General features: G+C 38.0%; 66 protein-coding genes, 1 rRNA gene and 1 pseudogene (1 of these 68 running past the window's edge). 18 read left to right on the top strand and 50 right to left on the bottom strand.

Going from position 1 to position 115343, the window contains the following annotated elements:
* From fucP to ACNQGH_RS12260, 10 genes and pseudogenes are all read left to right on the top strand, one after another.
* Window positions 1-694, top strand: partial view of an L-fucose:H+ symporter permease gene (fucP, locus tag ACNQGH_RS12305; RefSeq protein WP_417956309.1) — the 3' portion only. Its footprint begins 638 nt before the window's first position; the window shows 694 of its 1332 coding nt (coding positions 639-1332); the start codon falls outside the window, past its left edge; it ends in the stop codon at window positions 692-694.
* Between the two features lie 69 nt (window positions 695-763).
* On the top strand, window positions 764-2545 hold the full coding sequence (locus ACNQGH_RS12300; RefSeq protein ID WP_417956308.1) for an L-fucose isomerase: 1782 nt from the start codon (window positions 764-766) through the stop codon (window positions 2543-2545).
* 532 nt (window positions 2546-3077) lie between these two features.
* On the top strand, window positions 3078-3788 hold the full coding sequence (locus ACNQGH_RS12295; protein ID WP_417956307.1) for a DUF3826 domain-containing protein: 711 nt from the start codon (window positions 3078-3080) through the stop codon (window positions 3786-3788).
* 119 nt (window positions 3789-3907) lie between these two features.
* The gene (locus tag ACNQGH_RS12290) at window positions 3908-5167 is read left to right on the top strand and encodes an MFS transporter (RefSeq protein WP_417956306.1); all 1260 of its coding nucleotides are present in this window, start codon (window positions 3908-3910) and stop codon (window positions 5165-5167) included.
* 100 nt (window positions 5168-5267) lie between these two features.
* Window positions 5268-6393, top strand: a pseudogene (locus ACNQGH_RS12285) (IS630 family transposase).
* Between the two features lie 292 nt (window positions 6394-6685).
* On the top strand, window positions 6686-7252 hold the full coding sequence (locus ACNQGH_RS12280) for a hypothetical protein (protein WP_417956305.1): 567 nt from the start codon (window positions 6686-6688) through the stop codon (window positions 7250-7252).
* A gap of 7 nt (window positions 7253-7259) precedes the next feature.
* Window positions 7260-7715 carry a helix-turn-helix domain-containing protein gene (locus tag ACNQGH_RS12275; protein ID WP_417956304.1) on the top strand — a complete coding sequence of 152 codons (456 nt, stop codon included), beginning with the start codon at window positions 7260-7262 and terminating at the stop codon, window positions 7713-7715.
* Window positions 7715-8173, top strand: coding sequence for a hypothetical protein (locus tag ACNQGH_RS12270; protein ID WP_417956303.1), 459 nt, complete (start codon window positions 7715-7717; stop codon window positions 8171-8173). The genes ACNQGH_RS12275 and ACNQGH_RS12270 overlap by 1 nt, the downstream gene beginning before the upstream one ends.
* A gap of 72 nt (window positions 8174-8245) precedes the next feature.
* On the top strand, window positions 8246-8494 hold the full coding sequence (locus tag ACNQGH_RS12265) for an ATP-binding protein (protein ID WP_417956302.1): 249 nt from the start codon (window positions 8246-8248) through the stop codon (window positions 8492-8494).
* Window positions 8495-8820: 326 nt separating this feature from the next.
* On the top strand, window positions 8821-9039 hold the full coding sequence (locus ACNQGH_RS12260) for a Fic family protein (protein WP_417956301.1): 219 nt from the start codon (window positions 8821-8823) through the stop codon (window positions 9037-9039).
* Between the two features lie 285 nt (window positions 9040-9324).
* On the opposite strand, the gene ACNQGH_RS12255 is transcribed toward ACNQGH_RS12260, so the two are convergent.
* The 43 genes from ACNQGH_RS12255 to ACNQGH_RS12045 all read right to left on the bottom strand — a co-directional run bounded on the left by ACNQGH_RS12255 (window position 9325) and on the right by ACNQGH_RS12045 (window position 87545).
* Window positions 9325-10257 carry a dihydrodipicolinate synthase family protein gene (locus tag ACNQGH_RS12255; protein ID WP_417956300.1) on the bottom strand — a complete coding sequence of 311 codons (933 nt, stop codon included), beginning with the start codon at window positions 10255-10257 and terminating at the stop codon, window positions 9325-9327.
* A 109-nt stretch (window positions 10258-10366) separates the two neighbouring features.
* Window positions 10367-11722, bottom strand: a complete 1356-nt coding sequence (locus ACNQGH_RS12250; RefSeq protein WP_417956299.1) for a bile acid:sodium symporter family protein — start codon at window positions 11720-11722, stop codon at window positions 10367-10369.
* 66 nt (window positions 11723-11788) lie between these two features.
* Window positions 11789-12451: an aspartate/glutamate racemase family protein gene (locus ACNQGH_RS12245; protein ID WP_417956298.1), complete on the bottom strand. Its 663-nt coding sequence runs from the start codon at window positions 12449-12451 to the stop codon at window positions 11789-11791.
* An 86-nt stretch (window positions 12452-12537) separates the two neighbouring features.
* On the bottom strand, window positions 12538-13923 hold the full coding sequence (locus ACNQGH_RS12240; RefSeq protein ID WP_417956297.1) for a four-carbon acid sugar kinase family protein: 1386 nt from the start codon (window positions 13921-13923) through the stop codon (window positions 12538-12540).
* Window positions 13923-15164, bottom strand: a complete 1242-nt coding sequence (locus tag ACNQGH_RS12235) for a ribulose-bisphosphate carboxylase large subunit family protein (protein ID WP_417956296.1) — start codon at window positions 15162-15164, stop codon at window positions 13923-13925. The genes ACNQGH_RS12240 and ACNQGH_RS12235 overlap by 1 nt, the downstream gene beginning before the upstream one ends.
* A gap of 85 nt (window positions 15165-15249) precedes the next feature.
* Entirely contained in the window at window positions 15250-17685 is a 2436-nt protein-coding gene (locus ACNQGH_RS12230) for a glycoside hydrolase family 2 TIM barrel-domain containing protein (protein WP_417956295.1), read from the bottom strand.
* 12 nt (window positions 17686-17697) lie between these two features.
* The gene (locus ACNQGH_RS12225; RefSeq protein ID WP_417956294.1) at window positions 17698-21258 is read right to left on the bottom strand and encodes a malectin domain-containing carbohydrate-binding protein; all 3561 of its coding nucleotides are present in this window, start codon (window positions 21256-21258) and stop codon (window positions 17698-17700) included.
* Between the two features lies 1 nt (window position 21259).
* Complete coding sequence (locus ACNQGH_RS12220; RefSeq protein WP_417956293.1) at window positions 21260-23983, bottom strand: alpha-d-galacturonidase; 2724 nt, start codon at window positions 23981-23983, stop codon at window positions 21260-21262.
* Window positions 23984-24000: 17 nt separating this feature from the next.
* On the bottom strand, window positions 24001-24876 hold the full coding sequence (locus ACNQGH_RS12215; RefSeq protein ID WP_417956292.1) for a sugar phosphate isomerase/epimerase family protein: 876 nt from the start codon (window positions 24874-24876) through the stop codon (window positions 24001-24003).
* A 65-nt stretch (window positions 24877-24941) separates the two neighbouring features.
* Entirely contained in the window at window positions 24942-26087 is a 1146-nt protein-coding gene (locus tag ACNQGH_RS12210; RefSeq protein WP_417956291.1) for a sialidase family protein, read from the bottom strand.
* Window positions 26088-26089: 2 nt separating this feature from the next.
* Complete coding sequence (locus ACNQGH_RS12205) at window positions 26090-28849, bottom strand: alpha-L-rhamnosidase (protein ID WP_417956290.1); 2760 nt, start codon at window positions 28847-28849, stop codon at window positions 26090-26092.
* A 10-nt stretch (window positions 28850-28859) separates the two neighbouring features.
* Window positions 28860-30428, bottom strand: coding sequence for an MGH1-like glycoside hydrolase domain-containing protein (locus ACNQGH_RS12200; RefSeq protein ID WP_417956289.1), 1569 nt, complete (start codon window positions 30426-30428; stop codon window positions 28860-28862).
* A 21-nt stretch (window positions 30429-30449) separates the two neighbouring features.
* Window positions 30450-32924: a glycoside hydrolase family 95 protein gene (locus tag ACNQGH_RS12195; protein WP_417956288.1), complete on the bottom strand. Its 2475-nt coding sequence runs from the start codon at window positions 32922-32924 to the stop codon at window positions 30450-30452.
* Window positions 32908-34338 (bottom strand): alpha/beta hydrolase, encoded by a 1431-nt coding sequence (locus ACNQGH_RS12190; RefSeq protein WP_417956287.1) that lies wholly within the window; start codon window positions 34336-34338, stop codon window positions 32908-32910. The genes ACNQGH_RS12195 and ACNQGH_RS12190 overlap by 17 nt, the downstream gene beginning before the upstream one ends.
* A gap of 20 nt (window positions 34339-34358) precedes the next feature.
* Window positions 34359-37154: a glycoside hydrolase family 78 protein gene (locus ACNQGH_RS12185; RefSeq protein WP_417956286.1), complete on the bottom strand. Its 2796-nt coding sequence runs from the start codon at window positions 37152-37154 to the stop codon at window positions 34359-34361.
* A 1-nt stretch (window position 37155) separates the two neighbouring features.
* Complete coding sequence (locus ACNQGH_RS12180; protein WP_417956285.1) at window positions 37156-39030, bottom strand: six-hairpin glycosidase; 1875 nt, start codon at window positions 39028-39030, stop codon at window positions 37156-37158.
* A gap of 9 nt (window positions 39031-39039) precedes the next feature.
* A complete protein-coding gene (locus ACNQGH_RS12175; protein WP_417956284.1) occupies window positions 39040-39963 on the bottom strand; it encodes a glycoside hydrolase family 43 protein in 924 nt (307 codons plus the stop codon).
* Window positions 39964-40090: 127 nt separating this feature from the next.
* Window positions 40091-41668, bottom strand: a complete 1578-nt coding sequence (locus ACNQGH_RS12170; RefSeq protein WP_417956283.1) for a glycoside hydrolase family 28 protein — start codon at window positions 41666-41668, stop codon at window positions 40091-40093.
* Between the two features lie 50 nt (window positions 41669-41718).
* Window positions 41719-43146 (bottom strand): glycoside hydrolase family 140 protein, encoded by a 1428-nt coding sequence (locus ACNQGH_RS12165; RefSeq protein ID WP_417956282.1) that lies wholly within the window; start codon window positions 43144-43146, stop codon window positions 41719-41721.
* Between the two features lie 18 nt (window positions 43147-43164).
* Window positions 43165-46248 (bottom strand): DUF6298 domain-containing protein, encoded by a 3084-nt coding sequence (locus ACNQGH_RS12160; RefSeq protein ID WP_417956281.1) that lies wholly within the window; start codon window positions 46246-46248, stop codon window positions 43165-43167.
* 112 nt (window positions 46249-46360) lie between these two features.
* On the bottom strand, window positions 46361-48028 hold the full coding sequence (locus ACNQGH_RS12155) for a polysaccharide lyase (RefSeq protein ID WP_417956280.1): 1668 nt from the start codon (window positions 48026-48028) through the stop codon (window positions 46361-46363).
* A gap of 96 nt (window positions 48029-48124) precedes the next feature.
* Window positions 48125-48796, bottom strand: a complete 672-nt coding sequence (locus tag ACNQGH_RS12150; RefSeq protein WP_417956279.1) for a DUF3826 domain-containing protein — start codon at window positions 48794-48796, stop codon at window positions 48125-48127.
* Window positions 48797-48903: 107 nt separating this feature from the next.
* Window positions 48904-50604: a polysaccharide lyase gene (locus ACNQGH_RS12145; RefSeq protein WP_417956278.1), complete on the bottom strand. Its 1701-nt coding sequence runs from the start codon at window positions 50602-50604 to the stop codon at window positions 48904-48906.
* 76 nt (window positions 50605-50680) lie between these two features.
* Window positions 50681-52717, bottom strand: coding sequence for a RagB/SusD family nutrient uptake outer membrane protein (locus ACNQGH_RS12140; RefSeq protein ID WP_417956277.1), 2037 nt, complete (start codon window positions 52715-52717; stop codon window positions 50681-50683).
* A 27-nt stretch (window positions 52718-52744) separates the two neighbouring features.
* Window positions 52745-55960, bottom strand: a complete 3216-nt coding sequence (locus ACNQGH_RS12135; protein WP_417956276.1) for a SusC/RagA family TonB-linked outer membrane protein — start codon at window positions 55958-55960, stop codon at window positions 52745-52747.
* A gap of 901 nt (window positions 55961-56861) precedes the next feature.
* A complete protein-coding gene (locus ACNQGH_RS12130; protein WP_417956275.1) occupies window positions 56862-58886 on the bottom strand; it encodes an aceric acid hydrolase in 2025 nt (674 codons plus the stop codon).
* A 12-nt stretch (window positions 58887-58898) separates the two neighbouring features.
* Entirely contained in the window at window positions 58899-61358 is a 2460-nt protein-coding gene (locus tag ACNQGH_RS12125; RefSeq protein WP_417956274.1) for a pectate lyase family protein, read from the bottom strand.
* 14 nt (window positions 61359-61372) lie between these two features.
* Complete coding sequence (locus tag ACNQGH_RS12120; protein WP_417956273.1) at window positions 61373-63706, bottom strand: DUF5703 domain-containing protein; 2334 nt, start codon at window positions 63704-63706, stop codon at window positions 61373-61375.
* A 37-nt stretch (window positions 63707-63743) separates the two neighbouring features.
* Complete coding sequence (locus ACNQGH_RS12115) at window positions 63744-65177, bottom strand: sialate O-acetylesterase (RefSeq protein WP_417956272.1); 1434 nt, start codon at window positions 65175-65177, stop codon at window positions 63744-63746.
* Window positions 65174-68590: a glycosyl hydrolase gene (locus tag ACNQGH_RS12110; protein ID WP_417956271.1), complete on the bottom strand. Its 3417-nt coding sequence runs from the start codon at window positions 68588-68590 to the stop codon at window positions 65174-65176. The genes ACNQGH_RS12115 and ACNQGH_RS12110 overlap by 4 nt, the downstream gene beginning before the upstream one ends.
* A 5-nt stretch (window positions 68591-68595) precedes the next feature.
* Entirely contained in the window at window positions 68596-71886 is a 3291-nt protein-coding gene (locus ACNQGH_RS12105) for a glycoside hydrolase family 2 TIM barrel-domain containing protein (protein ID WP_417956270.1), read from the bottom strand.
* Entirely contained in the window at window positions 71886-72995 is a 1110-nt protein-coding gene (locus ACNQGH_RS12100) for a glycoside hydrolase family protein (protein ID WP_417956269.1), read from the bottom strand. The genes ACNQGH_RS12105 and ACNQGH_RS12100 overlap by 1 nt, the downstream gene beginning before the upstream one ends.
* A gap of 46 nt (window positions 72996-73041) precedes the next feature.
* Window positions 73042-74724: a hypothetical protein gene (locus ACNQGH_RS12095; protein WP_417956268.1), complete on the bottom strand. Its 1683-nt coding sequence runs from the start codon at window positions 74722-74724 to the stop codon at window positions 73042-73044.
* Window positions 74725-74728: 4 nt separating this feature from the next.
* Complete coding sequence (locus ACNQGH_RS12090) at window positions 74729-76912, bottom strand: alpha-L-rhamnosidase-related protein (protein WP_417956267.1); 2184 nt, start codon at window positions 76910-76912, stop codon at window positions 74729-74731.
* 1 nt (window position 76913) lies between these two features.
* Window positions 76914-78494: a sodium:solute symporter gene (locus ACNQGH_RS12085; protein ID WP_417956266.1), complete on the bottom strand. Its 1581-nt coding sequence runs from the start codon at window positions 78492-78494 to the stop codon at window positions 76914-76916.
* The gene (locus ACNQGH_RS12080) at window positions 78491-79555 is read right to left on the bottom strand and encodes a Gfo/Idh/MocA family protein (protein ID WP_417956265.1); all 1065 of its coding nucleotides are present in this window, start codon (window positions 79553-79555) and stop codon (window positions 78491-78493) included. Before ACNQGH_RS12080 ends, ACNQGH_RS12085 begins: the two co-directional genes overlap by 4 nt.
* A 16-nt stretch (window positions 79556-79571) precedes the next feature.
* On the bottom strand, window positions 79572-82019 hold the full coding sequence (locus tag ACNQGH_RS12075) for a right-handed parallel beta-helix repeat-containing protein (protein WP_417956264.1): 2448 nt from the start codon (window positions 82017-82019) through the stop codon (window positions 79572-79574).
* A gap of 428 nt (window positions 82020-82447) precedes the next feature.
* Window positions 82448-83020 carry an RloB family protein gene (locus tag ACNQGH_RS12070; RefSeq protein WP_417956347.1) on the bottom strand — a complete coding sequence of 191 codons (573 nt, stop codon included), beginning with the start codon at window positions 83018-83020 and terminating at the stop codon, window positions 82448-82450.
* Between the two features lie 113 nt (window positions 83021-83133).
* The gene (locus ACNQGH_RS12065; protein WP_417956263.1) at window positions 83134-83493 is read right to left on the bottom strand and encodes an AAA family ATPase; all 360 of its coding nucleotides are present in this window, start codon (window positions 83491-83493) and stop codon (window positions 83134-83136) included.
* A gap of 54 nt (window positions 83494-83547) precedes the next feature.
* Window positions 83548-83964, bottom strand: a complete 417-nt coding sequence (locus ACNQGH_RS12060; RefSeq protein WP_417956262.1) for a hypothetical protein — start codon at window positions 83962-83964, stop codon at window positions 83548-83550.
* Window positions 83934-84374 (bottom strand): AAA family ATPase, encoded by a 441-nt coding sequence (locus ACNQGH_RS12055; protein WP_417956261.1) that lies wholly within the window; start codon window positions 84372-84374, stop codon window positions 83934-83936. The genes ACNQGH_RS12060 and ACNQGH_RS12055 overlap by 31 nt, the downstream gene beginning before the upstream one ends.
* 220 nt (window positions 84375-84594) lie before the next feature.
* Window positions 84595-86511, bottom strand: a complete 1917-nt coding sequence (locus ACNQGH_RS12050) for an amylosucrase (protein ID WP_417956260.1) — start codon at window positions 86509-86511, stop codon at window positions 84595-84597.
* A gap of 278 nt (window positions 86512-86789) precedes the next feature.
* Window positions 86790-87545 (bottom strand): NUDIX hydrolase, encoded by a 756-nt coding sequence (locus ACNQGH_RS12045; RefSeq protein WP_417956259.1) that lies wholly within the window; start codon window positions 87543-87545, stop codon window positions 86790-86792.
* Window positions 87546-87879: 334 nt separating this feature from the next.
* On the opposite strand from ACNQGH_RS12045, the gene ACNQGH_RS12040 reads away from it, so the two are divergent.
* Window positions 87880-90210: a glycoside hydrolase family 3 C-terminal domain-containing protein gene (locus ACNQGH_RS12040; protein ID WP_417956258.1), complete on the top strand. Its 2331-nt coding sequence runs from the start codon at window positions 87880-87882 to the stop codon at window positions 90208-90210.
* A gap of 650 nt (window positions 90211-90860) precedes the next feature.
* Here ACNQGH_RS12040 and ACNQGH_RS12035 read toward each other — a convergent pair.
* Both ACNQGH_RS12035 and gldJ read right to left on the bottom strand, forming a co-directional pair.
* Window positions 90861-92147, bottom strand: coding sequence for a UDP-N-acetylmuramoyl-tripeptide--D-alanyl-D-alanine ligase (locus tag ACNQGH_RS12035; protein WP_417956257.1), 1287 nt, complete (start codon window positions 92145-92147; stop codon window positions 90861-90863).
* A 65-nt stretch (window positions 92148-92212) separates the two neighbouring features.
* A complete protein-coding gene (gene gldJ, locus ACNQGH_RS12030; protein ID WP_417956256.1) occupies window positions 92213-93898 on the bottom strand; it encodes a gliding motility lipoprotein GldJ in 1686 nt (561 codons plus the stop codon).
* A gap of 212 nt (window positions 93899-94110) precedes the next feature.
* On the opposite strand from gldJ, the gene porU reads away from it, so the two are divergent.
* From porU to ACNQGH_RS12000, 6 genes are all read left to right on the top strand, one after another.
* A complete protein-coding gene (porU, locus tag ACNQGH_RS12025) occupies window positions 94111-97941 on the top strand; it encodes a type IX secretion system sortase PorU (protein WP_417956255.1) in 3831 nt (1276 codons plus the stop codon).
* A gap of 38 nt (window positions 97942-97979) precedes the next feature.
* Window positions 97980-99149: a type IX secretion system outer membrane channel protein PorV gene (gene porV / locus ACNQGH_RS12020; protein ID WP_417956254.1), complete on the top strand. Its 1170-nt coding sequence runs from the start codon at window positions 97980-97982 to the stop codon at window positions 99147-99149.
* A 75-nt stretch (window positions 99150-99224) separates the two neighbouring features.
* A complete protein-coding gene (gene cdd, locus ACNQGH_RS12015) occupies window positions 99225-99707 on the top strand; it encodes a cytidine deaminase (RefSeq protein WP_417956253.1) in 483 nt (160 codons plus the stop codon).
* A gap of 146 nt (window positions 99708-99853) precedes the next feature.
* Complete coding sequence (gene pdhA / locus ACNQGH_RS12010; protein WP_417956252.1) at window positions 99854-100852, top strand: pyruvate dehydrogenase (acetyl-transferring) E1 component subunit alpha; 999 nt, start codon at window positions 99854-99856, stop codon at window positions 100850-100852.
* A gap of 7 nt (window positions 100853-100859) precedes the next feature.
* Window positions 100860-102515 carry a 2-oxo acid dehydrogenase subunit E2 gene (locus ACNQGH_RS12005; protein ID WP_417956251.1) on the top strand — a complete coding sequence of 552 codons (1656 nt, stop codon included), beginning with the start codon at window positions 100860-100862 and terminating at the stop codon, window positions 102513-102515.
* An 88-nt stretch (window positions 102516-102603) separates the two neighbouring features.
* Window positions 102604-104451: a hydrolase/aminopeptidase gene (locus tag ACNQGH_RS12000; RefSeq protein ID WP_417956250.1), complete on the top strand. Its 1848-nt coding sequence runs from the start codon at window positions 102604-102606 to the stop codon at window positions 104449-104451.
* Window positions 104452-104533: 82 nt separating this feature from the next.
* Here the strand turns inward: ACNQGH_RS12000 and ACNQGH_RS11995 are convergent, their stop codons facing one another.
* The gene (locus tag ACNQGH_RS11995) at window positions 104534-105775 is read right to left on the bottom strand and encodes a glycosyltransferase (protein ID WP_417956249.1); all 1242 of its coding nucleotides are present in this window, start codon (window positions 105773-105775) and stop codon (window positions 104534-104536) included.
* Window positions 105776-105886: 111 nt separating this feature from the next.
* Here ACNQGH_RS11995 and ACNQGH_RS11990 point away from each other — a divergent pair, with 111 nt between their 5' ends.
* Window positions 105887-106468 (top strand): MiaE family protein, encoded by a 582-nt coding sequence (locus ACNQGH_RS11990; RefSeq protein WP_417956248.1) that lies wholly within the window; start codon window positions 105887-105889, stop codon window positions 106466-106468.
* Between the two features lie 85 nt (window positions 106469-106553).
* On the opposite strand, the gene ACNQGH_RS11985 is transcribed toward ACNQGH_RS11990, so the two are convergent.
* From ACNQGH_RS11985 to rrf, 4 genes are all read right to left on the bottom strand, one after another.
* Complete coding sequence (locus ACNQGH_RS11985) at window positions 106554-108422, bottom strand: OmpA family protein (RefSeq protein ID WP_417956247.1); 1869 nt, start codon at window positions 108420-108422, stop codon at window positions 106554-106556.
* An 18-nt stretch (window positions 108423-108440) separates the two neighbouring features.
* Window positions 108441-109358: a PorP/SprF family type IX secretion system membrane protein gene (locus ACNQGH_RS11980; protein ID WP_417956246.1), complete on the bottom strand. Its 918-nt coding sequence runs from the start codon at window positions 109356-109358 to the stop codon at window positions 108441-108443.
* A gap of 65 nt (window positions 109359-109423) precedes the next feature.
* Window positions 109424-114943, bottom strand: coding sequence for a T9SS type B sorting domain-containing protein (locus ACNQGH_RS11975; protein WP_417956245.1), 5520 nt, complete (start codon window positions 114941-114943; stop codon window positions 109424-109426).
* A 328-nt stretch (window positions 114944-115271) separates the two neighbouring features.
* A 5S ribosomal RNA gene (gene rrf / locus ACNQGH_RS21890) occupies window positions 115272-115343 on the bottom strand; the annotation flags it as partial.

Raw genomic sequence — 115343 nt, 5'->3', positions numbered from 1 at the left:
AGGAAGTATATTGGTTTTGGTTGCCATCTTGTTTTACTTTATGCATTTGCCTTCGATGAAACCGCAACATACAGAGGTGGAGATCAAGCCCGGTTTTTTCTCTGTTTTAAAATTTTCTCATTTAAGCTGGGCAGTTGTTGCGCAATTCTTTTATGTGGGAGCCCAGGTTTGTATAACGAGTTTTTTTATACGCATAGCAGAACAAGGTGCAGGCTTAGACGAAAGAACCGCTGGATATTACCTTGGGATTTATGGCTTTCTGTTTATGGCAGGTCGATTTATCGGAACTTTCTTTTTACGATTCGTCAAAGACTCGGTGCTACTTTCTATCTATTGTGTAATAAGCGTTTTCCTTTGTTTGGTTGCCATTTACGGAACAGGAATTTATGTTATTTACGCCCTGGGCGGTATTGGATTTTTCATGTCAATCATGTTTCCAACTATTTTCTCCTTGGGTCTGGTAGGATTAAAATCTAATACAGAGACCGGTTCGTCCTGGTTGGTTATGTCTATTGTAGGCGGTGCGATACTTCCTTACGGAATGGGAACGCTAATCGACATGAAACACGATGATATTCAAGCCGGATATATCATTCCTTTAGTTTGTTTTGTAATAATCCTTTATTTTGGAGTATTTGGACATAAAGTAAAACAACCCGCTTCAAGTCCACTAACGGAACAACAAACTATTTAAATAACACACCATATTTACCATAGAGTTAAACAGAAAACAAACGAGAAACTAGAAATTAAAAATAATACAATGAATTATAAAAATTTAATTGGACAGTTACCAAAAATAGGAATACGACCTGTAATTGACGGAAGACTGGATGGCGTTAGAGAATCTCTTGAAGAATCTACGATGAATATGGCAAAAATCGCCGCTGATTTCTTGGAAAAAAACCTAAGACATGCCGATGGCAGCAAAGTGGAATGTGTTATTTCGGATTCTTGTATTGGTGGTGTTGCAGAAGCTGCTGCTTCCGCCGATAAGTTTTCGAGAGAAGGGGTTGGCTTGAGTTTAACGGTAACACCTTGCTGGTGTTATGGTAGCGAAACCATTGATATGGATCCAACGATTCCAAAGGCAATTTGGGGTTTTAACGGAACCGAACGCCCGGGAGCCGTTTATTTGGCCGCAGCTTTAGCGGGCCATAATCAAAAAGGGATTCCGGCATTTGGTATTTATGGCAGAGATGTACAGGATAGCGATGACACCAGTATTCCTGAGGATGTTCAAGAAAAATTATTGCTTTTCGGTAAAGCTGGTTTGGCAGTGGCAACAATGAAAGGGAAATCATATTTATCCATGGGAGCCGTTTCTATGGGAATAGCCGGTTCCATCATTGACCCTAATTTCTTTGAAAGCTATTTAGGAATGCGTTGTGAAAACATTGACATGACTGAATTTTCACGAAGAATTGAGCACGAAATCTACGACAAGGAAGAATATAAAAAAGCCTTTGCCTGGACGAAAGAAAAATGCAAAGAAGGAAAAGATTACAATCCGGAGAACCGACAAAAATCAAGAGCAGCTTTAGACAAGGATTGGGAATTTGTGGTCAAAATGGCATTAATTGGTCGTGACTTAATGATTGGAAATCCTAAATTAAAAGCATTGGGGTATGGCGAAGAAGCGTTGGGAAGAAATGCAATCTCGGGTGGTTTCCAAGGCCAGAGACAGTGGACAGACCACCTTCCAAATGGAGATTTCATGGAAGCCATTTTAACCTCATCCTTTGACTGGAATGGCATCAGACAGCCTTTTATGCTCGCTACGGAAAACGACAGCTTGAACGGTATTTCAATGTTGTTTGGTCATTTACTGACTGGTGCAGCCCAAATTTTTAGTGATGTCAGAACCTATTGGAGTCCCGAAGCAGTGAAAAGAGTTACCGGTCACGAACTGAAAGGAGACGCTGCAAACGGTTTTATACATCTTATTAATTCTGGAGCCTCGGCACTGGATGGGACAGGTGAACAAACCATAGATGGAAAACCAGCTATGAAACCCTGGTGGGATATTACAGAAAGTGAAGCGGAGAAATGTTTAGAAAACACCACTTGGGGTCCCGGAATGCTGGAGTATTTCAGAGGTGGTGGCTATTCTTCCACTTTTAAAACTAAAGGAGAAATGCCGGTAACCATGTGCCGAATCAATATCGTGAAAGGCATTGGACCCGTATTGCAAATTGCCGAGGGAAAAACCATTGCACTTCCTGAAGACGTGCACAACACCATCAACGAAAGAACCAATCCAACCTGGCCGACGACTTGGTTTGTCCCAAACCTGACAGGCAAAGGACCTTTCAAAGATGTTTACAGTGTCATGTCTAATTGGGGAGCCAATCACGGTGCCTTCACTTACGGACATATTGGAGCTGATTTAATTACTTTGGCTTCCATGCTCCGAATACCGGTAAACATGCACAATGTTCCAGAAGATAAAATTTTCAGACCAAGTGCCTGGGCTTCTTTTGGTATGGATCCAGAATCTTCAGACTATAGAGCCTGCAGTACTTACAAACCATTATATGGATAGAAACTGATGATTAATTGGGGCGTTACCACAAGGGCCGGGTTATACGCTATATCTTTTATTTCGCTCCGCTACATAAAAGTATGCCGCTCCGATCCTAACGCGAAACCCTGACAAAATTCACCAATAGGAGAACAAAAAGGCTAGTTTTAAATATCGAACAAGCCTTTTTATTTTGTAAGAAAAAAAACCAACATCTTTGATTCTATGGAAAAAATAAAAAATAATTTTGTCTGGATTTTTGCTGCCATATCTTTATTAGTCCTTTTTATTCCGAAAGGAAATGTAAAAGATTCCATAAATCTGGCTTTACTCATTATATAACTCCTTTTTTAATACTGAGAATAATAAAAGCTTTCAAAGAAAACTCTATACAAGCAAGTACCCGAATTATAACTGATATCGTCTTTATTTTGTTAGTTATAATTCTTGGATATTTATACAGACAATCGGAATTTTAAAAATGATATCCCGTATTTTCAAGCCATTTCCACCTTTAGATTTATAAAAAAATACTAAATTTCAATTAACACCTATGAAAAATAAAATCATTTTAACAGCACTGTTTGTATTATTCCTTGCAAACAACACTTCCGCACAGGAACAAACTGATGCTCAAACCCTGAAAAAAGAATTGACTTCAGAAGAAAAACAAGCCAAATCCGATGAGGAGATAGAAAAGAAAGCTATCGAATGGGTTGGTTCGTTAAATCTGAAAGAGACTTCAAAAGAACACCGACTTCAGACCATAATCACGACACATTTGAAAGCTGTTCGCGACTGGAATAACGAACATCACGGAACTATGGTCCCTGCAGGGATTAATCCAGCCACAGGACAGAAACTCAGCGATCTGGAACGACAGATTATTGCCATGTCATCCATGCCACTAACCGTTCATGACAATCTGATGACTGGCCTTCGAAAAGACCTTACAGAAGAACAGGCAGCACTTATCCTAGATAAGTATACTATTGGAAAAGTTCAATTTACTATGGCAGGTTATAAATCCATAATCCCTGATTTGACAGCCCCGGAAGAGGAAGCTATCTTGAACTATTTGAAACAGGCCCGTGAACAAGCTATCGATTTTAAGAGTATAAAACAAATCTCTGCGATCTTCGAAATTTATAAAACAAAATCGGAGCAGTATTTAAATAATAATGGTCGCAACTGGAGGCAATCGTATAAAGTTTTCACTGATGCCATAAAAGCAAAAAAAGCTGCTGAAAAACAAAGTAAATAAATCTGTAAAAAGGAGTTCTAAAGCATTTGCAGCTCGGGATAAAGCGAACCGCTTTATAGTTACCACATCATTGATGGACAACAAAACAACTAATCTAGGTTAATAATAGTAAAGCGATTATGATTGCAAAATTGAGTGAAAAGAAATCTTATCCTTGGATAGTTGTTGGGTTACTGTGGTTTGTGGCTTTGTTAAATTATCTGGATCGCCAGATGCTTTCTACGATGAAACCGGCAATGATGCTTGATATTCCCGAGTTGGCTAAGGCCGAAAACTTTGGCCGTCTAATGGCTATTTTTCTTTGGATTTATGCATTGATGAGCCCAATTTCCGGAATCATTGCTGACAGAATGAACCGAAAAAAAATGATTGTTTGCAGCCTCTTTGTCTGGTCGGGCGTTACGATGGCTATGGGGTATGCCACTACTTTCAATCAAATATATGTATTGCGTGCCATTATGGGCGTCAGCGAGGCATTCTATATCCCTGCCGCTTTATCACTGATAGCTGACTACCACCAAGGCAACACCCGTTCTTTCGCAATAGCCATTCATACTACCGGAATATACCTGGGTCAGGCACTGGGTGGATTTGGCGCTACTGTTTCTGAACATTTTTCCTGGCATTTTACTTTTCACTCTGTCGGACTGATTGGTGTTGTTTACAGTATTGTGCTGATTTTTTTTATAAAGGAAAAGAAAGCGTATGTTTTTGATAGATCTCAAAAAATATCGATGGGAGCAGAAGTGGGCCAAATGTTCAAGGGACTGGGCATCTTGTTCGGAAATATATCTTTCTGGGTTTTGCTCTTTTATTTCTCGGCTCCGAGTCTGCCTGGATGGGCGGCCAAAAACTGGTTGCCAACACTGTTTTCAGAAACACTGCATCTGGATATGTCACTTGCCGGTCCTATGGCTACCGTTACCATCGCAATGTCATCCTTTGTAGGGGTTTTGATTGGTGGTTTTGTTTCTGACAAATGGGTAATGAGACACCTCAAAGGGCGCATCTATACCAGCGTAATCGGTTTGACCCTTACGCTTCCGGCACTCTTTTTACTGGGTAGCGGCACCAGTCTCGAAGCCATTTTAGCTGGGGGAATGCTCTTTGGCCTTGGTTTTGGTATCTTTGATACCAATAACATGCCTATTCTTTGCCAGTTCGTATCACCACGTTATCGCGCTACCGGATATGGCATTATGAACCTAGTCGGTATTTCTGCGGGCGCAGTTATTACTGAATTTTTAGGAAAAGCTGCTGACCATGGAGGAATGGGTCATATATTCGTATTGCTAACAATCGTGGTCGTTGTCGCTATTATTTTACAACTTGTTACCTTGCATCCAAAAACGGTAAACATGACAGAAGATCGTAATTGAATCTGAATAGAAAAATTGAATTGCGATCCAAACTAATGTTAAGTTAAACTTAATATGACGCATTAATGATATTTTATCATTACCTTTGAAAAAAAAAGAAATGATAAAATATACAATTAAACTAACAAAGACGGAAGTTGAGGAATTGCATGCGATAATAAGCAAAGGTTCACATTCCTCACAAACATTTAGAATTGCTTATATTCTTTTAAATTGTGACGATGGAGAGTTTTCTGACAAGGTTACCAATGAGGAAATAAGCAAAATATTGAAAATTGGAATGAGAACTATCGATAGGGTTAAAAAGAAATTCATTGAAGAAGGTTTCGAAAATGTTTTAGAAAGAAGACCCACAAGTAGAGTTTATGAATCCAAAGTTGATGGTGATATAGAGGCAAAATTAGTTTCTTTATGTTGTAGCGAGCCTCCAAAAGGATTTGCTAAATGGTCTTTGAGACTTTTAGCAGACAAAATGGTAGAATTGAATTATATAGAAAGTATTTCTTATGTCACCGTTGGTAATGTTTTAAAAAAAATGAACTTAAGCCTTGGAAAGTAAAAGGATGGGTTATTCCACCACATCAAAATAGCGATTTTGTAGCCAACATGGAAAATGTATTGGATGTTTACAAAAGAGCGTTTGATGAGCGACTTCCTGTTGTTTGTATGGATGAATCGCCAAAACAACTAATAGGAGAAGGTAAACCGAGTATTCCTGCTAAACCGGGGCAAGATTTAAGAGTTGATTATGAGTACATCCGTCATGGAATGGTAAATATTTTCATGGCAAACGAGCCGTTAAATGGCAAACGATTAGTCGAAGTGACCGAAACTAAAACAAAGAAAGATTGGGCTTCATTTGTAAAACGAATAGCTGATGAAATGTATCCAAAGGCGGAAAAAATCACTTTGGTAATGGATAATTTTAAAACTCATTCGCCTTCTGCTTTTTACGAAGCCTTTGAGCCTTCGGAAGCAAAACGATTGTGGGATAGGTTCGAATTTGTTTTTACACCCAAACACGGCTAAACATGGCGGAAGTTGAATTACATGTATTAAATGGACAATGTTTAAATCGACATATGGATAATATGGATAAAATAAAAGAAGAAGTTGATGCTTGGCAAGATCATCGAAATAACAAAACAAGCAAAATAAATTGGCAGTTTGCAACTAAAGACGCAAGAGTGAAACTTAAAAGGCTTTATCCGTCATTTCATAATTAACATAACACTAGTTGTAAACATAAACTAAAAACCATCGTCTAGACTTAACACAAAATTACTTTTCATAATATTAACTAGGCTCCGAAAGGCAGCCTTTTTTATTCAATACTGTAAAGTTCAATGAAATTACCGTAATATTCCAAATAGGCGAATTACAGCATGTTACAACAAAAAGTTGTTTAGTAGAGAGTTGAAAGAAAAAGCGTATTATTGCATGCTCAATAGTTAAATAAAAACAAAAAAAAATAAACCTACAGGTTGATTTTATGAAAATAGTTAGTACATTGCGGTCGTGGAAGAAAGTTTGTATTCTGTATTGTTTGATACCGAAACAAGCGCTGTAGATGACGATGCTAATCTAATTTTGCAAGACAACCTCCACGAGTTTAGACGATTGTTTGACTTTTGGAATGACCAGATTCGACTGAGAGAATTTTTCGAAGAAAATGAAGCAGATTTAAATGAAGTGTATTGGGATGGAATAACTATTGATGAGGCTATTGATAAAACCACAGTAGAAGCAAAACAATTGGAACGGATTCTTATTGAATATGCAGAAGAAGGAAAAATTATACGCCTAAAAAACCTATCAATGCTTTTTAAGCCTTTGTCTGATCGTAAAATTGAAACAGATTTCGAAAAAGACAAAGTAAAAATTAACGGGAAGAAAACATGGATAAGACTATACGCCATAAGAATTGAAGCGAACCTATTTGTAGTTTGCGGAGGAGCAATTAAACTACGAAAAACACTAAACGACAGAAACTATTTACTCAAAGAATTAGAAAAACTTGAAATAACCCGAAACTATCTCATGGATGAAGATAGTGACGCGTTAGAATTGTTTGAACTATATTAACTTTATTATGAGCATAGATAAAATAAAACAAAAGTTAATTCAGAACTCCATTAAAGACTCTGGTTGGTTACAAAAAGCCAAATGGCGTCAGGAAAATGAAGACTGGTTGGATATTTCCTTTAGTATTGCGATTAGAGTAGCATCTACTTTGAGTGCCAATAAAAAAGAGAATATATATCCTAAAAATCAAGTGGAATTAGCGGAAGCTATGGACTGTTCGCCTCAATACATTAATAAATTGTTGAGAGGACAAGAGAAATTACAAATTGATACGATTTGCAAAGTGTCAAGGATATTAAAAATCAAGTTGATTGAAGTGCCAAAGACAGTAATTACTAAAACAATTCAATATCAACCAACCGATACCTGGTTGGGAACTTTAAATATTAAATCACCTGCTACAACTACGAGTAGTAGTTATTCAAAATTAAAAATTGTAGAAAATTACGAATTAGCAGCCTAATGGAAAATAAAGACCAAATTAGTTTTGGATTACGTCAGATAACTACTGAGCAATTTGCTATTATAGAAAGTGTTTTTGATAAAAGTAAGGATAATTTCGAACTGGGAACCGAGCTTCGTTTTGGTTTCAATACCGATAAAAGAATTATAACTCCCTTGCTAGCTATAAACTTTAAACAGGATAAAAATCCTTTTCTTTTATTGGAAATAGGATGTCATTTTGAAATCATTGAAGAACATTGGCATAATTTATTCAATAGCGAAACTCATGAACTAAAATTACCAAAAGAATTAGCTAGACATCTTGTGATGCTTACAGTTGGTACTCTGAGAGGAGTTTTACATGCTAAAACAGAGAACACGCCTTTTAATAAATTCTTTATACCAACCATTAATGTAAATGATTTAGTCAAAGAAGATCTTTTAATAAAGACTGATGATTCAATTGAGAAAAAGTAACCTTTTAGCCGACCGTCTGGACACATCCCTAAAGGGTAACCTGGCCCTGTACCCCCTGTAGATACACAAATATTGCAAAAAAAGGAGCGTATCATAGCTCATGATTACCGCAATCGTAGAATTGGAGACTTCTTAAAAGAGCTAAACCTAACCGAAGGTCGTGGCAGTGGATTTCCTACCGTAAAAAATGCGATGAAAAATAATGAATCACCTGAAGCAATTTTTGAAACTAACGAACAAAACACCTATTTCCTTACAGTTTTACCTATAAGAGAAGGTGTTGAAAAATTGTTAAAAAAGGATGTTTATTTACAAATTTAGAAGAGCTTAGTTCCTTTTTAAACACACTGAGCGACCAAGCTAACGACCAAGCTAACGACCAAGCTAAAACCAGTAACAGCAAGAAAAATGAGGTTTTAAAAAACGCCTTATCAAGGCTCAGCGACCAAGCTAGCGACCAAGCTAGCGACCAAGCTAGCGACCAAGCTAGTGACCAAGCTAGTGACCAAGCTAGTGACCAAGCTAGTGACCAAGCTAAAACCAGTAACAGCAAGAAAAATGAGGTTTTAAAAAACGCCTTATCAAGGCTCAGCGACCAAGCTAGTGACCAAGCTGTTCAAATTATAGTAAATGATCTTAATGATAAGGTGCTAGCTATTCTAAATATTTTAGCAGAACCAAAAAAGAGAGCAGAAATTTTAGAAAATTTAGGCCTTTCTAACCACTCTCGTAACCGAGAAAGGTATTTGGACCCATTAATAGAATTAAGATGGATAGAAATGACAATTCCAGAAAAGCCAACACATCAAGACCAAAAATACAAACGTACTATTCAGGGAGAAATACTTCATAAATTGATAAATTAAGATTTACAGATCCGACAGCACCATGCATTAACCTCTTATACAAAATCACATAAAGGACAATAAAATTACTTGGTTCCCAAATTATAGTCAAAATTTAATCCGTAAATAACTTAAAAACAGAACTAGAAATAAGGATTACGAAAATAAAGAGGCTGCCTGAAAATTGTTTTTCGGACAGCCAGCCTGTTTTTATTTAATTCACTTCGATCGTAGGACCGTTAATTTTTCTGTAGAAGAAAACGAAATGTTTAACGGCAATACAATTCGAAATCAATTCGATTGACGCTATACTACTTTTGCAATATTGGCTTCAATTTCCTTGATATTTGAAATTACCCGCACCATTTCTTTTTCCTCAAAAGTGGTAAAAGGCGGAGCTATATTTCCTTTAATAATTCCTAATGCCGATAAAGCGCCTTTTAGCCCTTTAAGATAACTGGAACCGTAAGATCCTACGGTGTAAATTTTAGTGCTAATTTCCATCACCAAATTTTGCAACTCCTCAATTCGAGCAAAATCTTTGGCTACTGCGGCATTGTATAATGCTACATATAGTTTTGGAAAAAGATTGGCACCGCCGTTAACTCCTCCATTACCTCCCATTAATACCGTTTCTGCAGTGATTTCTTCCGGACCTACCAGGAGGCTGAAATTTGTTTTTAATAGGTAACAAAGGGATTGAAAATAAACAGCATTGGCTGAACTGTCTTTTAAACCAACAATATTAGGATGCTCTGCTAAACGAACTACCGTTTTTACATCAATATTAATCTTCGTATGAGAAGGCATGTTGTATAAGAAAAGTGGCAGGGTAACCTGGTCAGCAAGACTCCAATAATACTTGTACAATTCTTCCTGTCCTAAGCCATAATAATAAGGCGGTGCTGCCACTACAGCCGCAGCTCCGGCTTTTTCAGCCACTAAAGCCAGGTTTACACTTTCCTCAATGGAAGTATCTGTAATCCCTACGAATACCGGAACTCTTCCATTTACCGCTTTACAGCTTTCAACAATGAGTTTTTCTCTGGTTTTATAACTTAAACTCGTTGATTCACCCGTTGTTCCCAGAATAAATATTCCGTGAACGCCTCCCGAAACCAAATGTTCTACCAGATGCTTAACCCCTTCGCTATCCAACGAAAGATTGTCTGCTAATAAAGGAGTTACCATTGGCGGAATAATTCCACTAAAAGCTTGCTTATTTGTTTGTGCTGCCATTATATTTAAATTTTATTTATACTCATTTTTTAATTCACTTGCCTTTCTAAAGTTCTATTCTGTTTCAAACGATACTGTAAAAAGGCTATTTTTTTCCCGATCCTTTTTCTCAATTTGACCAATCAGCATCCGGACTGCTTGGGGCTTCATTTTTTTTATCTGCCGACAAATGAAAAGAGTCTGGACATCCAAAAAGAGAAACCGCTTCCTCTTTATCCCCTTTTTTGCGCCAATAATTTGCCAGTAAAGAACCAGAGACATTCATCCACGGACTAAATACCGCAGAAGCCAGTCCTAGCGTCGCTAATTTCCCCATTGAACCAGCTAGTCCTGATGCCATTCCCCCGTTCTGCAAGCCAACTTCAAAAGCAATGGTCTGACTGCTTTTCTTGTCCAAACCGCTGGCTCTGCTCAACCAGTAACCAAAAAAGTAACCTGCCCCGTTGTGTAATATAGAAGCCAGAAAAAGTAAAAATCCAATTTGAATTAAATTATCTCTCCCGGCAGCCGTTGTGACTAATGTAAAATAGATAATTCCAAACATAGAAAAGTAAGGCATGAACCGATCAATAGTAGGACACAGTCTATAAAGCAAATGGTACAGTGATCCTACAATAAAGGCGCCGCATAAGAAGTTTACAATTTCTACTATGTGCCCGACAACACTGTCTGCAGCCAAGCCAAAAGAATCTCCAAAGAATAAAACAATGCTAAGCCAAAGCGCTGACAGTATGCTTACATACATGATTTTTCTTTGCACGGCAATTCCAGACGTTTTTAAAACATCATGAACCATTGCCGCAACTAAAGGCACCAGAACAATTTTTATGATTTCCATCATCATATTGAAAAACTTTACCTCTACCAAGGTACCTGCAAATATTTTCATTAAAAACGGAGTCATAATGGGCGCTGCCAAAGTTGACATCGCTGTTACGGTAACTGACAAGACCAAATTTCCTTTTGCGATATACGTCATCACATTGGAAGCCAATCCGCTACTGCAAGAGCCGATTAAGATAATTCCAGCCGCAATTTCAGGTTCAAAATGAAACGTTTTGGCGATAATAAAACCCATCAGCGGCATTATGGTAAAATGCCCTAGTAAGCCTATGAGCACACCTTTTCCCGATTTTCTAATACCCGTAAAATCCTTTATACTCATTTGGGTCCCCATTCCAAACATCACCATTTGTATAATGGTTAGAATGAGCCACTTATTACGCAGATCAAAACTGCCAATATGTAAGAAGACTTCAGGATACAGTAGCCCTGCCGACACTGCGGTAATAATCCAAAAGGTATATTGGTAACCGCTTAATACTTTCAGATGTCCAACCCCAATGGCAATACTAGAAAAACCTAAAATTAATCCCATTTTCCAGATAAGATCCATTTGCTGTAGCCATCCAAAACCAGCAGCCATGAAGAATATCAGGGCAGACCAAAGAAAATATTTACGCATACTATTTATTTTAATGTGTGATTTGATGTGTCTATTACACAAGCACTAATTAACAAGCCAGATCGTTTAAAAATATAATTCAGCCAGTTTTTTCATCGCAATTGCCGGACTTGCCAATATAGGTATCCTTTTCTCTTCATCAGTCAGACCCTCAACAACGCGAGCCATTGAAGCTTGGGCTAAAACAATTACATCAACTTCTTTCATTAATTCTTTTAAAGCTGCAGCTACCATTTCATCATGCTTTGCTGTATCCCCACTCATTAAAGCTTCAAAAGCTCCCTCACATAATTTTGAACAGATCATTACATTTTTACCCGCTACTGCTGCTCTTCTTTTTACTAAATCACTGGTTGGTTCCAAAGTCGTAGGCAAGGTCGCTATTACTCCAATTTTATTACTTATCTGTACCGCTTCATCTGCCATAGCCTGATCCACTCTAATTACAGGAACGCCGCTTAATGTAGCTGCTGTTTCTATAGCTACACCTATTGAGGAACAGGTTACCAATATCACATCAGCACCCGCAGCTTCTGCAGCTTGAATGTGACCGACCACTCTGGCGGCAGTATTGGGCATTAATTTCCCTTTTCTGATAACATCTTTAATTAAGCTGTCATCCACGATATTAAAAGTTTCTACACCATTTAAAAATTCGTTGCTTAGTTGTTGGAACAAAGGAACCAATGTGGCCGATGTATGTACAAAACCCAATGTTTTTGCTTTCATATGTATATACTATTTGTTATTTACTGGTTCTATGTAATTCGCATATTCTGATTGGTTTTTACAACCAATTCAAGATTGTGCTCATTTCATAATTTTTCTCCTTTTAAAACTTTTATAAAATAATCGGTGGTGCCAACCTGGCCACCCTTAAAATTCAACTCTAATCCATTCACCAGATCATTATCCGAAACAGCCTTGCAAAGCGGAGCGCCCGGAGCCAATGGAGCAATCATTTCCACTGCCAGAATATCTAATTCTGACGCTGCATAGCTTGACGTATCGCCACCTGCAAAAAGGATTCTTTTTATTTTCACAGCCGATAACACTGCTTTGGTTATTTGCCCGAGAACACTTCCATAAATTTTACTGCATTGTTTTTGAATGTCATTTGCCGCCACTCCTTTTGCTTCAAAATACGATTCTGTTTCGCTAATACGCGGGTCATTTGGACCGGTACTTGTATGCAGAATGGTACTTTTTCCATTATTGAAGTTCGTGACAATTTGAGAAACGATTCTTTTAATAATTACGGGCTGATTTTGAATGTCGATAGCATTGCTTTCCAGTGCAATTCCCAAAAATCCGTTTTCAAGAGCATATTCAATTTGTTTTGAAGTCACCGGAGAACAGCTCCCCGACAAAACCAGTAAAGGAGAGACTTCCCCCAGTGTTTCAAATGCTATTTCGTTTCCTATGATTTTTTCTTCTTTCCAAGCCAATCCCAAAGCCATTTCAATGCCGGATGAACCTACAGAGAACAATGTTTTTCCTTTTCCTAATTGGTTAAAAACACTACCAATCGTTTTCAGATGTTCCAAATTAAAAGCATCAAAAAACAGAATATCAGCTTTCTCACTTGCTGCTACGGCAGACAAAATTGCCTGTTTTCCCTTTTCGATTGTCGTTAGGTTAACCAAATCTATCGATTTGTCTGTTTGCTGTGCCAAATGCAACGTTAAGTCGGCTTCGTGGGCTGGCGTAACGGGATGTTTACGCATCGAAGGATGTCGGTCTAGGCGGTAAATTTCACCATCTCCAGTAGTTCCCATTCGGGCAAACAGATTTCCAAATACACAAAACCGCCCCAAATGCGGTGCTGCAGGAGAAACCAATACCGTTTTCTGATTAAAGACCGTACTTCCAATTTCAATCGCTTTACCAATATTACCTACGTGAGGTGCTGAATCGAAAGTAGAACAGACTTTATAATGAAAATGAGCTGGCTCAAAACCTTTCAGATTTTCAAAAGCAGGAAAAAGTTCCGCTTCCATTTCTAAAGGAGACATTGACCTGCTTTTTCCAGCCAGGCCGATGGCTTGTACTCCACTAAATCGGTCTACATCTTTTTGTTCCGGTTTTCTGAGAAAAAGAACTGTTTTTACTCCAGCTAAAGTCAGAAATTCAAGCGCATCTGTAGAACCGGTAAAATCATCGCCATAAAAAGCTAATAATAAGTGCTTGTTCTGTCCCATTACTTAGAAAATTTCTTAACTGATGCCGCAAATTCCGGATATTGTTGTGCAATCTCTTCAACAGACAAACCCTTAACGGCTCCTGTCCATGCTTGTTGGAGTGCATTGACTCCTGCTTTTGGACCCATTGGATGCGCCAAAATACCGCCTCCTGCCATGTATAACAGATCGGTGGTTTGTGTTCTTCTGTACGTTTCTACTGCCTGTCCTCCCCACTGTCCGGAAGAAACTACGGGAAGTATCCCTTTACCGCCAAGAAATGGTTTTAAACACGACTCAATAGAAGTAACCACAGAATCGTCAGACTCCCAAAATTTATTTTGAATGCCGTTTACATGCAGTTGATCTACTCCTGCCAAACGTTGTATTTTTTGATACGCAGGAAATTCAATTCCCAATAACGGATGCCTGTTCAGCATACCCCATCCATTTCTATGACCGTGAATCACCAGTTCACCCTGATCGCAAATTTTCTTTGTACCACTTAAACCCACACTGTTGACACTAATCATAGCGCAACTCCCCTGCTCTTTTTTTATCAAATCATATTTCCTTTGCATTTCATCAATTTCATCACTGATATTGAAGGCATACATCACTTTTTTTTCGCTCTTTTGTTCATGATTTCTGATCACTTTCATAATAGCTTTTACCCTGTCATCAAAAGGGGAATTCGCAGCAGATCCCATCAACTCATCATCTTTAATAAAATCAATTCCCGCATCGATCAATGTCTGCACCAAAGTGGCCGTTTCATCGATACTCATTCCAATACTTGGTTTAATAATCGTTCCTATTATTGGCCTGCCTGCCACGCCACACAATAATTGAGAACCCTTAATACCAAATTTCGGCCCTTTAAAATGATTTTTAAAAGAATCCGGAAGCTCAAAATCCATTAATTTTAAACCTGTAAACTGGGTTATCTCATATAAATTACCCTGTAAAGTACTAATCAATACCGGCAAATTGTATCCGAAATTTTCAATCGACCAGCTTACTTTAACCTTTGCTTTTTGATATTTCTTACCTGGAAGGCTCCCCCCTGGAATGGATGGCTCATCTGTTACGTCTAATAATTGAATGTCTTCCACTCTGGCTGCAAAACGTTTTTTCAATTCTTCGGTCTCACCCGGAACGGACACAAAAGTTCCTGATGATTGCTCACCAGCCAATACTGCAGCGGCTTTTTCCACATCATATGGTGTTTCAATAAGATATTCAGCAAAAACTCTTTCCATTATTATAATTTAAAGTATTAATTTGTTCTTTAAAAACAGCATACAATTGGCCTTCCTGGATTTTATTTGGGCAAATCTGTCATTCTCAATCCACTTTTATAGTGACTGAAGCCATTGTAATTCCTGCTGTTGAAGCAGTCAGTTTGATCGCTTCCTTCTTAGTATTCGATTGAATAATAACGATACATTTGCCGTTGAAGGCCTTGCATGAATTGGCTTTAAACGATGCTAAACTGGCTTGATAGCCATTGTCAACCCCCACAATTTTCCCACCACCTGAAATCTTAAAATCAATCAAATGATCGGCATCCGGTACCAGATTGCCTTCTTTATCTAAAACAGAAACCGTAACATACACTAAATCATAGCCATCATGGCTACTTTTTTCTTTATCAGCTAGTAATCCTATTTTGGCTGCCGGTCCAGCGGTATGTATTTCTTTTTCCAGCACCACTTTTCCATTTTTTCTAGAAACCGCTTTTAGCGTTCCGGCCTGAAAATTAAGTCTCCAAAAAACATGTAAATCATCATTTTTCTTGCTTCTTATACCCACTGATTTTCCATTCAAAAACAATTCAACCTCATCCGCTTGATTGTAATAGGCCCAGACATCCACTTCCTGACCTGCTGTCCAGTTCCAATGTGGAAAAATATGCAATACGGGCTTGTTGGTCCATTCGCTTTGGTACATATAATACACATCCTTTGGAAAACCGGCTAAATCAATAATCCCAAAATACGAACTCCGTGCAGGATAAGGATAAGGGTCGGGTTCGCCCAGGTAATCAAAACCTGTCCAAACAAACAATCCTGCCATAAAATCCTGTTTTTTAATGGTTTTCCAAGTGGCCTCATGCGTCGATCCCCAATAAGATCTTACCTGATCATAAGCCGAAACGGTGAAATCTTTATTCCCGTCAAATGGAGCATTGTGTTTCGGTGGCCAAGTTTTAATGGCATCCGAAGGCATATCATAATGACCCCGTGTTTCCAGAGCAGAAACACTTTCTGAAGCAATTATTTTTTGCCCTTTAAAGCGAGCCGGGAAATCTTTGTAGTCTTCATGTTTATAGTTAAATCCTAAAAGATCTAAAGCACCCGATTGATAAATGAAATTTTTCTCTGGAATATTTTCTGTCAACGCACTGGTTACCGGACGTGTGGTATCCAATGATTTTACGATTTGGGCCAATTCCCTGGTTATTGCAACTCCGGTACTGTCAAACTGTTCTCTGATTTCGTTCCCAATACTCCACATCATCACTGATGGATGGTTGCGGTCTCTTTTGATGAAATCTTCCAAATCTCTTTTGTGCCATTCATCCCAATCTTTATGATAATCATTGGCCACTTTTTTCTTTTTCCAAACATCAAACGCTTCATCCTGAACAATAAAACCCATGGCATCACATAGTTCCAGTAATTCTAAAGAAGGTGGGTTATGCGCCATTCTGATGGCATTAACCCCCATGTCTTTTAGTAACACCAATTTTCTTCTAACCGCATGAATGTTTTCCACAGCCCCTAAAGCTCCGTTGTCATGATGCAGACAAACTCCTAATATTTTGGTTGGAACACCATTTAAAGAAAATCCTTTTTCAGCATCAAAATTGAAAAATCGAAATCCCAATGGCGTTTCATAAGCATCAACTAATGCTGAATTCTGATAAATTTTAGTGACGATTTTGTACAGATACGGATTTTCTATGCTCCACAATGTCGGATGAGTTACATCCAGATTATGGGTCTTTTTTGAATTGGTATTTGATCCGATTTTTTCTGTTGAAACGGCATGGGCCACTTCTCTATTATTAGCATCCAGAATAGCGGTGACCAATTTGAATTCTTTTTCGGTATCGCCTTTGTTTTCTACAGTTACTTCAAAATGCACCGCTGCTTTTTCCTTGGTAACTGATGGAGTCGTTACATATGTTCCCCAATGCGCCACATGCAATTTTTCGCTGGCAACCAACCTTACATTTCTATAGATTCCGGAACCGGTATACCATCTTGAATTGGGTTGTGCCGAATTATCAACTTTCACTGCAATCACATTTTCCTGTTTTCCAAAATGCAAATAGGGAGACAATTCATACGCAAATGAGCTATATCCGTTAGGGCGAATTCCTAAAGAATGCCCATTAATCCATACTTCGCTATTTTTAAAAACCCCGTCAAATTCGATTGAAACTGATTTATTGTCCCAATCCGCAGGAAGTGTAAATGTTTTACGATACCAACCCATTCCTGCTGGCAAAGCACCTTGCGAGGGTTTCGTGGGATGTTTATCGCTAAATTCCCCTTCAATACTCCAATCATGTGGCAACTGCAGTGTTCTCCAATTCGAAACATCAAAATTGGTTTGAACCGCATTAGGATGATCTCCTAAATTAAAATTCCAGTTAGCATTAAAATCATTGGTGATTCTGCCCTTTGTTCCGGTGGAAGCACAGGCAACCAGAAGCAGTAGTATCAATACAATTCCAATTTTTTGTACTATGTATAGCTGTTGTTTTATCATTGTAATTATTTTTTATTGAAACTCAAAGGAATCCAAAAGCAATCCTTTCATATCCTCTGATTCTAGGGTAATTTTATAGGTTCCCGCATTAATATAACCACCAGAAGTGGTATTTAATATTTTCCATTTTTCAGCGGAAGGAAAAAACTCAATGGTGTCATTTCTCATTAAAATACCATAGGCATCTTCCATTTTGAATTTTACTTTCAACGGCGTTGCGTTGCTGTTCATAAAACGGAAGCGCATCAAATAAATCCCCGCAACACCTGGTTTCACTTCAAACTGAATGCTATTGTTGGTCTTTTTTGTAAAGGCGATATAATCGCTCTTTTTAAAATTCCCTTTCTCAATTCCAGCTCCGATCGCTTTGGCATTTTCTGCTTCAAAAAGAACAACCGGGCGAGAATCATTGGCTTCACCCATATCATAGGTTGGTACCACAGCAATTGAATACATGGCCAATGCATTGGTGTTGTCAGTTTCATTAGTACCGAAAAGTACTTTTTCTCCCTTTTTCACTGTTTTGTGAAAAACAAAAAATTCGACCCCTTTACTGTTTTTAGCGGTTTCTTCTATTTTTTTATAATCGGATAACCAGGTAAACGGTGTTTTTGCCCTGCTGTCTACCATAACGTACACATCGGAGTCTTCTTTGGACACAAATGAACCTGATGTATTTGCCTCTGAAACGGAAGCCAGCTGCAGGTAATCTGCTCCAAAAACTAAGGAAGGCAATTGGGTAAAAACAACCTCTGAATCTAAATATTGCTTGGCATTATTATCCAGCCAGGATCCGATTTTATACCCCGTTTTAGCAGTTGGATTGACGGTAACATTTAGAATATCTCTTGGTGATGCCGAGGCTCCTTTTGCCATTTTATCTTTAGTTGCAATGGCAATAGCCGAAATTATAGCTTCTCCGGCCTTTACATTTGGAAAGGAAATACTGATTTTCCCGTTTTTGCTTTTTACGACAAAACTTTTCTTTACTGCGGTATCGTGTCCCGCTTCACTCCAAATATCAAAATCCTTTAGAACCACATTATCATTGATGGCCACATCGAACAGACGCCAGCCTTTGCAATCCATACCTCCTCCCGTTCCGTACCAAGGTTCGGTGAAATACAATTCGACAAGGTATTCACCCTGGGGAGCAGGAAATTCGTAACGCAATTTATCCACGCCGTATCTAAAACTCTGAAACAACCTCCAGTCTTTGGTTCCTGCAATCGGATCATAAGTACTGCGCTGGCTGGCATAAAAAGCAGGCAACTGTTTGAAAGTATCGGTCCAGGACAAAGAACCCCAAGTGGCATCACCGCTTTTATGGGTATCAGCCTGCCAATTATTTCCAAAAGCATCGGTCATTTCTGAGCCGCCGCTATTCACCCTATAAATATAATTATAGCCTTTTTCAGGTTTTAAAAGCGTTTCTTTCTTTGTTTCTAATAGTTTGAAATGAGGTGCTTTCGGTAAGGTGCCCAATACGACATAATCTTTGGCAACAGCTTTACCATTCACATACCCCACGGCATACAGGACATTGTACTGAATGTTTGCATTATTCCACTGAAAATGTTGTCCCAGCCCAGGATTTTTAAGTTTACCCAGCGAACTGTTATTTACATCATTAAACAATTCTACCTCATCACAATTGGAATAGACATCGATTCCATTTTTTATTCCCGGTGCTTCCCAACGGTTGGGCCAAGTGTGCGAAACAACATAGACCATTGGATTGGTTTTATTCGAAACATAATTGGCACGATACATATAATACGCATCCAAAGGTTCTCCCCAAATACTGAAAAGTCCTTTGTAGTTGACTGGGCCAACTTTATCTATGTCTCTAAATCCTTCCCCATTTTGAACACGTCCGGGATTTTCGTGAGAGGCAAACAACCAATTAAACTGTCCCGCGGTTTTATCTTTTACCGACTCAGCCTCGCGGACTTTAATTTCCATCAATTGTGAAAATCTGTTCTCGCTAAGAGTTCCTTTTTGATCAAATTCGCCTTCGGTATGTAAATCGAAAGAACGCCAGGCGCCATATTCGCCATTTAACAATTGTTGACTGAGTTCCACATTATAATTAAACGGATCTCCTCCATACGTTCCTGACCAGTTTTGTACCACATTCCAATCCGTCCCTTCACCACCATTACAAGTGGTAACCAGGCGTTGTGACGCTGATGACGGATCCATTTCTTGAATGATTTTGGTGCATTCGGCTGCAAATTCTTTTGGAATCGTACTTTCATTTTGCAATCCCCATAAAACAACTGAAGGACTATTTCTGCGTTCTTTAATCCATTCTCTTAATAAGGTTTTGAAATTCTCCTTAAACTCTGGTGTATCGTACCAGATATGTGCTGAAAACTGACTCCAAAACAGTATGCCATTTTCATCTAACTCTTCCTGATATTTTAAATTATGAGGTTGGTGTGCCTCTCTAAAAGCATTAAAACCTGCCCCTTTAATTTGCTCAATTCTGGAATGTATCTGTTCTCCCGAAAACGAATGGCTTTTGCCAATTAAATGTTCGTATTCACAAGTTCCGTTAACAAACAAAGGCTCGTCATTGATATAAAAACGATGGTCCGTCCCGGCCCTGTTAATTGGCCAACTGACCCAACGGATTCCATAAGGTGTTTTTAACTCATCTATTTTTTTTCCATTTTCGTAAATGGTTGTAACCAACTGATATAAATAAGGATGCGCTGGCGACCACAATTTTGGCTGTGCAATTTCCGGAAGTGTTTGCGCTATTGCTTTTGTTTCACCACCACTACTTTTTATTTCGCTTTTGGAAGAAACAATTTCTTTTCCGTCTGCTTCTAAAAGGGCATTTACAATGGTTAGGTCTCGATTCGAATTTCCGTAGTTTTTGATTTCGGTTGTGGTATGACAGATGGCTTTCTCCTTGGAAACTGATTTGTCATTCCAGATATGAACACCAAAAGGCTCGATTCGAAGGGCATCTGTAACAACCAAAGTAACGGGTCTGAAAATCCCCATTGGCTGTGAACCTTCAGAGAATCCCCATTCGCCGGAACAACCACCACAAACCCAAGGCAAATCAGCTATAAATGACGGGTGAGCCGCTTTGACCATAATGTTGTTTTCAGCAGCAAAGACTACGGCATTTGTAATATCAACCGTAAAAGTGGTTCTTCCTCCTTTGTGTTCCCCTACTTTTTTACCGTTTACCCAAACCGTAGCATACGAACTAACTCCTTCGAAATAAAGAAAAAGTCTTTTTCCTGCATCTGACTTATCTAGCTTTAAGAACTTATGATACCAGGCGGTACCGTGCAAATTCCCATGTTTTGTTCTTCGAAATCCATAATACTGATCCCAATTATGAGGCACATCAACTTTTTGCCAGTCCGCATCAATTTTAGGATGGCTCACAAAGGCGTCCTCCAATGGCAGATTGACGTCTTTAATAATAGTTTCCCAAGCTGAATTCAGCGAAACTTCTTTACGAAACGTCGCTGCCTTCCCATTGCTTTGACTCCAGGCAAAACAACTGATGAATAAGAAATATAATATGTAATGTATGTTTTTCATTTTAATAGAAAAGCCAATCAATAGCCGCTTTTTCTCCTGCGTCAATAAAACCAACATCGCGAGGGGTAATGGTTTGTGCACCATCAATGAAACCAAGAATAAGCACTCTCCCTTTACCCAAATCCAATTTATTTTCACCGGGCTGAAAAGTATAGGTATGAATATTTACTCGTGGCAATTCTTTTAGATTCATCGCACTTGCCAATATAACTTCGGCTTGACCGAAGGCATTTCCAGCAGCATCTGTTTCTAAACTTGGCGGCAATAAAAATCTCTTCTGATCCGAGTTGAAATAACCGACAACCAATTTTACGACTTTGGTATTTTTAAATTTCAAATGGGTTCCATTCTCGTTTTGCATCGTTTCATCCAATGTAATTCCTTTTAAATTTTGCAATTCAGGAGCTACTTTCAGGATTTCTGAAATTGGAGTTCCATATACCTTGGTTCCGTTTTTAACCGCATACGACGCCGTATTTCCGTCTAACAAAGTTACTTCGGCCGTTTGCCAAGGTTTGCCTTCTTTCTTTTCAATGGTGCCATCTTTTGACGATTTCAACAGCGCCAAATTTCGTTTAAAATTGACTAACTCTCGTTCGTAATGCGGTAACAATTCTGCCCAGGTTTTGTTGTTTCCATCATCGCCTCCCATTGGAATTCTGCGTTGTGCCGTTTGCATGCTATTGGCATACAAATAACTGTCTTTTGTCAGGTTGACCAATTCTTGGTAATAGCCTATACTTTTTTCAAGATGCGGAAGCGCTTGATCCAAATCTGAAATTTCATTGGAATAACTGTAACGCAATACCAGCATCGCGGCTTTTACTTTCTCTGAAAAGAAATCAGCAAATGCCTTGTAACAATGCATATCGTTTTTAAGGCGCAGAAATTCTTCTTTGTCTTGCGTTACCTTTGCCTCTGCTTTATCAATAGCTTCAACGGCTAGCTTCCCGTGTTGTGTAATTTCACTAATAATTTGAGGTGGCGTTTCGCCTACATGGGGCTCGTGATTCCATTCTTTTTTGGCGTATTCCAACAGCAGTTCACCCAAAGGCCCGCACGATTCATGAAATCCGGGATACACGCGCCATTTGGCTGGATTAACCAGCTGACTTTCGAACATTCCTAAAAGTAATGTTTGTCTGTTTCCTTCTGTAATTCCAAATCTTCTCAATGTTTTTGGGGCAATTTCTCCGGCTTCTTCATAGGCTTTCAGAATATTGTTTCCAGCCTCCAAATCGGTTCCGAATTTACCCGCCAATTGGGTATCCCAATACTGAATTTCCTGTCCCCTGTCTCTTTTACTGTCCCAGGCATATCTTGACCACGCCTTGTACCAAATCCAATCCCGATCCATTTCCAATAATCGTTTATCGGTTTTATCCGCTGCATACGGCCAGTCCCAATACGATGCTTGCGGATACAAATGGAGTGCGTTGGCACCATGCACATTATGCATTGCCTGAACTGTTTTTTGGATGAAGTCCGGAGAGCCATATCGGAACGGCTCCAAGTTGGCCAAAATATGAACATTTGAAATATGAACAGAATTCAAAGCACTTAATTTCTTGTGGATCTCCCCCCACGGACCACCAGGTGTGTAAGTAGTTAATGACTCTCCATTGTATTTATGCATGGTGTATAAATTTTTATACAATGGAAGCGCTTTACTCATTACCAATGGTGCATCGGTATCGTGCGCCCGAAGAATAATGGGAGGCTCGTCTGTTCTTCCCAAGGTTTTCAAACCATCCTGAACCCCCGGAATAATAGTTTTTGTAAACCATTCCACATCATCATCAACCGTGTTAATGGCTTCTCCCAAACACACCAACAATCCAACATTGGGATATTTTTCTATAAAAGCAGCGATTGATTTTCTCGTATAATCGGAAATTTCCGGTGTAATAGGACGCGAACGATCCTGGGTCTTGATGTTATAATGCTCCGCAAAAGGCTTGGAAACAATAATGTTATAAAACATTTGAATCACCCAAATGCCTCTTTTGTTGGCTTCTTCGGTAAGGAATTTATAGATCGCCTCATTCTTTTTAAAATCTTCCTCACTTACTTCAAGTGCAAACGGATACTCTTTTAATTTTACCAATGAAGCAAAAGGATGACCGTTCCATAAATACAACGAATTCATTCGATTATCGACCATCATGTCCAGGTATTTTGTCCACAATTTTTTATCATAAAACCAAGGAAAAGTTTCTGGCGTATACGGATATTCATATACGTCCCTACCTTCCAAATAGTACGGTTTTTGCATTCCAATGCAAGAACCTCTCAGTACCATTTCCGGACTGTCCTGAATACTAATGTCCGATGGTATTTTTCCTGAAAGCTGAATACGATCTGCCAATTCCATAGCACCATACAAGGTTCCGGTAGCGTCTGCTCCTTCTATGTAAAGAATATTTTTTTGAGTGCGTATTTGAAAACCTTCCTTTTTCGTCAGTTTAGTATCGTCTATACTGCTTTTTGTGTTTTGTTTCCAGTTGGCTGTTCCTTTTTGTCCAATAACAATTACCTTACTATTGGTTCTTTTAGGAAGTTCTTGCGAGAAAGTAACACTATATCCTTTTTTTGACAGAATTGCTGATAGTTTTTCAGCTCCAAACTGAATTCTGGGCGCTGTCGCATCACTGACAATTGTGACTTTTTGCGCTGTCGAATAGGAAACATAAAAACATAAAAATAACAAACTTAAATATTTCATTAGGGAGAATTTAGATTTTATTTATTCTGAAAAATACGTTTTAGATAGGCCACGTTTGCACCGTAATTAGCCTTTACATTGTGTACCTGTGCTACATCTCTGGAACGTTCTACAATCAACCAACCTTTCCAGTTCATGGAATCCAGTGTTTTCTTGATTTTTGGCATGTCTATGGCTTTGTCATTTTCCAGCCAAACCTTATCTGTATTGGAAGCATGAATTTGAGCCAGGTATTTTTTACCCAAAATCTTTAATTCGGTATCGATGTCTCTTCCATTATCTACGGCATTGGCAAAATTGAATGAGCTTTTTATGTATTTGGAACCTATTTCTTGCAGCAATTTTTTCTCTTCGGTTGCATTAAGTGATGTTTCAATAGCAATGACACCTCCTATTTTACCTACCTGTTGACCGGCCCATTGCAATCTTTTTATAACAGCCGGCCGCAATTCCGGATTTTTCACTAAATCACACTGCGTTCCAAGCGGTAAGTAAGCCACCTTTACGTTCATATTTTTCATAGTCGCAATACAATCCTCAACCATCAGCGTCACTGTTTCCCTTTTGGCAAAAGATTGCGCATAGAATCCGGACATGGCAATAGAACTGATTCCTACACCCAATTCTTTAGACTTATCCAGGAATTTTTGTCTTTCAGCCGGATCTCCTAATTTACTGTCAAATGTTGGTCTGGCACCTAAACCACCCATGTCCAATTCAATACCGTCAGCATTTATTTCTTTTGCTAATGCAAAAGCACCTAGCTTTTGTCTCTTTAGGATCATCCAATCACATACCGCAATTTTATACCGTTCTTTTGCATATGATGATTGAGCAGAAACACAACTATTAAACATTCCTGCAAAAACAGCCATGATAACTATCGCTGTCATTTTTATAAAATTCTTTCTGAAATTACGCTTGTCCATATTATAATTATATCTTCCGTTATTGCTATTTACTCTTCTTCCGCTTTAACGGCAGTCACCACTTTATTTTTATCTCCAGGCCAGATTCCATTTTTTATAGGAAGAGACACTAATTTTCTAGGATCAATTTTCACATATTTAATGCGTTCCCTACGCCAGGTGTATACAATATGTACCATTCCGTCCGAACTTTGTATCATGGATGGATACGAATATTGGCTGATTTTTGAATCTTCTAAAATTAGGGCAGCATTCCAATGAATCCCATCCTTAGACATCGAAACATTCAATGGTGTTCTGGGTCCTTTTGCTAAATCACCAGGTGGCAACACATGATTGTAAACCAGTAAATGGGTTCCGTTTTTTAAAGTGACTGCGTCGGTTCCGGAATTGTTATTGGGCAAGTCCAATAACTCCAAATCGGTCCAGGTTTTTCCGTTATCACTTGAAAAGGTAGAAGCCAAAGCTCTATTTCTTGTTCTGGCAATGGCCTGTATTTTTCCATTTTTATGAAAAAGTATGCTTGGCTGAATTGCATTTATTTTATCTTTACCTCTGGACAACGTATCGCCCATGTGCCATGTTTTTCCGAAATCCGGACTGGTTTCCATGCGAAGACGCCATCCGTCTCCTTCAATACTGGAAGGACACAGCAGGGTACCATCGCTTAATAAAACCGGTTTGTTTTTTATCGGACCTAAAAAGTCTTTAGGCATGTTTTTGGGTTTAGACCACGTTTTTCCATTATCAGAAGAAGTTAGTATCATTCCCCACCATTCAGATGGTTTTGGTCCAATTTTATAAAAAAGCATTAAATCTCCACCCGGAATTTGGTACAAAACAGGATTCCACGTTGGCAATCTTGGCCCTTCCTTCATCACTCCGTCGGCAACATTTATCGCCTCACTCCATTTATCGCTATTCTTGCTTTTTATACTTACCCAAATACAAACATCAGGATTTCTTTCTTGAGTTCCTCCAAACCAGGATGCCACTAAATCACCATTGGCAGCTTCTACAATTGTAGCGGCATGGCAAGAAGGATAGGGTGCTTTGTCGTATATAAATTCATCTACTAAAATTCCTTCTTTCCAGGTCTTTTTTTCCAAAGCAGATTTACAGCTTCCTAAAAACATTACGGTTAAAAGGAGAATGATTGTCTTTGAGGTTTTCATTATCATTGTTTTATATTATTTGCAATTATTTCATAAGATCCCGACGGTAATTCAAGAACCAGTTTGTTTTTTTCGATTTGATACGATTTTGATACTTTTTCATTATTTATTTTCACATCCGAAGCATTCATTGTTGGCAAATAAACCAACGCCGATGCATTGGCTGGAATGGTAATTTTCCAAACTAAATTGGTTTTGCTGGTCTTCCAATTGCTTTTAATCAATCCATAAATCGATTCATAGGATGCATTTACATAATTCAGTCCCGCCTCAAAATCAGGTTTCATAATAATTTGTTTGAAACCCGGAGTTGCAGGATTACTTTTAATTCCGGCCATATTTTCATAGTACCAAATCAACAGATCACCTAACAACATCACATGGTTTTGAGAATTCATTTTAGGATCTGCGGTGTTTCCATTCCATAATTCCCAAATGGTAGTCGCCCCGTTTTTTACCATATAACCCCAACTCGGGTAGGTAGTATTCGACGCTAACTTATAGGCCAAATCTGGTCTTCCATAGCCCGATAACGTTCGCATTAAAAACTGAGTTCCAATGACTCCCGTACTGATATGTCCCTTATAGGTTACCTCAATTTCATGTACCATATTTTCGAACACTTTGGATTCCTTATTTTGAGGAACCATACCAAACGCCAGCGGAAGTACATTTGCCGTTACCGTATTGTTTGCGTAACTGTTGCTTTTCAGATTAAAAAATTTAGCGTTGAATGCTGATTTTATCCGTTCAGAAAGCGCATCGTAATACTTGATATCGTCTGTGCCAGCATCATTAATTGCCGCAAACTTTTTCATGATTTGCAACAGGCGATAATAGTAAGCACTCGCCAGTAATTCGCCATCCGTGTTTCGAGAAGGATCTTTGGCGTGAATCAGTTCCAATGATTCAGGCGGTACACACCAATCTCCATACTTATCCTTTGTCATTAAATCATTCACCAGATAATTGGCTGCCATATACACCATCCATTTTTTCATGGATGCATAATGTTTCTCTATCACTTTTTTATCAGCAAATTGTTGGTATAGCATATCAGCCACTGTGATGTAAGTTCCTGGCCAAGTCACGTTGTCACCATAATAACGCCAAAATGCGGGTGCCACATCTGGAATACCGCCATCGGCAGTTTGTGCATTTTTAATATCGTCTAACCATTTGGCATATAAAGTTTGGTTATCAAACAAAAAGCTTTCGCCGTAAGCACCGGTTGTTCGGTCTCCCAACCAAGGCTGACGCTCGTTTCGCTGCGGACAGTCAATAGGCATTCCTTTGTAGTTTCCTCTGATTCCCCAGTATGCATTTTTGAAGATTTGATTCATCGTAACATCCGAAGATTCAAAAGTACCGGTCGTTTTTATGCCGTCATAAACTACTTTACCCGTGAAATTATCCAATGTTGGTTTGGTTGTGTAACCCGAAATTTCTACAAATCGGAAACCGTGAAATATAAATCTGGGTTCCCAAATTTCTTCGCCTTCGCCCTTTAAAGTATAGACATCGGTTGTTTTGGCATCCCGCAAATTTTCGATGTATAAGGTACCGTCCGCTTGCAACGACTCGGCAAATTTCATCGTTATTTTATCCCCCCGATTCCCTTTTACTTTTAGCTGAAGCCAGCCTACCATATTCTGACCCATATCCAAAATATAGTTTCCGTTTTTGGCTTTGGTGATGGAAATCGGTTTTACTTCGCCCATCACTTTCATATTAGGGGTCATCTGCGCTTCATAAAAACCGCCTGGTTCTTGTACGAATCTGGCATTTTCCCACGTTTTGTCATCAAAATTGATGGCACTCCAACCTTGCATTTCTTTACGGGCATCGTATTCTTCGCCATCGTATTCATTATTGGCCAAAATAGGACCGTTCGTAGTTAGCTTCCAGGTGTCGTCTGTTCTAATTACTTCTTGGCTTCCATCATTGTATTCAACAAACAATTGCAGGGCCATTTTTGGAAAACCAAATGTTTTTATTTTATAGGCTTTATAATCTTGGCGCATAGCAAAAAAACGTCCGTTCCCTAAAATGGTTCCCAGGGCATTTTTACCCTGTTTTAATTGGGCAGTCACATCAAAAACATTGTATTTTACGTTTTTGGTATAATCCGTTGGAACGGGTGCCAATACCTGATTGCCTATTTTTGCTCCATTGATATACAATTCATACAGCCCCAAGCCCATAATGTAGACTTTGGCCGATTTGATTTGTCTTTTTAAATCAATTTCTTTTCTTAAATATCGGGCAGACAATTTGGAAAACTGGCTAACGCTATCCGTTGAAGAGGTTCTGTCATATCCAATCCAACGGGTCGATTTCCAATCCGAATAGGTTAAAATACCCATACTGAAATGGGCGAAATCTGTTGATTTAATTGCTCCTTTACTGGTCCAGACTATCACTTTCCAAAAAGCATCCTGCCTGCTTTCTAATCGTTTTCCATTGTAGCTAATATGCACCGATTCATTGCTTGCTACTTTACCGCTATCCCACAAATCAGCATGGTCAGCATTTAGATTTTCTAAAGTAGAAGCGACTATAATTTGATACGCCGTCTGGGCTGTCTGATTTGCATTGGTTTTTAATTGCCAACTCAAGCGTGGCTGCGTAACATCGATCCCTTCCGGATTGGTCAGCATTTCGCATTGCAGTTCACTAACAATTATTCCGTTCTGAGCTACAGCATCGACCGAAAAAATCATCAGTATAAAAAAGATACTATTTATAAAAAGCTTTGTCATGAATGCTGTTTTATTCTGCTATTAATTTCTTCAGTTTTTCTGAAGCAGCAATTTTTTTCCCGTTTTTGAAAATCATAAACCCTTTCCCTTTATGGTACTTTTCACCGGTTTTATCCCAAAGAATCGTAACAATATTCCCATGATACAATACATTATCTAAGCAAAACCAATCCCATTTTTCTTGCGGAATTAATGGATTCACCTCTATTTTATCATCTGCTCTGGGACGTAATCCCACTAGTCCGGTAATCATTAAATCATTAAAAGTAGAATGATTATAATACCTGCTTCGCTCTTTATCACCCATCAGCCAATACCCCGTAGTTTCGTCTAAATATTCACCGAGATAAGGTCTCCCACGATAGTATTGCGATTGTACATACAAATTCATCTGTTTGAAATAATCGTTTTTATCAATCGTGCTTTGGCTGTAATTATTCAATACATTGGCCATAGCAGTTAAGGTTTGCGACGTGGCAAAAGGCCAAATAGCGCCATCCCATTCACAGGTTCCTGAGCCATGAGTTCTAAAGCGTGGACTTCTTCGTTCTGCTGTTGTTAATCCGAAAGGAGCTGAAAAACCTTTTTCATCTTTTACTTGTTCCCAGGCTTTTTCAAAACCTTTATCCTGCTGCGGAAGATTAAAATACCAAGGAATAAAGCCAATAGCCTCTCTCACTTGTGCCAACGTATCTTTCTCTGTAAAAGTTTCAAAGAAGGTATCTTTAGGATTCCATAATTTAGTTTCTATCAATTTTTGAAGCGTATCTGCTTTGGCGCTAAAATACTTTTCTTGTTTAGTATCTCCTTTTAGCTTGGCTATATTGGCCAATGCTTTGGCATTGCCATACATATAGCTATTAATGGTAGGACGCGCATTTCTAAATTTTCTTGCCCCACTTAATGATTCCTCCATGCCGTCTTTTACATCAAACTGCCAGAACAATCCGTCTTTGCGTTTTCTGTCTCCTTCCCAGGCGGCATATTCATTAACCAAATCAGGAAACATATCCAACAGGAAGGTAGCATCTTTAGTTACCAAATAACGATTGTACAAGGCGTCAGCTGTCCAGCTGCTAAAGGTTCTCAATTTTTTCATGGGCTTGCCATCCTGACCTCTAAACCATAAATGGACGTCCTGCTCGACATATTCCGGATGGTGCAACCACCTAAATTCATTGATATGATGCCCCAAAGCACAACTAATCATGTTGTATTTATCGGCATAAGAGCGGTCTACCAAAAACTCTGTAATAGCATATCCCTGCGGCGTTTTTTTGATGTGTTTCCTGGCGCTCCACCAACGGAAATAATACATCTCCTCAAAATTTTGTTGAGGACATTCAAACAGGGGAATATTGGATTTCATCCAAACCCAGGCACTGTCATTTGGTATCGCTTCTTTTATATTCTCGTCCTCCATCGTGTTGAAATAATCAACATAATGCTTAAAATCAGCTTCCTTCAAAATGACCGCCGTTCCTTTTTTGGAATGTCCCGTCCCTGATTTGCAACCACTGCTCACAGCAGCAAACAGCATAACGAAAGCAATTATTTTATATTTGAAATGGTGTAACATACTACTACGTTAAGTTTTATTTTAATTGGCGTAAAAAGTATAGGTTTGTCCTGCTTTCATCTCCACATCATATTCGTTATACGTTGGCAACGGTACTTTTTTAAGATTTACTTTTTCCGAAATGATCGGATCCTTGATTGTAACATCCAAAAACAACGGATTGGAATTTTTTCCTTTTGCTTTTTTAAGTGAAAGACCTTTGTCTGCTCTTAAAGTATTCTCTAATCGCAGCCTACAATTCCCTCCTAGTTTTGCATAAATTTTCACAGTCGAAACTTTATTATTTTTCCAAGACATATCGATCACAAAACCGCCTCTTGAAACCAGTCCTTTTACAGCACCCTCTTTCCATACGCTAGGTAAAGCTGGTAATAACTGAATGGCTCCTTCCTGGCTTTGCATCAACATTTCGGCAATTCCTGCCGTACAGCCAAAGTTGCCATCTATTTGAAACGGCTGGTGCGCATCGAGCATATTGGGATAGGTACCCCCACCTTTTCGTTGCTCCGGAGTCACCAAATGCAGCTGATCCTGTAATAATTTATAGGCGTGATTTCCGTCTAATAATCTTGCCCAAAAATTTACTTTCCAACCCATAGACCAGCCAGTAGACTCGTCCCCTCTCTGTTGCAAAGTAGTTTTGGCAGCCGCTGTCAATTCCGGAGTTTTGAAAGGTGAAATTTGATTGCTTGGAAACAAACCATATAAATGAGAAATATGTCTGTGCTTGTCTTCCGGGTTGTCCCAATCTTCCATCCATTCCTGTAACTGACCGTATTTCCCAATTCGCATTGGTCCCATTTTAGCCAATGCCTGTCTCAATTTTTGACTAAAACCAGCATCATCCGAAACTACTTTTGAAGCTTCAATCACATTGGTAAACAAATCAAAAACCAATTGATTGTCCATTGTTGTCCCTGCAGCAAGCGTTGCTTTTCCAGAACCACCAGCGTGTTCGTGCTCGGGAGAATTGGATGGCACCACCACCAGGAATCCTGTTTTTGGATCCGGAATCATGAAATCGAGAAAGAAAGCTGCTGCTCCTTTCATAACAGGATAAATTTCTTTGAGATAATTTTTATCTCCTGTATATAAATAGCGTTCCCATAAATCCTGGCAGACCCAAGCACCACCAGTAGGCCACATTCCAGAAGTAGCAAAATCTACCGGGCCTGTTATGCGCCAAATATCTGTATTATGATGCAGCACCCAACCATTTGCTCCATACATCATCTTAGCAGTTTCTTGTCCGGTGACGCTTAATTCTTTTGCCATTTGAATAAAAGGCTCATGCATTTCGGAAAGGTTAGTTACCTCAGCCGGCCAATAATTCATCTCGGCGTTGATATTCATTGTATATTTACTTTCCCAAGGAGGCGAAAGCATGTCATTCCAAATTCCTTGTAAATTGGCAGGTTGCCCTCCCGGTTGGGAACTGGAAATCAAAAGATATCGTCCGAATTGAAAATACAAGGCAGCCAATTGCGGATCAAATTGTTTGGAGAAATTTCGTATCCTTTCAGCTGTCGTTTGTTTCGCTATTTCATTTGTTCCCAGGTCTAAAGCAACCCTGTTGAAGAACTTTTGATAATAGGCTATATGTGCTTTTTTTATGGAGGCAAAGTCTTTTGTAATGGCTTGCGTCAAATAGGCTTTGCTTTTGGCCACTTCATCTTCGGTAAGCTCTTTGTAGTTTTTAAAATTAGTGGCAATTGAAATATAAAGCGTCACCTCATCGGCTTTGTTGATGCTAATGATTCCGTTACTAACGGTAACTTCTCCACCCGAATTTTTGGCTTGAACTCTTCCCTGAAACTTCACTTTCCCTTTTTGTCCTTCCAAAGAGCCTGAAACTCCTGATAATGCAATTTGGTCGCCTTCGGTAGCGGGTACTGTTTTATCAAACGGACTATTCAGGAATACATTACACGTAATATTTCCGGGTTGACTCGCTGACAATTTCACCACTATAACCTGATCTGAAAATGACGAAAGAATCTCCCTGGTAAATGTTACTCCATTTACAGTATATTTTACTTTTGCCGTAGCATTTTCAATATTCAAATCTCTGTAATAATTGGTATATTTTTGATGTCCCGGAAACGAAATATACACACTGCCAAAAGTTTGATACGGCATTCCGTTATTGGTTTTCGACATCATTTCTTTGTCAGTCAAAGCCTGCGCTTCATCATATTTACCATCAAAAATCAACTGTCTGACTACAGGCAGAGATTTCAATCCGTTGGGATGCGCATTGCTGTTTGGCGAACCAGCCCAAATCGTTTCTTCATTTAATTGCAAACGTTCTACCGAAGGATCTCCGAAAACCATAGCACCCAGACGACCATTGCCCAAAGGCAAGGCTTCGTTCCAAATGGCAGCCGGTTTATCATACCAGAGTTTTAGTTCACCTGTGGCCTGAGCCGTTACATCTTGCAAAACAAGCAACACAATCCCAAGAAAAACAAGGCTGATTTTATTTTTTAACTTCATATACTTTATGATTTTTTTCTCCGAACATTTCATATAACTTGTTGATATCCTTTAAGGCATTGGCCGGTAATTTTTCACCTTTATCGCCAAAAACAAATAACTTTTCTTTCGGTTCCATTACGCAAGTGGACTCGTCGATTTCGCCTTTGGCATTCTTCACTTTATTTAAATCCAAACCTAAATATTTGGCCATAAACGGATACAAAGCCATCCGTTTTGAAACCCCAAAGTCGTGTCCTTCATTGGGAAAATGCGCATTTTCCACTAGGTCTTTTTTACCGTAAAAGCCATAAGTACGTTGGACAAAAGGGAATTCCAATTCCGGAACAGCAAGGGTCCAGTCTTTTCCATCCGAAACAATCAATTGCGGTTTTGGCGCCATCATTGCTGAAATTTCGGCATTATTGGTTCCGTTAGCACACAAATGAATGCCACGACCGCTTTCGCAAGGACAACCTCCGGAAAAATGCGAAGAAACCATCACAACGGGAGCAGAAACAGTAATCCTGTCGTCTAAAGCTGCCAAAAACATCGTGTGCGAGCCACCACCAGAACCTCCGGTAACTCCGACACGCGACATATCGGCGTTTTTAATCGTTGCCAAATAATCTAATAGGCGTATACCGCTTAACACCTGCACTGTTGATGCAATACTATTTCTGTGTGTTTCTTCCGGAAATTGAAGCAAGGATTCTCCCCAGGCAAACAAATCATAACTCACTACTATTGCGCCCATTTTGGCCAGTATAGCGCAACGATACTGTTCGTCGTTTCTATATCTTCCGTCTCCAAAATGTCCATCAGGCGTTACAATAATAGCCGCTTTTCTATTGAAAGGATAGGGCTTGTATATCGAACCCGTTACGTAAACACCCGGAAGGATTTCCAACCCAATATTTTCAACGCTATAGCCTTTATAGATTCTTTTTGGCGTTAAAATTGGCTTTGATTTTGGCATAGGAGGTGCTTTGTCTAAACCAAATGAAGTGCGCATACAGGATTTCAACTCTTTTTTTCGCGCTTCCCAATCCGCTAGCTTTGGATATAAATTGGTCAAAAAAGACAATCTTTCTGCTGCTTTATCAATAGAAACCTTATGATATTCAAATTTTCGGACAAGATAGCTTCCATCAGGCTGCTTAAAGTAGGTCAACTCAAAAGGTACTAAAACATTGGCCAAAGAAACTTCCAAATTACCTTGTTCTATTCTCCAATCGGCATAATCTAATTCCTTCCCTTTCAATAAACCTCTATCGTCAGTAACGGTTATATGAAAAATAGATTCAATCTTTTTAATTGTTTCTGAAACTGGCTTTCTGAAATTTTCATCAGAAGTTGGAGTCTGCGCATTTGTAAGTGTCAATGCAAAAATTGAAACCAGTAAAGCAAGCTGTATTTTTTTAATCTTCGTCATATTTCTATCTTCTTAATTCTTTATAATTTGCATACTATGGTATAGATTCCCGAACCTAATTCCAAAGTGGATTTCTTTTGATTAGCATCATACCCTAAATCCAATTTCAATTTTCCCAAGGATTTACTATTCACCGTTATTTCAGTACTTTTTTCAACTGGCAATTTTACAGTTGCCGTTGTATTTGCCGGAATCTGAATTTTCAAGAATAATTTGCCTTCTTTTTTCTCCCATTCTGAAGTAATTTCACCATAAACAGATTTATAGTGTGCTTTTACAAAAGTCATATCGCCAACAATTTCCGGTTGGATAAAGAAATGTTTGAATCCGGGATTTTCGTCATCTGGAACAATTCCAGCTAAACTTTGGTAAAACCATTCTTCAATCTGTCCCATCATAAAATGATTCCAGGAATTTCCTTTACGTGGATCCCATTGCTCGGTTAAGGTTGTCAATCCAAATTTTATCTGAAAACCATAACCCGGCGCATCATAATGATTGTTCATTTTGTACATCATTTCGTTTTCTCCATTTCGAGCCAGGGCTTGAAATAAATAACGGTTCCCAACATCTCCAGTAGTCAATCGATTGCCTTTTGATTTTATATCTTCCAATAAATTATGCATCACTGCCGATTTATACTGCGGTTCCACTATATCCATAAAAACTGGCACAGCGTTGCTGAATTGGCTACTCGTTCCGTATTGTTTGGTTTCAACGTTGAAAAATTTGTTATTAAACGCTTTTTTAATGTTATCCGCCAATGTTTCATACTTTGCAATATCTTCTTCTATATGCAATAATTTTGCCGTTTTTGCCAACAAATGCGCCCCATAATAATAATGAGAGGTTGCCGAAAGCGCAATGGGACTATTTTTAGAATATCCCGCTGGATGATCGCCATAATCGTACCAATCGCCCAAACCATGGGAAACAATATGATTTTTGGACATCGAAGTCAAATAATCGACGTATTTTTTCATTACCGGATAGTATTTCTCCAATAAGGAAGCATCGCCATACTGTTCATAATACATCCAAGGCAAGATAATTCCTGTTACGCCCCATTCTGGAGAATCCGTAAAATCACCCCCAAAAACTACATATTCGGGTGCAATGGTAGGAATCAGACCGTTTTCACGCTGGGCATCGGCAATATTTTGCATGATGGCTGGAAAATAGGTCTGCATATTATAATTGAACAGTAAACCTGGCCCGTTTAAATGGGCTTCTTCTAACCAACCTAATTTTTCACGGTGCGGACAATCGGTCAATACGCTTTGAAAATTACTTTTGATTGAATTATTAATCAATTCGTGGGCTTTGTTGAAGATATCATTCGAACATTCAAAAGATCCTGCTTCGCCAGCCGAATTGTATATGAAATTAGATTTTAGGTCCAAAATTGTCGGAAGATTAGCCTGGGTAACTTGCTTGTAATTTACATTTTCAATTTGGATGTACTGATAACCGTAATAACTGAATTTAGGTTGCCACACTTCTACTCCATCTCCTTTTAAAGTATATTGAAAATAATACGGCTTCCCCGATCTTCCCTGACCAACAGTTCCATCATCATTCAAGCCTTCGCCAACCCAAAGACGAACCGTTTGCCCTTTCTTTCCTTTGACTTTCAGGGTTGGAAAACCAGAAAGATTTTGCCCCATATTGAAAACATAAGTGTTGGATTGAATTGGCTTTACTGTTGCAACACCATATTGCTTTTGAACCATAATTGGCGGCGCGGTCTGTGCGCTCAAAGTTCCTTTCGGGGCTTCTTGAATCACTACTTTTTTCCATTTGGCATCATTAAATCCTTTACTATCCCAACCTTTTTGTTCTAAATTGGCATTGTAATCTTCTCCTCCGAAAATACTATTGAACGTAATCGGGCTTTTGCTGTATTTCCAGCTTTCATCCGATTTTATAATTGCTGAAGAGCCGTCTTTATAAATCACTTTCATTTTTAAAAATAAAGTAGGCGGACCAAAACTCACAAAGAACTTGGCATACCTTTCGGCAACCATATTGTACATTCCGTTTCCTAAAAGGACGCCGATTACATTTTCCCCTCTTTGCAAATCACAGGCCTTTAATTCATAGGTATTATAATTAACTGTTTTGTCGTAATCTGTCCATAAAGGTGCAAACTCGCTAGTACCCACTTTTTTACCATTGATAGTCAACTCATAATGTCCGAGACCCGAAATATAAATTACCGCTTCTTTAATTCCTTTGCTGACCGCGAATGATTTGCGAAGCAAAATACTGCTGCGTGCCAGAGAATCAGAGGCATTAATCAGCGCTTCTTTTTTCTCTTTTTTGAAAGTTGCCGTATGGTAATTTCTGCCTTCAGGCAAATGGCTGTTCGCTTTTGTAATAGCTCCAATCCAGGTTGGATTTAAATCGGTCGCCACAGCTGCAGTTCTGAAAAAAGAAACGTGACTCCAATTTGAAGATTCACTATCCTGATTCCAGACTTTTACTTTCCAAAAATATTTTGTTTCACTTTTTAACGGATTTCCGTTGTAGGGTATTAGAAGGTTTTTATCCGAAACTACTTTCCCGCTATCCCAAAGATCGGCTTCATTGTTTTTCAATTTTTTTTCGGAAGAAGCCACTAGTACCTGATATGTCGTTTGCGACACATTTGATTCCTTAGAAACCAATTGCCAACTTAGTCTTGGTTGCTTTTGAATTACAGCCAAAGGATTTACTGCCATTTCAGCTGTTAAATGGTCAGCAGCAATTTGTGCATTAGAACTAAAAGTAACTAATAGGCAAATGAAAAATAATATGGTTTTGCAACACTTCACTTTATATTTTTTTTGTAATCAATGATTTAATATTAAATACTGCCTCCGGAATTAATTTACCTGTATCTGGCAAATCGACAAAATCCGGCGTATCTGGAGGGGTATCAGGATTGGGACTATAACGCTGTTCGCCGGTGCGGAACATAATTCTGGCAATTCCATCCACTGGCGCATAAAATATCTTGGTCGATTCTTTATCATCATTTACTTTGAGGGTATACGAACGCGTTTTTACATTTAATTTAACCGTCACGGTATAAGACTTCCCAGCTTCATATTTTGTTATGGTGTTGGAACGCGCACCTGCTTTTGTTTTTAGAATTCCATCGGAATCAAAAACCAATCGAATTGCCGGAAGACCTTGTTTGTTTTGAAATTCAACCTGAAGCAACCCGTGATTGTTTTGCTCCGGCTTTACCGTAAAAGTAGCTTCCATTTTTTCTGCAAAAGGAATCACGCGTTCTGCACGAGAATAATCAAAAGCATCCTGATCTCTTAATGTCAACCATTTTTTGCCATCGGTATTCTTCTCTATTTTGGCGGAAGCCCAAGACAAATCGTAGGTATTCCACATCTTTAATTCCTCACCGTTTGGCAAATCATTAAAAATATCACTAACATTTTCGTTCACTTCACTTGTCACCGGAACGGGAATCGAAGCCACCCAAATATCTTCTTTGTTCATGCTATAACTTACCCATAGCTTTCCGTCTGGCGGAGTCCCGTCCGTTTCGGGAATTCCTCTCACATATTGCGGTCCGGCTGATTTATAATTCCCACCGTAACGCATTGGACTTATTTCGCCGTGAACCAACAATAAATCTTTATAGTTTAACCCGTCATCACTGGTTGAAATAGCCAATGGCCAACGATATTCCGAAGGATTATATACCGTTGCATAACGATTATCAGCTGTTTTCTGTCCCCAAATTTTGGCATTGCTGTTAACAAAACCAGGCGCTCTCACCGGACTGTATTCCCAAGTTTTTCCTTCATCTTTACTGATGGAAGTCAATGCAAATTTCCATAAACCCACCACATTCCCGTTTGGTAAATGGTAATAATTGAAGGCTTTAAATTGTTTTTTTAATGGAATTAAAGGATCGTCCCTGTCGGCTTCTTCTACCCATTCCTGCATCTTTAAAGGCTTGGAAAGTAACTCATCGCAAGCTTTTATAAATCCTTTGTCTTTGCTTTTTTTATAAAATGGAAATGTTGTTGGCAATTGATTCCCGTTTTTATTATATCTGATAAAACAAATAGGGCCGAACCTTCCGTCTTTGTAAATTTCTCTTACCACACGACCGATTCCTTTTCCGTCATTGGGGTCGTCTTTTTCATCCATGGCGACTCCGTAATAACCTACAGACAGTAACTTTTTATCTGATGAAACATAAAAGCCCATACGCTGGTGCATCACTGCATCCAGATTTTTGGCAACTCCTGCTACTCCTTCTTTTTTAAACCCGTCTGGAACGCGATAAATAGGGAAAAGCACTTGAGGTTTTGTCCAGGTTACCCCATCTTTGGACGTCATTAATACTGTTTGACCCGGCGGAATATGTTCTCCTGTTGGGTCACTTAAATAATGTAAATAAAACGTATTATTCCAATAAGCCATCATCGACTGATGGTTATACGTCCAGCCAAAACCATCTGCTTTTTCAGGATGTTCCCTGCTGGCTCGCATAATTTGGGTAGCGTGAACGCCAACCGCAGGACTCAATTGCCCGTGGTGGTAATCAACATTAGAAAGTGTTTTGCCCACATATCGTACAGTGTCCTGTTGTGCAACTGCAGCATCAATAGTTCCGCAAGTCAGCAAAATAGTTGTTGCTGTTACAATAGTGTGTTTTATATTTTGGAATGCAATCATTATTCTTGATTATTTTTTTTCAATTAATCTTTTTAAAATCTTCGCAGAAATGGTGGTAATCGTTCCGTGCTTATGACCTTCCGGAAGTTTTATTTTTGAAGAAACATCTTCAAAATGCACGAAGTTCGAAGTACTTGAAGCTTTATAATTCTTTTCTCCATAATTATCATAATAGATCAACCACTTATCGTCTTTTTTAAGCACCGCTGGTCCTTCTGATAAATAAGCCGTAAAGGGTTCAGAACTTTTTCCAAACGGTCCCAATGGCGACTTCCCAAAAGCCACTTTTATATTGCGCATCGGTCTGGTATTGTCTTTTAAAACCAAAACATAATCCTTTTTGGCTCGTTTGACAATCACACAATCGATAACGCTAAAACCGGGTTCATAAAATAATTTGGCAGCTGAGAATGTTTTAAAATCTTTGGTCGTTACATAATACATTCGGTGATTATTTTGCTCTTCTTCTGCTCCTTTTGCAAATCGAAACGGGATTGTAGATGCCCAAATAATGATGTACTCTTTTTTGATATCATCATAAAAAATTTCAGGGGCCCAGACATTCACCACATCCGGCTCATTTTTCATAACAGGGATATATTCTTGTTTAGACCAATGAATCAAATCTTTGGAACTGGCATATCCAAAACCATTTCCGCCGCGCCAATCGGTTGTCCAAACCATATGATAGGTCCCGTCTTTTCCTTTTACAATAGACGGATCACGCATAATTTTGGTTTCACCTGCGCCAACTTCCGGTTTTAAAAACGAACCTTCCAGCCCTTTCCAATGGTAGCCATCTTCACTGTACGCCAAATACAAACCTGCTGTAGCTGGTTCTCTGAAAGAAGTAAAGAGATAAATTTCTTTCTTTTTCTGGGAATAGCTCAGTGCAAAAAATGCAATACATATACTAATCAAAAATTTCTTCATTGTTATGAGTTTCCCCTCCCCCGACCCGCTCCAAAGGAGAGGGAACCGAAACTGGAGCGTTGTTATTTTATTCGACAATTCTTCTTTTCCTGCGGTCTTCAAAACGGTGCAGGATTGTGAGTTTATACTATTCTACAATGGCATTTTTACGCAAATCTTTTCCTTTTTTTACAATAGTGGAAACATGATTGAATACGTTGTTTTTAAGAAAAATATCTTTTGTTGCTTTTCCCTCTGCTTCGATAAAAATATCGGTGGCATTAAATGGAAAATTATTGTTAATCATCATATTCGACACATTTGTCAGTTTGATTACCGGCATACCGGCAATCGGTGTTCCAGTTGCCACATTGTCTAAAATAAAGTTTTGCGCATCTTCAATTTTGAAAGACGATCCAATAGTTGTATTTACTTTTACATTATGAAATTCAACGTCTTTTGTTGTCTGAACCGAGAAACCTTCTTTGGCGTCAATGTTTATGTTTGAAAAAGTGATGTTTTGAATTGGCATTTCTGCAATTCCCCGAATAATTCCCGCTCTATTCACATTGGAACCTGTAATATTGCTCATATGAATGTTTCTAAAAACAGGTGTTCGATTAGTAACCGGTTCTGCCACATCTGATTTATCGTAAAATAAATCCAGGACAAAGGCTTCTTCCTTAATATCTTTCATTACAATATTATCCACTCGAATGTCTTCTACAACGCCACCTCTGCCACGAGCCGATTTGATTCGGATTCCTCTATCGGTTCCATCAAAAACACAGTTTGAAATTGTGACTTTTTTGATTCCGCCCGACATCTCGCTTCCAATTACCACGCCACCATGACCGCTTAACATCGTACAATTGGTAATGGTTACGTTCTCGCAAGGCCTTCCATACTTACGACCGTCTTCATCCCTACCCGATTTGATGGTAATACAATCGTCGCCAACACTAATGTGACAGTTTGAAATATGAACATTTTTACAGGAAGAAGGATTGATTCCGTCTGTATTAGGCGAATGCGGATTAAATATTGTTATTCCTGTAACGGTAACATTGTCACAAAATTCAGGGTTTATCGTCCAAAAAGGAGAGTTTTGAAAAGTAACGCCTTCGATTAAAATATTTTTACAGTTGTAGGTTTGAAAAAAAGAGGGTCTGAAAAATTTTTTATCGATCGTTCTTTGATAATAAGGCGAATACACCAAACCTTTGTTTTGTTCGTCCCAGATTTTTTGATACTTGGTCAGTGGTAATGGTTCTTTAGCGGATTCTATTCGATAGACTTCATTCCACCACGCTTTTCCTTGTCCGTCGATTACACCTCTGCCCTTGATGGTAATATTCTCGGCATCTTTGGCATAGAACAATGGCGAAAAAGTTTGCATCACGATTCCTTCATAACGCATCTCAACGTACGGCAGGTAATCATCAAAATTATCTGAAAATTTCAAAAGTGCTCCCGAGTCTAAATAAATCGTAATGTTACTTTTTAGCTTTAAGACACCTGTCAGATAGTCCCCAGCAGGGAAGTAAATAGTCCCGCCACCGTTTACAGAAGCTTTTTCAATTGCTTTCTGAATGGCTTCGGTGCATTTGATACCTTTGTTATTTCCACCTTCATTTAGGATGTTTAACCAGCCATCGTTACTGGCGAAAGCGGTATTAAATCCTGTAATGAAACAGAGAACCATTAATATATACTTGACATTCATAGTGTTACTTTTTTTAGGCACGCCGATGGGACAGATTTTAGCAGATTTTTTTATTCTTTTGAAATTAAAATTAATACCCAGTCATTACCGTCTTCTTTATTCCCTGAAGGCTGAAATTCCTGGATTCCTTTATTCGCTACTGTTCCAATTTTTGTTTTTTGTCCATTTCGTGGATTGTACCAGGAGGCAATCACATTTTTACCAGCAATTTTTCCCATATTAACGGCGATTTTTCGACCGCTATAGGTATAAATCAAGGCATAATTTTTTCCCCTTGTGGCTACCAGATAATCGTGTTTTTCTCCTTGATTCGAAACTAAAGACTGGTCTGGAACTCTTTCGAAATAGGGAAACTCCAACAGTAGTTTTTTAATGTAAACCATTTGTCCGGCTCCTGGTGCATTGATAGCAGCTGTCCATAATTCTTTATTTCCATACGCTGGTTTATCTCCTTTTCTGAACATTTGCATTACGGCACTGTGTCCGTAAGTATACCCTGTACCTCCTGCAAAAACGGACCAATATCCGTAACGTCTTACATCATTAGCGGTCCATTTCGGTTGCAAAGTATCGTGTAATCCGTGTGGAATTCCTTCGTAAGATGGTTCTCCGTCAAGCGTTGGTTTGGTTGGTTTTAAATTAAAATCTCTTTGAACGAATTTGTAATTATCTTCTTTGAAAGAACCCACCAATGTATCCTGATCGTATCGACGATGACCGGATTGAAACATATTGAAATCCAGCCAAGCAGTATTATGATAATCTTCAGAGGAATCAGTTCTTCCGAAAGGATGAAAAGTCACTAATTGATTGGGATTATTGGTTTTTAATGTACTTCCGATGGCATTCCAGATATCTTTAAATTCATTACCATGGGTGTCCCCACCGTTCATCCAAATAATATTTGTTCTGTTTTTATATCGATTGGCTAAAAACTGGGCATATTTTCGAGCCTGTTCTTTACTTACTTTATTTCCCTTTGCCACATTGGTTCCCCAAACGGGCACCATCGCTACATAGATTCCATTTTTTTGAGCCACATCCAAAGTATAATCTACATGATCCCAATAATCATATTCAGCAGGATTATTAAAATTGTTGCCCGGCGTGATCAAAGGCTGAGCTACATCTTCATTAATTAAAGCGGTATCTCCATACGCATTCGTTACAGTCAGTGTATGTAAAACCATAACCTGAACTACATTAAATCCTTTTTCTTTTCTATCCTGAAAATATTTATTTATACCCGCTCTGTCTAATTTTCCGAATGTTAACCAGCCGGTATCACCCAACCAAAAGAATGGTTTCCCCGCTGCTGTAGCAAAATAATGTGGATTTTGTTTTGAAACGATTAGATTTGGTAAAGACTTTGAGGATTCTCTTGATTTTTTTACAGTTTGCGAATTTCCATTAGTGGTTGTAAACAACAGTACTAAGGAGATACAGACAGCATACAGATTATTGGGTTTTAGTTTCATTCTGGATTTATTTAGATATTATTTTTTTAAGACGAAGAGTACTTTTTCTTTAGCTGCTGAAAGAGTAGTTGTTTTTCCGCCTCGAATGGATTCTTTCTTTGTTATGCTTCCTGTAACTGCATTAATAGCATAGACTTCAAATTCTCCCTTATAATCAGTAAGATCAATGGAAACATCCTGGGCATTTTTTGCATAAATCAAATAACGCTGTCCTTTGTTCTCCAATTTCCACACCGTATCTGAAAACGTACTTCCTGCCACAAATTTCATACTGGGAATAGCGGTATAGAATGCGGAAAGCTGAATTTTAGGAATGGCAGGAAGCGATGCTCCGGCCATTAAAGCAGCCCAGCCAAATCGTGACGAACCGTCGGTAGAATACAAAACAACTTTGTCCGGATATTTTTCACGGTACTCACGAACCGCCCGGTACACCTGATCATCCGTTTCTTTTCCTACTTTTAATTTTCGGGCATGTTGACGTGGTGCCAGATTTTTTCCTCCTTCGGGAGCATAAGCAGTTCCGTCTTCTTTGTAATACCAGTACCGAATATCAATTGCATCCACCGTTTTTGCTCTATTGGCATCGCTTAAAATAGCATCTTGAACATCTTTGGTAGCACTCAGTCCAATAATTCCATTTTTACCAGTTTCAGTTTTCCATTTTTGAACTTCATCCAGCCAAAATTGCATAAAGTGAAGTGGCCCCGTGTATTCTGCACTTGTCAATTGAATTACATTGCTGTTCTCTTGGAAATTTTCTAATGATTTTCGGATAAACTGCTGGTGCAATTTTCTTCTTGTCGGATTGGTACTATCATAAAATTGTTCCGCCATAAAAATACGCTTGTCACCGGCATAAGGCGGTGGTTCTGGAAAACCACTACTATTTATATTATTGGCAGAACGCCAGGGTGAACTCGCCCAATGTGCTCCAGCCTCAATAATATTGTGCTGAAAATACTGTTGATTAATCAACAATTGACCATTTGATTCCGCTAATTCTGCAAAACGGGCCAAACGATTCCAATACCAATCGTTGTATTTTGTCAAATCATATTTACTCAAATGATCCCAAGCCAAATCTTGACCACTTCTGGCAAAAGGCTGTTCATAAAACGGGGGCCAAACATCGGCATCTATACGACGAACACGTTCATGATCATCCATGCGACGGTCGTACCATAACCCGTAATTATGTTCCAATGCGATTATATTATTGGCACTCAAATAATCAACCACTTCATTAACGTTGTCTGTTAGTCCTGTTCCTGTTCTTCCGGGAACAAATCGGGTAAGGTGCGGAGATGATTTTTTAACATCATCGTCTATAAGACTACCACGCCACCAAGCCACATTCGTTTGTTTTCCTGCAATCAGTTTACCTTCAAAAGTAAGCCAGCCGTTTTCGGTTTTTACTTTTGAAGTAGTTGCAGTAACACTATTGTTCGCACTGATTTTTAAATCATTGGCATTTTTAACACCTGAATTACCTATCGCAATCGGATTTAATTTAGAAACTTCCGCTATCCATTCTGGCAAACTCATTGTCATAATAGCTGAATTTTTGGTTAATTCCGCCGCTACTTCAATCGTTGGACTCGAAGAAGGTTCTGAACCTAAATCAAAAATATAAGGTTTAGCAGGAAGTTCTCCTAAACGACTTTCCAACTGTGCATAAAACAAACTTCTTGGGCTAATATGACCATTCACATCTTTCCAATGTCCATTTCCTCCAAATTGTCCCCAAACACCAAAAGCCCAATTTTGTGCTGTTGGCGGACTGTAACATTCTATTTTAGAAGCGGAGGATTCCCACATTACACTGTTTGCAGCTGTCCATCCTGCTCCTCTTCCGCTTTGCTCTCTATTATTATAACTTAGCGCTTTTCCTTCGATGGTGGCAATATCAAACAATACTCCCGTTGCCCAACTTCCAATGGCTCCACTGTTTTCATAAGGCAAATGAGATTCGCATTGTACAAAAACATTTGGACCTGTGGTTCCAAAACCACCTACTGCAAAATCATGATAACCGTACTCAGAATAACAACGTTGAAATAAAGTTTGTTGTCCTTCGGTATAAAAAGTAAATCTTCTAAAAGCTGCAATTTCCGAAATCGGCTCTGTTGCAATACAATCTTCGATCGTAATTTGTTGAGCCGTTTTTAGTAATGAAACTGCTCCACCCGAAAAATGCTTGAAATTCACTTGTTTTACCCAAGCATTTCTCGTGTTTTCGATGCTAATTCCCAACCATCGGTGTTGTTCATCTTTTAGATTAGCCGCGTTATAGGTAGATTTCATCAAAATATTTTCGATTCCAATCTCCTCGATTCGTCCTGGCCAAGAATACGTCATCGCTTTTGCAGCACCGTACGCATCATCCAAAGCCATTGTCAAAGGGGCATTCAAGGTAACTTCATTGCCATTGATTTTGGTTACGACTCTATTCCAGGTCATATCCCAATCTCCTTTTTTCCAGCCAATCCAAGAAGTTTCTCCACCAAAATCACCCATTTTCAATTCCTTGATCCAATTATCGGTTAAAGGTTTACTGATACTGATTTCGTCTGAAACTTTTAATTTAGAAGCATTTTTTAATTGAATTTTTTGTGCTCCAAGAGGGGTATAGGAAGTATTGAATTCAAACGTATCGCCGAATTTTTTATCATCAGCACCCAAGAGCCTGATTAAGGCTTCTCTTTCCAGTCCTGTTCCTAAAAGTACGGTACCGTTTTCTGTGTTTCCGCTTCCGCGTAAGACCACACCTGATTTTTTTATGTATAAAGTTCCGCTGATTTGAAAGGTTCCTTTATCTAAAAGTACAGCACCTCTAAAGCCCGTTTTATTTGGTTTTAAATTACTGACATAATCTATAGCTGCCTGTATTTTCTGAGTAGCGTCTCCTTCCTGTTTTGGAACAAAAATTTTATTCTCCAGATTTGGAATAGCTTTTTCCGAAGCCCTATATCCTGCATAGGAAAAATCAGGGATCTGATTTCCTAAAGTATCAGCAGTATAAGAAATACCTCCTTTTGGGGTTCTTGTGATATCTGGAAATGTATTTTGTGCAATACTATTGTTAATGATAAAAAACAAAAAGAAACATGATAAAACTAGTTTATCATGTTTTTGAAGTATTGTATTTTTTAGTAGGCTAAAATTCACTTTAAAGTTGGATTAAACGGGTTAACTTTATTTTAATTGAAAATTATTGCAATAGTCCCTTAGACAGTTTTGCAAGCGTATCGGTATTATTTTCTACTTTTTTCCAATCCGTTTTTTGTGTTGGATCGATGCCATTAAAATATTTTTCGATGTTGGTATACCCATCACCATTCGAATCTTTATTTGCATCTGACGGGTCTTTTGGATTTAAACTGTACTGAATTTCCCATTTATCAGAAATTCCATCATTATCTGAATCCTTATAGGCTTTTCCTTTATAATCAGGATAACCCCCAACTTGATCCGGATTGGTTATAATCCCTTTTTTATAAGAATCACCAGCTAATCTTCTTTTGATAAATTGTTTGCCTATTGAATTTTCTAAACCCTCTTTAACCTCAATTTTTCCGGTACGAACTTGTTTGATAATCCGTTCATCAACAGCATCTCTTTTTGGCAATGTTGCTCCCACATTCTTCAAGACAAATTCATAAGCTTCTTCTGCCTTCATTATGGTAAGATGTGGCATTACGAATGGTTTTGGCTGTTTGATTAATTCCAAATAGCCTTTAGACTCCTCCAATGAAAGATCTTCCAGTTGAATACCGCCATTCCAATTATCGGCAGTGACTTCTGGAGCTCCTGTCATAAAATTACCAGAAACATAGGCTCTGCCAAACGTTTTTGGTTTCATATAACCGGATTCCGGTTTTAGGATTCGATACCGAATGGGTTGATCGGAAGGAGTTATAGGTCCCGGTTTAAAATAATTATTGATAATATTGAACAACGAACGGTAATCGCCTCCATCTAAAGAACGATTCCACCAGTTGAACACCACATTATTTACAAAATTAAAGTCACCATACATACCGATAGAAGCATTTCTGGAAATATTATCCGCCCATAAATTTCTAATAAAGGTACTATTTAATCCTCCGATAGTGCTTCCAAAAGAATGATTGTAGGTATCTAAGCCTTCAGAAGATATTGTATTTTGAATGGTGATATTACAGGTTGGTAATTTTTCCAATGTTGACTTTTCATTGGCTTTAAACTGGTGTCTGTACATCGAAATATTTTCGTCCAGACCCCAACTTACCGAGCAATGGTCTATAATAATATTTCCGATTGGATTCCCTCCAAGGGCATCGTCTCTTCGAGTCACATCAGTGGCACCTCTTCGAAAACGCATGTGTCGTATAATAACATCGTGTGTGTCTACTTCTAAAGTTTCTCCTGCGATACAAATACCGTCGCCAGGAGCAGTTTGTCCTGCAATTGTAACATAAGGCGCTCGCATACTGATGCGGTTTTTTAAACGGATGATTCCCGAAACATTGAATACGACTGTTCTCGCACCCACTGCTTCGCAAGCTTCTCTAAAAGTGCCTTTACCGCTATCTTCCAAGCTGGTCACTACGAATATTTTTCCGCCTCTTCCTCCCTGGGTAAAAGCACCTCCACCTTCGGCGCCTGGAAAAGCGGGAATTTCTGCAGGCACAAAATCTTTAGGATAAGAAGCCCAAGGCAAATAAGGACGTCCCTGCTTTGCTTCTTCCTTGAAAACAGCGCTGTTACTTGTCCAAATCTCGTGTAAACGTTTTTCTTCCTTAGCTAAAATCGTGTCTGTTTTGGCTTGAAGTTCATTTGGAATTACTGGATATTGTGCATGTGCTGACGAAAAAATGCAGCAAAAAGAAACTATCATAATAGCCCTTTTAAGAATGGCATTTTGGTGAAGGTATAACATGAAAAAGATTTTTAAAATTAATATGAATCCATTTTTTTTTGAAAAAGACGTGTCCTATTTTTTTAGTTTATCCTTTTCTCGTGCCGCAACACGGTCGTGCCAATCCGTACTTTCCTTGTTTAAATCGTATCCTTGAGTGGATAAATAATTATTGATTCTTCCTTTGTATTTACCGAACCAACCGTGTTTTTCTTTAGACGAACCCCCATCCATTGCATGTTCTCTGGCTTCAACTAAATTTTTATAAATGTAACTTTTTTGCTCTTCCGTTAAATTACGCAACATATCCTGATATCCTGCATACGTTATAGGCAAAACACCATAGGTCATTCCGTCTTTAACTGCTGTTATTTTATCGTCGCTTAATTGGGTCCCTAATTTTTTTACATACGCTTTATGCAATTTACCAATTAACTGATCTGCCTTTCCTTTGAGCTTTTCAATTTTTTTATTTTGTTTTTCTTTTGATAAACCACTACTTTTTACTTTCGCAATTTCAGCATCCCTTTCATCCTGAATTTTAGTTAAATCTCTAAATTGTTGGGCAATGATAGCAGTCACAACTGTTTCTTTCGCTGTATTTGATAACTCTAATTTAGCCACAATTTTCGCTGCTCTTTCATTGGTTACTTTAATATATTCGGGACTTATATTTTGTTGTGCACTTATTTTACAGCATATAAACAGTAGCAATAAAATGCTTGTGCTTAATTTTTTTATTGACATGATTTTAATTTTTTGAGGTTCCCTACATTATTTTTACTTAAAAGCATTCTTACGCCACAACATAAATCATGGAATAAGAATGCTTTGAAAAAAACACATTTATAAAATTATTCCAAAAGGGGCTCGTTTAAAGTCTCATGATTATTGCTTAAATCTTTCCAATCCACTTTTATAGCAGGGTTGACACCATTTATGTAATCTTCAATATTAGCATAGCCGTCTTTGTTTAAATCCCCTTTCGCATCTGATGCGTCATTAGGGTTTAAACCATATTTTTTCTCCCATTTATCAGGCATTCCGTCCTTATCTGTATCTAAATAGGGTTTCCCTTTATATTCCGGATAACCACCAACTTGTGAAATATCAGTTATAATACCGTCTTTGTAGGAGTCTGCCTTTAAGCGTCTGTGTTCAAATTGGTAAAATGTTTTTCCTTCTAGTCCTTTTGCATATTCAGGTTTTCCAGTTTTTACCGTTCGCACGATTCTTTCGTCCACTTTATCTCTTATTGGCAAAGTAGCACCCACATTTTTAAGTACAAAATCATATGACTCATCAGCAGTCATGATTTTATTAAACCACGGCATTGGAAATGGTCTGTCGCTTTTCATTTTATCGAAGTAGTTTTTTGATTCCTCAAAACTCATTAATTCTCCTTTTTTATTTTCAATTTGAACACCGCCATCCCAGTTGTCTTTTGAAACTCTTGCGTTGTTTTCCACTACATTCCCAACTACATGAGCCCTACCGAATACCATATAGGGCAATTTACTTCTTCCTGCTTCCGGTTTTAATATTCTATACCCAATCGGTTCTGTTTTTGAAGTTACCGGACCTGGTTTAAAATAATTATTGATGATATTGAATTGAGCAGTATAATCACCTCCATCTATTGATCGGTTGTACCAGTTAAATACGACGTTGTTTACAAAATTGAAAATACCATTCCACCCAATTGAAGGATTTCTACCGGCATTATTGGCCCACATATTTCTGATAAAAGCACAGTTATCACCTCCTAAAGTACTTCCAAATGCATGATTGTAAGTATCTAAAGCTTCTCCGAATAAACTGTTTTGAATGGTAATGTTTACAGTACCTTTCTTTTCATCCGGATAACCAGCGCCCGGACTGTATATGTGTCTGTACATGGACATGTTTTCATCCAAACCCCAAGTTGCGGAAACGTGATCTATCATGATATTCCCTACCGGATTCCCACCAATAGCATCATCTCTGCGCCCTACAAAAGTTTCTCCTCTGCGAAAACGCATGTGTCTTATAACCACATCATGAGTGTTGATCCAAACGGATTCTCCTGCAACGCAAATACCGTCACCTGGAGCTGTTTGTCCTGCAATAGTAATATAAGGAGCACGGATAATCAGAGGGCTTTTAATTTTAATAATTCCTGAAACATTAAAAACAATGATTCTTGCTCCCCCTTTTTCACAAGCCTCACGCAAGGTACCTGGACCTCTGTCTTCTAAACTGGTAACCGTGTATACATTGCCTCCACGACCTCCAAAGGTGTACATACCACCCCCTTCAGCTCCGGGGAAAGCAGGTATTTCTGCTTGTGGCAGATCGTATGGCCTAGACGCCCAAGGGATGTATGGCTTACCTTGTTTGGCTTCTTGTTCCATAATTACGCTTGCCTTTTCCCAAGCTTCGTCAGAAAGTTTGGAAGCCTCATCCATAATAACCTTGGATTTTGCCTGAACTTCAGCAGAAAGAGATGGGTATTGTGCATAACTTTTGGTAAATCCTGCCAATAAAATAAATAAAATAAAACTGAACTTTTTCATATTAAAATTTATATTTTTTCATAACGTATTTACCTGAATTATAAGATACAGGCAAATACGCTATTGATTTTATTTGTTATTTAAGCGGATCAAATGAACCACCCCAACCTTGTGTTTGTTGTAAATAAGGCGCTGAATTCAATAACTCTTGAGTAATACCAAAATAATAATATTCTTTGTACCAAATAAATTTCCAGCCCGCAGTAGTAGGATCCAAATTATCTCTTTCAACAATTTCGAAATAATTAGTATACAGATAATCTATATAGGCATCAAAATTCGGGATTACTGTTCCAGGATTTTTTCCTGTTGCCGGGATCGTATATGGAAATGAAGGAGGATCTCTGTTAACTATTAACGCAACTGATGCAGCATTTGGTAAAAAAGGATCAACCGTTCCTACATACCTGCTTCCAGCCGTATTTTTAGCTAAAATATAATATCCTGTTCTTCTGGTACCGTTAAGCGGAGCCACTCCTAATCTCGTTGTTGTTCCTGCAGTATTATCAAAAAGCTTCCAACGTCTTAGATCATAAAAACGTTTTCCTTCGTAAGCAAATTCTATTTTTCTCTCATTAAGAACGGCAGTGAAATGTTGATTTCTAGTCGATACATTAGCCAAACCATAATGACCGTCTCCTAAAAGAACACCCGCACGGCTTCTAATAGATTCTATTAAAGTTTTACCTTCAGCTAATTTATTAATCCCAATAGCCGATTCAGCTAAATTTAATACTACTTCGGCAAAACGCATTTCCATAAAATCAGTTCCACTAAAAGCAAAACCACTAGCATTACTTGCAGTTGGTGCGGTAGCCTTACTCAAATAGATCGCACTTGAATTACCTCCCAAAGTTTCTGTAAAGGTATTTGGAGTAGCAGATGCTGCTCCGGTCTTTGTCCAACCATACGTCCATTGTTTAAAAGTAGTCTTTTCAGAATACCCCCAAGTCGCACCATTGTAGGCATATGTTTTATAAAACCTTGGATCTCTGTTCTTGTAAAACAACGCTGCATTATAGGGATAAGTTACCGATGCACTAGTGATACTATTACCATCTGCCATTGGAAACGCATCCACAATTTGTTTAGTAGGAGATATAGAACCCGCGCCACCTATTTCTTTTGAACGACACGCTTTTTCCCATCCATTGTTTCGCTTAGTTTGATCCGTCACTGAATTATTAAACCCGTAAGCAATAACTGCTTCAGGATTATCAACTTCTTTAAACCACATATCACCCCAGGCTTTACCATTAGCAGCACCACCAGTAGTAAAAAGACCGAAACCATTGGTTTCTAAAAGTGTTTTTGCAGCTAAATTAGCATCGTAGGCACGTTGCCAACGTTGTGTATCATCAGCAGGATTAAAAAGAGGACTTGCCCAAGTCAACAATACACGCCCTTTGAAAGCCGCGGCAGCACCACTTGTAATTCTACCCCAATCTGAAGCAGGCCATTTTCCAGGCAACAAAGTTTGGGCTTTATCCAAATCAATAACGATTTGCTCAATACATTCTGATGTAGCACTTCTGGCAATTTGACTGTCTGCAGCGACATCTAAAATCGGATTTTGCGCGGTTAAAACCAACGGAACACCACCATACAATTTCACCATATCATAATATTGCCAAGCTCTCCAAAAATACAACTGTCCTTTCAGTTGATTTTTTGTAGCCTCATCTATTCCGGTATATTTATCAACCTCAGTCAGGAAAATATTAATTTGTCTCAGTCTGGTCCATGTATTATTTGCAATACTGGAACCTAATCTAGTCCCTAAATAAGGAAGACAATGAGCGTTAGCAGGTGATATTGATGCCCAAACCTTATTAAAATTAGTTTCACCCGCAAGTTCTTCCGTTGTTTTACTAAAAGTGTCACTACCGGCTGCAGCAAGATCCCAGGTCATGGCAGCAGCATTATCTGAAGGCAGAATAGATTTATAAATATAATCTACATAAGCTTTAGCTAATGACGGATCCTGAAAGACCTGTTCATTAACTCCACCAAAATCTTCTTTCTCAGCAAGAAAGTCATCATTACAACTTACTAAAGAAAACGTCGTCAAGATCGTAAACAACCCTATCGTTTTTATATTTTTAATTTTCATAATTTTAATTTTTTTATTGATCACTAATTAGAATCCAACATTAACTCCCAAAGAAATTGTACGTAACGTAGGATAAACATCATAAGCCCCATTAGGATTTTTATAACTAAAAGGATTATAAAGATTAAACGGATTCAATGCTATTAAATTTAATTTACAAGTACTTAAATGCATGGCATTTAACGCTTTTTCTGAGAACGCATACGCTAACGATATATTTCGACATTCCATGCGGAAAGCGTTTACTTGCCAAAAAGTTGACGTTGGAGTTAAATTAATAGCCTCAAAAGCAGGATTTGGCATCGTGCCCTCTGGATTAAGAATTGGATCATAAATATTATTCCAAATCACAGGTCTATTAACCGTATTGGTATTAATACTACTTTTTAAAGGTTTTCTGGTCGCACTATCAATTTCAGAGAATCCGCCTCCAAAAGAAGCACCAACTACCGCATTCAGACTAAATCCTTTATAACCTAGTTTTAAGGTAGTTCCTGCGCCATATTTAGGTGATTTTCTTTTAGCCAATTGAACCTGGTCATTGACATCTATAATCCCGTCTGGAGCTGCAAACTGTCCATTTCCTAAATAGGCACCTCTAACATCTCTATAATAAAGAGTTCCTGGTCTAAGATTTGCAGCTGTTGTACCAAAAACTGAAACAATGTGATTATCGTTTACATAAGCTGTAACCTCGTCCTGCGTTTTGAACATCCCCAGGTAATCATATCCCCAAACTCCATTATCAGTAGACTGACCTGGTCTGGCATTCCAAGGAAGCAAGATATCAGCAGCATTAAAATTACCCTGAATCATTTTGTTATCTGACCACCCAAAACGAACATCTATACCGTAATTAAAATCTTGTCCAATTTTATCATTCCAGCCTGCTTCAAATTCATATCCAAAGAAATCAGCTTTCCCAAAATTTTCGGAAGCCACAGTTCCTCCCACGGTAAAAGGTACATTCCCGGTACGTTCCATAAGTATATCAGTACCTATATTGTAAAATGAATCTATCCCTAAAGACAATCTATTGTTTAAAAACTTAGCTTCTATACCAAAATCCGTTTTTAACTCGTTACTCCATGTTCCGTTAGGATTAGGAGACGCCTCCATTTTCATACCTGTAGTTGCGGCCGTATTGGTAGTCCCGCCAAAAACACCGCCCTGACCATTTTGGAACGTATATCTTTGTCTCCACAACCAAGCTTTGGTATCGTCTTTCCCGACCTTTCCAATCGAATACCTTACCTTTAGAAAATCGACAACATCAGATTTGAAAAAATCTTCTTTTGATATAACCCATCCTGCAGACAAGTTAAAAAAGTTACCCCAATAATTTCCGGGAGCAAACTTAGTAGAAGCATCCGATCTGTAAAGAAATTCAGCTAAGTATTTATCTCCATACGAATAATTTACTCTTCCTATATAACCTAATGAACCGGACTGATTTCTCTCAGTACTACCATCTACTGCACCAAAAGCAGATCCAAATTGACCATTAGTAGCAGCTATTGGACTTCCCTTAAAAACAACTTCTTTACTGCCTTCCGCCTCTGATCTTTCGATAGCAAACAAACCACTAATACTATGCTTCCCAAAATTACGGCTGTAAGATGTATTTAAATTATATTGTTGTGATAAAGAACTAGAGTTATCAAAATACAAACGGTCTCCATTTGTATAGAATTTACTGCTCTTTAAGATGGCATTGTCGTCATAAATATGACCATTAGTTCCTGTACCAGCATATTGATACAGGGTATAACCTGTTCCTACTTGCGTACCTCTACCATGACCCATGTTACGGGCATAAGCTCCCCTAATACTCAACCCCTTTATAAAAGGAACTGTATATTCAGCATACATATTTAATGTCATTGTACTGGCATTAGTAGTCGCTAAATTACCCAAACGTTGAATTTCTCCATAGTGATATCGGGTTGTAGCATCGTTGTTCCCTAAAGGCTCCACTGCATTTCCATTAATATATTGAGGAATATAAGGCAAATCGGTCAGCAACGTCAGATAATCATTTTCTTCCGTTTCACCTCCAATTTTGTTAAAAGTCTTTGTCTTATCGGAATAGAAACCAGACACTTGTAAACCTGCCTTAAAACTACTGGACAAATTAACATCAACACCCGCTCTAAAGGTCCATTTATTATAATCTAACGTCCCTAAATTACCATCTTGTTTATAATAGGAAGCTCCTGCAAAATAAGTAGCATTGTCAGTCCCTCCACTAGCATTTATGTTATGACGCATATTATAGGAAGGCTTCCATTCATCATCCAAAGTATTATAATTTATTGTTTTGAAAAATTCAAGCTCATCAGGAGAAAAGAATTTATTTGGATCCGTAGCGGTTGCATTAGTCCCATTCACCCCATTCATTGTATTGATATATCGCCCAAAATCATTAGCATTCATCATTTTTGTACGATAGGTCTCGTCATTGACACCATAAGAACCACTATACGTAAATTTAGTAGGCCCTTTTTTACCTCTTTTAGTAGTTACTAAAACGACCCCTTGAGCAGATCTCGCGCCATAAACGGCTGCCGAACCATCTTTCAGAAACGAAATGCTTTCTACCTCTGAAGAATCTAAATTATCAAACAAAGTACTGTCGTTCTTTCCTTGAGGATCTATTTGCAAAACCCCATCGATTACATATAATGGACTATCATTTCCTCCATCTTTTGATAAGGTTAAAGGATTACGGATTTTTAAAGTTGATTTATTTCCTGGTCTTGAAGATCCCCCCGAAACTCCAACACCCAAAACACGTCCTGCCAAGGCTACTCCTAAATCCCCAACTGGAAGATCCGCTATTTCACTCATTTTAATAGTTTCAATAGCACCTGTCAGATGCGCTTTCTTCTGTGTTCCGTAACCTACAACGACTACGTTTTCCAATTCCGATGCATCCTCTTTCATCTTCACATCGATGACAGCGTCGTTGCCAACTGTTTTTTCCAATCTATCCATTCCGATATAAGCAAATGAAAGAACATCTCCCTTTTTCGCGTTTATAGCATAGCGTCCGTTAGCGTCCGTAACCACTCCATTTTTTGTTCCTTTTACATTTACATTTACTCCAAGAATCGCTTCTCCTGCGTAATCGATTACGCTACCAGTTACGATTTTTTCTTGGTCGGTTTTTTGCGCAAAGCTCGAAAAACTCATTAGTGCAAACAAAATTAAACCACATCTCTTTGCGATTGTTTGTTTCATAAGTGCTTTTTTAATTAATTAGTTAATAGTTAGTTAGTTAATAAAAAACAACTTTCTGAGGTGATTAAAATTACGGAAAAAATCTATTAATTAATGTTAAATTTCCACGTAATCGTTAAGTGTCAAAAAGACATTTATTATTCATGGCCCAAATATATAATCTTAAAACATTGCAACTGTCCTGTACTGTCCTGCCTTAATGCTATTATGCGATAAAAAATGTAGTAAATAAATCATATTGACAAAAAATAGACGAATAAAATATACTAAACAAAAAAAATAAAGAATTAGTTTGCGCATTATTCGGTGCTCCTACCTGCATTTCAAAGAGAAATAAGAAACAGAGTCAGTAGGTTTCATACGCTGTTTACTTCGTAAAAGCGATAGTGGCAGTTTCGGAACTCAAACTGGTAAAACATCATTTTTTCAATTCGGATTCTCAATAAAAATAATTAGAAAAAAGTATAGTCATATAAATCAAAAGAAATGCAAACCTCGTGATATCATGGACTTACCGGAGGATGATATTCAAAAAAACTGATTCCTAAAAGCACAGAAAGTTATCAACAAAAAGACCTGACAACATTCAAAGTGGCTGTTACAGCACTTCCGATTTTTAAGTATGAAATAGTATTTTGAGCAGTGTTTACTTCTTTTTTTAAAACTGGGTTCTCTTTCAATTTATTCACTCCTGCAGTATGCTATAGGACGGCATCGATTTCATTTATTAAAAAGACATAATTATAATTGCTTTTACAATTTTATCAAAAAACACATTCGCAAAACAGCATTTTTTTTTCGTAAAAAAGTAAATTCTTACAACTGGGCTTCATCGTATTTTGATATGCTACTATAAAAACCAGCGGTAAGAATCATTGATGATAAACTAGTCACACTTAGATTAATGCGACATCCAAACCGCCATCTCTCCTTTTTTATGGTTCCCCCAGGCAAAATAGGGGATTAATTTCATCTTATACTGCTTCGCCTCTTTTTGAGAAAAGGGCCTGTACAGTCTTTTTTCCCAGGAAGTGTCCTGATTAATTAAGGAATTGACAGTAATGGTGAGCAATTTTCTATTATCCAATTCAATAAAATCAGTACTAAACGGAGCATCTATCTTTAAGACCACATCATTTACACTCGTATTTTCAGGCAGCTGATCCGATTCCAAACAATACACCATTGGACCGCGCTTTACAGCGATCTGGTTCTTAACTTCCTCCACAAGAGGATTGGCTTCCATTAATTCAACCGGCATTGGCAGGTTAAGCTCAATAATATCTCCCTTTTTCCATTGCTGAACTATTTTCATATACGTACCCGAAACAGCATCCTTTTCAATGGTTTTTCCATTAACTGAAAGGGTAGCTCCCTTGCTCCATCCTGGTATTCTTAAGAAAAAAGCATAACTTTCTTTTGGTGCTTTTACTATTTTCAATGCAATTTTACCATCCCACGGATAGTTTGTTTGCTGTTCCACCTGAATTTGTTCTCCGTTTTCTGTAGTTGTCTTCAACTGATTACTGCCATATAAATTCACATACAATCCGTCCTTAGAAAGATTATACGCATAATTACTTACCTCGGCAATCGTACGGGTAACATTGGGAGCACAACAATTAGACAAAGCGATATACCCTTCCCGTTCTTTGCTCCATCGCTGTTTAAAAGGCAATTTTGCAGAAACATTTAGCGGATTATTATAAAAGAACTTTTTCCCCTCAAGACTTATTCCCGATAAAACACTGTTATAAAGCGCCAACTCTACAATATCAGCATATTTTGCATCTCCTGTAATTTGCAACATCCGCCAGTTCCATAAAACATTGCCTATGTTTGCACATGTTTCAGTGTGGGCTGTGGCGTTGGGCAATTGAAATGGGCGTCCGTACGCTTGATGTATTTTCTGCACTTCTGCAGGATTATAAGATGTCCCATCCGGAGAAACTCCATCATATAAAGCTCCGCAGGCACCTGTGATATACATTTTTCGATACACGACATCATCCCATATCGATTTTAGATTATCCAACAGTTTTTTTTCTCCGGTTTCAGCATATAAATCGGCAACACCCGCATACAAATAATTAGCTCTTACTGCATGTCCCATTGCGGTAGTCTGATCCCGAAAAGGAATCCTGTCCTGATTATCATCGGTACCATCGCTTGTAGTTCCTCTAATAGTAATTAAATTATTGGCAAGTTCCAGATATCTTGGATCTTTTACCGTACGGTACATTTCCACAATTCCCATATAATGGGAAGGACAAATAGCATTACGGGCTAGTTCAGGTGATGCTTTCTTATAGAAATCATACAAATAATCAGCCACTCCGGTAGCAATTTTTAAAAAATTGGTTTTTCCTGTAGTGCGGTAATGAATACAGGCTGCAGTCATCAAATGACCCATATTGTACTTTTCAAAACCCAACTGTTTCTTGAGCTCTTCGGGACCTAAAGTCCCCCATCGCTCTTCTATTAAAACAGGAGTATGCAGGTATCCGTCCTGACGCTGTACTTTAGCAATTAAGGCAATGGCTTTATCCATTTCTGTCGCTAATTTTGGGTCTTTAGTTACCGCAAATGTAGCTGCCATTGCTTCAAAAACCTTGTAAAAATCACCATCATGAAACGAAGGCCCACTAAACTTCCCTTTCATCAAACCGGCCGCAATTTCAAAATTTTTATAGGCATGGGTAATGGAATCATTATGATACAAATCCCACATATATGGCAGGGTATTTTTTGTTTCAACATCAAATTGTTCTTTCCAGAAACCATTAGTCCATTTCACATCCTGCAAATCCAAACTTTGCAATTTGGAATAAGGACTGTTCGCATTGGCAACCAGTCCCCTATCCTGTGCTGAAATAAAAGCAGTAAAAAAGAGTCCTGCGAACACTAGCGCTATATTTGTTTTCATCTTTACAACGTATTATTTTACAGCTAGGTTTACCATCCGACTCATCGTATCTCCATCTGCATCCTTTACCGTTATTCTAAAAGACGCCAATCCTTTTTGAGCAGCTTTAAATTGAATTGCAGCACCCTTTACAGTAGCTGTTCCATTTTTAATATCAGTAACAGTATATACTGGTCTTTTTGTATATCCTTTAAAAAATGATACCGCTGAAAGTTCTTTTAGTTCTCCTTCTTTAATAAAATAGTGTGGTTTTGCCATCCAATCCAAGTATTCTTCTAATTGGGTGAAGCCATCTTTATCGGTATCAGAATTCGTTTCCGAAAAATCACCTTTAGATGATTTAGCATTTAAACCCTGTACTTCTTCCCACCAATTAGGCAATCCATCATGATCGGTATCCCAATCTGAAGGACGTTCTTCGCTTAAAAATACTGGCCATCCTCCTGCATCGTCTTGCGTATCTATCATACCTCCCAGACCACTTTTGCTTCCTTTAAAATGATAGCCACCATCCAAAGTTTCCTGAACAATACGAATATCATGTTTGTCGAAAAAAGGCTCATTCGCACCAACATCCGAAAGTACGTCTTTATAGGCAGCTTTAGCACTTTGAGTATTTACGTATGATTCAAAAAATGGTTTGTCAACATAGGTTTCATAATTGACTTTCTCATTATGCGATATGGTACTGGTTCTTCCTTTTTGCTGATTTTTTTCGTCAAAATAACCTGGCATAAGATTTCCTTTAAAATAATATTGTTGTTTTCCTTTACCTACACCCTCATGTTGTGCATTCAATGCATAGAAAAAAACAGTAGAAGCACCCGGTTTGTAATAATTATTCACGAAATTAACCTCATTGGCGCCGCCATCAGTAGTACGATGCCCCCAATTGTAAACCACATTATTTCTTATATCCAATTTTCCTGAATAATACCCGTCCCCATTTAGTCCACCACCAATACTCCAGTTACGTCCATAATTATGTGCCAACAAATTATGGTGAAAACTACCCACATCACCTCCAATAGTTGCAGCATATCCGTGCATTTTACCTGCTGGATATTTATCATGTCCTGCAACATTTAAAGCTTCAGAAATTAACGTACGCTGTAGCGTAATGTTGTGCGCCCCTCTCGAACTAAAAGATTCATCAATAGTCCAGCTAATGGAACAGTGGTCAATAATACTGTGATTGGCACCCGTAAGCCCCATTCCGTCATAAGTTGTTCCTCCACCAATTCGAACTTTTAAAAATCGGACAACGCCATCATTTCCGGTCAATCCAATAGGTGCTCTGGTAATCGTAATCCCTTCTCCCGGAGCTGTTTGCCCTGCAATGGTGATGTAAGGATTATTTACCACTAATCTTGATGCTAACTTTATATTTCCAGATACATTAAAAACTATAGTTCTTGGTCCACTATCTTGATTGACCGCATCACGCAAACTCCCGGGACCACTATCATTCAAATTGGTTACTTCGATAACTTTTCCGCCTCTGCCCCCAATGGCAAAACGACCATACCCTTCGGCTCCTGGAAAGGCTAATTGTGAAGGTCTGAATGACCAGACCGTTCCTAATGTTGTATTACCTTTGGCATCAACCTCATCCACGCGCCAATAATAAGTAGTCCCGCTGTACAAATCAGCAAGCGAATAGTTATTTTCGGTTAATTTCCCTTTAAATTCAGTCGATTTTTCAGTTGCTTCCGAAACTGCTTTTTTATCTGTTCCATAATACAATTTGTGGGCAACAGCATCTTTTGACGATTGCCAATTCAGCATAAAATTTTTATCAATTACAACATGTTCATTTGCATTTTCGGGCTTTGGAGTATGTGATTGTTGCTTCAAATTTGGCGTATCTATTTCAAATCCGTTAATCACCATTTGTTGGATAAAACTATCAGACTTGGAATCCAATTCAAAACGAATAACTACATCCTTGTCCGCTTCAGCATTAAATATCAGATACGCAGTAGCTGCCTCAATTGTGGAATTTACCCTATTACTTGGTAGTACCGTTCCCGCCAACTTATCATTTACATAAATTTTTACTGGCGAGAAGGTCTTCCCCTCGATTTTATCAAAGGTATTGTGAAAAGTAAGCAGCGAGTGTTGCCCTTCTTTAAGTCCGTGTATAACCAATTCTAAATTTTCTGCGGTAGCCAAACCATCACTCGCTAATTTGCTGTAAAACGGTGCATTCATTCCCACTTTGTACCATTTTGAATTAAAATTGCCTTTCAATTTAAACGTTACTTTATTAAAAGTTTTCTCGGCTTCTTTTTGTTCGCTTATCGGCCAGGAATTGTAACTGGTATCATTCACTTCTTCGACTCTTCGTTGCGAGAAATCAAAGTCAACTTTTACAATTTGTTTTTCTGTTACTTTCTTTGCTGTCTGGCAATGCATATTTGTAGCTAAAACAGCTGACAATGCAAGGCAGGTTACTAACTTCTTCATCATTTTTTTATATAGATTTAATTCAAATTTATTTTTTCTTCAACCGACAGATTCAACAGATTTATAATATCTTTTTTTCTTTCTTCAGGCACTACTTTTAAAATCTTCACTATTCCATTTTGAAGTTCGGCTTCAACCGTAGTATTCTGAGTGGCATGCAATTTGAAATGCACATTCCAATCTTTGGGCCAAGCCGGAAAAATATATATTTTTCCATTTGCTTCCTGCAATAGCATTTCCTGCATGCCAATCATGCCGGAGCCTCCCCAGTTATGATCCGGAACCCAATCAAAACCTGGCCCCCAAAAGGCAGGAAATCTACGACCAGAATTGGCCATTTTTAACACCGTATATTTTGCTGCCTGGTCAGTCAATCCTAATCGTGCTGCAAAAATATTATCCTGTTTCCAACCTATATGGCTTCTGAATTTAATCGCATCCGTATCATAATTCCACGTATTCAAAGCAGTTTGCAAATCGGGTTTTCCTATTCCGTAAATTCCCCAAGGATATGCAGGATACAATTGTGGCACTTCAGAATTATTAATTCGTTCCCATGATTTGGCTGGAGCCAATGTCCTATGCCCATTGAATTCTCTAAAATTCAAAGGAGGAATTCGTGTTTGAAAACTTTTCAAATAATCTGAGTCTTCCTTTGACAGTTCTGCTGAAGAAAGGTTTAATAGTCGCTCTGTAATTATTTTCAAAGCGGAAATAGTGCTGTTAGCATTATAGGCCATTTTATAGGTTTCGGCACCCGAACCTGGATAAAGAATCAAATGACCATTTATATCCAATGCTTTCCGTCCTCTTTCTTTAGCCAAGTATTGGTAATGCTCATCAAAAAAACGAAGACAGCTTATAATGAATGGATTGTATTTTTGAATAGCTTCATTTGCAAACTCTTTTTGCTGCAACATCATTTGGCAGAACTCGAATACCGTATCCCATTCGTATTCCAGCCAGGCATTGTATTCCATTCCCGGATCATAAGTCGCAGGGCGTTTCCATTCGTACTCCGCAGGATTAGGTAATCCAAAGTTTTCTAATTGCTCGGTAAATGCCGCTCCGCCGTGTTTCCAGTATACCTGAGAACGTAATTCAGCATTTTTTTGCAAATTCAAATAATAATCCAACTGGGATTTCATCATATCAAAATCACCACTTTTCACCATTGGAAAATAAACCAAACGTTGATTTTGAGCCGTCATGGTTCCTCCTCCCCAATTTCTAAAATCAGGTGTGAAATCTAAAGTCGGATCTGTAAAAACCGGATCAACGGTAAAGAGCCCCCCATTAAACTTAGTAGGGTATTTGCCATAAGCATTGCAACCCAACATGTACCTAAATAACTGATAATTCTGACCGGTCTGATAAACGGAATCTTTCTGAATCGAATTGCTTTTCTGGACATAAATAAAACTGCGTTCCCAGAAATTATTCCACCAGGAAACCGTACGTTTCTCCGCTTTATTCCCGCTCCCTTTATCATCAGAAATTTGATTTCTCAAACCGGTATTCCATGAAGATGGGTTTGCAGATTGATTCGTATATAAATAAATCTTAAGCTGATGTTTTTTTGAAGGCTTTACACTTGAAAGTCGAAATCCTTTAAAATCGGTATTCTGATATTTTCCCAAATACGTTTCTTCCGGTTTCATATCAAGGCCTTGCATATAGCCTCCAAAAGTGAGATCCCCAAGCGGGTTCATCATCTGATCTTTTACAGATTCCATTTGTTGCTGTTTTACCGCAACATCAAAAACCGTCTGTTTGCGGTTGCTGTGATAAAACTGCACACCGTTTCCTTCAAAAGAAATGGAATCTTTATAGGTTACAATTGCTCCCTGAGGAGCCCATTTATAGGAATTTGCATTATTTGCTTTTCCTTTCACTTCTCTGTTAACATAGCGCCAGCTTTCATAAGAGGCTTTCATTTTTAAAGGGATGTCACTACTCAGGTCCAGATGAATGACGGGCTTAAAAACATCGACCCAAAGTTTGATACGGGTATTATTTTGGGCAATTTTAATACAGCCGTCTTTCAATACCAATTCCTGATGAAACCCTTCATTAGCAGCAAAGGGATTAGGCGTCAACGTTACTTTTACACGTCCCAGTTTAAGAAAAGTATTGTGCTCATCAAAGGTTCCGCTACGAGAAATATAGAAATAGAGATCGCCCTTTTCCACCCACACATTCAAACCAATATCACCACCACCTAATGGCATGGATTCTGAACAATTGCTGCTTTGCGTGTTCCAAATGGGATTGTAATTTGCCAGCACAGGAATTTGCGCTTTGGTAAAAAGCGTACTAAAAAGCAATAGAAAAAGCGTTGTGTATCTCATCTTAAAATTTCAATCAATCTTTATCTTACTATTACCATTACCATTCATCTGTCCTGAAAGACGAAACGGGTAATCCTCCCACGCTAAAAAGTTCCGCCTTGGTAAAATCCCTGAACAAATAACGAACTGCTATTGGTTTCGCCACTTTATCCGAAGTTAACACTACCGATTTCCTGCGAACTTCTGCTTTGGCAGGATAAAAAACTTTGTCTTCTCCGGCAATTTCAAAGCCAGTCACTTCTTTTCCGTACGCTGTAATTCCGTTCGGCGCGTCATCAAAAGAGACCGTTACGGAGCCACCCACAATTTCCATACCTTTAAATTTGGGACTCTCAAATTCAAAGCCTTCTATTCCATAGGTTTTGGCCAAAGCCAAATACGCTAATCTACTCCCTCCCTTTTCTTTGTCAACCGGATGAATATTATTTTCTTCCCCTACATCCATCAAAACCGCCATCGCCGCATTTGAGATTGCTGTCGAAGCTTTCAATTGCGCTTCTCTCAAATAAGCTGAATTGTATTTTTCCAAATTATCTTTCGGGTGAAACGAAGCATAATTAAATGGTGCTATCTGTGCATAATAAAAAGGGAAATCGCCTTGGTTCCATAAACCCCTCCAACTGCCAACCATCTTTTTAAACAAGTCTTTGTATTGCGCAGCTCTTTCATAATTAGATTCCCCCTGATACCAAATACAGCCTTTAATTCCATAACCGATGACCGGCGAAAGCATCCCGTTAAATAAAGTCGTCGCCACACGATTAGGGTCTTTTGCAAGATCCTCTTTCGTTTTTGGAATTTTCACGCCCTCAAAATCTTTCAACATTTCCTGATTCATCCAGGCTTCCATGCTGGAACCACCATAAGACACGTGAATCAATCCCACCGGAACCTTTAATACTTCTTGTAAAAGCGAACCAAAATACCAAGCCGTTGCACTAAAATTAGCCGTAGATTTAGGAGAAGCAGTTTCCCATTTACCTTCAAAATCATCTAATGGCTCTAACACTGTAGCTCTGGGTATCGTTATTAAACGAATATTGAAATTGGTAGACCTGACAATTACTTCATTCCCGTTTTTAACCGGCTGACCGGGAAAACCTTTTAACGGCATTTCCATATTGGACTGACCCGAACACAACCAAACTTCGCCAATAAGTACATTTTTCACCGCTATTTTTTCGGTTCCCTGATTCACTTCGATAGTAAATGGGCCTCCTGCAACCGGAGTTTGTAATACCACCTTCCATTTTCCTTTAGTATCCGCTTTGGTTTTATAGGTTTTTGAATCCCAGGAAGTTTTTACCGTAACGCTTTCATTTGGATTCGACCAGCCCCACATAGGTGCATTAGCCTTCTGCTGCAGCATCATATTATCCGAAAACAGCGCTGGTAATTTGATTTTTGCATTCATTTGAACACTTCCTAAAATCAAAAAAATTGCAATAATACTGTTCCTAAAATTTATCATTTTTTTTCTGTTTTTTCTTTTACTATTGTAACCGGACCCAACAAACCTGCTTTAAGCGGTTCCTTTCCTTCTAGTCTAAAAGGAGCCGTTGTCCAGGTTAATCTTTCTTCCTTTGGCAACTTTTGATCGCCCATTAATCGATTTGCCCACGTATTGGTAATTTTTATACTGACTGTGTTTTTTCCTTTCTTAAGTGCCTCAGAAATATCCACTCTATACGGATACGTCCAAAGTGTGCCGCAATCTTTTCCATTGACACTTACCTCAGCTATGTTGGCAATGGTCCCTAAATCCAACCAAATTTTATCTTTGGTTTTCCCTTTCCAAATCAATTCCTTTTGATACGTTGCCGTTCCTGAATAATACTTAATACTGTCGTTAGCCGAAATACTCCAGTCAAAAAGAACATTGGTCTTCACTGCCTTCTTCGGACCATGAAATGCAGGGTCAAATTGTAATTCCCAATTTTCATCTACCGTTTGCAATACTTCAAAATCAGACCCATTTTGATTTCCTTTAGCACTTATGCCTTTTGTTATAACTTTAAAAACAACAAAACCAGATTCATTAGCCTCTAGTACTAACGGAATTATAGTGCGCCCATTTTCTTCTTTCCAACTGGTCAACACAGCTGTTTTATCAGTAACCGGGTTGTACCAGACCGGCATTTTTCCACTAACTCGAAACGAAGCTTCCAGTTGTCTTTTTTCTTCCTTTTGATTCGAAATGAAATAAATTTCTTCGGTCGAGGTATGGCGGTGTGTCCAGGCAAAAGTTTCCGAATCGGCTCTTTTTAATTTAGGGAAATAAAGGTCTTGTTGGATTCCAATTGATGCAAAATCATTTCCTAAATAAGGCAGTTTAATTACGGTCCCTTCTCCGATTTTCCATGAAGTTGAATTGGATTTGTTGTTCCAAATCTCATCCACTACGTGTTGCCAGCTTTTGTAATCCGCATCCGAATGCATTCCTGGTTGTACATTTGGTTTTTCATCAATAAAAACGGTTGCTCCCTGTTTTACCAGTTCCAATATTTTTTTGGCTACAGCCAAAGAAATCATCCTATTGGGAGCCATTTTATGACTTCCCGGAAATAGCAACGCACCATAGGAAATTCCGTCCGAAACAACCACTTTTCCATTTATTACTTTGGTATTATTTAATAATACGTCTGCATTAAAAGAATCGTATTGGTACCCATTCATGGCATTTATCCATTGCGATAAATCGGTGATGTTTTTTGAGTAAGTAACTTCTTTAGGCATTTTAGCTGTAGGCTGTCCTTCATTGGCCAATCGAATCGCTTCACTTGCCACTCTTTCCTGACCAAAAATATTAGGAATAAAAGGCAACAATCGATCTGGAAGCACTGAACGGGAAGGAAAATCTTCTCCAATAAAAATAGCCAAATCAATCACCGGTTTCCCTTTTTGCAACTGAAACTGAACTCTCTGACAATAATCTACCCAAGCTTTTCCCGGTTTCCACCACGTTTGGTCTCTTTGAAAATAAGAACCCACTCCGTCTAAAGTCATTCCTGGTTTTCTATCAGTCCATGGATTATGTACAAATACATGATAGAAAAATCGGTTTATTCCGAGCGCATAATTTCGATCTGCCAATGTTTTCAAATTCCCGGGATGTTCGTCCCAATCCATTCGCAATTCGGTAAAAGCTTCGGCTTGAATAATATCTTTTCCATAAATATGCCCGCCAGAAATAGCATCCAGCATATCGTTGGGTTTATCGTGAGTAGGACTTCGCAGCCAAAATTCGCCACTTGGATAATCCACGTATTTAAAATGCAATAAGGCATCACTCACCATAGTTGGCGCCACATTTTCGGAACTAAATTTCACGTTCGCTTTTTTGGCTTCTTCGGCAATGGTACCGAAAAAATTATCCGCGATTAAATCCGCAATAGTTTTTCGTACATCATATAGTATCTTTTCAGAAATTTCGGCACTTTCGATTGGAATTCCTGCCATTACCGGCAAATAATCAACCAGATCATAGCCTCTTCTTTTTGAAAATTCGGCTTGAAAAACCGGTGACCAATTTTGACTGCCACATTCCCAACTATCAATATGGAGTATTTTAATCACCTTCGATGCCAATTCCGGACCAGCGGTACGAATGGCTTCGCCAAACCAATGATCTAATTGAAAACGAATCGTTTCCGGATTAAACTTATCTACTTCCAGTCCTTTTCCTGCTCCACCAGTGGCATTCATGTGACCCGTGGAAGTATGTCCCATACGTATTATCTTCCATTTCCCTTTTGGCGCAAGCCAGGTAAGATTTCCATTTGCGTCCAAAAATTTTGAAATGGTAATCATTTTCGATTTTGAAACACAGTCGCTATTGGGAACCTGAATGGCGGTAGTTTGAGGACTGACACGCCAAATCGCTCCTGACTTTCCTTCAAAATTATCAATAAGGGATTGATTGGAAAGTATAATGCCGCTCACTTTTAAATTCTGTTTCCATTTGGCTGCATCCAAATCTTCTGAACCAGGTTCGGTCCCGCTTGGGTCATACACCAATCTGAAGTATTTCGCCGTTACCGGTTGTATCGTATGAGTGTAAGGAGCGTCTGTATCTTGCCAGCCGTGGCGTGGCGCAATCATCCTTTCATGGAATTTAAAATGAACTCCATCATTGCTGACTTCGACGATTAATCGTTGTGCCTGATGATTATTGCCTTTGGTTGTTATTAAAATTGATTTGCAGGTAAACGGTTTTTCAAATTCATATTGAATCCATCCTTTTTCATCTAACTTAAAATTTCCTTCCTTCTTCGAATCGGCCAGAAAAGACACGTCCGTGTTTCCCAAAGAAGACGTTACTTTAGGTAGTTGTTCCTGCGAGGTAACCTCCATTTCTTGGACCGGAATTGCGAAAGTCGCTATATCTTTATAATAGCCTTCATAATTAGGCGGAACCGGTAATTTTATATGAATGGTAGCCCCTCCATTAACGGGAGTGGTTGACCACACTACCTTTTGCATCGATAGTTCAGAAGTTATCCAGGGACCTCCGGCAACCGCAAAGCCATCGGCGGCATGAAAAGCAATTTTCAATCCCAAACGATCGGCTTCGGTTATTGCAAATTTTACCATATCCCACCACGCTGCACTCAATTGCAAAATTGGCGGATCTAGCAATGGCGGATCTGTCGGACCTTTGATTGACATTAAATAAGCACCCGCTATTCCTGCTTGTTTCATTGCTTCTAAATCAGCTGTGATTCCTTTTTTGGAATAAGCACTCTGCATCCAATACCAATACACCCATGGCTTCGAAGATGCTGCCGTAGGCTCAAACAACGCTTTCTCACCCTTAAGAGGCTCTTGCGCTGCCGCCAGTCCGGCGATAAGTAATACAAACCAAATGCAATTTTTACGGAACATTGTAATCAATATTTAAATTTTTTCAAGTTTTGATCCAATCCATTTTTCGATGAAGCAAAAGGGATTAAATAAAAACTATAATTATAATCCCCTGAAGGAATTTGATATTTTTCCATTGGTTGGGCGACCGGAGACCAACTGTCATTTCCGCCAACACCCATTTGAATTAAATCAATATTCACAGTCAAAAAGCCCGGATCTTTTAAGTCAAAAGTATGGGTAGACTCACTTAAATTTTCCTGGGTGTACGGCCATGCACTCATACTCATTACTTTAGCATCGCTAACAACCAGTACGCCTTCATTTTTTTTAGCAGTTGTAAAAGCCATCCATCTTACCTCAGTCCTATTACCATTTTCCTGCGGTTTTACATAAGGTTCTATAAATTGATTAATAGGTAAAGAATATTTTTCTACCGTAAATCCAAAACTTCGGTCACTGTAATTTTCTAACTCCCCTTTACCGTACCATGAAATTTGATCCAACTTCCTTTGCACTCCCATTTGCATTCCTATTTTCGGAATATTTGGTAACTTTTTAGAAGCCTGTAAACGGTAATCTACCTTTATAACGCCATCTGGATTAATACTATAAACTACCCGTACCTGCGCACTATCTTTTATAACTTCATAGTCACTGCTAATTGTAATGACAGTATTTGACTTATCTATTGCGATCTTAGTCAATTTTGGTTTAGCTTTATACCATGGCTTCAAAACCTTATGTGACTTCCATCCCCTGCGGTCATTATCAGTAAGCGGTCTAACAAAATTAGGGAGTAATGGAGCAAAAATCTGCTCCTCACCATTGAAAATATAAGAATTAAGTGCACCATTCACTTTGCTGATTTTGATATCAAAAGATTTTCCTTTGATTTTAAATTCAGATTCAGATTCAGCAACATCAGCCTTATCTGTACTTTTCTTTGTAGAATCATAAGAAACGACGTCCGCCTTTTTTAGTAAAAATTGATCTGTAGCGACGGGATATCCTTTTGAGGCCCATGCTGCATCTTGTGAAAGCTGAAATTCGATATTTAAAAAGTATTCTGCCTCCTTTTTCATTTTTGGCAAATAAGTCCTTACATCCAAAACCGTCGACTGGCCCGCTTCTAATTTAAAAGGTTGTAATTTTTGCACTTTTATAACATTCCCATTTTCCAAAATTGTAATTACCGGAAGGTACCCTGCTAAAGAATTTGTTGCCTGACGATTTTTAATTTCAAGTTGAAAACCCTCCCCTAGACTACTGATTACAGGCTGATAGATCCATTTATTTTCATACATCGAAGCTTTTGGCCTTCCATTAGAATCAACCAAACCTTTAGTATTGAAATTACCGTCATGGTATTTTTCACCAAAATCACCACCATGAGCAAAATATTCCTGACCTGATCGTAAATCGGTTTTTAACAGTCCCTGATCTTTAAATTCCCAAATACATCCTCCGATAACTCGTGGAAGAGAACGAAATTCATCCCATAATTCTTTTAAGTTCCCTACTGAATTTCCCATAGCATGTGAATATTCCACAAAAATAATAGGACGGGTATCTTTCTTTTGATCAACCAAAAATTTAGGCGTAAAAACCCCAGGATAAAATCGGCTGACCATATCCACATAAGGCTCATCTTGAGGGTTTTCAAATCGATAGGCATGATCTATCGTTTTAGGATACTTTGGATCGAGCGGATCTATATAACCCTCCAATCTGGGATTTCCCTGTGCCGGTTCATAATGTACCGGGCGTGTAATATCAAAATCATGTACCCATCCAGCCATAGCAGCGTGATTAGGCCCTTTCCCTCCTTCGTTCCCCAAACTCCAAAAAACAACAGACGGATGATTTTTATCTCGATAGACCATTCGGGTCATACGCTCTAAATACGCATTCGTCCATTTTGGATCGTTACTTAATTTTCCGCCAATACCGTGGGTTTCCTGATTAGCCTCATCCATTACCATGATCCCGTATTGATCACATAAATCATAAAAATAAGGATCATTTGGATAATGACTGGTACGAATCAAATTGAAATTAAATTTCTTAATCGTTGTAATATCTTCTTTAATGTCTTCTCTTGTCAAGGCTTTCCCTCGAATAGGATTATGGTCGTGACGATTGATACCATACACATAAGTCTCTTTTCCGTTGATGAGCATTTTGCCATTCTCTTTAGAAAATTCGACGGAACGAAATCCTACTTTGCAGGATTTAACTTCGGTAATATTCCCATTTGGATCTTTTAATGTCATCACCAAAGTATAGAGATTTGGCACTTCTGAGCTCCATTTTAAAGGATTTTTGATCGTCTCTTTAAACATTCCAAATCGCACATTATCCAAACGAGGATAACTTTCGTTTATCATATCAATGACGGGTTTTTGCAATGGTTCTTTGAATAAAGGCACATTGTCTGCATCATATAATTGTGCCTGAAAGGTATAATCCTTTATTTTTATGCCGGTCAGATTTTCTACTTTTGGGCGCAATTGAAACACCGCATCTTTGTACTCTTTATCTAACTTGGTTTGATAAAAGAAATCCTGAATACGTAATTTTGGCTCGGCCATAATAAAAACTTCCCGCTGAATTCCGCTGACACGCCAGTGATCCTGATCTTCCAGATACGAGCCATCAGCCCAACGAATAACCTGTACAGAAACTACATTCTCCCCTTCTTTTAAATAAGGTGTAATATCAAATTCGGACGGAAGACAACTATCTTCTCCGTACCCTAGAAATTCTCCGTTTAACCACACTTGAAAGCCAGAACTTACGCCGCCAAAATGCAAAGTCACGGTCATATCCTTCCAGTTTTCCGGAACCGTAAAACTGCGCTGATAGGAGCCAACACCGTTGTAATCTTTAGGAATAAAAGGAGGATTTATGGGTCTAAACGGATAAACCGCACTTTTATAAATAGGATTATCATAGCCTTTTAGTTCCCAGTTGGAAGGCACTTCAATGGTATCCCAACCGGATACTTTCCCTTTATAGAAATCTTTCGAAGCTTCTTTGAGATTCACTGCATATTTAAAATCCCATGCTCCGTTAAGCATTTGAAGTCGGCTCTTTGTTCGGTCTCCTTTTAGCGCATCCTCAACATTGGTATACGAATACCCCGTTGCTCTGGAAGGCTGTCTGTTAATACTTGTAACGGTTGGGTCTTCCCAAGGGGCAAACTCATATTTTTTGTGTAATTCCGGAATTCCCGCCGGCTCACCCGTAACGGATTGCGCCTGCATGCCACAAAGACCAGACAGGAGAAAAAATAGTAGGCTAACTTTATTCATTATTTCTTATCTATTGCAACAAATGTCATTTCACTTTTACCTAAATCCTTTGAAGTTGCCACTGCAATTCCTCTCTGTTCTCCTTTATTCACCGCACAATAGAAGTGGTATACAATTCCGTCGTGTTTTACGACAAACGATTTATGGGCAAATAAATCATCATAAGGTTCCGATGATTTGATCAGGTCTTCCCCTTTCCAATCGTTCCAGTGAATTAAATCGTTGGAAACAGCAAAACGGTTGAAAGCTCCCGGTTTCCAAAAAGCACCAAAATAAAACATCACCCAAGTATTATTGATACGCTGAATGTAAGGATCTCCCGTAATTCCTTTATGATTATTAAGCAATGGATTTTTTCCAAAACGTTTCCAGTTTTTCATATCATCTGAAACCGCCATTCCAATTCTTTCAGCGCCATGGGCAGGCTTAAGGCTATCACCACGGGCATTGTAGTACATAATAAAATTATGTCCTGTTACTTTCGCTTTATCTCTGATTACTGTGTTTTTATACATCGTACTATTATCCCACCAACTCACATCAACATCCTTTGGACTCAGAACTGGCTTGTCTAATCGCTCAAATTCATGGGCCTTCGTAGGTGATTCTTTTGAATAAGCCATCCCGATAGACAATACTCCAGCTTCATACCCTTTGCTGTCTCCTCCAAAATAACTCATCCAATATTTATCATCATACTTTTCCCATTCATAGCTTCCGCCCCAAGTCGGGTCCTGTAATGAAATATATCCCGCTTTTTGATTCACATCCCAGTGGGTTTCATTTTCAGAAAAAGACAATACTTTTCCTAAGTGTTTCCAATGCAGCAAATCATCGCTTTCGGCCAGCCAGGTTTCATACCCTCTGCCTCCATAAATTAAATAGGTCATAAACCATTTACCCTCTTTCCTGAATACACTTGGGCAGTCCATTTTATAGGAGTTGTCCGTTGGCACCATTACAAGTCCATATTTATAAGGCGTTTTTATTTCATTATAAATCTCCTGCATGACACTATCGGTGATTTCTCTTTTCTTAAATTTTGTCGCGCAACTGGCTATCAACAAAGCGGCTATTCCAATAACGAGATATTTCATTGTGTTTTTCATTTTCTAAACTTTATTCTTAATTACACGGAACCTGCTTATTCTTATTTCACAATTCCGCCAATCGGGATTCCATCACTTCTTTGTTCAGTTTTACTTGTACCATACCCATAGGATGAAATCTTTTTTTCAAATCTATAGCAGCATACACAATCGTATAAACGTCGTTCCCTTCCGGAATCAAACAAAGTGGCGTACGCATAATATCCCACCATTTAGCTACCTTGGTTTCTATAGGCAGATAACGTGCTTCGGACCATTTATACCCATCTTTCGACAAAGAATAACCCATCATATTAGGCAAATGATGCCCCCAACCATCAGGTCCTCCATCAAAAACGGCAATATACATTCCATTAGGAAGCTGACTCACAATAGGATTTTCAACAAAAAAAGGATGCATTGACTTAACTGGGTTAATCGCATCTCCCATTCGTTTCCAAGGTCCTTCTAAACTATTCGATTGCGCCAATCCAACAAACCAACCTTTCCCTGTTTTCTTGGGATAATCGCCCCAAGATTCAAACGGATATGCCCCGCTGTAAAAACCGAGCCATTTGTCTCCCACTTTATACGGAAAAAAAGAAGCCACACCTTGGCGCCCTTCCCATGGTTTTGAGTCCAGACCCGGTTCCATAATGATACCCATATCTTTGTAAGGACCTCCAATTCCTGCTATTCCATCTGCAACCGACTCACAACGCCAAATTCTTCCAAAAGAATGATTGGGCTCGATTTCTTTGTGAACGGTATACGCCAAATAATAACCGTACCATCGGTTTGCTTTTTCATTAAAAACAGGCATATACGACCAGATTGCAGCGCGGCGATCGTTCATCGGATTGTCTTCTTCTGCAACGGCATACGTTCCGCTGGCTTGTAAGACAGTAGCTTCTCGTTTCCAATGAATGGCGTCCTTACTGGTCCAATGTCCAATTCGTGTTTTCACTCGGTCGTAATAATAGGGAACACCTGTTTCACCCGCTCTTTCGGTAGGGAACATATGATAGGTATCGCCTACTTTCACGCAACGCCCCCCTTCAAAACCTCCCTGAATTCCTTCGGTTCCGGGCATTCCTTCATCAACTACTGCGGTGTTTTCTCCGCCGATAATTTCAAAAAGTGGTTTTTCATCTGAAAATCCTTCCACAATAAAAGTTGGGTTCCATAGCTTTCCATCCGGAAGTTCCGCATTACGAAAAACCAGCTGTTGCGCATTCTTTACCACTCCCAAGATGGCAAACAAGCCTTTCCCTTCGGGATTAATGATATGGGTCCCTTTTGGAAAAGAAACAGCATACACATTTACCGGAGGCAAACCTGTTACTGTCAATCCATTTTCAAGAACCAATTTGGCATTAGTCCCGGTATTTAATTGACGGTATTCGGCATTGTCTTTTTCTTGAAAAGTCCCGATCAGTACTTGTACGGACGCTGCGAATTTTAGTTTTATTGGGGTATTGGTGCCGTTTTTATATTTATCCAAAGGAAGTTCCACACCCGTTAGTCCTTGTAATTCAGGAGCAATGCGAATAACATTATGTTTACTGCCTGAAAATACATGTGCATATTGCGTCATTTTGAATGCCTTGCAATTAGACTGCACGACTACAAAAGGAGCCGCTTGCCAATTGATTTTTTTTACAGCATCCCATTTTTGGCCTTGAGCCAAAGCTGAAAAACTCAAAAAAACCAAGAGTACCTTATAAATAGATTTACTTTTTAGACTCATTTTCTTAAAGTGCTTTGTAACTGATTTGGTAATCCACATTCGGTTTAACCGTTAATTGGTATTTGTTTTTAGACAATTCCGTTATGGTTCCCGAATTGGTCTTCGGCTTATTTTGACTTTCGAAAATCAATTTTCCCTTCCCTTCGACGGCTTTGACTTTGATTTCTTTTTTACTGCAATACACATCAACAACTCCTTTTGGTGTAGGCACTTTCCCTTCCATCCATTCCAATCCACCTAAATTGGGTTTGATTTCATATTCGGAATATCCGGGCTTCAATGGTTTCACACCCAAATAATATTTTCCTAATAAATAAATGGGACTTGCACCCCAAGCATGGCAAAGGCTTTTTCCAAATTCTCTGCCGTACATCGCTAAATGTTCGGCTCCTTTTTTATTCGGATTGTACTCTTCCCAAAAGGTAGTAGCTCCTAATTTCAGCATGCCGCCCCAATAGTCTTTTATTTGTTTCAAAACATAATCTTGTTCGCCCATTGCACACAAGGATTCCAACTCGTAGAAACGCATATAGGGCGTAGTAATTTTTTGGATTTTATCATTCAACAACACCGAACTTTTAACTTGTTGTTTTTGCTGTTCTGAAAAATAATCAAAGAAAATAGCGAACATATTGGCGTAACGTGTCACGTTTTCGGTTTGTTTTCCGTCTACAAAACTGTGTACCAAAGCTCCCTTTTCCGGGTTCCAATATTTAGTGAAAATTTTAGATTTTAAATCAACTCCCAATGCTGCATATTTTGATGAACCCGCATCGTCTCCTGCAATTTTGGCACAGGTGGTCATTGCTTCAAGGCTTCGAGCCAATAATAATTGTTCAAAACTCACCTCTCCTTTTTTACTCAAACCATCCGCCCAGTCAATAAAAATCCAATCGCCCGAAAGCCCTTGCATCATTCCGTTGCTGTTTCTTCTGGATAAGCAATATTCCATTAAGGATTGCATTCTTGGATAAAACTGCTTGATAAAAGTAGTATCGCCAGTGTATTGGTAATAGTCGTAAATTCCCAAAAACCAATAGAAAGTATAATCCATTATGGTATTGATGTGCGCCGTTACCGGATCCTTCCCTCTTAAAGCCAACAAAGTTCTTTCGACAGTTGGAGAATCATTGGTCAGATAATAATTCATCAAATAACTTTGGTACGCATCGCCCGACCAAACCCAGCGGTCTCTTTTGATTCCGTCTATAAAAAACTCTCTGGTATTCAAATGAAAAGTATATTTCGCCACATCATAAATCTCATTGATTTGATTGTCCGAACAACGAAAACCACCCTGGTCTTTTACATCCGCATATTCATATAACATATTTACAGAACCCATTTTCACTCCTGCAGCAGGCACAACCTGTACATATCGAAACGCTTTGGAAAGTTCCATAACACGGTCTTTTGCCGTAGCGTTATCCACTTCAATATAGTCCAAAGTCATGCAGTTTTCTTTAGAAAGTGCTTCTTCTTTCGACTCACCGTAATAAACATTCACCGTTCCTTTTCCTTGCAATCCATTTAATTTGATGAATCCAAAAGTCTCTTTACCAAAATCATAAAGATTTCCATCTCCAGATTTCACCATACTTACAGGCTCCATTTTTTTCACTGGTAAAGCAAATTTGGACGGTGGATTATTGCCATCGTTTAAATTCCAGGAACCTGCCAGCAACCAGGTAGTTCCTGATTGATCAGAAGTTTTACCGGTTTCATCAATCCATTCTTTATCTTCAAAAGTAACCAACCAGGTAGCATCCGATTTTACGGTTTTTCCATTAATAAAAATCGCAGGAACCGAAGCCTGATTATAGACTTTCAGACTCAATTTATGTTTCCCTGCAGGCATTGTAAATTTCTTTGGAAAACCAAATAAAGCCTGACCATCAATTTTGATATTGTACGTTCCTTCAACCGCAATGGTCACTTCTTCCGGACTTGCTAAATTAAAATCTTTATGAAAATCAATCAAATTATAAAAGGTGTCCATTTTCCAAAAAACAGGAAAAAAGGAACCTCTGTCAGTTCTGCGGTTTTGCATTTGATTCGCCAAATTGATTTCGAAATCTCCGGGATACCAAATCCAAGTTTGCGCTGAAGCAGCCTCTGACAAAAATAATAAGGTACAAACGCAAACAACTGTTTTAAAACTTTGGCCTAAAGAAGAAAAAGTGTTCATATTAATTAAAATTAAAAATGAGGTATAAACTCAAAATGGTTAGTCCCAATAGGGCGAATAATAGCTTCACTCGTTTGCTGGTTTTAGGAACATCGGTTTCGCTTACAAAATTGGTTTCCGGATTTTTATCGGTTAATGAAATGATGATAGCCGTTACCAAAAGTGTAACAAAAATATAGAACGAAATCAATAAAAAGTGAGGCCAAACATGATATTTATCGGCAGGGAAAACCCATAAATACAGCACCCCGACAAATAAACTAAAGGCAGAACCCCAAGATAAAGTGGCGTTTACCGCTTTCTTAGTCGTGCGTTTCCAAAAAATGCTCAACAAAAACACAACAGACAAAGATGGAGCAAGAAACCCCAAAACCGCCTGAAAAATGTTAAATAAATTCTGACCTTTAATATTGTCAATAGCAATCGCGATAAGAATAGCAAACACACATCCTGCTGCAATGGTGATACGTCCTATTTTAATCTGTTCTTTAATCGTTGCCGCCGGATTGATTTTCTTTACATAAATATCATTTGTGAAAACCGTACTCAACGCATTGAGTGAGGAACCAATAGTTCCCACCAAAACAGCAATCATCACACAAATTACCAGCCCGTTCATTCCGCTAGGGAATAAGTTGGTTACCATGGTCATATAAGCCAAATCAGAGTTTTTTCCTAATTCCGGATACAAAACAGAGCACAGAATTCCTGGTAAAATAAATAAAGGCAATGCCATTACTTTTAACCAACCAATAAAGTTAACGCCAAGCTGTCCCTGTTCTAAATTCTTTGCCCCCAATACACTTTGGACCATCGATTGATCGGTACAAAAGAATGCAACTGCAGCAACGGGATAACCCAATAATATCGCATGCCAGGGATAATGTGCATCAGTTGTCGGTTGTACCAGATTCCAGAAATTGGCTGGTGTTTTAGCGATCAGCGCTTCTATGCCTCCTACTTTTTGTAATCCCAGAAAAGAAAGTGTGAGCGATACAACAATTAATAAAATCATTTGAAACACATTCACTTTTGCAATTGCTTTTAAACCGCCGGCAAAAGTAAAAATGCCTGAAAAAATCACTAAAACCGTCACACTTTGCCACATCGGTATTCCTAAAATCTGGCGCACTAAAATCCCTCCACTGAACAAGCCCAGTGACAACCAGCTCACCAAAATTTTCACCATGGCGTACCAAGCCAAAATGGTTTGTGTGCTATCACCATACCGTTTACCCATATACTCGGGCATGGTACTCACCTTACTTGCAATATAGCGTGGTGCAAAAACCATCGCCAGCAGCAATAAAAAAACAAAGGCATACCATTCGAAATTTCCCGCTACAATACCTGTGGCATAACCAATACTGGCGAAAGCTAATAAGGAAGAGGGGCCAACATTAGTTCCCCACATATTGAATCCTATATTATACCAGTTGAGGGAATTACCTGCCAGAAAAAGCGTTTCATTTTTCTTACTTTGTTTTACACTTACCACATAACCGATCACCAATAATGTGACCAAATAAATGGCAACAATTATAAAATCCAATGCCGTTAACTTATTATAGATACTGTTCATAGTTCATATTCCTTTAAAACGTCAGCAATTTTAACTGGCATTCCTGTTTGCAGACTTTTATCCATCGCCTGTAATAAGGCGACGGTTCCGATACCTTCCTCCATATTGGGATAAGCCACAAAATCCTGTTCAATACTGTCGGCAAAATATTCCAAGTAATTTTGGTATTCACCAGCATGATGACTTTGTCCCTCAAAACGGAAATAATGTTTTAAAGTATCATCACCCCATGTGACTATTTTTTGTTCGCCTTCTTTGGTGGTAACCGAATAACGAAGTTCATGATAATCGGCCTGACTTGCGCCTTCTGTTGCTCTCAAAATACAGCTCATGCCACTATCTCTCTGCGCAGGCTGTGTCGGAGAGGTGTAAACGCCACTCACCCTTGCTATTCTGCCATCAGTTGCTTTAAAAATAAAGTGCATCGTATCTTCATTTTTCAAGCCTGCTGCTTTTCCATTGCTGCTGATCATTCCATAACCCATTACTTCTTCAATATTAGGCAGGTACCACCTGATAAAATCTACCGGGTGACTTAATCCGCCATAAAGCCATTTGAATGATTGCAGCAAAGACCAGTCTTTGGCCAAAAACCATCTGTGATCTGCGTGGTAGTGCGCCTCAATGGTAATTAAATCACCGATTAAGCCCGCTTCAAAATCCGCTCTTTGTCTTTTTGCCGGTTCAAAAAATCGGGAACTTTGACCTATAAAAACCTTTTTTCCTGTGCTTTTGCTTAACTCCAGTAACGCTTTAGCGTCGACGAGATCATCAATGAAAGGCTTGGTACACACCACATGTTTTCCGTGAAGCAAGGCTTGTTTCACGTGTTGGGCGTGTAAATGATCTGGTGTATAAATTGCAATGATATCGATTGCGCTATCCGTCAATAAATCATCATAATTTGTTGTATAAGAATGGAAATCAAATTCCTGAGCCCTTTGCTTGCACAATGCTTCATTTCTATCGCATATTTTTACTAACTCTAACTTAGAGCTTTTTAAAGCCGCCGACATGGTGCTGCGTCCCTCTCCGAGACCGAGAATAGCTATTTTCAACATTTATTCAGGTTTATTTTTAGTTTATTTTTTTTAAAAACATCCAGGTTTCACCCGGTTTTGTTCCTTCAATTCCAGTTTGATATTTTTTCATTAAGGCGTTCCAATCGTTTACACGAGGATTATTTTCGGTTGTTTTAGGATTCAATGCATCCAGGCTCTTTCCTTTTGGAATGCTGATTACCAGCATTAATTGCCTGCCATTTTTAAAAACCTGCAATTGCTGAAAATCAGCGTTGCAGAATCCTTTTGCTATCTCCGGCCACTTTTCAAATTGCGTGGTGTGATAGTCTAAATATTCCTGTTGCAACTTAGGATCATCCACTAAATTGGCCGTTAAGACAATGTTTTCCCACTCTGAAGCAGGTTTTGAATCTTTGCATCTTTCAAAATTTCGAAAATCATAAACGGGTTTTTCGTATATTTTAATTTGTGCCGACGGAAAAGCCAAAGCCAACTTCCTTTTTACTCTTTCTGGCTGATTCATTTTGCCATAAACTACCAAATGGCTTTCCCATTGATACAATTCCTGTCCCACAATTCGGAAGCCTTTTAGAGTCGAATTGATTTTTTCCATATCAAAATCAGATCCGATTAATTCAATCGCAACTGATTCCGGCAGCTCTTGTAAACCCCAGGCTTCATCTACTACAACCTCTTGAGTCAGATTCTTGTATGGAGCTCTGATACCGGCATTTTGTTTGATCGTATTGCTTACATACGAATTGTTGTCTTGCCAAATATTCCCCGCAGGGCCATTATTGTTTTTTAAGATTTTCTCCGTAGGAATCCAGTTGTTTTTTATCGTAAAATAAGAAGAACCCTCATCGGTATATAAATACAACCACAAAAACGGATCGTGTGCGTAGGGACTAAAATATACCTTATCGATATAATTTTCTTCAATCCTGCTATCCGGCTGAGCCGAAAGCGTATAAATACCAGCCACATCATGTAAATGTTTGGCATAATGATGTATTTTATTGGCTAGTATTTTATTGTTTTTCATCACGTTGGCTGAGTGTGTCCAGCCCCAGCCTATTGCCATTCCGCTATAGGAAACATCCGAAATTTCGTTGTGTTCAATCGTACAGTTTTTAACAAAACCAGCACTTATTCCCAAAGTTCCCCAATCCTCATTGGTCACATTGGTAATCAAATTATCGGCAATCAATTCATCCGAACAGACTACCCGATCGTCTTTTACATTATATGGTAAATGAGCCTCGAAAGATTCTTCAGAGAAAACGCCCAGATTGATGCCGCTTCCGCCAATGTCTTTAAATAAATTTCCTTTGACAGTGTTGTGATTGGTTCCTTTATGCAAATCCAATCCTGTGGAAGCCAAATGCTCAAAACTGCAGGCTTCGAATTGGGTATTGTTAGCATAATTTACTTCTACCGCTGCTCTGGGTCTGCCCACCCAAGCTTGGTTTTCTAAATTGGCCTGATTTGGTGTTCCGGGTATTTTTAATTTATAAGCATCAAGCAAATACATTCCTGATTGCAAAGGGACATGTCCTTGTTGAGACGGACGAAGCCAATTGCTATATTGAAATGAAATTCCTTTAAAATTAAAATGATGAACAGGAGAATCAACAGTCCCTTTAACCTCCACTAAATTTTCTAAAACAGGAGCAGTCACTTTGACTGAATTGATGTCTTCCTCTTCTTTTGGATAGTAATAGATTTTCGCGTTTTTCCGATCCAGAAACCACTCTCCGGGTTCGTTCAGCATGGAGATTCCATTGTTTAAATAGAATGCCGAATTACCATTGTTTTTTGAAATCCAAGGAGCTGGCCACGGATGTTCACTTTGAATACGGCTTTCCGGCTGTTCAAAAGAAACCCTGGCACTGTCTTGTTTCACTTCGATATTTTTGATACGCAGATTGGCAATAGCCCACCATTGTATAATAAACATTTCCATTCCGGGTTCGAAAGTAACTGACTTATCTTTATACGGAATCCAGCAGGTTTGTGATGCTGCATCCCAAGATAAAATTCGGTCCATTTGAGTTCCCGCTGTACTTTTGGCTCTTACCGCTTTTTTCCCATTGACCCATAACTGTCGGTAATTAATAATCTCACCTGCTTTTTCAGGGGCATCAGCCACCCAGACAATTCCTTTTTTTAACCCATTAACGCCGGCCGCTTTTTTCCAGTTTTTTATTTCCAATCCCCCACTTAGTATCGGCTTTGCATTTAAATCGGCTTCAATGGTAGTTGGACTTTCAGCCGTTCCTGAATCTTCAGGTCTTACGAATAATGGTTCCTCTAAATAATAAGATCCATTCATTACTATGATATGAATACCTCCTTTTATTAAAGGATCGTTCAAACGACGCATTTCTCTGGCTTTTCTCAGTGCCATTTGCACGGTAGCCAAAGGACTTGATTTAGTTCCTATGTTTGTGTCTTTCCCCCGTACAGAAACCCAGATTTCGCCAGCACTGGTTGAAAACATCACCCCCAATATGAAAAAAACTAAAAATATTCTGCGTATTTGTTTTTGGTTCATTTTGTATTATAAAACATTAATTGTTTAATTGACAAATATAATTTTTTCTATACACTAAGCATCAATAATAGTTACATTTTTTTTTAGTCCTCAAAAAATACTAATCAATTCCTGAGAATATTGCATATAAATAACAAAATAATTACTTAAAGTTAAAATTAGCACTGATAAATTTACTACGTTTTATTTTAATAACGAGATATTTAATGGAACCAGAGACACTTAATGTTAAATTAAATTTCCAGTACCCTGTCGTTTTATTTTCAATCCATAAAGTGGCTCGAAAACAAAGCCTGCTGTCTGGCCTTAAAAAAAAGTCTGTCCGAAAAGTAATTTTCGGGTACAAAAAAGCCTCACGAATTGTGAGGCTTTTATTATTTTCGTAAATTTTCATTACGTTCTTCCACTAATTCAAATACTTTACTAACGAGGTTTTGTTGATAGTATGGCAAATCTTTAAGATTACTAAACAATTGATTAGCCCTTTCGATTGCCTTTTCCTGTGAAGAAGATTCATCTTCTATCAATAGCTTATAAAGTTTTAAACAAAAATCATATTTCTTTCCCTCTTTCACATAATTCAACCCGAATTTTTTTCCCAACTCATCATAGTAAAACCCTCTTGAATTTTTTGCATCGCTATAATTAAAATGTAAATAGAACCACAATTCAAATGAATCATTAGAGTATGCTATAGTATAACCCAATTGCATTCCTTTATTGATAGAATTATCAAAATCTGCAAATTCTTCAGCTCCCCGTTTAACATCCATATCAAAAACACACCAAACACCATCATATTCGTAGCCACACCTTTCAACCATTTCTTGCGTGGACTCTATAAGCTTTAACTTTGACTGTCCTCCTAGATCTATAGCTTCTACTTTCATTCCCAATACCGGAAATGACTCAAAATATAATTTTTCTGTCTGTCCTTCACAAACAATTAATATCGTTTTATTTATAGGAATAGTTTCTATTTTATAAGCCGCCGATTTAGCCTTTTTATTCTATGCTTTTTCCTTATCCGTTACTTTTATAGCTTTTGTACTTTTAGGCATTACTCAAAATTTATTAAGTTAGAAAAGTTACCTAAAAAAGGAATCGCACCGTATTTTCCTTGAATATAATCTTTCTCAAATGAAGCATTGTTTCTTATGCCTTTAATTTCAACCAGCGTATATAAATGACTTGCTCCATATTTATCCTTTTCAACAAAGTCAATCTGATCTCTTCTCAATAATTCAGATGACAACAAATTGGTATCATGTGTTGTAAAAATAAGTTGTGAGTTCTTATTTTGACTTGAATTAAATCTTGAGTCAAATTCATCAATAACTAACGTCGTACCTTCTTTCAAAGAGTCATAAATAAAAGGACTTAATTCAAACATTTTTCTAGTTCCTTCTGATTCTTGCAACCCAAAGGAGAAGTTAGCTTTACCTTCTTTTTTTAAATCTTTATTGTAAAGAGTTCAACTGGAAACAATAATTTTTCCCTTTTTAAAATCCTTCTTGCTTTCCTCTTCAATATTTTCTGGTAAATCTTCATTTGAAACAGCAATAGTATCTAAATCTTGAATCCCAACATCTGCTTTCTTTAAAAAATCCAAAATAAATTTCTTTTTAACTGAATCGTTCAAAGAATCACCAGCAACCCCGTACATCCCCTGATGACCTAAACCGCTAATAATTGAAATTGAAGTAATCGCTTTGATAATTTTTTTTGATAATTTTCCAAATCCAAACGAAGATAAAGAAGATAAAAACAATGAATTATCTCTAAAAATTTCCCCTTCACTAAAATCGTCCATCAAAGAAATAAATTTACACCCCTCTTCAAAATGCTTTTGGTTAATTTCTAAAATTTTGTTGTTTTCTCTAATAAACAAATTTTGTTCTCTGATATTTGGAGTTGAAAAAAGTCATTCACTTTTAATGGCCTTTTCATCAGCTTCAAAACCACATTATCAACTCTGAAAATTAATTGAAAAAATGTGGGCTCGTCAATTGTCTCTGTTGACAATTGAAAAGAATCAATTAACGTCAAAGATTTTTCCTCTTTTACAGAATCCTTAATAATTCTTATAAAAGTTACTAGACCTTTAATAACATTGCTTTTTCCACTTGCGTTTGCACCGTAAATAGCTTTAGATTTCAATAATGATAATTCCTCTTTAATTGGAATCACATTCTGTTGGTCTAAAATTGAATTATTGGATTTAATTTTAGCGGCTGTCATATTTAAAGTCTGAATATCTTTAAATGAGAATGAATTCCCAAAACTAAACTCTTCGATCATATCTCTTATTTTTATATTTGTAAATATATCTATAAGAATAAGAGTTGGAATTCAACAATTTTTAATACTATGTTTTATAATGTTCATTGTGAAGCTACACAAATTATTATTTAAATTAAAAATTCTGACACACTCGGGCTAAAGGTGTTATCATCATTCATAAGTAACTGATTTACCAAATTTTCAAATTTTATGAAAACGGATAACTTTTTTCACGTTACTATTTTCTAAGCCATAATACACCATAAGCACTTATAAAGTTTTTCTCGTGAATCTCCATTTCGCTTTCCGTCAGTAAATTGAATAATTTATTTTCATTCCAATCGCCAAATAAATTCCGTTCGAAAAAAGTATCAAATTCAGAAAAATTCACAATAACATAAACTTCGTCCTTGTTATCTGTTTTTTTGTACACTAACAAATGAGTATTTTCATAATCAATATATTCTAAATCATTAGTATCAGCGAACGCAGGCGTTCGTTTTCTAATTTCAATTAATTTTTTTAATTGTTTGTAAACCTGAGCTTGTGCTGACGGAGCATCTTCTATGTTCTCGACCAAATCCCAATTCATTTTAGAACGGTGTAGCCAACGGTTATCATACTTTTTACTTTCATCACTTAGGTAATCATAATTATTTGGCAAGGCAACCTCATCTCCACTGTAAATCATTGGTAAACCACCTAAAGACAAAATAATGGCATGTTGCAGATTGATTCGTTTTATAGCTAATTGAATTTCATTTTCATTATTTTCTTTTACTGCTTTTTCAAAACCACATAACGCTGCCATAGAACCCGAAATACGCGCATTACCCGTTTCATGCTCAATCATAAAGCGCTGTCCAAGTGCAAAACTGCCATTATAACTATCACAATAATGCTTTAAAATATACAAACGATGCTGCAAAGGGTCTAAGCCCAGTTCAACAACTAATTGATCATCAAATCCCAACCCTATATCATCATGGCAACGGGCATAATTTATCCAGGTGGTATTTCTTGGTTTCTTAGGAACCGCATGCATCGATTTTTTTAGTAAATTAGTGTTTCGGGTAGCCAAAGCTTCCCAACTCAACGCCATAAAATTGGCATTATAAGCAATGTCACATTCATCTCCTTGAGACAATCCTTCCCCAAAATATTTTATAATTTCTTCAGGAGCCACAATCGCCTCAGCAATATAGGCCACACCCGGAGCTACGATTTGACCGCACAATTTAAAGAGCTGCAGTAAAAGATGTACTTCTGGCAAATTTTGATTAAACTTCCCTATTTCCTTCCACATAAAGGCTACTGCATCTAAACGAAAAATATCTATTCCCTTATTGGACCAGAACAACATGGTGTCTATCATTTCCACTAAAACCATCGGATTTTTATAATTCAGATCCCATTGATAGCCATAAAACAAAGTCATTACCCATTGATCGCTCTCCGGCAAGTACGTAAAATTTCCCGGTGAAGTATCCGGAAAGATTTCAATCATTGTACGCTCATAGGCATTTGGCAAATTCCGGTCTGGAAAAAAATAGAAAAAATCTTTGTATTTAGGATTCCCTTTACGAGCTTCAACTGCCCATTGATGCTGATCCGCACAATGATTCAGTACAAAATCCATAATAAGATTCATATCATTTTTTTGAAACTCTTTTACCAAAGCTTCAAAATCCTTCATGGTTCCAAATTTAGGATTCACTTCGCGATAATTTCGGACCGCATAACCGCCATCATTTTCAAATTCCGGCACATCCAAAAACGGCATCAGATGCACGGTATTAATTCCCAAATCCCTGAGGTAAGGAATTTTCTCTTTCAAACCATTAAAATCAGTATCGAAGAGGTTCACATACAACATCATTCCAACAATTTTCTCACTGGAATACCAATTTGGAGTAGCAACACGTGTACTATCTCTTTTCTTTTGCAAAGCGGACCGTTCTTCAAAATTGGTAACCAAAGAGCGCATCAACAATTCAAATGCCGCTTCTTTATAAGGACTATTGGAATACAATTCTTGATATAGGTCGCTAATAATTGGAAAATTTGCTCCCAATCTTAAATGAAAATTCCTGTCATTAATTTTTACATCTTCCAAAAAAACATTCAATTTCGATAACTTTTCAGCCTGTTGCATACTTATATGATTTTTTTACCTATTTATCACTTAAAACAATAGGACGTCCTACCTCAAAGATAAAATGATTTTAAATATAATAAAAAAATATATGCCGAAATAAATTAGTATAAAAACCGCTTTTATTACAAAAACAACGAACACGGTATATCGTATTGTTCTGACGCATAAAGGCCGCCCTTTCGGACAGCCTTTGTCTTTATTATTCAGTAAATTGGTGGCACGAATACTTTTTATTCCCCTTTGGGTCTTACTCGATTAATCATGGAATGAAAAAATTACCAACCCTGAGTTAAGCCACTCTTTACCACTTCTTCGTATTTATTTTTATCAAAACTATATAAATTAGGTGCCTTATGCGCTACATTACTTTTCTTTTCATCGAGTTTTGTCAGTATTCCGATTGCCGTTATTTTGCGAAGAAAATTTCTGCGATCGAGCTTTCTGCCCAATATGGTTTCATATAATTTTTGCAGCTGGGGAATCGTAAATTTTTCCGGAAGCAAATTATATCCTACCGGCATCAGATTCAACTCCATACGCAGTGTCTCTAATGCTTTGTCCAAAATTTCCTTGTGATCTAAAATCAATTCCGGCACTGAATCATGGTCAATCCATTCCACAATTTCCTCTTTACCTTCTGGTTGCGGAACCGTTTTTAAAAAATCCACCAACGCATAATAGCCCACTGTTACAAAACGATTCGTATACCAATGCCCTTCTTCCAACGGTATTCCGTAAAATTTCAAAACCTTATTACTAAAATGCTTTTCATTTCTTTTGACTGCACCAAAAGTAGAAAACTGCCTCAGAAAAATCCCTTTTAATCCAGTCCGACCATGCAAAATGGTAACTGCTGCCTGATCAATATCTTCATCAACAGGTATAAACCCTCCAGGCAATCCCCATTTATCACTGTAGTTTGTCTTTATCAATAATACTTTGAGCTGATTATCATGAAATCCGAAAATCACACAGTCTATTGATAAACCTGGCTGATATTTTTCCCTGTTATCTAAAATATTTTTTAGCATGTGTTTCTTTTTCTAGTAATGAAATTTTTAATTGTTTTTGCTGCGCAATTTAGCTCATTTTTTTAACGAAAATAAAGGAATGACCAATTTTCACATTCCTTTTTAGTTGCTTTGGTTTAAAAGTAAAAAAACAATTCAATCAAAGAAAAAAAAAGACTTCAATAATTAAATCATATTCCCACAAAAATCGACTAAAAAAAATATTTATAAAAAAAAATGCATTTTTTTTATGTCAAATGTGTTGTCAATCAAAAAAATATGTACTTTGCGTCAAAATAACACAATCATTTTTAAAGCAATAAATAATTACCAAAAAACAACCAAATTAAAGATTATGAAAAAAATTTTTTTACTACTAATTGGGATTACTCTGTCGACTCAATCGTATGCCCAAACTGTAGATTATAGAGAAAAAGCTAAAAACTTAGTTGCAAAAATGACACTTGAAGAAAAAGCTTCCCTGTGTTCAGGAGCAACAGCATGGTCCACAAAAGCAATCGCAAGACTTGGAATTCCTTCTATTTTTATGACTGACGGCCCACATGGTTTACGTAAAGCGGAAGGATTCGATTTTACCAATAGCGTTCCTGCAACCTGTTTCCCAACGGCTTCGGCACTTGCTTCTTCCTGGAATCCTGCGTTGGCACAAAAAATGGGTGAAGCATTAGCGATAGAATCCCAGGCAAACGATGTACAAATCCTTTTAGGACCTGGTGTAAATATGAAAAGATCTCCCCTGGGAGGAAGAAATTTCGAATATTTCTCTGAAGACCCAATACTGGCCGGAACCATAGCAACCAGCTTTATCAATGGTGTTCAAAGTCAAGGTGTAGGAACTTCAATGAAGCACTTTGCCGCAAATAGTCAAGAGACAGAACGTATGTCTAACAGTTCTAATGTAGATGAGCGTACGTTGAATGAAATTTATTTTCCTGCATTTGAAATGGCAGTAAAAAATGCGCAACCATGGACCGTTATGTGTTCTTATAATAAGGTAAACGGGGTATATGCTTCCGAGAATCCTTATTTATTGGATGAAATGCTAAGGAAAAAATGGGGTTTCAAAGGATTTGTAGTTTCCGACTGGGGTGCCGTAAATGAAAGGGCTGCCGGAGTTGATGCGGGATTAGGTTTAGAAATGCCGGCAAGTGGGGGTTTTAATGACAAAAAAATTGTCGATGCCGTAAAAAAAGGAACTTTATCCGAAGCCCGATTAGACGAAATTGTAACCGATGTGGTTGCTATTACGCTAAAAGCAAAAGACAGTCATAAAAAAGGAATTGTTGTAGACAAAGTAAAACACAACGATCTTGCCAGACAGGTCAGTGGCGAATGTATTGTTTTATTGAAAAATGACAACGCACTATTGCCCCTTTCCTCTTCTTTGAAAAAAATAGCCATTGTAGGTGATTTTGCAAAAACACCACGCTATCAGGGAGCAGGAAGTTCACAAGTACGTCCTACACAAATTGTAAATGCGCTTGATGAGTTGCAAAAAATGGCGAAAGGAACGCAATTTTCTTTTTCAACAGGTTACAACTCAGCAGGAGAAACGGATGATGCAAAAATTGCTGAAGCAGTGCAAAACGCAAAAAATGCCGAATTGGTTATTGTTTTTGCAGGTCTGCCAGACTCTTATGAATCAGAAGGTTTTGACAGAAAAAACATGGACATGCCCGACGGGCATAACAAATTAGTTGCAGCTGTTGCAAAAGTAAATAAAAACGTGGTGGTCGTGTTAATGAATGGAGCCGCTGTATCAATGCCTTGGAAAAACGATGTTTCTGCCATTGTAGAAGCTTATCTTGGAGGTCAAGCCGGTGGTGGCGCTGTTGCTGATGTGCTGACTGGAAAGGTAAATCCTTCCGGAAAATTATCTGAAACGTTCCCTCTGCGTTTGGAAGACACTCCAACGGCGATGGATTTCCCTTCGAGAGACGGAAATGCAAACTATGGCGAAGGCATTTTTATTGGATACCGTTATTACGACAAAAAGAAAATTGAACCTAACTTTCCTTTTGGCTACGGCTTGAGTTATACCTCCTTCGCCTATTCTGACATAAAAGCAAATAGGACTTCCGCCAAAGATACCGATGCGATTACAATTTCAATAAAAGTAAAAAACACAGGTAAAGTACCCGGTAAAGAAGTTGCAGAATTGTATGTTCACGAACAAGTGACCGAGATATCAAGACCTGAAAACGAGTTGAAACATTTTGAAAAAGTAGCTTTATTGCCAGGAGAAGAAAAAACAGTTACGTTCCAATTAACTTCACGTGATTTTGCTTATTTCAATTCAAAATCTCATGATTGGGCAATAAAATCAGGAAAATTTGACATCCGTATCGGAGGTTCTTCCCGTGATTTACCTTTGCAGCAAACTATTGATATTCAATCTACAAAAACACCAAAAATTATTTTTACGCGGGAATCATTATTCAAAGAATTCAAAAATGCACCAAACAGTGCTGCACTATATGCTCAGCTTGTTCAAAGTTTCACCGGTGAGAATAAAAAAGCGCAGACTGAAGACGAGAAAAAAGCAGCTTCATTTTTAGAAGCAATGTTGGCAGATATGCCAATAAACAAATTTCTTTTGCTGTCAGGAGGTAAGTTTACTGAAGAAAACCTAGACGCTCTGTTGAAAGAGGCCAATAAGAATTAGAAAATTAGTGGTTGTTCGTTAATTGTTAATTAAAAAAGTATTGAAACAGAATTTAAAAGAGGTTGTCCTTACAGACAACCTCTCATTTAAACTCCCTCTTTATCAAATGTATTGTCCTAATTTAATACTATAACTACAAGTTCTTTAGGAGAATTGATTAGAGTCAATACTTTTTTTATTTTTATCCTTTTCAACATCCCTGCATTTATAATAAATAAAAAAAATACCGCATCAAATATATTAATTTTCAGTTATAAAGCCTGTTGCTTTATTAAAATATAAAAGGTATTTCCAGATATTAACACAAATAGCAAAGCCTTTACAATAAAAAAAAACAATTCAATTCGTCAAATTTCTCAACAAATACAGCGGTTTCACAGGCAACATTTTCCTTTTATTATTCTTATTTTTTTTCAAAGCACTTCCAAAATAAGATATTCCTTTTCCTAATAATTACATTTCACCAATTCAAAAGTCTCTTTCAGAGACCCTCCGCAGCAGACAAAACCACGCATTAAAACAAAACTACTCCGCCCAACAACCCATCGCAATGCAAATTGAATTGGATTTTTAAGGAGCATTTTAAGGAAGCAAAAAAAGCCATCATTTCCATTCATGATAGCGATTAAATTTCAAAATAACAGGAATTTCTAGTACAAGAAATCCAAAGTTCGCTCTAAAGCCATTCCTCTGGATCCTTTTATCAGTAGCATGCTATTTTCAATTTTTGTTGCTTTTAAATGACTTGCAAAAGCCTCAAACGCATCATAAAAATAGAAATTATCTTTATCAACTCTCGTATCATAAAATGCTTTGCCGATAAAATAACAGGTCACATTTTCTTCATTAGACAGCATTGTTACAATCGCCTTATGCTCTAGTTGCGTCTCCTGACCCAACTCAAACATGTCACCCAATATCATAATCTTATTTGGATGATCCAATTGTATGAAATTGGTAATGGCAACAGACATGCTACTCGGATTAGCATTGTAGGCATCCAGAATAATTTGATTCGTTCCTTTGGTTACGAGTTGCGATCTATTGTTTTCCGGAATATAACTTTCCAATGCCTCTTTAATGGCAGTATCATCAACGCTAAAATACTTTCCTATAGCAAGTGCCGCATTAATGTTATTGGCATTGTATAATCCTATTAAATGAGATACGACTGTATGATCAGCATACTTTATTTCCACAAACGGATTCGCTTTCACAGCCGTTATATTCACATTTGCACTTTCTTTATTGATACCAAAAGTATACGCTTTCAGGATTTTTGCTTTTTCAACCTGAATCGGATCTTCCAAATTTATAAAAGCCAGTTTGTCATTTTCCAAAAGATAGTGATACATCTCGCTTTTCGCTTCAATAACCCCTTCCACTCCGCCAAAACCCTCCAAATGGGCTTTACCAAAATTAGTTATATAACCGTAATCCGGTTTGGCTAATTCACAAAGGAATTCTATTTCTTTTTTGTGATTGGCACCCATTTCTACAATACCTATTTCAGTTTCTGAATCAAAAGAAAGCAAAGTCAACGGTACTCCGATATGGTTATTCAAATTGCCAATTGTTGCCTTGGTTTTATATTTTTTCGAAAGAACAACATGAATAAGCTCTTTTGTAGTTGTCTTCCCATTGCTTCCGGTAAGAGCAATTATGGGCAATTTTAAATAGGCCCTATGAAACTTTGCTAATTCCTGTAAAGCAATTAGACTGTCTTCAACCAAAATAGTTCTCTGATCAATAAAATATTCTTTATTATCGATAATGACATAGGAAGCTCCTTTTTCTAAGGCTTCTATAGCAAATGTATTGGCGTCGAAACGATCTCCTTTTATGGCAACAAATAATGAGTCTGGCACAATTTTACGAGTATCTATTGAAACTGATTTACATTTTAAAAACAAACTATGAATGTAATTGATATCCATTTAAAAACGATTTAAAAAATAAAAGCCCTAATCAAAGGGCTTTTTATTACAATTTTATATTAAAACTAATTTCTTGCTGATTTTTTCTTATCTGCTTTAGCTCCCACTCTTGACATGGCACATCTAAATCCGATATAATCCGTAGCCATATCCTGAGGGAAATACCTTCTTTGTGCCGGATCTAACCAATAAGCTCTGTCTCTCCAAGACCCTCCTTTGTAAACTCTTACTTCATCATTTATCAAAGTTGTTCTTTTGCTTGACTTATCGTACTTTCTTACCATTTTCCCTAAACTGTCTGTAGTAACATTGTGTTTAGGAGAATTGTACATGATTTTTTCTTCTTTTTGTTTGTCATTTTCTGATTCAGAAGAACCAAAATTATAATATCTGGTAGATTGTTTATCACCATCTCTATAATTGATATTATTACTTTTATCAAAATTCTGTCTCAAATAAGTTTCTTGTTCATCAACAGGAACCTGAGCAATTTGACCTGGAAAATTTCTGGCAATTATTCTTCCATTACTTAACGTATCATATTTCATGTTCTCTTTAGTAACGATCTCAACTTTACCGTCTGCCCCAATTTTATTTTTAGTGTATTGATTCCCTCTAAAATAATTAAAATCATTCGATTCATTGTCAATAATAGGTCTGTAAACATCTTGAACCCATTCGGCTACGTTTCCAGCCATATCGTACAATCCAAAATCATTTGCCGGGTAACTTTTCACAGCATTAGTAATATCGGCTCCGTCATCAGACCAACCCGCTATACCACCATAATCTCCATTTCCTTGTTTGAAATTGGCTAACTGATCTCCCTTACTTTGTCTTTTTCCGGAACGAGTATACGTTCCTGACCAAGGATATTTTTTCTGACCCTTGTAAATGTTGTATTCCCTTTGTCCAACATCTGCTGCCGCTGCATATTCCCATTCAGCTTCAGTAGGAAGTCTGTATTCTGGAAGTATAATCCCGGAAGAGCGTTGTGCATATACATTTTTTTGTTCTGTAACCTTACCGTCTTTTCCAGCTTTTGGTGCTTTTTTACCCCCTTTTCCTCCTTTTAAAACGATTTCCTCATTTCCACCATAAGTTGATGTAGGACTATTCAGATACGTTTCAGTACTAAAAGAACTTTCAGCAGTTACGTCTTGCGTTTTTGCATTTTTCTTAAGGTATCCGTTTTTTTCTAAAACTGCTTCATTCACACGATCCGTTCTCCATTTACTGAACTCAACTGCCTGAATCCAATTTACACCCACAACAGGGTAATTGGCATAAGAGGGATGTCTCAAATAATTATTGGTCATCGTTTCATTATAACCCAATCTATTTCTCCAAACCAAAGTGTCAGGAGATGCGCCTTCATATATATTTTTGTAATTTTCTTCAGTTGGCGGAAAAACATTTTTTAACCAATCTAAATATTCTAAGTACATGAAGTTTGTCACTTCAGTCTCATCCATATAAAACGATTGAACATGCTGCTGTGTTGGAGTATTGTTCCAATCATGCATAACATCATCTTCAACTTTACCCATTGTAAATGTCCCGCCTTCCACAAAAACAAGACCCGGTCCAGCTATTTGCTTTTTGGCCCCTGAAGCTTTTTTGCCATCTACATTCCAGCCAGTCGCTCGTGATGCATTTTTTGAGCTAGACTTTTTGCTACAACTCGCTAAACCCACAATCAATATCATAGATATCATCAATCGTAAGGTCATAATTTTGTTTAGTTTCATACTCTTTAGTAGGTAATAATTTAGGTGCCGCAATATAAATAATTAACCATTACCCTGCAACATCCTTTTTTAATAAATTTTATCCATTAAATTTTATCAGAAAATCATACAATAAAAACGCAAATTTATAATATTTATTATTTACTATCATACTAAATGATTTATTTTTACTCATTGATAACAATTCACTATTCATCCCGTTTAAAAAAATAATGAGAAAAATAATTCTGGCCTGCTTATGCTTACTTTCTTTTGTTTCTTTTGCTCAAATTAGAGGCGATGTAACTATTGAATGGTTAGAAAAAAAGGAACTGTTTTTTGGTGATTTCAAAATAAATGTTCCTCAATTTTCCGGGAGCGGCTATCAGTATGATGTTTCAAAAAAAGCACTGTTTTACACGCTTAACCTATCAGAATCAGCTTCATTTAATGAAAATAATCTTCAAATCACAAATGTGGTATACGAACCGGTCCTCCCCTCTGAACTTGGCGAATTAGCCTTGGAAAACATACCAGCAACCCCGAATGCCTCCCTGAGAATTGTAAATTCCAGAGAAATAAGACAAGCCTTCCTTTCCTTATCGCCAATTATAAAAGAGAACTTCGGATACCAACGCATCAAATCATTTTCTTACAGCGTAAAAAGCAGTTCTTCCAAAATTTCACCATCCGGAAAAAGTGCAAATAGTATTTCTAATTCTGTTTTGGCTTCCGGAGATTGGTATCGATTTTATATCGAGAAATCTGGTGTTTATAAAATTTCCAAAAGTTTTTTGCAGCAATTAGGGCTCAACACCAGCAGCATCGACCCAAAAAAAATAAAAATCTATGGTAATGGGGGTAAAATGCTGCCGCTATCCAACAGCCTTTATTACCCTCAGGATTTAACCGAAAACCCAATTCAAATTATTGGTGAAAGCGATGGTATTTTCGACAATGACGACGCTGTCTTGTTTTATGCCGAAGGACTCGACACCTGGAATGAAGAAAGTCAAACCTTCAACAACCTATACGATACAAAATCCTACTATTACATAACAGTCCAGGGAGATAACGGAAAAAGAATTCCGCAAATGACACAACCCAGCGGAAACAGTTCGGTAACATTAAATACGTTCGACGACCACCAATACCATGAATTAGATCTTGTAAACATTGCACATCTTGGTCGTCAATGGTTTGGAGAATCATTTGACATCAATCAGGAACAGGAATTTGAGTTTAATTTCCCAAACTGCGATACAGCAACGCCAATAAAAATCCTGGCAACAACCGCTGCTGCTGCTTTTACGCCAACCTCTTTCAAAGTGGCCGCAAATGGCCAGGAAGTCGGCACCATAGCATTCCCTGCTTTGAACACCAATGCAGACACAGAATTCAATTTGGGCTTTCTACCCAATGCCACTTCTTTTGCCGGCTCTGAAAATGTAAAAATAAAACTGACCTACAACAACAACGGTGTCCCTGGCTCAAAAGGGTATTTGGACAATATTCGGCTTATCGCCAAAAGAAAACTTCAGGGTTATGCAAAGCAGTTTGCTTTTCAATACGATTTATCAAATTCAAGCCTTGGCATTGTAAGTTATTCCATTTCCAACGCAACCGGTATTTCTCAAGTTTGGGATGTTACTGATTTATATAATGTCACCAAAGCCGAAAATTCAAATCAAAGCTCATTTACTTTCAAAGCAAATTTAGGAGAACTCAGAAAATATGTTGCTATCGATGCAGCAGACTACTTCACTCCTTTAACAGACGGCAAACCGAAAATTGCCAATCAGAACTTAAAAGGAACGCTTTTCAAAAACGCTCAAGGTCAATTCCAGGATATTGATTACGTCATTATAGCACCCGCTTTCTTAACAACACAGGCGGAGAAATTAGCCAATTTTCATCGCACCACTTCTAATCTGAATGTAAAGGTAATTGCTCTTGAATCCATTTACCAAGAATTTTCATCAGGAAAACAAGACATTTCTGCCATAAGAAATTGCGTGAAATACATCTATGAAAACGCTTCAGCAGCCGAAAAAAGAATAAAATATGCAAACCTTTTTGGCGACGCTTCTTATGATTTTAAAAACAGAATAGCCAACAACACTAATATTGTTCCAATTTATCATTCCCTAAAAAGCAATACAACGGGCGAAGCTTCCTTTGCCTCTGATGATTTTTATGGATTGATGAATGCTAGCGAAGGGAATATCGTTTCTTATTTTGGAGGAATCGATATTGCCGTTGGAAGAATGCTGGTGAACGACACAAAGCAGGCTGATGAAATGGTCAACAAAATCATTGAATACCATGATTTAAAATCTTACGGAAGCTGGAGAAATAATTTTGTCTTGATTTGCGACGATGCTGATCAGTCATCGGACGCAAGTCTGCAAACCAGGCAAAATAATTTAGCAGATGTCATTGCTGCCGAAAAACCATTTTTGAATGTCCGTAAAATACTATTGGATTCTTATGTTCAGGAAGCTTCTGCCGGAGGCTTTCGATATCCAAAGGCAAGAACTGATCTTTTTAATGCCTTCGAAAAAGGGGCTTTGGTATTTAATTATTTAGGACATGGTGGCGAGGATGGCTTATCAAGCGAACGTATCTGGGAAAAATCAGATGGTCAAAATTTAAGCAATCAATACAAATATCCATTATTCATAACCATAACTTGTGAATTCTCCCGTTTTGACAATCCTTCCAGACCAACTGCCGGAGAATATACCTATTGGAATCCAAAAGGCGGAGCAATTGCTATGATCACAACGATACGGGCAATAGGACAATATAGCGCCGAAAACTTCAACGACACACTTTCTAAAAACTTATTGTCCTTTGGATCAAATCAATACACTTCTATTGCAGAAGCACTGAGAATCTCCAAGAACAGCAATCCAAACTCAGCGACCAATGTCGTTTTTTATATTGGCGATCCTGCATTGATGCTGGCGATACCCAAACCAAAAATAAGTCTTACTAAAGTAAACGACGTTTCAATTTCCCAACCTATTGATGATTTCAAATCATTGGCAAAGATTAAACTGACAGGAGAAGTTACAGACGAAAACAACAATTTGCTTACCAACTATAATGGCGAAGTTGCCACTACTGTTTTTGACAAAATTATTTCAAGAACAACATTCAACAACGACGGAAACAGCGCACCTATAAATTTCAATGTTTTGGGCGAAACTATTTTTCGGGGAAATGCATCCGTTACTAATGGCAAATTCGAATTTAGCTTTGTTGTTCCTAGAGACATTAGAATCCCATTAGCCAATGGAAGAATCAGTTTCTATGCAAAAAAAAATCAAATATTAGAAAATCAAACGGGCTATAATACCACTATAAAAGTGGGTGGTATTAATGAAAATGCAGTTGCGGACAATATTAGTCCAAGAGTTAAGTTATATATGAATGACGAGACTTTTGTTTCGGGAGGCACAACCAATGAATCGCCTTTCCTACTTGCTTTTCTTGAAGATGAAAATGGTATAAATACAGCCAGTGGAATTGGTCATGACATTGTTGCAATACTAGACGGCGATGTGAATAATCCTTACATTTTAAATGATTATTACCAAACAAAATTAGACGATTACACAAATGGAACGCTTCGATTTCCGTTTCGTAATTTACCTGTAGGATTACATACAATTTCATTCAAAGCTTGGGACGTATACAACAACCCCATAATTACCGAAATTCAGTTTGTAGTAGTTGGTGATGAAACGTTAACATTAACCCATGTATTGAACTACCCCAACCCATTTGTCAACTACACTGAGTTTTGGTTTACACATAACAGACCTTACGAAGCATTAGACGTTCAGGTCCAAGTTATGACAATAACCGGTAAAGTGGTTTGGACGAAAAATCAAATTGTTTTAACCGAAGGATTTTTATCAAAAGAAATCACCTGGGACGGCAAAGATGATTTTGGAAGTAAAATCGGGAAAGGAGTCTATATTTATAAACTCACGGTGAGATCAAACTTGACAAATAAAAAAACTGAAAAGTTTGAAAAACTTGTAATACTTTAATATTATACTATATTTGTTTAATCAATATTCTTACAATAATGAAAAAAATTACGTCGGTTTTCATCTGTTTATTTATTATTTCACTTGCTAAAGCGCAAGATCGAGTTATAACTACAGGAGTTCCGTTTTTATTGGTATCTGCTGATGCGAGAGCGGCAGGGATGGCCGATATAGGTGTCGCGTCATCTTCAGATGCTTTTTCACAACAATGGAACCCAGCAAAATATGCTTTTGCACTAGATAAACAAGGCTTTTCCGTGAGTTACACTCCTTATCTTACTGATTTGGTAAACGATATTTCATTGGGACAATTAACCTATTACAATAAACTCAACGAACGAAGTGCATTCGCCGCAAGCTTTAGATATTTTGGTTTAGGCGAAATCGAATTACGTGAAACAGGTAATGTGGATGAAGTACCACGAATAGTTTCTCCAAATGAATTTGCTTTTGACGGTTCCTATTCCTTAAAATTAAGTGAAAGATTCTCAATGGCAGTTGCGGGACGCTATATCCATTCCAGTCTAAAAGTGGCAACTGACAATGGAGATGCTTCACCAGCAAGCTCATTTGCAGTTGATGTGGCAGGATTCTATCAATCAGAAGAAATTGCCTATACTGACTTTAACGGAAGATGGAGAGCAGGATTTAACATTCAAAATTTAGGTCCGAAAATAAGTTATGACAATGACGAATTCAGTACCAATTTTTTACCTGCCAATTTAAAAATAGGAACTGGATTTGATTTCATATTAGACGATTTCAATAAAGTAGCCTTAAATCTGGAATTCAATAAATTACTAGTACCGACTCCACAAAATCCAGATTTAAATGGAGACGGAACAGTAACTAGTGAGGAAAGAGCACAAAACCAACAGGACTACCGCTCTATCGGATGGGTTTCAGGAGTTTTTAAATCGTTTGGAGATGCTCCGGATGGCTTCAGTGAAGAATTAAAAGAATTCACTTATGCGGCTGGTGCCGAGTACTCGTACCAGGATTCATTTGCCATGCGCCTGGGATATTTCCACGAAAGCCCAGAAAAAGGGGCCAGGCAGTTTTTCTCGCTTGGGGCAGGATTTAAATATACCATTGTAAAAGTAGACCTATCTTATTTATTCTCTGCATCAAAAGTAAAAAACCCGTTAGAGAATACGCTTAGATTTTCACTTACATTTAATTTTGGTGATAAATATGACGAATATTAATTACGGCTTTAAAATATAAACTTCAAATCCAAATTTCATAGCGTTGAAATTTGGATTTTTTTTCCTGTAAAAAGAATGAAAGAAATTATTATTACGACACAATTCAGTGTTTTTGATTCTCTTGAAGAGGTATCCAATGACATATGTGAATTAATGGAGCAAGCTGTAGCTGTCAGAAAGAATGCTTATGCCCCTTATTCGAAATTTAGAGTCGGCGCAGCAATTCTTTTAGACAATGGAAAGATTGTATTGGGATCCAACCAGGAAAATGCAGCATACCCTTCCGGTCTTTGCGCTGAACGCGTTGCTATTTTTCAGGCAGGAGCAATTTATCCTGATGCGAAAATTTTAAAAATGGCGCTAACTGCTGCTTCAGACACGAACAAAACAACACAACCTATACCCCCTTGCGGTGCTTGCAGACAGTCAATAGCAGAATATGAAATAAAACAGGACACCCCCATTGAAATCTACTTCATGGGAGAAACAGGGGCTATTTACAAATCGGCATCCCTAAAAAATTTACTCCCTTTCATGTTTGACAAAAGCTTCTTGTAAAAAAAAACCAAAAACTAGCTTATAAATTTTACTTCTTAGCAGGAATGTCTTATTTTTGCATTTCGCAAATTTGTTGGAGGAAACCATTTTGCGTTATAGGTACCAATTGATAACACAATAACACTTTAGCAAAAGAATTAATTCAGATGAAAGAAGTTACAAAAGAAGTTTATTTAAAGTGGTATGAAGATATGCTGCTTTGGAGAAAGTTTGAGGACAAACTTGCCGCATTATACATACAACAAAAAGTTAGAGGATTTCTACACTTATATAATGGTCAAGAAGCTGTTTTAGCAGGTGCGTTACATGCAATGGACTTGACAAAAGACAAAATGATTACCGCTTATCGAAATCACGTTCAACCAATCGGAATGGGTGTTGACCCAAGACGCATAATGGCTGAGCTAATGGGAAAAGTTACCGGAACATCCAAAGGAATGGGTGGTTCTATGCATATTTTCTCTAAAGAACACCGTTTTTATGGTGGTCACGGAATTGTAGGCGGACAAATTCCTGTAGGGGCCGGACTGGCTTTTGCAGATAAATATTTTGAAACTGGAGGAGTTACTATGACCTATTTTGGTGATGGCGCCGCTCGTCAAGGTTCTTTACACGAATCATTCAACATGGCCATGTTATGGAAACTTCCAGTAGTATTTATCGTTGAAAACAACGGTTACGCTATGGGAACTTCTGTAGAACGAACTGCAAATCATACTGATATCTGGAAATTAGGTTTAGGATACGAAATGCCTTGCGGACCTGTTGACGGAATGAATCCCGTAAAAGTTGCCGAAGCAATGACAGAAGCTATTGATAGAGCACGTCGTGGGGACGGACCAACTTTCCTTGAAATGAAAACCTATCGTTACAGAGGACATTCCATGTCTGATGCACAATTATACCGCTCGAAAGAAGAAGTAGAAGAATACAAAAAAATTGATCCGATTACACAAGTTTTAGATGTAATAAAAGATCAAAAATACGCTACTGAGGAAGAGATTGAAATAATTGACCAAAGGGTAAAAGATTTAGTGGAAGAATGCGTAAAATTCGCAGAAGAATCACCTTATCCTGAAATTCAACAATTGTACGACGTAGTCTACGCACAAGAAAACTATCCATTTTTACCTCATAAACTATAAATCAATTATGGCAACAATAATAACAATGCCTCGTTTGAGCGATACGATGACGGAAGGAACGGTAGCGACCTGGCTAAAAAAAGTAGGAGACAAAATCAGCGAAGGAGATATCCTTGCAGAAATTGAAACTGACAAAGCAACAATGGAATTTGAATCTTTCAACGAAGGGACTCTTTTATACATAGGCATTCCTGAAGGAGAGACTGCACCTGTAGATTCTTTACTGGCAATCATCGGAAATGACGGTGAAGATGTTTCAGCTTTGATAGCTGGAAAAACCACTACCGCGACTGAAGAAGCAAAACCAGCAGCCGCTGAAACAGCAACTGCTCCGGAAGTTAAAAAAGAAGAAACAACTGCTCCGGCTCCAGCAGCTGCCTCTTTACCAAAAGATGTAATAGTAGTTACTATGCCTCGATTGAGCGACACTATGACTGAAGGAACCGTTGCTACCTGGTTGAAAAAAGTAGGTGATAAAGTTTCAGAAGGTGATATTCTTGCTGAAATCGAAACTGACAAAGCAACTATGGAATTTGAATCCTTCAATGAAGGAACTTTATTATATATAGGAATTCAAGAAGGGAATACTGCACCAGTTGACAGTCTTTTAGCGATCATTGGACCTGAAGGAACTGATATTAGCGGTATCGCTGAAAATTATAAAACCGGAGAAACTCCACAAGCTGCCGTTGCAACTGAAGAAGCAAAACCAGCAGCAGCTGAAAAAGCAGCCGAACCAATTGTACAAGAAGCATCAACTGATGGTCAACGAATTTTAGCATCACCCCTAGCGAAGAAAATCGCAACGGACAAAGGAATTCAATTGACTCAGGTAAAAGGTTCTGGTGAAAACGGACGTATTGTAAAAAGCGATATAGAAAACTTTACACCTCAAACTACTGCTGCACCGGCAACTGCAACTACTGCGCCAGCCAAAACAGAAACTGTTGCTGCAGCAAAACCTTTTGTTCCGGCAGGAGAAGTTTTTACAGAGGAAATCAAGAATTCGCAAATGCGAAAAATCATTGCTAAACGTTTAGCAGAATCCTTATTTACAGCTCCACATTACAACTTAGTAATAGAGGTAACGATGGACGACGCAATGAAATCAAGAGCTATTATTAACAGCGTTCCAGATACAAAAGTATCTTTTAACGACATGGTGATAAAAGCCTGTGCATTAGCTTTGAAAAAACACCCGAAAATAAATTCACAGTGGAGAGAAGATGCAATCATTATCAACCATCATGTGAATATTGGAGTTGCCGTAGCTGTTGAAGACGGACTGGTGGTTCCTGTATTACGATTTACAGACGCTATGAGTTTATCTCAAATTGGCGGAAACGTAAGAGATCTTGCAGGAAGAGCTAAGAACAAAAAACTATTACCTACTGAAATGGAAGGAAGTACTTTTACCGTTTCTAATCTTGGAATGTTTGGCATCACCGAATTCAACTCGATCATCAACCAACCGAATTCTGCAATCCTTTCAGTAGGAGCCATTGTAGAAAAACCGGTAGTAAAAAATGGTCAGATTGTGGTAGGAAATACAATGATGCTATCCTTAGCTTGCGATCACAGAACAATTGATGGCGCTACAGGAGCTCAATTTTTACAAACATTGAAACAATTCATAGAAAACCCGGTTACGATGCTTGCGTAATAACTTGGTCTTTAAAATTCAAATCCCGTTATGAAGTTCATAACGGGATTTTTTTATACCTTACAGTAACAAAAAAAAGCTTCGTGAAATGAAAAAAAAACATCTTCTTGCATTCTTCTTTGCTGTTTTAGCCTGTCAGAAAAAAGACGCTACCCAAAAAATCACAACAGTTAAAGACGCCCATTCTTTCTCAAAACCAGCTCTTGCTGTTGTAAAACATTTAGATCTTGACATTACAGTTGATTTTGAAACACAATCCATTTCCGGAAAGGCATCTTGGCAAATTGACAACATCAGTAAAGGCAACGAAATTATCTTCGATGAAAACACACTAAACATTACCAAAGTCACGCTTGGCGATGATGAAAAAGAAACGAAGCTTAAACTCGGAAAAGCAGTTGAATTCCATGGAAGACCACTTCACATTACAATAGACCCCAATACAACCAAAGTCAACATTTACTACAACACCACCAAGGACGCTGTTGCATTACAATGGCTCACCCCACAACAAACCGCGGACAAGAAGAAACCATTTCTTTTTTCACAAGGGGAAAGCATTTGGTCAAGAACCTGGATTCCATGTCAGGATTCGCCTGGCATACGCTTTACTTACAGCGCCAGAGTCACTGTCCCTAAAGATGTAATGGCAGTAATGAGCGCTGTCAATCCGCAACAAAAAAATACCACCGGAGTCTACACTTTCAAACAAGACAAAGCAATCCCTTCTTATTTAATGGCAATTGCCGTCGGCGACATTGAATTCAAATCCATAGACAATCGAACCGGCGTTTATGCTGAACCCTCGCTGATAAAAAAAGCCGCCTGGGAATTTGCCGACTTAGGAAAGATGGTCAGTGCCGCCGAAAAACTATTTGGCCCCTATCGTTGGGGGCGCTACGACGTATTAGTTTTGCCGCCCAGCTTTCCTTATGGGGGAATGGAAAACCCAAACTTAACCTTTCTGACTCCTGGAGTTATTGCCGGTGATCGTTCGTTAACCGGTCTATTGGCACACGAGTTGGGTCATAGCTGGAGCGGCAACTTAGTCACCAACGCCACATGGGACGATATCTGGCTGAATGAAGGTTTCACGACTTACGTGGAACATCGTATTGGGGAAGCAATTTTCGGCATAAAAGAAGCCAAAATGCAGGACGTTCTAAGCCGCAAAGTATTACAGGACAACGTAGCCGAACTGGGCAACACAAATCCGGATACACGTCTTAAAATAAGTACCACCGGAAGAAATGCAGACGATGGATTAACTGATATTCCATATGAAAAGGGCTACGATTTCTTAAAGGTAATTGAACACGCAGTAGGACGTAAAAAATTCGATACCTTCCTTACCAATTATTTTGACACCTACGCTTTTCAATCCATAACAACAGAAGATTTTGTAGGTTATCTGAATGAAAATCTTATAAAAAAAGACAGCGTGCTTGCTGATAAAATAAAAGTGAATCAGTGGATTTACAAACCCGGAATTCCTTCCAATAGCACTCCTGCCGTATCTGAAGATTTTAATACAATAGACCGTATTCAGAAAAACTGGCGCAAAACCGGGATTAAAGGACTGAACCAAAAAATAAAATCAACCAATGAGAAACAACATTTCATAGATTATCTTCCCCAGGATATTACTTTAAAAGAAATGGCTGCAATCGATGCGGAATTCCATTTTACGACTGGTGGCAACTTTATCATCAAACGACAATGGTTTGTTTCCGCAATTCGTCATCACTACAGCCCTGCTTATCCGGCAATAGAACAGTTTATGATTGCTACCAGCCGAACCGCTTCATTACTGATGCTTTACAAAGAAATGGTAAAGACACCCGAAGGAAAAACATGGGCCAAACAGATTTTTGACAAAGCAAAATCGGGGTATCATTTAACAACCGTCCAAAGTGTACAAGGGCTGTTAAAATAAACAGAAAAATCAGCATACCGTAAATTCCAAATTAATAACTTGGTCTTTACGCTACAAATCCCGTCTAGCGCTGACGGGATTTTTATTTGTTCTTTGCTTCTATCCAACGCGACATATACTTTGTACTGTTCAATGTATGATGTTGCAACACGGCACCCATAAAGTTAGTCAAACGATGTTTTTGTAAATCGGATTGCAACCTATCCACTTTTTTTGCAAAATCATCCTCGAATAATTTTTTCAAATACCGTTTACTGATAATTTCTATTCCACTTTGTTGCGCTTTTACCCAAATAACTTTGTCCTCATACAATTGAACTGCCCTGTCTGCAAAAACATTTGGTTCATCAGCAACAAAACCATTCCAGGGTAAATGGTCCTGCATTGATTCCGCACCAATAGTTGTTGTAACACTCGGTGTTCCACATTGCATCGCCTCCAATAATTTTCCTTTTATACCCGCACCGAAACGCAAAGGCGCTAAGACAACCCGCGCATTACAAACGACATCCTGAGCATCATTGGCACGTCCCTTAATTAAAAAGCCTTCGCTAATATTATGCAGCTGCATTACTTTTTGCGAAGGATAAGCGCCATAAATAGATAGAGCAGCTTCTGGCAGCTGCTTTTTAATTAAAGGCCAAATCGTTTCTTTAAGATACTGAACAGCATTCCAGTTTGGTTCATGTAGAAAATTTCCAATAAAGATAAAGTTTTTCCGCTGTTCAAATGAAGGCAATTCCTGAATAGCACTGCTCTCAATTGATTCCAGTAAAAAAGGCAAATAATGCAATAAAGCCTTATCAATTTTAAATACAGATGTTAACAACTCCATTTCAAATTCAGAAATCATTAAAGACAAATCACATCTCAAAATACTTGCAATTTCTCGTTTGGCAACATCTTCAAGAAACAAATCAGTTACAGTAAACGGACGTTTTTCCTTAAATGCTTTTTGTCTGGCCAACCGCAAACAGTGCAAATCCTCCGTATCTAACAATCGCAATGCATCCGGACAATTTTCAGCAACTCGCCAACCAAATTGTTCTTCCATCATAAACCGATCAAACAAAACTAAAGTCGGATTCAGTTCTTTTATAAAAACATTAAAACTGGAATTATTTAACTCAATTGATCTTTTATCAACTTCATATTGCTCTAAATCGACCATAAAATCACTGTCTTGTGCCGGACTCGCAAACGTAATGCTAAAACCTTGCGCTTTAAAAAGTGAAATCAATTGCATCATCCTTCCTCCTGCTGCTGAAGAATCGGGCTCTGGCCAAACAAAACCAATAATTAAAAGTTTCTGAACTTGATTCATATTTACATAAAGTTATACCTGCAAAATAATGCTATTTTGATGGCAATCCCATCATTTCGAAGAAAAATCAGTAAGAAAACACTAATTTTGCCCTAAATAAATTCCAATAAAATGTTAGGATTAAAATTAGCCACAGACCCGCGTTGGGTAAACATAGTTGAATCAAATATTGAAGAAATTTTGACAGATCATGCTTGGTGTGAACAAAAAGCAGCTTCAAACGCAATAAGTATCGTTACTTACAATTCAGAATTAGAAGAACTGGTAACCGAAATGTTGATTATCGCTAAAGAAGAATTAGACCATTTGCAATTGGTTCATAATTTAATAAAAAGCAAAGGCTTAACTTTAGGCCGAGAAAGAAAAGACCATTATGTAAATGAACTTTTTAAATTCATGAAAAAAGATGGCAGCCGAAAAGACGCGCTATGTGATCGGTTGTTATTTTCCGCAATGATTGAAGCCAGAAGCTGCGAACGCTTTAAAGTATTATCAGAAAACATAAAAGATCCTGAACTGGCCACTTTTTACCGAGACCTTATGATTTCGGAAGCGGGACATTACACTACTTTCCTAGGATTTGCACGAAAATATGCTGACAATATTGATGTAGATAAACGTTGGGCTGCCTGGATTGAGTTCGAAACTTCCATCATTATCAATTACGGTAAAAATGAAACTATTCATGGATAGCGAACCATAAAAGCTCAACTAACCTTCACTATAAGCAACAAGAGGATATTGAACTTCCTCTTGTTGTTATAATTCAGATTGGATCTTATTTAATGATCAGAAACTCTGAACGTCTGTTCAATGCAAGCTCATGATCTGTACATAAATCTCCACAGGCAATTTTTGGCTCTGATTCCCCAAAGCCTTTTCCCGATATCTTATCAGCACTAATTCCCTTTGAAACGACATACTCAATACTAGCTCTGGCCCTCCTGTCGGAAAGACTTAAATTATATTCATCAGTACCTCTTGAATCCGTATGAGACTTAACATAAATAACCAGCTTATCATTTTGCGACATCATATAAACTAATTTATCGAGTTCTGCAGCCCCTTGTTTTGTAATATAGCTTTTATTATATTCAAAATAAATTGGCTTCAGTATAATTTCTTTTTCAGTTACTATAACCTCAATCGGATCTATAGCAGCGTCTATACGCACAACACTTTTTTCAATTTTAGCAACCGAAAATGTTTTAGTAACAAATCCGTCTTTGTGAACTTCTAGCAGATATGGTTTTTGACAATCAACTTCATAGGATACTTCCCCTTTTTCATTAGTCATTTTAGTATCTAAAATACTATTATTTACATCTAAAACAAGTACTCTGGAATCAGCCAAAACAGTATTCTTTTTTGCATTTTTTACTATTGCCTGAATCTGCCCTTTACAAACAGGAACAGCACTATATATATGGTCGATACCAGATCGGTTGCTCGATAAATACCCGATTTGTTTTTCTTTGTTAAATGTAAAAGCAAAATCATCTTTTTCTGAGTTAACAGGCTTTCCCAGGTTATTAGGTGTGCCAATTTTATTTAAATCTACAGAAAAAACATCCAAGCCTCCAAATCCCGTTGCGCCATTCGAAGAAAAATACAAAACAGCATCATCCGTTATAAAAGGAAAATTATCGTCGCCAGCGGTATTTATTTTGTTCCCCAAGTTCTCCGGTATCCCAAAGCTTCCGTCTGAATTTACTGCCACTTTCCATAAATCAGTCCCTCCAATTGAACCAGGCATATTCGAGGCAAAATAAAGATATTTCCCTGCTTTATCAAGGGATGGATTTCCAGTGGAATAACTTTTACTGTTGAATGGAAGCGGTGTAATTGCAGTCCATTTCCCTTTTTCTTTAACCGCTTTGTACAAACTTACCTGACCGTATTTTAATTTTTTGATTTTATCTTTTTCAAATAATTTTTCATTAAAACTTTCACTGGAAAAGTAAATCGTATTTCCATCTTTAGTCATCGTCAAAGGACCTTCATGGAAAACTGTATTTAATTCTGAGATTGGGACCGGCTGTGAATAACTTCTATCTGCCTCGTTATAGTCCGACTGATAAAGATCCAAAAACGGCTCGTTGTTCCAGCCATAAATTTTACCGTTTTCATTTCTTGCACTTGCAAAATAGAGTACATTATTATAAAGTGCTGCTCCAAAATCAGATTTTTCAGAATTAATATTTATTTTTTTTAGTTCAAATAGTTTTGCTTTATTCATCAATTTGGAAAGATAATCAGGATTTTTATTGAAATCCTTAGCTCTTTCGTCATTAGGTACCATAGCCGAAAATATTTTCATTTGTTCATCCGATGCTGCATATTTCCCGTTAGACTTAAGTACCTGAGCATACCGATAATATGTTTCTGCATCTTGCTTAGTTTTCACGGCTTCCGCATACCACTTTTCAGCTTCAACAGTATTATACCTGTTGTAATAACTATCAGCCAGTTGTTTATAAACATAAGCATCTCCCATGCCTTTTTCAACTAAAGCCAGATACTCTTCAACAGCTTGAACATATTCGTAACTGTCAAATAATTTATCTGCCTTCCCAGTCGCTTTATTTTGTGCTGCCAGCGAAATGCTAACAAGAATCAATAACAGTGATATAGTATATTTTTTCATTAATTATAAAATTAAATATTAGAAAAATCTTGGCGAACGAGAAACTTTTTTCGAAAGGGACAAATCATATAATAATACGAATTCATGTGAAGATGGAGCCGTCGTTTTCAAATCTGAAATAACGTGATCATACGCATAACCTATTCTCAATTCAGGTGTAATTGCAAAATTTATCATTGCTCCAAAACTGTCTTCCAATCGGTATGTCGCACCCAATTCAAACTTCTCCAGATACAAAAAATTTGCAGAAACATCCAAGGAAGGAGACACATTAAATGCTGATTTCAACATAAAGGAGGGTTTAAATTTTAATTCATAATTGATGTCAAATACATACCCAGCCGTTAAAAAATAGTGTGATACATCCGAACCATATTCTCTTCCATTATAATCTAAATGCGCAGATTTTAGCATATTGGGTACTGATAAGGAGACATAATATTTGTCTGTATAATAAAAAGCTCCTACTCCCATATTTAAGGAAGAATCATTTATGTCTTCTCCAAAAATCCCTTCTGAAGGATCCGGCAAACTTGATTGTATATCCCTAAGTCCTACCTGGTGGAATGACACACCTGCTTTTAAGCCTAAAGCCAATCTATGCGTCTCATTTAATTTTAATGTATAGGAAAAATCTCCATATACATTTTGTTCTGTAACTGGCCCTATTTTATCTGAAATAAACGACAAACCCAAGCCTACATTATTTCCTGTAGGGGCATGACCGGAAAAAGTAAAAGAGGTTGGTGCATCTTCTATATTGACCCATTGTTTTCTGTACAAAAGACCAAACGAAATAGCTTCTTTTGAACCTGCATAGGCTGGATTAATAACATTCATATTATACATATATTGGGTATAATGTGGATTTTGCTGCGCTTTTACTTCGATGAAGATAATAAGAACTAAAAGAGACGTCAAAAATAATTTATTCATATCTATGTGTTTTTCGATTTAGCAGTCTGTTAAAAGTTTCACAGACTAATAAATATAATTAATTATTATTTTTCTCTGATGAGATAGATCCAACCCGTTTTTGTTTCGCCGTTGTTAAATTCTATCACATAATAATAGGTTGCGCTTGGCAACTCATCTCCTTTATCAGTCTGACCCTTCCATTGATCTGTATAATTAGACTGGCTGTATACCTTAATCCCATATCTGTTAAAAATCTCTAGCTTTTTGACATCCAACAGTCTTAAATCGAAAAAATCATTTGAACCATTGCCATCAGGAGAAATCCCTTTTTGTATGTTACAATAAATAGATTCTAATGTGGCCGTATTTGTTGTTTCACAGCTCGTAGCAATCGATTTTATAGTCAATGAATATTTTAGCGGAAACACTTCTTGCGCTGCTGTAGAAGCAATAACATCTGAAACATTTAAAACATTAGAATTAGTCCCAACAGGAGCACCCGTACTGTCTTTCCATTGATAATCAACATTATTGGGATCATAAGAACTAGCTATCGAACTAGCTGTTAAAACATAATCTTTAGCGTCACAATCTCCTGAAATTTCGAATTGGATCTGCGGAGGAATAGCATTTACTGTTATTTCAGAACCAATCGTTATGCAGGCAATACTGTTGGTAAATCGCACACTCATTCTATACTTACCGGGAGCCAAATTTAAAAATTCAGGACTATCCTGATAACCACTTCCTAAACTGTATTGCACATTTGCTTGGGCAGTAATTTGAATTCTACCCATAGGATCCAGACAAGTTGGCTGTGTAATTTGTGCCAAAGTCGGGATTACTGGTAATGGAGGAAGAGGATTAATTGTTACACTTGCAGCACTTTGTACTGAACAAGTAGCATCAGTCGTGTTTCTAACATACAAGGTGTAATTATTTGGAGCTAATCCAGAAAATGTATTTGACGTTTGATATGTTGTCCCATTCAAACTATACTCCACCCCTGATTGAGTAATCACTACAATGGTTCCGGATGGCATGGCACAGGTTGGCTGAACCATGCTCTCCATGGCAGGAACAATTGGAGGAGTTGGTATTGGATTAATTGTTATCGCTGATGCCGATGCATTCAGGCACGTAGTATCTGTTGTATTTCTAACATACAGGGTATAATTATTTGGAGCCAATCCGGTGAAAATATTTGATGCCTGGTAACTTGTACCATTTAAACTATATTCTGCTCCTACTTGCGCCGTTATTGTAATACTTCCTGATGCCACTGCACAAGTTGGCTGAACCACGCTTACTGTTGTTGGAACCAGGACTATTTTTATTGCATTAATTGTTGTTGCAGATGATGATGAAGTTACACAAGTATTATCTGCCATATTTCTAACATACAACGTATAGTTAGCCGGAGCCAATCCTGTGAAGGTATTGGAAGCCTGAAAGCCTGTACCATTCAAACTGTATTCAACGCCTGACTGTGTCGTTATCGAAATGCTTCCCGATGGCGTGCCACAGGTAGGCTGAACAACGCTGGCAGCTGTTGGAACAACTGCGGGAGTTGGTAATGGATTAATTGTTGTTGGTGACCCCGATGCCGTTACACAAGTATTATCTGCCACATTTCTAACATACAAGGTATAATTATTTGGAGCCAATCCTACGAAGGTATTAGAAGCCTGAAAGGTTGTACCGTTTAAACTGTACTCAACACCGGACTGTGTCGCTATTGCAATGCTTCCTGATGGTAAAGCACAGGTAGGTTGAACTACGCTTATGGTTGTTGGAACAACTGGAGGGTTTGGAATTGCATTTATTATTGTTGCTGACCCCGATGAAGTTACACAGGTGTTGTCTGCCAAATTTCTAACATACAAAGTATAATTATTAGGAGCCAATCCTGTGAAGGTACTAGAGGCCTGATAGGTTAAACCATTCAAACTATACTCAATACCCGACTGCGTCGTTATTGCAATGCTACCTGATGGCGCTGCACAGGTAGGTTGAACTACACTGGCAGTTGTCGGAACAATCGGAGGCGTTGGTAACGCATTAATTGTTGTTGCTGACCCAGATGAAGTGATACAAGTATTATCTGCTGTTTTTCTAACATACAAGGTATAATTAGCCGGAGCCAATCCTGTGAAGGTATTAGAAGCCTGAAAGGTTGTACCATTCAAACTGTATTCAACGCCTGACTGTGTCGTTATCGAAATGCTTCCCGATGGCGTGCCACAGGTAGGCTGAACAACGCTGGCAGTTGTTGGAACAACTGCGGGAGTTGGTAATGGATTAATTGTTGTTGGTGACCCCGATAAAGTCACACAGGTATTGTCTGCTATATTCCTAATATACAAGGTGTAATTATTTGGAGCCAATCCTGTGAAGGTATTAGAAGCCTGAAAGGTTGTACCGTTTAAACTGTACTCAACACCGGACTGTGTCGCTATTGCAATGCTTCCTGATGGTAAAGCACAGGTAGGTTGAACTACGCTTATGGTTGTTGGAACAACTGGAGGGTTTGGAATTGCATTTATTATTGTTGCTGACCCCGATGAAGTTACACAGGTGTTGTCTGCCAAATTTCTAACATACAAAGTATAATTATTAGGAGCCAATCCTGTGAAGGTACTAGAGGCCTGATAGGTTAAACCATTCAAACTATACTCAATACCCGACTGCGTCGTTATTGCAATGCTACCTGATGGCGCTGCACAGGTAGGTTGAACTACACTGGCAGTTGTCGGAACAATCGGAGGCGTTGGTAACGCATTAATTGTTGTTGCTGACCCAGATGAAGTGATACAAGTATTATCTGCTGTTTTTCTAACATACAAGGTATAATTAGCCGGAGCCAATCCTGTGAAGGTATTAGAAGCCTGAAAGGTTGTACCATTCAAACTGTATTCAACGCCTGACTGTGTCGTTATCGAAATGCTTCCCGATGGCGTGCCACAGGTAGGCTGAACAACGCTGGCAGTTGTTGGAACAACTGCGGGAGTTGGTAATGGATTAATTGTTGTTGGTGACCCCGATAAAGTCACACAGGTATTGTCTGCTATATTCCTAATATACAAGGTGTAATTATTTGGAGCCAATCCTGTGAAGGTATTAGAAGCCTGAAAGGTTGTACCATTCAAACTGTATTCTACGCCTGTTTGCACTGTTATTACAATACTCCCTGATGGCACGCCACACGTTGGTTGAGCTACACTAGCAGTTGTCGGAACAATTGGAGGAGTTGGCAATGCGTTTATTGTTGTTGGTGACGCCGATGCAGTTACACAGGCGTTATCTGTCAAATTTCTGACATACAAAGTATAATTATTAGGAGCCAATCCTGTAAAGGTATTAGAAGCCTGATACGTTGTACCATCCAAACTATACTCAATACCCGACTGCGCCGTTATTGCAATGCTTCCTGATGGCGTTGCACAGGTAGGTTGAACCACACTGGCAGTTGTTGGAACAATTGGGGCATTAGGGATCGCATTGATTGTTGTTGCTGACGCAGATGAAGTGATACAAGTATTATCTGCTGTTTTTCTAACATACAACGTATAATTAGCCGGAGCCAATCCTGTGAAGATATTAGAAACCTGAAAGGTTGTACCATTCAAACTATATTCAACGCCTGACTGTGTCGTTATTGAAATGCTTCCCGATGGTGTGCCACAGGTGGGCTGAATAACACTAGCAGTTGTTGGAACAGCCGGAGCGTTCGGAATCGTATTAATTGTTATGGTTGAGGCCGATGAAGTTAAACAGGTAGCATCTCCAATATTTCTAACATACAAGGTGTAATCACCCGGAGCCAATCCTGTGAAGGCATTAGAAGCCTGAAAGGTTGTACCGTTCAAACTGTATTCAACACCTGTTTGTGTCGCTATTGCAATCATTCCTGATGGTGTCCCGCAGGTCGGCTGGGCAACACTCAGTGCTGTGGGAGTGATCGGAGGTGTTGGAATTGGATTAACCAAAACCGGTGTTGCTGATAAAATTACACAAGTATTCTCTAACTTCTTTCTAATATACAAGGTATAGCTGCCCGGAGCTAATCCCGAAAACACATTAGAATCCTGATAAACCAATCCATCTATACCATATTCTACACCGGGTTGCGTAGCTACGACGATAGTACCCGATTGTAAAGTACAGGTAGGCTGAGTCACGCTAGCCGTTGGAACAGAAACAAAATTCATTGTAATATTCGTCTCAGAATAACAAGGTGTCAATGCAGCTGAGGAAACTACTACCGGATTTGGATCTTTTAAATTATAATCTACTGAAGCAGCCCCATAGTCCAAACTACTGGTTCTTTCCGGACTTAAAAAAGAATTACTAACCGTATGGCTGCCATCTTCCTTATCGTTCATAGTGAATGCGAAAAACTTAATATCCCCTGTTGTATAACCGATGAGCGATTTTAAAACTTCAACTTCAAAGCCCAGATTATAATCATTAATCCCAGTATTATTTTTATTAACACCCATTACAGATGAAGGAGATCCTGTCGCAGCACTTCCAATAAAGGTTTTAATGGAAGTACCTGTTTTCAATTCAATAACATTTGCATAATAATTACTTTCTGCAACATCAGTAGAAATTATTAAACAATAATCGGCTTGAAAATAGGAATCGAATGTACTGGGATTATTATTAAAAAGATTAAAAGATCTAACCAAAGGATCTGAATTTGCTTCATCACCATAATTTGAAACAGTAAAACCTCCTGCTTTTGTATCCAGAAATAGCAATAGACTTCTATTATTCGATACTTTACCTGCTATACCGAAGACTAATTTATCCTCAGACGCACTAATTTTTAATGAGTTAACATAACCCGTAGAAGCAGTAGCAGATAATGGCGCTGCAAGCAGATTATCTTCCAAAGGTCCAGTTCCCCATGTTTTTTCAGTAATAGCTCCATCCATGCTTACGGCATATCTTGTTCGCACCCTTACTACTTGGCCATCGGTCAAAGTACTAGTTGTAAATGTCTTGCTTGCAGACATAGGCTGCATTACAACACCATCAACAGAAAATTCAAATAAATCAGCACCACCCGATGCCGTAAAAGTAACTGACGTTCCTAAGCACAAGGGACTGGTGGTACTATTTGCCGGAGCAGCTGACAAAGTAACCGCTGGCGGAGCAAAATAAACGGACGCTACAACCGGCACGCGTGTACTGAAATCACTTCCAGATCGGCTACGTACGTAAAACGTTTGGGTTGTAGTAATACTTGGGCTATAAGCAGTCCCGATAGACACCGGACTGACTGACGCTTGAGAAGTGAACCACTCAATAGTTTCAGAACCATTATTCCCGAAGGCATAGACATTAACTTGCACCGGATTAATACCATCTCCACAAGAACTTCCTGCAGTTGTTGAAGGAGGAGATAAAAGAGCAACACTTTTTGAAACCTTTGATGTTTTTTTATATTTTTTTATTGTGTCTGCAGGAATAACTGTTCTTACTAATTCAAACTTTACATTATGGGTATTTACAACATTCACCAAATTATTTCCAATTAATTTATTCCCCAATAACAAATGAAATACTAAAAATAAAAGTAATTTATTTTTCATAAAATGAATTTTGTTGTTAATAAATGATTATTAATAGTTAAATAAATTAATGAATAATAATTTAATCAATAAAAGTAGAAATTTATTTCGAGGAAGAGAATTAAAATTTAATAAAATATTAACAAAACCACTGGTATTTAACTAAATAGTTAGAGACAAATATAATTATAAGACAAATCACAACATATAATTAATCCCATCCACCTTTTTTATTTAAAAGGATATAAAAGACTATCCAACGCAGCGCTATATGACGAAATTCTGTATCAGAATAAAAAAATTCACGCAAAAAAAAACCCCATCAAGTAAATGATGAGGATTCTTTAAAGAAAGGCGACGACATACTCTCCCACATAACTGCAGTACCATCTGCGCAGGCGGGCTTAACTACTCTGTTCGG

Source organism: Flavobacterium kochi, assembly GCF_048286715.1.
Lineage (GTDB): Bacteria > Bacteroidota > Bacteroidia > Flavobacteriales > Flavobacteriaceae > Flavobacterium.
The sequence above is the reverse complement of the archived record's forward strand: the minus strand, read 5'-3'. Positions and strand labels throughout refer to the sequence as shown.

Bases quoted from the DNA above. Each gene is read 5' to 3' on its own strand.
- ACNQGH_RS12300 (WP_417956308.1), top strand. From the start codon at position 764: ATGAATTATAAAAATTTAATTGGACAGTTACCAAAAATAGGAATACGA.
- ACNQGH_RS12295 (WP_417956307.1), top strand. From the start codon at position 3,078: ATGAAAAATAAAATCATTTTAACAGCACTGTTTGTATTATTCCTTGCA.
- ACNQGH_RS12290 (WP_417956306.1), top strand. From the start codon at position 3,908: ATGATTGCAAAATTGAGTGAAAAGAAATCTTATCCTTGGATAGTTGTT.
- ACNQGH_RS12275 (WP_417956304.1), top strand. From the start codon at position 7,260: ATGAGCATAGATAAAATAAAACAAAAGTTAATTCAGAACTCCATTAAA.
- ACNQGH_RS12270 (WP_417956303.1), top strand. From the start codon at position 7,715: ATGGAAAATAAAGACCAAATTAGTTTTGGATTACGTCAGATAACTACT.
- ACNQGH_RS12255 (WP_417956300.1), bottom strand. From the start codon at position 10,257: ATGGCAGCACAAACAAATAAGCAAGCTTTTAGTGGAATTATTCCGCCA.
- ACNQGH_RS12250 (WP_417956299.1), bottom strand. From the start codon at position 11,722: ATGCGTAAATATTTTCTTTGGTCTGCCCTGATATTCTTCATGGCTGCT.
- ACNQGH_RS12245 (WP_417956298.1), bottom strand. From the start codon at position 12,451: ATGAAAGCAAAAACATTGGGTTTTGTACATACATCGGCCACATTGGTT.
- ACNQGH_RS12240 (WP_417956297.1), bottom strand. From the start codon at position 13,923: ATGGGACAGAACAAGCACTTATTATTAGCTTTTTATGGCGATGATTTT.
- ACNQGH_RS12235 (WP_417956296.1), bottom strand. From the start codon at position 15,164: ATGGAAAGAGTTTTTGCTGAATATCTTATTGAAACACCATATGATGTG.
- ACNQGH_RS12230 (WP_417956295.1), bottom strand. From the start codon at position 17,685: ATGATAAAACAACAGCTATACATAGTACAAAAAATTGGAATTGTATTG.
- ACNQGH_RS12225 (WP_417956294.1), bottom strand. From the start codon at position 21,258: ATGAAAAACATACATTACATATTATATTTCTTATTCATCAGTTGTTTT.
- ACNQGH_RS12220 (WP_417956293.1), bottom strand. From the start codon at position 23,983: ATGAAATATTTAAGTTTGTTATTTTTATGTTTTTATGTTTCCTATTCG.
- ACNQGH_RS12215 (WP_417956292.1), bottom strand. From the start codon at position 24,876: ATGACAGCGATAGTTATCATGGCTGTTTTTGCAGGAATGTTTAATAGT.
- ACNQGH_RS12210 (WP_417956291.1), bottom strand. From the start codon at position 26,087: ATGAAAACCTCAAAGACAATCATTCTCCTTTTAACCGTAATGTTTTTA.
- ACNQGH_RS12205 (WP_417956290.1), bottom strand. From the start codon at position 28,849: ATGACAAAGCTTTTTATAAATAGTATCTTTTTTATACTGATGATTTTT.
- ACNQGH_RS12200 (WP_417956289.1), bottom strand. From the start codon at position 30,428: ATGTTACACCATTTCAAATATAAAATAATTGCTTTCGTTATGCTGTTT.
- ACNQGH_RS12195 (WP_417956288.1), bottom strand. From the start codon at position 32,924: ATGAAGTTAAAAAATAAAATCAGCCTTGTTTTTCTTGGGATTGTGTTG.
- ACNQGH_RS12190 (WP_417956287.1), bottom strand. From the start codon at position 34,338: ATGACGAAGATTAAAAAAATACAGCTTGCTTTACTGGTTTCAATTTTT.
- ACNQGH_RS12180 (WP_417956285.1), bottom strand. From the start codon at position 39,030: ATGATTGCATTCCAAAATATAAAACACACTATTGTAACAGCAACAACT.
- ACNQGH_RS12175 (WP_417956284.1), bottom strand. From the start codon at position 39,963: ATGAAGAAATTTTTGATTAGTATATGTATTGCATTTTTTGCACTGAGC.
- ACNQGH_RS12170 (WP_417956283.1), bottom strand. From the start codon at position 41,668: ATGAATGTCAAGTATATATTAATGGTTCTCTGTTTCATTACAGGATTT.
- ACNQGH_RS12165 (WP_417956282.1), bottom strand. From the start codon at position 43,146: ATGAAACTAAAACCCAATAATCTGTATGCTGTCTGTATCTCCTTAGTA.
- ACNQGH_RS12155 (WP_417956280.1), bottom strand. From the start codon at position 48,028: ATGATAGTTTCTTTTTGCTGCATTTTTTCGTCAGCACATGCACAATAT.
- ACNQGH_RS12150 (WP_417956279.1), bottom strand. From the start codon at position 48,796: ATGTCAATAAAAAAATTAAGCACAAGCATTTTATTGCTACTGTTTATA.
- ACNQGH_RS12145 (WP_417956278.1), bottom strand. From the start codon at position 50,604: ATGAAAAAGTTCAGTTTTATTTTATTTATTTTATTGGCAGGATTTACC.
- ACNQGH_RS12140 (WP_417956277.1), bottom strand. From the start codon at position 52,717: ATGAAAATTAAAAATATAAAAACGATAGGGTTGTTTACGATCTTGACG.
- ACNQGH_RS12135 (WP_417956276.1), bottom strand. From the start codon at position 55,960: ATGAAACAAACAATCGCAAAGAGATGTGGTTTAATTTTGTTTGCACTA.
- ACNQGH_RS12130 (WP_417956275.1), bottom strand. From the start codon at position 58,886: ATGAAAACAAATATAGCGCTAGTGTTCGCAGGACTCTTTTTTACTGCT.
- ACNQGH_RS12125 (WP_417956274.1), bottom strand. From the start codon at position 61,358: ATGATGAAGAAGTTAGTAACCTGCCTTGCATTGTCAGCTGTTTTAGCT.
- ACNQGH_RS12120 (WP_417956273.1), bottom strand. From the start codon at position 63,706: ATGAGATACACAACGCTTTTTCTATTGCTTTTTAGTACGCTTTTTACC.
- ACNQGH_RS12115 (WP_417956272.1), bottom strand. From the start codon at position 65,177: ATGATAAATTTTAGGAACAGTATTATTGCAATTTTTTTGATTTTAGGA.
- ACNQGH_RS12110 (WP_417956271.1), bottom strand. From the start codon at position 68,590: ATGTTCCGTAAAAATTGCATTTGGTTTGTATTACTTATCGCCGGACTG.
- ACNQGH_RS12105 (WP_417956270.1), bottom strand. From the start codon at position 71,886: ATGAATAAAGTTAGCCTACTATTTTTTCTCCTGTCTGGTCTTTGTGGC.
- ACNQGH_RS12100 (WP_417956269.1), bottom strand. From the start codon at position 72,995: ATGAAAAACACAATGAAATATCTCGTTATTGGAATAGCCGCTTTGTTG.
- ACNQGH_RS12095 (WP_417956268.1), bottom strand. From the start codon at position 74,724: ATGAGTCTAAAAAGTAAATCTATTTATAAGGTACTCTTGGTTTTTTTG.
- ACNQGH_RS12090 (WP_417956267.1), bottom strand. From the start codon at position 76,912: ATGAACACTTTTTCTTCTTTAGGCCAAAGTTTTAAAACAGTTGTTTGC.
- ACNQGH_RS12085 (WP_417956266.1), bottom strand. From the start codon at position 78,494: ATGAACAGTATCTATAATAAGTTAACGGCATTGGATTTTATAATTGTT.
- ACNQGH_RS12080 (WP_417956265.1), bottom strand. From the start codon at position 79,555: ATGTTGAAAATAGCTATTCTCGGTCTCGGAGAGGGACGCAGCACCATG.
- ACNQGH_RS12075 (WP_417956264.1), bottom strand. From the start codon at position 82,019: ATGTTTTCAACCAGTGCTGGCGAAATCTGGGTTTCTGTACGGGGGAAA.
- ACNQGH_RS12055 (WP_417956261.1), bottom strand. From the start codon at position 84,374: ATGATCGAAGAGTTTAGTTTTGGGAATTCATTCTCATTTAAAGATATT.
- ACNQGH_RS12050 (WP_417956260.1), bottom strand. From the start codon at position 86,511: ATGCAACAGGCTGAAAAGTTATCGAAATTGAATGTTTTTTTGGAAGAT.
- ACNQGH_RS12045 (WP_417956259.1), bottom strand. From the start codon at position 87,545: ATGCTAAAAAATATTTTAGATAACAGGGAAAAATATCAGCCAGGTTTA.
- ACNQGH_RS12040 (WP_417956258.1), top strand. From the start codon at position 87,880: ATGAAAAAAATTTTTTTACTACTAATTGGGATTACTCTGTCGACTCAA.
- ACNQGH_RS12035 (WP_417956257.1), bottom strand. From the start codon at position 92,147: ATGGATATCAATTACATTCATAGTTTGTTTTTAAAATGTAAATCAGTT.
- gldJ (WP_417956256.1), bottom strand. From the start codon at position 93,898: ATGAAACTAAACAAAATTATGACCTTACGATTGATGATATCTATGATA.
- porU (WP_417956255.1), top strand. From the start codon at position 94,111: ATGAGAAAAATAATTCTGGCCTGCTTATGCTTACTTTCTTTTGTTTCT.
- porV (WP_417956254.1), top strand. From the start codon at position 97,980: ATGAAAAAAATTACGTCGGTTTTCATCTGTTTATTTATTATTTCACTT.
- cdd (WP_417956253.1), top strand. From the start codon at position 99,225: ATGAAAGAAATTATTATTACGACACAATTCAGTGTTTTTGATTCTCTT.
- pdhA (WP_417956252.1), top strand. From the start codon at position 99,854: ATGAAAGAAGTTACAAAAGAAGTTTATTTAAAGTGGTATGAAGATATG.
- ACNQGH_RS12005 (WP_417956251.1), top strand. From the start codon at position 100,860: ATGGCAACAATAATAACAATGCCTCGTTTGAGCGATACGATGACGGAA.
- ACNQGH_RS12000 (WP_417956250.1), top strand. From the start codon at position 102,604: ATGAAAAAAAAACATCTTCTTGCATTCTTCTTTGCTGTTTTAGCCTGT.
- ACNQGH_RS11995 (WP_417956249.1), bottom strand. From the start codon at position 105,775: ATGAATCAAGTTCAGAAACTTTTAATTATTGGTTTTGTTTGGCCAGAG.
- ACNQGH_RS11990 (WP_417956248.1), top strand. From the start codon at position 105,887: ATGTTAGGATTAAAATTAGCCACAGACCCGCGTTGGGTAAACATAGTT.
- ACNQGH_RS11985 (WP_417956247.1), bottom strand. From the start codon at position 108,422: ATGAAAAAATATACTATATCACTGTTATTGATTCTTGTTAGCATTTCG.
- ACNQGH_RS11980 (WP_417956246.1), bottom strand. From the start codon at position 109,358: ATGAATAAATTATTTTTGACGTCTCTTTTAGTTCTTATTATCTTCATC.
- ACNQGH_RS11975 (WP_417956245.1), bottom strand. From the start codon at position 114,943: ATGAAAAATAAATTACTTTTATTTTTAGTATTTCATTTGTTATTGGGG.